At 73.0% G+C, this 113,139-nt stretch carries 100 protein-coding genes, 1 tRNA gene, 1 pseudogene and 2 riboswitches (2 of these 104 running past the window's edge); of the genes and pseudogenes, 62 read left to right on the top strand and 40 right to left on the bottom strand.

Going from position 1 to position 113,139, the window contains the following annotated elements:
- Positions 1-398 carry the 3' portion of a hypothetical protein gene (locus ACIPLC_RS11830; RefSeq protein ID WP_400472808.1) on the top strand. The gene continues 454 nt to the left of window position 1, outside the view, so only the last 398 of its 852 coding nucleotides appear in the window; the start codon falls outside the window, past its left edge; it ends in the stop codon at positions 396-398.
- A 385-nt stretch (positions 399-783) separates the two neighbouring features.
- The gene (locus ACIPLC_RS11825) at positions 784-2,448 is read left to right on the top strand and encodes a multicopper oxidase family protein (RefSeq protein WP_400472807.1); all 1,665 of its coding nucleotides are present in this window, start codon (positions 784-786) and stop codon (positions 2,446-2,448) included.
- Positions 2,449-2,612: 164 nt separating this feature from the next.
- Here the strand turns inward: ACIPLC_RS11825 and ACIPLC_RS11820 are convergent, their stop codons facing one another.
- Complete coding sequence (locus tag ACIPLC_RS11820) at positions 2,613-3,638, bottom strand: helix-turn-helix transcriptional regulator (RefSeq protein ID WP_400472806.1); 1,026 nt, start codon at positions 3,636-3,638, stop codon at positions 2,613-2,615.
- 56 nt (positions 3,639-3,694) lie between these two features.
- Between ACIPLC_RS11820 and ACIPLC_RS11815 the strand changes: the two genes are divergently transcribed.
- The 3 genes from ACIPLC_RS11815 to ACIPLC_RS11805 all read left to right on the top strand — a co-directional run bounded on the left by ACIPLC_RS11815 (position 3,695) and on the right by ACIPLC_RS11805 (position 4,664).
- Entirely contained in the window at positions 3,695-3,868 is a 174-nt protein-coding gene (locus ACIPLC_RS11815; protein ID WP_400472805.1) for a hypothetical protein, read from the top strand.
- Positions 3,865-4,413 (top strand): NIPSNAP family protein, encoded by a 549-nt coding sequence (locus tag ACIPLC_RS11810; protein ID WP_400472804.1) that lies wholly within the window; start codon positions 3,865-3,867, stop codon positions 4,411-4,413. The genes ACIPLC_RS11815 and ACIPLC_RS11810 overlap by 4 nt, the downstream gene beginning before the upstream one ends.
- 174 nt (positions 4,414-4,587) lie before the next feature.
- Positions 4,588-4,664, top strand: a tRNA-Met gene (locus ACIPLC_RS11805).
- Positions 4,665-4,905: 241 nt separating this feature from the next.
- On the opposite strand, the gene ACIPLC_RS11800 is transcribed toward ACIPLC_RS11805, so the two are convergent.
- Together ACIPLC_RS11800 and ACIPLC_RS11795 are read right to left on the bottom strand one after the other, a co-directional pair.
- Positions 4,906-5,742 (bottom strand): PIG-L family deacetylase, encoded by an 837-nt coding sequence (locus ACIPLC_RS11800; RefSeq protein ID WP_400472803.1) that lies wholly within the window; start codon positions 5,740-5,742, stop codon positions 4,906-4,908.
- Between the two features lie 244 nt (positions 5,743-5,986).
- Positions 5,987-7,096 (bottom strand): Lrp/AsnC family transcriptional regulator, encoded by a 1,110-nt coding sequence (locus ACIPLC_RS11795; protein WP_400472802.1) that lies wholly within the window; start codon positions 7,094-7,096, stop codon positions 5,987-5,989.
- A 149-nt stretch (positions 7,097-7,245) separates the two neighbouring features.
- On the opposite strand from ACIPLC_RS11795, the gene ACIPLC_RS11790 reads away from it, so the two are divergent.
- Both ACIPLC_RS11790 and ACIPLC_RS11785 read left to right on the top strand, forming a co-directional pair.
- Positions 7,246-8,430: a M20 family metallopeptidase gene (locus tag ACIPLC_RS11790; RefSeq protein WP_400472801.1), complete on the top strand. Its 1,185-nt coding sequence runs from the start codon at positions 7,246-7,248 to the stop codon at positions 8,428-8,430.
- Between the two features lie 32 nt (positions 8,431-8,462).
- Positions 8,463-8,804 (top strand): nuclear transport factor 2 family protein, encoded by a 342-nt coding sequence (locus ACIPLC_RS11785; RefSeq protein WP_400472800.1) that lies wholly within the window; start codon positions 8,463-8,465, stop codon positions 8,802-8,804.
- 175 nt (positions 8,805-8,979) lie between these two features.
- Here ACIPLC_RS11785 and ACIPLC_RS11780 read toward each other — a convergent pair whose 3' ends face one another.
- From ACIPLC_RS11780 to ACIPLC_RS11760, 5 genes and pseudogenes are all read right to left on the bottom strand, one after another.
- Positions 8,980-9,633, bottom strand: a complete 654-nt coding sequence (locus ACIPLC_RS11780) for a hypothetical protein (protein ID WP_400472799.1) — start codon at positions 9,631-9,633, stop codon at positions 8,980-8,982.
- Positions 9,634-9,838: 205 nt separating this feature from the next.
- Positions 9,839-10,636 (bottom strand): hypothetical protein, encoded by a 798-nt coding sequence (locus tag ACIPLC_RS11775; protein WP_400472798.1) that lies wholly within the window; start codon positions 10,634-10,636, stop codon positions 9,839-9,841.
- Positions 10,637-10,796: 160 nt separating this feature from the next.
- Positions 10,797-11,057, bottom strand: a pseudogene (locus ACIPLC_RS11770) (hypothetical protein); the annotation flags it as partial.
- A gap of 100 nt (positions 11,058-11,157) precedes the next feature.
- Complete coding sequence (locus ACIPLC_RS11765) at positions 11,158-12,558, bottom strand: sensor histidine kinase (RefSeq protein WP_400472797.1); 1,401 nt, start codon at positions 12,556-12,558, stop codon at positions 11,158-11,160.
- Complete coding sequence (locus tag ACIPLC_RS11760) at positions 12,555-13,241, bottom strand: response regulator transcription factor (RefSeq protein WP_400472796.1); 687 nt, start codon at positions 13,239-13,241, stop codon at positions 12,555-12,557. The genes ACIPLC_RS11765 and ACIPLC_RS11760 overlap by 4 nt, the downstream gene beginning before the upstream one ends.
- A gap of 201 nt (positions 13,242-13,442) precedes the next feature.
- On the opposite strand from ACIPLC_RS11760, the gene ACIPLC_RS11755 reads away from it, so the two are divergent.
- The 3 genes from ACIPLC_RS11755 (at position 13,443) to ACIPLC_RS11745 (ending at position 17,038) form a co-directional block, all read left to right on the top strand.
- On the top strand, positions 13,443-14,594 hold the full coding sequence (locus ACIPLC_RS11755) for a UDP-N-acetylglucosamine--N-acetylmuramyl-(pentapeptide) pyrophosphoryl-undecaprenol N-acetylglucosamine transferase (RefSeq protein ID WP_400472867.1): 1,152 nt from the start codon (positions 13,443-13,445) through the stop codon (positions 14,592-14,594).
- 34 nt (positions 14,595-14,628) lie between these two features.
- Positions 14,629-15,660, top strand: coding sequence for an SDR family NAD(P)-dependent oxidoreductase (locus tag ACIPLC_RS11750; RefSeq protein ID WP_400472795.1), 1,032 nt, complete (start codon positions 14,629-14,631; stop codon positions 15,658-15,660).
- A 544-nt stretch (positions 15,661-16,204) separates the two neighbouring features.
- Positions 16,205-17,038 carry a nucleotidyltransferase domain-containing protein gene (locus ACIPLC_RS11745; RefSeq protein WP_400472866.1) on the top strand — a complete coding sequence of 278 codons (834 nt, stop codon included), beginning with the start codon at positions 16,205-16,207 and terminating at the stop codon, positions 17,036-17,038.
- Between the two features lie 14 nt (positions 17,039-17,052).
- On the opposite strand, the gene ACIPLC_RS11740 is transcribed toward ACIPLC_RS11745, so the two are convergent.
- Positions 17,053-17,997 (bottom strand): helix-turn-helix transcriptional regulator, encoded by a 945-nt coding sequence (locus ACIPLC_RS11740; protein WP_400472794.1) that lies wholly within the window; start codon positions 17,995-17,997, stop codon positions 17,053-17,055.
- Between the two features lie 178 nt (positions 17,998-18,175).
- On the opposite strand from ACIPLC_RS11740, the gene ACIPLC_RS11735 reads away from it, so the two are divergent.
- Entirely contained in the window at positions 18,176-19,156 is a 981-nt protein-coding gene (locus ACIPLC_RS11735) for an aldo/keto reductase (protein ID WP_400472793.1), read from the top strand.
- 125 nt (positions 19,157-19,281) lie between these two features.
- Complete coding sequence (locus tag ACIPLC_RS11730; RefSeq protein ID WP_400472792.1) at positions 19,282-19,986, top strand: TetR/AcrR family transcriptional regulator; 705 nt, start codon at positions 19,282-19,284, stop codon at positions 19,984-19,986.
- 197 nt (positions 19,987-20,183) lie between these two features.
- Here the strand turns inward: ACIPLC_RS11730 and ACIPLC_RS11725 are convergent, their stop codons facing one another.
- Positions 20,184-21,821 carry an amidohydrolase gene (locus ACIPLC_RS11725; RefSeq protein ID WP_400472791.1) on the bottom strand — a complete coding sequence of 546 codons (1,638 nt, stop codon included), beginning with the start codon at positions 21,819-21,821 and terminating at the stop codon, positions 20,184-20,186.
- An 84-nt stretch (positions 21,822-21,905) separates the two neighbouring features.
- Positions 21,906-23,324, bottom strand: a complete 1,419-nt coding sequence (locus tag ACIPLC_RS11720; RefSeq protein WP_400472865.1) for an APC family permease — start codon at positions 23,322-23,324, stop codon at positions 21,906-21,908.
- 612 nt (positions 23,325-23,936) lie between these two features.
- Here ACIPLC_RS11720 and ACIPLC_RS11715 point away from each other — a divergent pair.
- Positions 23,937-24,659 carry a hypothetical protein gene (locus ACIPLC_RS11715; protein ID WP_400472790.1) on the top strand — a complete coding sequence of 241 codons (723 nt, stop codon included), beginning with the start codon at positions 23,937-23,939 and terminating at the stop codon, positions 24,657-24,659.
- 86 nt (positions 24,660-24,745) lie between these two features.
- Here ACIPLC_RS11715 and ACIPLC_RS11710 read toward each other — a convergent pair whose 3' ends face one another.
- Positions 24,746-24,922, bottom strand: a complete 177-nt coding sequence (locus ACIPLC_RS11710; RefSeq protein ID WP_400472789.1) for a hypothetical protein — start codon at positions 24,920-24,922, stop codon at positions 24,746-24,748.
- 69 nt (positions 24,923-24,991) lie between these two features.
- On the opposite strand from ACIPLC_RS11710, the gene ACIPLC_RS11705 reads away from it, so the two are divergent.
- Positions 24,992-25,591 carry a GNAT family N-acetyltransferase gene (locus ACIPLC_RS11705; protein ID WP_400472788.1) on the top strand — a complete coding sequence of 200 codons (600 nt, stop codon included), beginning with the start codon at positions 24,992-24,994 and terminating at the stop codon, positions 25,589-25,591.
- Between the two features lie 194 nt (positions 25,592-25,785).
- Here the strand turns inward: ACIPLC_RS11705 and cobF are convergent, their stop codons facing one another.
- A complete protein-coding gene (gene cobF / locus ACIPLC_RS11700; RefSeq protein ID WP_400472787.1) occupies positions 25,786-26,544 on the bottom strand; it encodes a precorrin-6A synthase (deacetylating) in 759 nt (252 codons plus the stop codon).
- Between the two features lie 117 nt (positions 26,545-26,661).
- Positions 26,662-26,800, top strand: a riboswitch (cobalamin riboswitch).
- Positions 26,801-26,899: 99 nt separating this feature from the next.
- Here cobF and ACIPLC_RS11695 point away from each other — a divergent pair.
- The 17 genes from ACIPLC_RS11695 to ACIPLC_RS11615 all read left to right on the top strand — a co-directional run bounded on the left by ACIPLC_RS11695 (position 26,900) and on the right by ACIPLC_RS11615 (position 47,669).
- The gene (locus ACIPLC_RS11695; protein WP_400472786.1) at positions 26,900-27,955 is read left to right on the top strand and encodes a prenyltransferase/squalene oxidase repeat-containing protein; all 1,056 of its coding nucleotides are present in this window, start codon (positions 26,900-26,902) and stop codon (positions 27,953-27,955) included.
- A gap of 34 nt (positions 27,956-27,989) precedes the next feature.
- Entirely contained in the window at positions 27,990-28,487 is a 498-nt protein-coding gene (locus tag ACIPLC_RS11690) for a flagellar hook-length control protein FliK (RefSeq protein WP_400472785.1), read from the top strand.
- Between the two features lie 620 nt (positions 28,488-29,107).
- Positions 29,108-29,252: riboswitch (cobalamin riboswitch) on the top strand.
- Positions 29,253-29,355: 103 nt separating this feature from the next.
- Positions 29,356-31,269: a prenyltransferase/squalene oxidase repeat-containing protein gene (locus tag ACIPLC_RS11685; RefSeq protein ID WP_400472784.1), complete on the top strand. Its 1,914-nt coding sequence runs from the start codon at positions 29,356-29,358 to the stop codon at positions 31,267-31,269.
- Positions 31,270-31,397: 128 nt separating this feature from the next.
- On the top strand, positions 31,398-32,435 hold the full coding sequence (locus tag ACIPLC_RS11680) for a hypothetical protein (protein ID WP_400472783.1): 1,038 nt from the start codon (positions 31,398-31,400) through the stop codon (positions 32,433-32,435).
- Between the two features lie 10 nt (positions 32,436-32,445).
- Entirely contained in the window at positions 32,446-33,699 is a 1,254-nt protein-coding gene (locus ACIPLC_RS11675) for a CbiQ family ECF transporter T component (RefSeq protein WP_400472782.1), read from the top strand.
- Entirely contained in the window at positions 33,696-35,339 is a 1,644-nt protein-coding gene (locus ACIPLC_RS11670) for an ABC transporter ATP-binding protein (protein WP_400472781.1), read from the top strand. Before ACIPLC_RS11675 ends, ACIPLC_RS11670 begins: the two co-directional genes overlap by 4 nt.
- On the top strand, positions 35,336-36,250 hold the full coding sequence (locus tag ACIPLC_RS11665) for an ECF transporter S component (RefSeq protein WP_400472780.1): 915 nt from the start codon (positions 35,336-35,338) through the stop codon (positions 36,248-36,250). Before ACIPLC_RS11670 ends, ACIPLC_RS11665 begins: the two co-directional genes overlap by 4 nt.
- A gap of 139 nt (positions 36,251-36,389) precedes the next feature.
- Complete coding sequence (locus ACIPLC_RS11660; RefSeq protein ID WP_400472779.1) at positions 36,390-38,069, top strand: FAD-binding oxidoreductase; 1,680 nt, start codon at positions 36,390-36,392, stop codon at positions 38,067-38,069.
- 132 nt (positions 38,070-38,201) lie between these two features.
- The gene (locus tag ACIPLC_RS11655) at positions 38,202-39,029 is read left to right on the top strand and encodes a lipase family protein (protein WP_400472778.1); all 828 of its coding nucleotides are present in this window, start codon (positions 38,202-38,204) and stop codon (positions 39,027-39,029) included.
- A gap of 138 nt (positions 39,030-39,167) precedes the next feature.
- Positions 39,168-40,991, top strand: a complete 1,824-nt coding sequence (locus ACIPLC_RS11650; protein WP_400472777.1) for an ABC transporter ATP-binding protein — start codon at positions 39,168-39,170, stop codon at positions 40,989-40,991.
- Between the two features lie 135 nt (positions 40,992-41,126).
- The gene (locus ACIPLC_RS11645) at positions 41,127-41,330 is read left to right on the top strand and encodes a hypothetical protein (RefSeq protein WP_400472776.1); all 204 of its coding nucleotides are present in this window, start codon (positions 41,127-41,129) and stop codon (positions 41,328-41,330) included.
- A complete protein-coding gene (locus ACIPLC_RS11640) occupies positions 41,331-42,866 on the top strand; it encodes a hypothetical protein (RefSeq protein WP_400472775.1) in 1,536 nt (511 codons plus the stop codon). It abuts the gene before it with no gap.
- A gap of 247 nt (positions 42,867-43,113) precedes the next feature.
- Entirely contained in the window at positions 43,114-44,205 is a 1,092-nt protein-coding gene (locus ACIPLC_RS11635; RefSeq protein ID WP_400472774.1) for a polyprenyl synthetase family protein, read from the top strand.
- 164 nt (positions 44,206-44,369) lie between these two features.
- Positions 44,370-44,624, top strand: coding sequence for a hypothetical protein (locus ACIPLC_RS11630; RefSeq protein ID WP_400472773.1), 255 nt, complete (start codon positions 44,370-44,372; stop codon positions 44,622-44,624).
- 364 nt (positions 44,625-44,988) lie between these two features.
- Complete coding sequence (locus ACIPLC_RS11625) at positions 44,989-45,192, top strand: cold-shock protein (protein WP_030918248.1); 204 nt, start codon at positions 44,989-44,991, stop codon at positions 45,190-45,192.
- A gap of 372 nt (positions 45,193-45,564) precedes the next feature.
- Positions 45,565-47,082, top strand: a complete 1,518-nt coding sequence (locus ACIPLC_RS11620) for a DEAD/DEAH box helicase (protein WP_400472772.1) — start codon at positions 45,565-45,567, stop codon at positions 47,080-47,082.
- Positions 47,083-47,288: 206 nt separating this feature from the next.
- Positions 47,289-47,669 (top strand): CBS domain-containing protein, encoded by a 381-nt coding sequence (locus ACIPLC_RS11615; protein ID WP_400472771.1) that lies wholly within the window; start codon positions 47,289-47,291, stop codon positions 47,667-47,669.
- Positions 47,670-48,336: 667 nt separating this feature from the next.
- Here the strand turns inward: ACIPLC_RS11615 and ACIPLC_RS11610 are convergent.
- Positions 48,337-48,813 (bottom strand): MarR family winged helix-turn-helix transcriptional regulator, encoded by a 477-nt coding sequence (locus ACIPLC_RS11610; RefSeq protein WP_400472770.1) that lies wholly within the window; start codon positions 48,811-48,813, stop codon positions 48,337-48,339.
- Between the two features lie 70 nt (positions 48,814-48,883).
- On the opposite strand from ACIPLC_RS11610, the gene ACIPLC_RS11605 reads away from it, so the two are divergent.
- The 3 genes from ACIPLC_RS11605 to ACIPLC_RS11595 all read left to right on the top strand — a co-directional run bounded on the left by ACIPLC_RS11605 (position 48,884) and on the right by ACIPLC_RS11595 (position 52,580).
- A complete protein-coding gene (locus ACIPLC_RS11605; protein ID WP_400472769.1) occupies positions 48,884-49,819 on the top strand; it encodes an alpha/beta hydrolase in 936 nt (311 codons plus the stop codon).
- Between the two features lie 435 nt (positions 49,820-50,254).
- Positions 50,255-50,653 carry a nuclear transport factor 2 family protein gene (locus ACIPLC_RS11600; RefSeq protein ID WP_400472864.1) on the top strand — a complete coding sequence of 133 codons (399 nt, stop codon included), beginning with the start codon at positions 50,255-50,257 and terminating at the stop codon, positions 50,651-50,653.
- A gap of 406 nt (positions 50,654-51,059) precedes the next feature.
- Positions 51,060-52,580 (top strand): hypothetical protein, encoded by a 1,521-nt coding sequence (locus tag ACIPLC_RS11595; RefSeq protein ID WP_400472768.1) that lies wholly within the window; start codon positions 51,060-51,062, stop codon positions 52,578-52,580.
- Between the two features lie 316 nt (positions 52,581-52,896).
- Here ACIPLC_RS11595 and ACIPLC_RS11590 read toward each other — a convergent pair whose 3' ends face one another.
- Positions 52,897-53,874, bottom strand: coding sequence for an alpha/beta hydrolase (locus ACIPLC_RS11590; protein ID WP_400472767.1), 978 nt, complete (start codon positions 53,872-53,874; stop codon positions 52,897-52,899).
- Between the two features lie 110 nt (positions 53,875-53,984).
- On the opposite strand from ACIPLC_RS11590, the gene ACIPLC_RS11585 reads away from it, so the two are divergent.
- A complete protein-coding gene (locus ACIPLC_RS11585; protein ID WP_400472766.1) occupies positions 53,985-55,043 on the top strand; it encodes a helix-turn-helix domain-containing protein in 1,059 nt (352 codons plus the stop codon).
- A 77-nt stretch (positions 55,044-55,120) separates the two neighbouring features.
- Here ACIPLC_RS11585 and ACIPLC_RS11580 read toward each other — a convergent pair whose 3' ends face one another.
- Positions 55,121-57,118 (bottom strand): WD40 repeat domain-containing protein, encoded by a 1,998-nt coding sequence (locus ACIPLC_RS11580; protein WP_400472765.1) that lies wholly within the window; start codon positions 57,116-57,118, stop codon positions 55,121-55,123.
- Between the two features lie 844 nt (positions 57,119-57,962).
- Here ACIPLC_RS11580 and ACIPLC_RS11575 point away from each other — a divergent pair.
- Positions 57,963-58,799: a hypothetical protein gene (locus ACIPLC_RS11575; RefSeq protein WP_400472764.1), complete on the top strand. Its 837-nt coding sequence runs from the start codon at positions 57,963-57,965 to the stop codon at positions 58,797-58,799.
- A 200-nt stretch (positions 58,800-58,999) separates the two neighbouring features.
- Here the strand turns inward: ACIPLC_RS11575 and ACIPLC_RS11570 are convergent, their stop codons facing one another.
- Complete coding sequence (locus ACIPLC_RS11570) at positions 59,000-59,611, bottom strand: hypothetical protein (protein WP_400472763.1); 612 nt, start codon at positions 59,609-59,611, stop codon at positions 59,000-59,002.
- Between the two features lie 389 nt (positions 59,612-60,000).
- On the opposite strand from ACIPLC_RS11570, the gene ACIPLC_RS11565 reads away from it, so the two are divergent.
- Positions 60,001-60,921, top strand: a complete 921-nt coding sequence (locus ACIPLC_RS11565) for a hypothetical protein (protein WP_400472762.1) — start codon at positions 60,001-60,003, stop codon at positions 60,919-60,921.
- 137 nt (positions 60,922-61,058) lie between these two features.
- Here the strand turns inward: ACIPLC_RS11565 and ACIPLC_RS11560 are convergent, their stop codons facing one another.
- Positions 61,059-61,805, bottom strand: a complete 747-nt coding sequence (locus ACIPLC_RS11560; RefSeq protein WP_400472761.1) for a hypothetical protein — start codon at positions 61,803-61,805, stop codon at positions 61,059-61,061.
- 46 nt (positions 61,806-61,851) lie between these two features.
- On the bottom strand, positions 61,852-63,168 hold the full coding sequence (locus ACIPLC_RS11555) for an MFS transporter (protein WP_400472760.1): 1,317 nt from the start codon (positions 63,166-63,168) through the stop codon (positions 61,852-61,854).
- Between the two features lie 878 nt (positions 63,169-64,046).
- On the opposite strand from ACIPLC_RS11555, the gene ACIPLC_RS11550 reads away from it, so the two are divergent.
- The 4 genes from ACIPLC_RS11550 (at position 64,047) to ACIPLC_RS11535 (ending at position 67,454) form a co-directional block, all read left to right on the top strand.
- Positions 64,047-64,865, top strand: coding sequence for a maleylpyruvate isomerase family mycothiol-dependent enzyme (locus ACIPLC_RS11550; RefSeq protein ID WP_400472759.1), 819 nt, complete (start codon positions 64,047-64,049; stop codon positions 64,863-64,865).
- Between the two features lie 182 nt (positions 64,866-65,047).
- Positions 65,048-66,253, top strand: a complete 1,206-nt coding sequence (locus ACIPLC_RS11545; RefSeq protein WP_400472758.1) for a serine hydrolase domain-containing protein — start codon at positions 65,048-65,050, stop codon at positions 66,251-66,253.
- 359 nt (positions 66,254-66,612) lie between these two features.
- Positions 66,613-67,002: a hypothetical protein gene (locus ACIPLC_RS11540; protein WP_400472757.1), complete on the top strand. Its 390-nt coding sequence runs from the start codon at positions 66,613-66,615 to the stop codon at positions 67,000-67,002.
- Positions 66,948-67,454, top strand: a complete 507-nt coding sequence (locus ACIPLC_RS11535) for a hypothetical protein (RefSeq protein WP_400472756.1) — start codon at positions 66,948-66,950, stop codon at positions 67,452-67,454. The genes ACIPLC_RS11540 and ACIPLC_RS11535 overlap by 55 nt, the downstream gene beginning before the upstream one ends.
- Before the next feature lie 180 nt (positions 67,455-67,634).
- Here the strand turns inward: ACIPLC_RS11535 and ACIPLC_RS11530 are convergent, their stop codons facing one another.
- From ACIPLC_RS11530 to ACIPLC_RS11515, 4 genes are all read right to left on the bottom strand, one after another.
- Positions 67,635-68,948: a sensor histidine kinase gene (locus ACIPLC_RS11530; RefSeq protein ID WP_400472755.1), complete on the bottom strand. Its 1,314-nt coding sequence runs from the start codon at positions 68,946-68,948 to the stop codon at positions 67,635-67,637.
- Positions 68,948-69,649, bottom strand: a complete 702-nt coding sequence (locus ACIPLC_RS11525; protein WP_400472754.1) for a response regulator transcription factor — start codon at positions 69,647-69,649, stop codon at positions 68,948-68,950. The genes ACIPLC_RS11530 and ACIPLC_RS11525 overlap by 1 nt, the downstream gene beginning before the upstream one ends.
- A gap of 82 nt (positions 69,650-69,731) precedes the next feature.
- Positions 69,732-71,363 carry an alpha/beta fold hydrolase gene (locus tag ACIPLC_RS11520; protein ID WP_400472753.1) on the bottom strand — a complete coding sequence of 544 codons (1,632 nt, stop codon included), beginning with the start codon at positions 71,361-71,363 and terminating at the stop codon, positions 69,732-69,734.
- A gap of 128 nt (positions 71,364-71,491) precedes the next feature.
- A complete protein-coding gene (locus ACIPLC_RS11515; RefSeq protein ID WP_400472752.1) occupies positions 71,492-72,727 on the bottom strand; it encodes a hypothetical protein in 1,236 nt (411 codons plus the stop codon).
- Positions 72,728-73,226: 499 nt separating this feature from the next.
- Between ACIPLC_RS11515 and ACIPLC_RS11510 the strand changes: the two genes are divergently transcribed.
- A complete protein-coding gene (locus ACIPLC_RS11510; protein WP_400472751.1) occupies positions 73,227-73,826 on the top strand; it encodes a hypothetical protein in 600 nt (199 codons plus the stop codon).
- A 947-nt stretch (positions 73,827-74,773) separates the two neighbouring features.
- Here the strand turns inward: ACIPLC_RS11510 and ACIPLC_RS11505 are convergent.
- The 3 genes from ACIPLC_RS11505 to ACIPLC_RS11495 all read right to left on the bottom strand — a co-directional run bounded on the left by ACIPLC_RS11505 (position 74,774) and on the right by ACIPLC_RS11495 (position 76,659).
- Positions 74,774-75,274 carry a nucleoside deaminase gene (locus ACIPLC_RS11505; protein ID WP_400472750.1) on the bottom strand — a complete coding sequence of 167 codons (501 nt, stop codon included), beginning with the start codon at positions 75,272-75,274 and terminating at the stop codon, positions 74,774-74,776.
- 212 nt (positions 75,275-75,486) lie between these two features.
- The gene (gene cynS / locus ACIPLC_RS11500; RefSeq protein ID WP_400472749.1) at positions 75,487-75,957 is read right to left on the bottom strand and encodes a cyanase; all 471 of its coding nucleotides are present in this window, start codon (positions 75,955-75,957) and stop codon (positions 75,487-75,489) included.
- An 87-nt stretch (positions 75,958-76,044) separates the two neighbouring features.
- Positions 76,045-76,659, bottom strand: a complete 615-nt coding sequence (locus ACIPLC_RS11495) for a carbonic anhydrase (protein ID WP_400472748.1) — start codon at positions 76,657-76,659, stop codon at positions 76,045-76,047.
- A 124-nt stretch (positions 76,660-76,783) separates the two neighbouring features.
- Between ACIPLC_RS11495 and cynR the strand changes: the two genes are divergently transcribed.
- From cynR to ACIPLC_RS11480, 3 genes are all read left to right on the top strand, one after another.
- Positions 76,784-77,695 (top strand): transcriptional regulator CynR, encoded by a 912-nt coding sequence (gene cynR / locus ACIPLC_RS11490; RefSeq protein ID WP_400472747.1) that lies wholly within the window; start codon positions 76,784-76,786, stop codon positions 77,693-77,695.
- 166 nt (positions 77,696-77,861) lie between these two features.
- Complete coding sequence (locus ACIPLC_RS11485) at positions 77,862-78,563, top strand: hypothetical protein (RefSeq protein WP_400472746.1); 702 nt, start codon at positions 77,862-77,864, stop codon at positions 78,561-78,563.
- Between the two features lie 285 nt (positions 78,564-78,848).
- On the top strand, positions 78,849-79,217 hold the full coding sequence (locus ACIPLC_RS11480; protein ID WP_400472745.1) for a hypothetical protein: 369 nt from the start codon (positions 78,849-78,851) through the stop codon (positions 79,215-79,217).
- 214 nt (positions 79,218-79,431) lie between these two features.
- Here ACIPLC_RS11480 and ACIPLC_RS11475 read toward each other — a convergent pair whose 3' ends face one another.
- The 4 genes from ACIPLC_RS11475 to ACIPLC_RS11460 form a co-directional block, all read right to left on the bottom strand.
- Complete coding sequence (locus ACIPLC_RS11475; RefSeq protein ID WP_400472744.1) at positions 79,432-80,211, bottom strand: SDR family NAD(P)-dependent oxidoreductase; 780 nt, start codon at positions 80,209-80,211, stop codon at positions 79,432-79,434.
- Between the two features lie 60 nt (positions 80,212-80,271).
- Positions 80,272-80,496 (bottom strand): hypothetical protein, encoded by a 225-nt coding sequence (locus ACIPLC_RS11470; RefSeq protein ID WP_400472743.1) that lies wholly within the window; start codon positions 80,494-80,496, stop codon positions 80,272-80,274.
- A 129-nt stretch (positions 80,497-80,625) separates the two neighbouring features.
- Positions 80,626-80,901, bottom strand: a complete 276-nt coding sequence (locus ACIPLC_RS11465) for a hypothetical protein (protein WP_400472742.1) — start codon at positions 80,899-80,901, stop codon at positions 80,626-80,628.
- 175 nt (positions 80,902-81,076) lie between these two features.
- A complete protein-coding gene (locus tag ACIPLC_RS11460) occupies positions 81,077-81,898 on the bottom strand; it encodes a lipase family protein (protein ID WP_400472741.1) in 822 nt (273 codons plus the stop codon).
- Between the two features lie 850 nt (positions 81,899-82,748).
- On the opposite strand from ACIPLC_RS11460, the gene ACIPLC_RS11455 reads away from it, so the two are divergent.
- The 3 genes from ACIPLC_RS11455 to ACIPLC_RS11445 all read left to right on the top strand — a co-directional run bounded on the left by ACIPLC_RS11455 (position 82,749) and on the right by ACIPLC_RS11445 (position 86,727).
- Positions 82,749-83,498 carry an ABC transporter ATP-binding protein gene (locus ACIPLC_RS11455; RefSeq protein WP_400472740.1) on the top strand — a complete coding sequence of 250 codons (750 nt, stop codon included), beginning with the start codon at positions 82,749-82,751 and terminating at the stop codon, positions 83,496-83,498.
- On the top strand, positions 83,492-85,948 hold the full coding sequence (locus ACIPLC_RS11450; protein WP_400472739.1) for an FtsX-like permease family protein: 2,457 nt from the start codon (positions 83,492-83,494) through the stop codon (positions 85,946-85,948). The genes ACIPLC_RS11455 and ACIPLC_RS11450 overlap by 7 nt, the downstream gene beginning before the upstream one ends.
- A gap of 278 nt (positions 85,949-86,226) precedes the next feature.
- Positions 86,227-86,727 carry a CAP domain-containing protein gene (locus tag ACIPLC_RS11445; RefSeq protein ID WP_400472738.1) on the top strand — a complete coding sequence of 167 codons (501 nt, stop codon included), beginning with the start codon at positions 86,227-86,229 and terminating at the stop codon, positions 86,725-86,727.
- Positions 86,728-86,932: 205 nt separating this feature from the next.
- Here ACIPLC_RS11445 and ACIPLC_RS11440 read toward each other — a convergent pair whose 3' ends face one another.
- Together ACIPLC_RS11440 and ACIPLC_RS11435 are read right to left on the bottom strand one after the other, a co-directional pair.
- The gene (locus tag ACIPLC_RS11440) at positions 86,933-87,685 is read right to left on the bottom strand and encodes an SDR family NAD(P)-dependent oxidoreductase (RefSeq protein WP_400472737.1); all 753 of its coding nucleotides are present in this window, start codon (positions 87,683-87,685) and stop codon (positions 86,933-86,935) included.
- A gap of 680 nt (positions 87,686-88,365) precedes the next feature.
- Complete coding sequence (locus tag ACIPLC_RS11435) at positions 88,366-89,205, bottom strand: SAM-dependent methyltransferase (protein ID WP_400472736.1); 840 nt, start codon at positions 89,203-89,205, stop codon at positions 88,366-88,368.
- Between the two features lie 187 nt (positions 89,206-89,392).
- On the opposite strand from ACIPLC_RS11435, the gene ACIPLC_RS11430 reads away from it, so the two are divergent.
- The 3 genes from ACIPLC_RS11430 to ACIPLC_RS11420 are packed head-to-tail and all read left to right on the top strand — an operon-like array spanning position 89,393 to position 90,207.
- On the top strand, positions 89,393-89,677 hold the full coding sequence (locus tag ACIPLC_RS11430; protein ID WP_400472735.1) for a hypothetical protein: 285 nt from the start codon (positions 89,393-89,395) through the stop codon (positions 89,675-89,677).
- The gene (locus ACIPLC_RS11425) at positions 89,678-89,935 is read left to right on the top strand and encodes a lasso peptide biosynthesis PqqD family chaperone (RefSeq protein ID WP_400472734.1); all 258 of its coding nucleotides are present in this window, start codon (positions 89,678-89,680) and stop codon (positions 89,933-89,935) included.
- On the top strand, positions 89,932-90,207 hold the full coding sequence (locus ACIPLC_RS11420; RefSeq protein ID WP_400472733.1) for a hypothetical protein: 276 nt from the start codon (positions 89,932-89,934) through the stop codon (positions 90,205-90,207). The genes ACIPLC_RS11425 and ACIPLC_RS11420 overlap by 4 nt, the downstream gene beginning before the upstream one ends.
- A 4-nt stretch (positions 90,208-90,211) precedes the next feature.
- Here ACIPLC_RS11420 and ACIPLC_RS11415 read toward each other — a convergent pair whose 3' ends face one another.
- A complete protein-coding gene (locus ACIPLC_RS11415) occupies positions 90,212-91,450 on the bottom strand; it encodes a WD40 repeat domain-containing protein (protein ID WP_400472732.1) in 1,239 nt (412 codons plus the stop codon).
- Between the two features lie 567 nt (positions 91,451-92,017).
- On the opposite strand from ACIPLC_RS11415, the gene ACIPLC_RS11410 reads away from it, so the two are divergent.
- The 6 genes from ACIPLC_RS11410 (at position 92,018) to ACIPLC_RS11385 (ending at position 96,170) form a co-directional block, all read left to right on the top strand.
- On the top strand, positions 92,018-92,320 hold the full coding sequence (locus ACIPLC_RS11410; protein WP_400472731.1) for a hypothetical protein: 303 nt from the start codon (positions 92,018-92,020) through the stop codon (positions 92,318-92,320).
- A gap of 860 nt (positions 92,321-93,180) precedes the next feature.
- Positions 93,181-93,927, top strand: a complete 747-nt coding sequence (locus ACIPLC_RS11405) for a tRNA-dependent cyclodipeptide synthase (RefSeq protein ID WP_400472730.1) — start codon at positions 93,181-93,183, stop codon at positions 93,925-93,927.
- Positions 93,928-93,964: 37 nt separating this feature from the next.
- Entirely contained in the window at positions 93,965-94,093 is a 129-nt protein-coding gene (locus ACIPLC_RS11400; protein WP_400472729.1) for a hypothetical protein, read from the top strand.
- On the top strand, positions 94,074-94,499 hold the full coding sequence (locus tag ACIPLC_RS11395; protein WP_400472728.1) for a phosphotransferase: 426 nt from the start codon (positions 94,074-94,076) through the stop codon (positions 94,497-94,499). Before ACIPLC_RS11400 ends, ACIPLC_RS11395 begins: the two co-directional genes overlap by 20 nt.
- A 268-nt stretch (positions 94,500-94,767) precedes the next feature.
- On the top strand, positions 94,768-95,130 hold the full coding sequence (locus tag ACIPLC_RS11390; RefSeq protein ID WP_400472727.1) for a hypothetical protein: 363 nt from the start codon (positions 94,768-94,770) through the stop codon (positions 95,128-95,130).
- 386 nt (positions 95,131-95,516) lie between these two features.
- On the top strand, positions 95,517-96,170 hold the full coding sequence (locus ACIPLC_RS11385; protein ID WP_400472726.1) for a GAP family protein: 654 nt from the start codon (positions 95,517-95,519) through the stop codon (positions 96,168-96,170).
- An 85-nt stretch (positions 96,171-96,255) separates the two neighbouring features.
- Here ACIPLC_RS11385 and ACIPLC_RS11380 read toward each other — a convergent pair whose 3' ends face one another.
- Positions 96,256-96,399, bottom strand: a complete 144-nt coding sequence (locus ACIPLC_RS11380) for a hypothetical protein (protein ID WP_400472725.1) — start codon at positions 96,397-96,399, stop codon at positions 96,256-96,258.
- A 376-nt stretch (positions 96,400-96,775) separates the two neighbouring features.
- Between ACIPLC_RS11380 and ACIPLC_RS11375 the strand changes: the two genes are divergently transcribed.
- Positions 96,776-97,858, top strand: coding sequence for an alpha/beta fold hydrolase (locus ACIPLC_RS11375; protein ID WP_400472724.1), 1,083 nt, complete (start codon positions 96,776-96,778; stop codon positions 97,856-97,858).
- Here ACIPLC_RS11375 and ACIPLC_RS11370 read toward each other — a convergent pair.
- The 6 genes from ACIPLC_RS11370 to ACIPLC_RS11345 all read right to left on the bottom strand — a co-directional run bounded on the left by ACIPLC_RS11370 (position 97,848) and on the right by ACIPLC_RS11345 (position 105,481).
- The gene (locus ACIPLC_RS11370) at positions 97,848-99,152 is read right to left on the bottom strand and encodes an NAD(P)/FAD-dependent oxidoreductase (RefSeq protein ID WP_400472723.1); all 1,305 of its coding nucleotides are present in this window, start codon (positions 99,150-99,152) and stop codon (positions 97,848-97,850) included. The two genes, ACIPLC_RS11375 and ACIPLC_RS11370, sit on opposite strands and share 11 nt — an antisense overlap.
- Positions 99,152-99,928 (bottom strand): ABC transporter ATP-binding protein, encoded by a 777-nt coding sequence (locus tag ACIPLC_RS11365; protein ID WP_400472722.1) that lies wholly within the window; start codon positions 99,926-99,928, stop codon positions 99,152-99,154. The genes ACIPLC_RS11370 and ACIPLC_RS11365 overlap by 1 nt, the downstream gene beginning before the upstream one ends.
- Positions 99,925-101,781, bottom strand: a complete 1,857-nt coding sequence (locus ACIPLC_RS11360; protein ID WP_400472721.1) for a dipeptide/oligopeptide/nickel ABC transporter permease/ATP-binding protein — start codon at positions 101,779-101,781, stop codon at positions 99,925-99,927. Before ACIPLC_RS11360 ends, ACIPLC_RS11365 begins: the two co-directional genes overlap by 4 nt.
- Before the next feature lies 1 nt (position 101,782).
- Positions 101,783-102,751 carry an ABC transporter permease gene (locus ACIPLC_RS11355; protein ID WP_400472720.1) on the bottom strand — a complete coding sequence of 323 codons (969 nt, stop codon included), beginning with the start codon at positions 102,749-102,751 and terminating at the stop codon, positions 101,783-101,785.
- A 12-nt stretch (positions 102,752-102,763) separates the two neighbouring features.
- Complete coding sequence (locus ACIPLC_RS11350; RefSeq protein ID WP_400472719.1) at positions 102,764-104,359, bottom strand: ABC transporter substrate-binding protein; 1,596 nt, start codon at positions 104,357-104,359, stop codon at positions 102,764-102,766.
- 87 nt (positions 104,360-104,446) lie between these two features.
- Positions 104,447-105,481, bottom strand: coding sequence for a 3-oxoacyl-ACP synthase III family protein (locus tag ACIPLC_RS11345; RefSeq protein ID WP_400472718.1), 1,035 nt, complete (start codon positions 105,479-105,481; stop codon positions 104,447-104,449).
- A gap of 352 nt (positions 105,482-105,833) precedes the next feature.
- Between ACIPLC_RS11345 and ACIPLC_RS11340 the strand changes: the two genes are divergently transcribed.
- The 4 genes from ACIPLC_RS11340 to ACIPLC_RS11325 form a co-directional block, all read left to right on the top strand.
- Positions 105,834-107,534 (top strand): DUF885 domain-containing protein, encoded by a 1,701-nt coding sequence (locus tag ACIPLC_RS11340; protein WP_400472717.1) that lies wholly within the window; start codon positions 105,834-105,836, stop codon positions 107,532-107,534.
- A 309-nt stretch (positions 107,535-107,843) separates the two neighbouring features.
- Positions 107,844-108,185, top strand: a complete 342-nt coding sequence (locus tag ACIPLC_RS11335; RefSeq protein ID WP_363625554.1) for a DUF5132 domain-containing protein — start codon at positions 107,844-107,846, stop codon at positions 108,183-108,185.
- A gap of 188 nt (positions 108,186-108,373) precedes the next feature.
- Entirely contained in the window at positions 108,374-110,671 is a 2,298-nt protein-coding gene (locus ACIPLC_RS11330; RefSeq protein WP_400472716.1) for an ATP-binding cassette domain-containing protein, read from the top strand.
- A gap of 106 nt (positions 110,672-110,777) precedes the next feature.
- Positions 110,778-113,139 carry the 5' portion of a non-ribosomal peptide synthase/polyketide synthase gene (locus tag ACIPLC_RS11325; protein ID WP_400472715.1) on the top strand. Its footprint extends 21,611 nt past the window's final position, so 2,362 of the gene's 23,973 nt are visible here — the first part of the coding sequence; it begins with the start codon at positions 110,778-110,780; its stop codon lies off the right edge, out of view.

Genomic DNA, 113,139 nt, shown 5'->3' with positions numbered 1-113,139 from the left:
ACACCGCCCAGGGCAGGGGCGGCGGCCTGGCCAACGAGGACGTCAACGCCCCCCAGAAGGGGGCCGTGGCGACCCTCACGAACAGCACCGTGGCCGGGAACAGCGCCACCTTCGAGGGCGGCGGAATCTACAACGGCCTGCGCGGCTCGCTCACCACCACCAGCAGCTTCGTCAACGCCGGCAACAGCTCCCAGACCCAGGGCGGTGGCATCGCGGCCATCGACTCCACCGCAACCACCCTGACCAGCACTGCGATCAGTGCCAACAGGGCCGGTACGACCGCCGGCGGAATCTACCGCCAGAACGGCACCATGACACTCACCACGACACCGGTCAGTGGGAACACCCCCGACAACTGCGTCGGCAGCTCCCCCGCGGTGCCCGGCTGCGTCGGCTGATCCGCCGACTGCTCCGAACCCGTCGTTCATCCGGTCACCGGGGTGCGGCGCCCTGCCCCTGGTGGGCGGGCTTGGTGTGGGCCTCGCCGGCGATGAGGAGCAGGCGGCGGGGCCGGTGCCGATGCCCGCCCCCCCGCCGAGTGGCTGTCGGCCGTCCCGGGGCGAGCCCCGGGCGGGTGCGGTCGCGATGCAGAGCGCACGAAGCTCGCTGATACTGAGCCAACGGGCAGTGACGGAACGTGGCGCTGTCGCTACGTTCCGACACGCCCGGCCCGCGCGCCGTCGTAGGCGCGGCGACCGCTGAGCAGGGCCGCCGGAAGCCACGACCAGCGACCACTGGCCCGGCGGCGTACCGACCGCCGGGTCCTGGACGGAGAGATCGGGAATGCTGAACCGACGAGACCTTCTGAAAGCCGCCGCCATAGGTGGCCCGGCGGTCCTCTTCCCATGGGACCGCGCACCGGGCGGAGTCCGGGCCTCGTCCCTCGCGCTACCGGCCGCGCCGGCCGCGCTGGCCGCGCCGGCCCGGTCGGAGGCCAAACGGTCGGCCGCCCGGATCGTCCCCTTCGAGCACGCCATGCCGCTGCCCCCGGTGCTGAGCCCGGTGTCGCGGACGGACTCCTCGGACCTGTACCAGCTGCGGATGGCCGAGACCCGGGCCGAGATCGTCAAGGGGCTGCTGACCACCGTCCGGACCTACGGCGGCTGCTTCCCCGGTCCGACCATCCGGGCGGTCAGGGGACGGGAGGTGGTGGTCCAGCAGACCAACGACCTGAGCGTGCACACCTCCGTCCACCTGCACGGCGGCTATGTGCCGTCGCGGTACGACGGCCTGCCGATGGACCTCGTCAAGCCCGGTGAGACCCGCGAGTACCGCTACCCCAACGACCAGGTGGCCGCCTCGCTCTGGTACCACGACCACGCGCACGAGCTGGAGGCCGAGAACGTCTACCGCGGCCTGGCCGGCGCCTACCTGCTCAGCGACCCGCACGAGAGCGGCCTGCCGCTGCCGAACGGCGAGTTCGACATCCCGCTGTTGATCCGGGACGCCCGGATCGAGAGCGACGGCAGGCTGATCTACACCGACCCGTACCAGTGCCCGCACATGCTGGTCAACGGCAAGGAGCGGCCCTACTTCCAGGTGGCGGCGCGCAAGTACCGTCTACGGGTCTTCAACGTCTCGCCCAACCGCCACATATCGCTACGCCTCGCCGGCGGCGAGCCGTTCACCCAGATCGCCTCCGACGGCGGACTGCTCGCCGAGCCGGTGGAGGTGCACGAGCTGACCCTGACCGGCGCGGAACGCGCCGAGATCGTGGTCGACTTCGCCCGCTACCCGGTCGGCGGATCGGTGGTGCTGGAGAACACGGCCGCGCTGGAGACCGAGCGGGCCGAGGTGCTGCGCTTCGACATCACCCGGACCGCCGAGGACCGAAGCCAGATCCCGGCCGTCCTGGCCACGCTGCCGCCGATCCCGAAGGCGACGGTGCACCGGGAGTTCGAGCTGACGACCTTCCCGGACGCCAGGATCAACGGGCGCAAGTACGACCCGAACCGGACCGACGTGCGGACCACCGCCGGCACCAGCGAGATCTGGACGATCCACAACTACCTCACCCGCCGGCCGGCCGGGGTCTTCCACGCCCCCCACTCCTTCCACACCCACCTGGTGCGGTTCCGCGTGCTGGACCGTGACGGGAAGCCGGTCGGCCCGGCCGAGGCCGGGCTGAAGGACACCGTCACGGTCAACCCGGGCGAGACCGTCCGGATCGCCATGACCTGGGGCGACTATCCGGGCGAGTACGTCTACCACTGCCACCACATGGTGCACTCCTCGCACGGCCAGATGGGCCGGATCGACGTGCTGCCCGCGGCATCGGAAGACCGCGGCAAGGAGTCGGACGATGCCTTCGCCGACTCGCACCCGGCCTCCGGCGCGTCGGCGGCCGGAACCGGTCGACGGCGATGGCGAGGGCGGCGGCGCCACCGGCTCCACCACCACGCGGGCCGCCGCCGGAACCGGGGGCGGCGGAACTGGTGGCGTGGCTGAACGACGGTGAGGTGGCCGAACGACGGTGAGGTGGCCGAACGACGGTGACGTGGAGGCGCCGGGGCTGGTGCGCGCGTCGATGGCGCGCCAGAACCCGGTCGCGATCAGGCGTCGGGGTTCCGGGCAGGGGAGGGGAAGCAGTGCCGTCGGCCTGACGAACACGGCTACCCGTCCTGCCCGGTCACGCGTGTGCGGCTGTCGGGTGGGTCGCGAGGGTGTGGGTGGCCGGTGCCCCGGTCGGGAGGGCCCTCAGCCAGGGGTCCTCCCTCGTAGCGGGTGGCGAGGGTCCGTACCGTCTCGGCGATGCGGTCGCGGAGTTCGACCGGGGCCATGACCTCGACGTCGATGCCGAGCCGCAGGAACTCCTGATGGGCGTGGTCGATCGATTCGATGGGCACCCGGGTCTGGGTCCATCCGTCACCCACAGGTGTCACACCGAGGCGGCGGGCGCCCTCCGGGGTGAGCCGTACCAGGGCCTGCCCGGTGTGCAGCCGGGCCTGGAAGTCGGCCAGATAGCCGTTCCAGTGCGCGGCCAGGTCGAACCCGTCCGGGGTGGCGAACTCCTCTTCCAGCGTGTGGACTTCGAGGATCTGGTCGACCCGGTAGGTGCGGGTCCCGGACGGCCCGCCGGCGACCAGGTACCAGCGGCCGGCCTTGAGTACGAGCCCGTACGGCTCCACCCGCCGCTCGATCTCCTCCGGCGCCCGCCAACGCAGGTACCGCAGAACCACCGCCCGCCGCGCCCACATCGCGGCGGCGACCGCGGGCAGGTGAGGCGCACGGTCGGCCTCGCCGTACCAGCCGGGGGCGTCGAGCAGGAAGCCCGTCCGGATCCGCTCGGCGTGCTCGCGCAGCTCCGCCGGAAGGGCGGCCCGCAGCTTGAGCCGGGCGGTGGCGAGCGCCTCGCCGAAGCCGAGCTGGGCGGCGGCGTCCGGGAGCGCGGTCAGGAACGCGGCCTGGGCCTCGTCCGCGGTCAGCCCGGTGAGCCGGGTCCGGTAGCCGTCGACCAGCTGGTAGCCGCCCGCGTGCCCGGCCTCACCGTACAGCGGGATGCCGGCGGCGCCGAGCGCCTCGACGTCCCGGTAGACGGTACGGACGGAGACCTCCAGTTCCTCGGCCAGCTGGCGGGCCGTCATCCGGCCCCGGTTCTGGAGCAGTAGGAGCAGGGTCACCAGTCGGCTCGCGCGCATGCCGCCCAGTATCCACTGACAGGAGATGTCAGTGGAGCGCCCCTAACCTGCGGCACATGAACGACTTCGACTTCCCGCACGGCTCCTGGGACGTGGCCGATCGCCGTCTCACCACACCACTCGGTCCGGACACCGCCCGCTGGGAGCAGGGATTCTCCGCCGACGAGGGCCGCACCTGGGAGCTCAACTGGACCATGGACCTCACCCGCGCCGGGCGGGCCGGCGCATGAGCATCGTCGAACTCCGGCAGTACACCCTGCACCCCGACACCCGGGAGACGCTGATCGAGCTCTTCGAGCGCGAGTTCGTGACCGGCCAGCAGGCGGTCGGCATCACCGTCGGCGGCCGCTTCCGCGACCTGGACGACCCGGACCGCTTCGTCTGGCTGCGCGCGTTCCCCGACATGGCGCACCGTCGGCGCGCGCTGGAGGCGTTCTACACCGGCCCGGTCTGGCGGAAGCACCGCGACGCGGCCAACGCCACCATGGTCGACAGCGACGACGTCCTGCTGCTGTGCGGCCCGGGCTTCACGCCTCCGCCCGGCGCACGTGAAGTGCTCGCAACCGTCTGCCACCCCACCGACACGGCCGCCTTCGGTGCGTACGCCGCCCGGCACCTGGGCCCGGGCCACGCGGTGCACTGCACCGAGCACGCCGAGAACGACTATCCCCTCTTGCCCGTCCGTGCCGGAGAGGACGTCCGCGTCTGGTTCGGCCCGGCCGAGCCACCGCCCTGGCCGACCCGGCGGCTGCGGCTGGAACCCGTGACACCCTAACCCTCGCGCTTCGCCAGCAGAGTTGCTCAAGGCGTGATCAGAAGGACGAGGAGTGCGGCCCGTCCCACGGCCGGAAGGGGACTTCCCCACCGCCGCCGACCGGGCCCGCGCCCTCCTTCGCCGAGGAGCCGAGTTTGCGACCACCCGTCGGTGCCGTACAGTCGACCTCACCGACGCGGGGTGGAGCAGCTCGGTAGCTCGCTGGGCTCATAACCCAGAGGTCGCAGGTTCAAATCCTGTCCCCGCTACCACGGATCGAGGGGCGGAAACACGATCGTGTTTCCGCCCCTCGGCGCATCACTGTGACGTCCTTCCACGAGCGCCGTACGCGCTGGTTCACCGGCACGCCGAGCACCTTGTCAGAGCCCGGGTCGGCGGACGCCCGCGTCGATACGGCTCGATGGCCCTCCCGCACTCAGCGAACGTGGAGCACTCGGCACAGTCGATCCGCTGCTCCCCGGCCTCGGTGATGGCACCGGCCTGCCCGGTGCCTCAGCGCAGTCCGGTGAACAGGTCCTGCTCGGGCAGCGCCGCGCCGGTGGTGTCGCGGACCCGGACGAACGTCTCCACGCCCATCAGTTCGGTGAACCGCTCCCGGCCCATCCGCAGGAAGAAGATGTTCTCGCTCTGGCTGGCGTGCGCGAGCAGCGCGTCGAACTTCTGCCCGCCGAAGGCGGTGGTGTCCACCCAGGTGGTGATCTCCTCGTCGGGCAGCCCGATCGGGGGCAGCTCCGGGGCCTCCCCGGTGGGCTCCGGGTCGTCCCGGTCGGCGCCGAACTCGCGCATGAGCTCGCCGAAGCGCTGCATCGCCGAGTGCGGTGCGGTGGTCCAGTACACCTTGGGCGTCAGGGCGGCCTGGGTGAGGGCGGCCATGGTGATGCGATTGGCCTGGATGTGGTCGGGGTGGCCGTAGAAGCCGTTCTCGTCGTAGGTCACGACGACGTCGGGCTGGTAGCGGAGCATCAGGTCGGCGAGCCGGGCGGCGCCGTCGGCGACGGGGGTGCTCCAGAACGATCCCGGGGCGTCGTTGGCGGGCCAGCCCATCATCCCGGAGTCGCCGTAGCCGAGCAGTTCGAGGTGGTCGACCCCGAGGACCCGGCAGCTGGCTTCGAGCTCCTGGCGGCGCAGTTCGGCGACGAGGGCGGGATCGTGGCCCGCCTCGCCCGGCTTGGCGCCGCCGGGGCCGTCGCCGCAGGCGCCGTCGGTGCAGGTGACGAGGACGGTGCGGATGCCCTCGGCGGCGTAGCGGGCGAGGACGCCGCCGGTCGAGGTGGCTTCGTCGTCGGGGTGGGCGTGCACTGCCATCAGCGTCAGGGGCCGGTCGGCCATGGGTGTCGTCCTCCGGTCGGTCGGGTGTGGTCCGCCCTCCAGTCTGCGCCAGCGCCTCGGGCGGCTCGGGCCCGGGGGTGTCCGGCCCGTCCTCCGCCCGGCCTTCGACGTCGGCGCTGACCGTGCCCAGGGTGGTCCGGTAGTCCGGTAGTCCGGTAGTCCGGTAGCCCGGTAGCCCGGTAGCCCGGTAGCGGCTGACCGGTGCCGGACCGTCACTCGCTCCACCGACTCCGCCCTGAAAGCCTCAGGAGGAGACCGGTGCGGGGTCTCGCCAGATGTCCATCGGAACGGCGCGGACCGCGCGTCCGTCCGCGTCGAGGATCCGGCCCATCCGTTTCACGGTGCGCAGCGACACGCGGCGCTCGGCCACCCGCAGGTCGGGGAACCTGCGGGCGAGAGCGGCTTCCAACCGCTGGACGTCGGCGAGGGAGCGCTGCCAGACGGAGAGGATGAGGTTGTGCGGGCCGGTGACGGACACGCACAGCCGGACCTCGGGGAGTCTGGCGAGCTGGGGGCCGACCTCGTCGAGCCGGTCCGGGGGAAGGTCGGCCCGGAAGGTCGCCAGGACCGGCCGGCCGGCGTCGCGGGCGGCGATCTCGCAGCGGAAGCGGATCGCGTCGGAGGCGGCCAGCCGGTTGAGGCGGCGGCGCAGCGTGGACGGGCTGAGCCCGGTGGCGGCGGCCAGCTCGGCTTGGTCGAGGCGGCCGTCGACGCCCAGTCTGATGAGCAACTCCCGCTCTTCCTCCCGGACTTCGGCTCGTAGGCCGGACGGCGGCCCGTTGCCCGCCGGGTGATCGTCGTGCAGCTCCACGCGCTGGGCGGGGTCCAGTGAGTCCAGTCGCCAGCGGATCCCCTCGGCGTAGAAGCCGGTCGCCAGGTGGACGCGGACGGCGTTGACCCCGGGGAGCCGGCCGAGCCGTTCGGCGGTGTACCGGGAGACCGCCGCCAGGTCGGTGAAGGCCGCGGTGACGACGAGGTCGCAGCCCTGGGAGAGGTGTTCGATGCTCATCACGTGCGGGTCCTCGGCCAGGTCGTCGGCGATCCGCCGGAGCCGGTCGGGAGCGCAGTCGAGGTCGAGGTAGGCGACGCACCCGGGGTCCTCGGGGTGCGGCAGACCGTAGGCGGTCACCCAGGCGATCCCGGCCTCCGAGAGTCGGCGCCAGCGGCGGGCGGCGGTGACCGGGCTGATCCCGAGGGCCTGGCCGAGCAGCGACCAGGGTGCCCGGGGCCGCAGCTGCATCGCGTTCACCAGGGCGAGGTCCAGCTCGTCCACCGTCACTTCGTCGACCGCCGCCTCGTCCACCGCCGCCTCGTCGACCGTCACTTCGTCGACCGCCGCCTCGGCGTCGGTCACCGTCGACCGCCGGTGGATTCGTTCATCAGGTGGCCTCCTCGTGGCGTGATCCTGCGAAATTGCGGGAACTCCCGTCGCGAGATCCAGAATCACGGAACAAGATCGCTCTGCACAAGTTCCCGCCGCACGCGGGTTCGACGGAGGTGCCTGTGTCCCTGCACGACGACGCTCTCGCTCTGGCCCCGGACCTGGTCCGGCTCCGCCACGACCTCCACCGCTTCCCCGAGTTGGGCCTCGCCCTCCCGCGCACCCAGGAGCGGGTGTTGCAGGCCCTCGACGGACTGCCGCTGGAGGTGAGCCTGGGCTCCGCGCTGAATTCGGTCACCGCGGTGCTGCGCGGCGGGCGACCGGGGCCGGCGGTGCTGCTGCGCGCCGACATGGACGGTCTGCCGGTCGTCGAGAAGGCTCCGCTGACGTTCGCCGCCGACAACGGTGCCATGCACGCCTGCGGGCACGATCTGCACACCACCATGCTCGCGGGTGCCGCACAGCTGCTGGCCGCACGGCGGGAGCAGCTCCACGGCGACGTGGTCTTCATGTTCCAGCCCGGCGAGGAGGGCTCGGACGGAGCCGGCGCGATGCTGGCCGAGGGCGTGCTGGACGCGGCAGGCAGGCGCCCGGTCGCCGCGTACGCCTTGCACGTGGCGTCGAGCATGCCGCACGGGGAGTTCAGCTCCCGGCGCGGGCCGATCCTCGCCGCCTCCGATGCGCTGAACGTCACCGTCCACGGTGCGGGCGGCCACGGCTCGGTACCGCACCGGGCCAAGGACCCCATCCCGGCGGCCTGCGAGATGGTCACCGCCCTGCAGACCATGGTGACCCGCCGCTTCGACGTGTTCGATCCGGTGGTGATCACCGTCGGGCTCCTCCAGGCCGGCACCCAGCGCAACGTCATCCCCGAGACCGCCCGCTTCGAGGCGACCGTGCGCACCTTCTCCGCCGAGGCGCGGTCCAGGGTCGCCGACATCGTGGTGGAGCTGGTCAGGTCCGTCGCGGCCGCCCACGGCCTGCGGGCGGAGGCCGAGTACCTTCCCGGGTACCCGGTGACCGTGACCGACGGGGCCGAGACCGACTTCCTGGCGGACACCGTCCGGGAGGTCTTCGGCGAGGAGCGCTTCCGGACGATGGCGAACCCGATGACCGGGGCGGAGGACTTCTCCCGGGTACTCGCCGCCGTTCCGGGATCGTTCGTGTGGCTCGGCGCCGCTCCGAAGGGGACCGACCCCGAGAGCCTGCCGGTCAACCACTCGCCCTACGCGGAGTTCGACGACGCGGTGCTCCCCGACGGGGCCGCGCTCTACGCCGAACTCGCCACCCGCCGTCTCGCAGCCTGAACCCGTACACCGAGGAAGGAACGATCAAGCACATGACCGAAAAGCACATGCCCGAGCCGCGCGAGGTGGTCGAGCAGCAGCTCGTCGCCTACAACAGCCACGACATCGACGCCTTCGTCGCCACCTATGCCGAGGACGTCGTGGTCAACCGGCGCAACGGCGACCCGCTGCAGGGCCGTCAGGCCCTGCGTGACACCTACACCGGCCAATTCGCCAAGGGCCGTTGCCGGGCGGAGATCGTGGGGCGGCTGAGCGAAGGTGACTGGGTGGTCGACCACGAAGTCGCCCACGGCCTGGCAGACGAGCCGGTCCGCGTCCTGGTGGCCTACCGAGTGCGCGAAGGGCTCATCGACCGCGTCGACTTCCTCGGCTGAACAACTGGACAGCTGAACAACTGGACAGCTGAACAGCACTGGCCCGCTCGCGGAAGGTCATGGGCGGTGGGGTCCGGAGTCGCGGGGTCCGGCCTCGCGCCTCACTGTCCGCGCCGGACGCCGCAGTTCGACCGTGCGCCGTCCCGCCGTCCCGTGCGTCATCGGTGAAGGTCCGTCAGAGGCCCGGGACGGCATCCTTCGCAACGGTGTGCCAGTTGGTGACGATCGGCTTGTCGACCGGCGTGGTGCCGACGGGGATGCTGACCGGGTTGGGGTCGGCGTTGCCGATGCCCACGATGACGTCGGTGAACTCGATCGCCTGGTTGTCCTTGGTGGTCTTCGTCATGACGCCCGCGTACGCGGCCTTGGCGCCGCTCAGGGTGATCGGATCGCCGGTGGCGTGCTCGGCGTTGGCGGCCTCGATGCCGCCCGAGCCGAACGCGATAGTGGGGTGGGCCCCGGGGAGCGTGCAGGTGATGCCCGCCTTGGCCTTGGCCGTGATCAGGAGGTATCCGCCGGCCTGGGATTCGGTCTTCGCGCTGAGGACCAGGTCGTTGGCGCCGCAGGCCTGGCCGTAGCCGCTCTTGTCGGCAGCGGGGGAGGAGGGCGCGGCGGGGGACTTGGGGGTGGAAGGGGACTTGGGCGTGGTGGCGGCCTTCGTCGGCGAGGCCCCGGTGGATGCGGTTGCGGCCCCGGTGGGTGCGGCGGCGGTGGCCGCAGGGCTGGCGGCGGTGGAGCCCGTGTCGCTGTTGTCCGGCCCGCAGGCCGTCGCGGTGGCGGCGAGCGCCGCGACGGCGGCGGCGGTGAGGGCGAGGCGACGCGTGCGCATGAGGTCTCCCGATGTCATTCGGCCGGTGCGGTTCACCGGTGTGATCACCGTAGGCGGGGTTCGTTCACGGGCCGGTGCGGGAAATATCCTGATCTTGTCTCAGAACCGACGGGCCGTGTCCGCGGGAAGCGGTCGGCCTCGGCCCGAGGCGGGTGACGAGGTTCGCCCGGTCGACTCCGGAGGGCGCTGCGCGCGGGCTGCCGCTTCAGACGCCGTCCTTGTGGCCGTTCGCGACGATCAGCTTCTCCATGCTCTCGTGGGCGGGGGCGGCCTCGGTGTTGCTCTCGTCGTGGAACATCCTGAGGTACTGGATGAGGACGCTCACGCACTTGTCCCGCCCGTCGTACTCCGCGTTGTCGACGAGTCGGCAGTCCTTGGAGATCTCCCTCATCTGCCCGTCGGGAGCGGTGTACACGGGATGCCAGATCAGCTTCACGTCCGGGTTCAGCCGCTGGACCAGCCGTAGTTCCGGGACTTCCAACCTGATGAGGATGCTCTCCGGCGCGTAGGCCCGCACGAAGATGTGCACGGGGCCGGTCGCGCGGGACACGAAGGCCTTGGACAGGACGCTCCACATCGGCCCCGTCAGCTTCCAGTCCGGGTGCAGCTCCAGGACGTTGAGCACGCTGCCGATCCGGGTCCGCCCCAGTGGCGTGTGGCCCTTCTCGTACGCGTAGTCGCTGGTCTCGATGCCGCCCGCCCACAGGGCCATGGTGGGCGTCTCGATCTCCAGGTGTTCGGCCATGAGCTTGACGAAATCCTGGTACCACGTGTTCGACGCACGGAGTTCGCGCTGCTCCTGGCGGTCGCTCGTCTTCGCCACGGCCTCGTCGTTCAGTGCGCCCTGCGAGTCGACCCCGCCGAGCAGGAGTTGCCAGGCGGCGTCGGCCTGGGGCTGGGGGATGCCCGCGGCCTTCGTCAGGTCCTGGTACGGCCCCCACTCGGGGTGCTCGGTGGGCCTGGTGGCGTAGTGCTCGCCCAGTCCGCCCCTCTGGCGTTGCACCCAGTGCGTCACCGCCGCGTTCCCCACACGCCGCTGAAGCGCGGCCAGGCCCGTGAGGCGTGGCCCGCGCCCGGCGGCGGCCGCCGGCGCCGTCTGCCGCTCCGTGGCTTTCCGTGTCTCGCGCACGCCCTGCCCGTCCTTCCGGTCGCCCCCGCCGAGCCTAGCGGCGGCGGGAGCGACCGGACGAGGGACGAAAGGGCACACCCGGGGCCACGCGCGACTCCTCCGCGGTGCCGGTGGACGCCAGTGCCTCGCGTCCCGACGACGCCGGGCCACCCGCTTCTGCGCCACCGCTCGGCGACGCACTCCGAAGGCACCTGTGGGGGCCCGGCCCCGGGACGGCAGCCAGGGGCCGGGCCACTGGTGCCCGGATCTCCACCCGGCACGTGCCCGCCTCGCCGGTGCGGACGGGCGCGCCGTCGACGGTCGTCCTGCCGGTGGCGCGGACGACAGCCCGGTGCGCTGGCGTACGGGCGCCGGAGCCCGTGCGTCGGCGGTCGGGCGGCCGGACCGCGGGCCGGTCAGCCCGGCAGTCGCAGGCGGAACAGGGCCCCGCCGCCGGGGGCGGCCTCGGCGGTGAGGGTGGCGCCGTGCGCGTGGGCGATCTGGCGGGCCATGGCGAGCCCGAGGCCGGAGCCGGGCAGGGCGCGGGCGGTGGAGGCCCGGTAGAAGCGGTCGAAGACGTACGGCAGGTCCTCGGGCGCGATGCCGGGGCCGTGGTCGCGGACGGTCAGTTCCAGGCCGGCGGTGAGCCGGACCTCGACGGTGGCGCCCGGCGGGCTGAACTTGGCCGCGTTGTCGAGGAGGTTGGAGACCAGCCGGGCCAGCCGGGCGGGCACACCAGGGACGGTGCGCTCGGCGGCGGCGTTCTCCGCGGCGTCGTCCGCGGCGTTGTCCAGGGCGAAGGCGATCGCCGGCCAGTGGCCGCGCGCGGTGTCGACGCAGTGCTCGACGAGCCGGCCGACCGCGACCTGTTCGAGCAGCGGCTGCGGCTCCTCGTCGCGGGCCAGTTCGATGAGGTCGTTCACCAGCCCGGTCACCTCGCGCAGCTGGCGGTGCAGCGCGGCCGCCGCCCGCTGCCGCTGGCCCTCGGTCAACCGGTCGGCGCGGGCCAGCAGTTCGGCGTTGGTGCGCAGCGCGGTCAGCGGGGTGCGCAGTTCGTGCGAGGCGTCGGCGACGAGCCGGCGCTGGGCGGCCACGGACTGTTCCAGTTCGCCCAGCATGGTGTTGAAGCTGCCGGCCAGCCTGGTCAGTTCGTCCTCCCGGCGCCCGGGCGGCAGTTCGATCCGCAGCCCCGCGTCCCGGGTGTCGGCGATCCGCTCGGCGGTGCGGGTCAGCCGGGCGACCGGGGCGAGGCCGGTGCGGGCCACCGTGCGCCCGAGCACGGCGGCCAGCAGCATGCCCGCCGCCGCGACGGCCGCCATCAGCGCGCCGGCCTGCCGCACCCCCTCCTGGACGCTGTCGGCGCGCAGCGCGACCTGGACGGCCTGCCGGGCGCCGGGCGGCGCCGCGATCATCGGGGTGGTGAGCATCCGGGCCGGGTGGCCGCCGATGGTGAGGTCGGTGAAGTAGCCGGCCCGCTGCCGGTTCGCGACCTGGCGGGTGGCCGGTGTGACGGGCAGCAGGTACGGCTCGTCCGGGGCCTTGCCGGGGTCGGCGGAGACGATCTGCGCGCAGGCCGGGGCGGCCAGGTAGTTGCACTCGCCGTAGACGACCTGGGGCCCCTGGTCACGGTGCTGCTGCTGCACCAGGGTGGCCTGCTGGGTGAGGTGCTGGTCGAGCTGGTGGTTGAGCTCGTAGCGGACGATGCTGAACGCGGCCGCGCTGATCCCGAGCGCCACCACGGCGACCGCGGCCGTGCAGGCGAGGGCCAACCGGGTGCGCAGCGGGCGCCGGCGCCGCCAGCGTGCGTGCGCCCTCAAGCCCGGTCCAGCCGGTAGCCGACCCCGTGCACCGTGTGTACGAGCCGGGGCTCGCCGCCGGCCTCCAGCTTGCGGCGCAGGTAACCGACGTAGACGGCCAGGGAGTTGGAGTCGGGGCCGAAGTCGGCACCCCACACCCGCTCCATGATCACCTCGCGCGGGAGCACCTGGCCGGGGTGGCGCAGCAGCACCTCCAGCAGCGTGAATTCGGTGCGCGAGAACTCCACCGGCCGCCCGGCCCTGCTCCCGGTCCGGGTGGCCGGGTCGACCTCCAGGTCGGCGAAGCGGTAGCCGGGCTCCTCGGCGGCCGGGGCGCTGCGCCGCAGCAGGGCGCGCAGCCGGGCGGTCAGCTCGTCCAGGGCGAACGGCTTGACCAGGTAGTCGTCGGCGCCCGCGTCGAGGCCGTCGACGCGGTCGCTCACCGAGTCGCGCGCGGTCAGCACCAGGATCGGGATCCGGTCGCCCAGGGCCCGCAGCCGGCGGCAGACCGCCAGGCCGTCGAGGACGGGCATCAGCAGGTCGAGGACCATCGCGTCGGGCTGCCAGCCGGCCACCTCGCTCAGCGCCGCCAGGCCGTCGGCGGTGCCGCGCACCTGGTAGCCCTCGACGGCCAGCCCGTCCTCGACGGCGGCGCGTACCTCCGGATCGTCGTCGACGACCAGCACTCTCTGCCCGTTGTTCATGCGGACAACCCTCTCAAAACGACTCTGAGAAGTCTCTTAGACGGCCTCAGCAGGCTCGACGGCATGCGGACAGAACACGGCACTCACGGCAACGACGGCAGCCACGGCAGCCACGGCAGCCACGGTATTCGCGGCAACGATGGCCACCGCGGCAACCACGGCACTCACGGCAACCACGATCCGGCCCGCCCCCTGTCGGTGGTGATCGGCGCCGGCGGCACCGGCGGACACATCTACCCGGGCCTCGCCCTGGCCGAGGCGCTGCGCCGGGCCGACCCGCGGGCCGTGATCTCCTTCGTGGGCACCGAACGCGGACTGGAGACCACCCTAATCCCGCAGGCCGGCTACCGGCTGCACACCGTCGACATGATCCCCTTCGACGCCTCCCTCGGCCCGCGCCGCTACCTGCTCCCCGCGGCGCTGCTGCGCTCCGGCCGGGACTGCCGGGAGATCCTGCGGGCCCAGGGCGCACAGGTCGCGGTCGGCATGGGCGGCTACCCGAGCGCGCCGGTGATCGTCGGCGCCAAGATGGCCGGGCTGCCGAGCGTGGTGCACGAGTCGAACGCGGTGCCCGGGCGGGCCAACCGCTTCGCCGCCCGGCTCACCCCGCACATCGCGCTCGCCTTCGACCGCACCCGCGAGCACCTGCCCGCCGGCCGGTCGGCGCAGACCGTCGGGATGCCGCTGGTCGGCGCCGTCGCCCAGCTCGACCGCGCGGCGCTGCGCGCCGAGGCCCGTCGGCACTTCGGCGTCCCGGACGGCGTCCGGCTGCTGGTCTTCAACGGCGGCAGCCTCGGCGCCGCCCGGCTCACCGCGGCCGCCGTCGAACTGGCCGGCCGCTGGCGGCACCGCACCGACCGGCGGTTGCTGATCAAGACCGGTCCGGCCGCGCTGGCACAGGTCAGGGCCGCGCTGGACGGCAACCCGACGGCGCACGCGGTCGCCTACCTGGACCGGATGGACCTCGCCTACGCGGCCGCCGACCTCATGGTGTGCCGCGCCGGCGCGGCCACCGTCGCCGAACTCTCCACGCTCCGGATGCCCGCCGTGCTGGTGCCCTACCCGCACGCGCCGCACGACCACCAGACCCACAACGCACGCGTCCTCTCCGACGCCGGAGCCGGCCTGCTGCTGCCGGACGGCGAGTGCACCGGCGAACGGCTGGCCGCGCTGGTGGAACCCCTGCTCGCCGACCCGGCCCGACTCGCCGCGATGGCGCAGGCCGCCGACCCGGGCGACCACGCGCGCGCCGCCGACCTGCTGGCCGCCAAGGTGCTCCGCGTCATCGGCCGGACCCCGGCGCCCGCGCCGCCCGCCGTCACCGCGCACACCCCTGGCCCGTACGACCGCTGACCGCCCGACCTACGACCACCCCCTGGAGGACACCATGACCCAGCGCCCCACCAACCCGAACACCCCCGCCGCGCACCAGGACTGGACCGGCCGGACCGTCCTGGTCACCGGCGCCGAGGGCTTCATCGGCAGCACCCTGGTCGACCTGCTGGTCGCCCGCGGCGCCCGCGTCCGGGCCCTGGTGCACTACAAGCCGTACGCCGAGCGCGGATACCTGGCCCGCTACCTGGCCGACCCCGACAGCCCCGTCGAGATGCTCGCCGGCGACGTCCGCGACGCCGGACGGGTCCTGGACGCCGTCGCCGGCTGCGACACCGTCTTCCACCTCGCCGCGCTGATCGGCATCCCCTACAGCTACCAGGCCCCCGAGGCCTACGTGCAGACCAACGTCGTGGGCACCCAGAACGTCGCCGCCGCCTGCCTGCGGCACGGCGCCCGCCTGGTGCACACCTCCACCAGCGAGGTGTACGGGACGGCCATCACCGCACCCATCGACGAGCACCACCCGCTCCAGCCGCAGTCCCCGTACTCCGCCTCGAAGATCGGCGCGGACATGATGGCGCTCTCCTACTGGCACGCCTTCGAACTGCCGGTCTCGGTCGTCCGCCCGTTCAACACCTACGGCCCGCGCCAGTCCGCCCGCGCCGTCATCCCCACCATCCTGGCCCAACTCCACTCCGGCGCACGGGAGATCAGGCTCGGCTCGACCACCCCCACCCGGGACTTCACCTACGCCAGCGACACCGCGGAGGGCTTCCTGGCCATCGCCCGGGCCGACCGCACGCTCGGCGAGACCGTCAACCTCGGCACCGGCAGCGAGGTGTCCATCGGCGACCTGGCCAAGGCCCTGATCGTCGCCTCCGGCCGGGACGCCGAGATCGTCGTCGACCCGACCCGGCTGCGCCCCGGCGGCAGCGAGGTCGAGCGGCTGCTCTCCGACAACCGCAAGGCGCGCGACCTGGCCGGCTGGCAGCCCCAGGTCGGCCTGGACGAGGGGCTGCGCCACACCTCCGACTGGGTCGCCGAGCACCTGCACCTGCTCGCCCCGGACCGCTACCAGGTCTGACGCCGCCCCCTGCGGCCAACGGCCCCCTCGGGCAGGGGCCTTGGCGCCGGAGCCGGCCACCGGCTCCGGCGCCGAGGCCCACCACCGGCACTGGTGCAACGACCCCGGAGACCGGCACCTCGAGAACCGCCGCGTGTTCGATGAACATGCCGCCCTGCGCGACGACTCCGGGCGCAAGATCAGCAAGCGGTACTCCGCCGCGGACCTGCAAGCCCGCTGCTTCTGACAGCGGGCCCACGGCACAGGCGGTTTGGCCACGCTCACCGTGTCCGCTCGGGGCGGTGAGCGGTGAGCGGTGAGCGGTGAGCAGTGAGCAGTGAGCGGGGCGTTGGAGCGCTGTCGCGGGATACGGGGGCGGGTGTCGGCTCCGTCGCCCGACGGCTGGAGAGGACCGGCCGTTCCATTCCGTGCTCGTCACCCCCGCCGCGCATGTCGTCGGGGCACTCGCCCTCGAAGCCCCGCATCCGACGACCACCGGCGGAAACGGCTGGCCCGACGCGTCGGCGGCTGCCAGACTCGCTCCGTGCGAGCGATCATCGAGGAGATGGCCAGCCGCCTGGCCGAGGTGCCGGGCGTCGTCGGAGTCATGCTCGGTGGCAGCCGGGCACGCGGAGAGCACCGGCCGGATTCGGACTGGGATCTCGGCGTCTACTACCGCGGGGGGCTCGATCTCGCCGCGTTGCGCGCGCTGGCCGGCCCCGAGGTGGAGGTGGCCGGCCCCGGCGGCTGGGGGCCTTGGGTCAACGGTGGCGCGTGGCTGCAGGTCGACGGCGTGGCGGTGGACTGGATCCTGCGGGATCTGGACCGGGTCGAGCAGGTGTGGGCGGACTGCCGCGAGGGCCGGTATGAGGTGGGCGTGCAGGCGGGGCACCCCCTAGGGTTCTGGTCGCCCTGCTATGCGGGCGAGGTGGCGCTCGGCCGGGTACTGGCCGACCCGACCTGCGAGCTGACGGGCCTTCGGCGCCGGACAGCGACCTATCCCGAGCCGTTGCGGGAGGCCTTGATGGGGGGAGCCTGGGAGGCGGAGTTCCTGGTCGGCACCGCAGCGAAGGGCGCGGCACGGGCGGACCCGCTGTACGTCTCGCTCTGCCTGTCCCGGGCCGTCGGCGTGCTGGTGCAAGCGATGTTCGCCGAGGACCGGCGTTGGTGCCTCAACGAGAAGGGCGCGCTGGCCGTCGCCGAGACACTGCCGGGCGCGCCGACCGGCTTCGGCCCGCGGGTCCGCGGCTTGTTGGGGGCGCCGGGCGAGAGCGCCGAACTGCTGTCGGCAACGGTGGCCGAGGCGCGGGTGCTGGTCGAGGAGACCCTCGCGGCGCTCAGGAGCCGCGCCGAGCAGCGGCACGGGCCTTGCCCCCGAAAGCGCCGGACGGTCACGTGATCCGCCGGACAGGCCTAGGCGGAGGCGCCGGGCGGCGGAGTGGAAGCGGGGTGGGGCGGCGAATCGGGGGTGTCGTCCTGGTCCATGGTCGCGGCCCAGCCGGCTAGCAGGTTCAGGGTGTCGAGTGCGGGCGTGGCGGGTTCGGCGGTGTAGGCCATGAGGGTCAGTTCGGTGTCGGCGGGGAGTTCCAGGGCTTCGTAGCCGAGGGTGAGTTCGCCGACGACGGGGTGGCGGAGGCGTTTGACGCCGTTGCGGTGCCGGAGGACGTTGTGGGTGGCCCAGCGGGTGCGGAACAGGTCGCTCCGGGTGGAGAGTTCTCTGACCAGGTCGATCAGGGCCTTGTCGTGGGGGTCGCTTCCGGCTTCGGCGCGCAGGATCGCGACGGTGCCGGCGGCCATGCGTTCCCAGTCGAGGTAGTAGTCGGTGGCCGCGGGGTCCAGGAACATGAAGCGGGCCACGTTGGGCGGTCGGCGCGGGGCCGCGGGGGTGGGGGTGAGGATCGGGCTGAGGAGGGCTCTGCCGAGTTGGTTGGTGGCCAGGATGTCCAGACGGCGGTTGCGGACGTAGGCCGGGGTGGTGGACATGGAGTCCAGGATGCGCTGGATGCTGGGGCGCACGTGGGGCTTGGGGGCGCGCGTGGGCGTCCGGGCGCTGGCGCTGGCTCGGGTGCTGGTGCTGGTGCTGGCGGCGGCGGCCAGGGCGAACAGGTGGGCGCGTTCGGCCTCGTCGAGCTGAAGGGCGCGGGAGAGGGCTTCCAGGACGCCGTCGGAGACGCCGCGCGCGTTGCCGCGTTCGAGCTTGATGTAGTAGTCGGCGCTGACGCCGGCCAGGAGCGCGACCTCCTCGCGGCGTAGACCGGTCACCCGGCGGTTCCCGTTGGCAGGCAGGCCGGCTCGTTCGGGGGTGATTCCGGCGCGGCGGGAGGTGAGGAAGTCGCGGAACTCGGTGCGGGCGTCCATTCCCATCAAGATAGGCCGGTTTCCGCGTGCGTGAGGGGCCCTGACAGTACCTGTAACAGCAGGAACCCCCTGGTGGGAGGCGATGAGCGGCGGTTCGTGCCACGGTGGGGCGTGAAGCCGGCCGCCCTCCGGAGCACGTGCACAGGTCCAGATCACCGAAACTGAAGAGGAGCAAGCCATGGAGTACACGCGACTGGGAACGTCGGGGCTCAAGGTCAGCCGGATCGCCCTGGGCTGCATGAGCTTCGGCGACCCGGCCAAGAGGACGACCTGGGCGCTCGACGACGACGCGGCCGAGCCCGTCTTCCGTCAGGCCGTCGAGCTCGGCATCACGTTCTGGGACACCGCGAACATCTACGGCCTGGGCACCTCGGAGGAGGTCGTCGGGCGGGCGCTGCGCAAGTACACCCAGCGTGAGGACGTCGTTCTGGCCACCAAGTTGTGGGCGCCGATGCACGAGGGCCCGGGCGGGGCGGGTCTGTCCCGCAAGGCCGTCATGGAGCAGATCGACGCCTCGCTGCGGCGCCTGGACACCGACTTCGTCGACCTCTACCAGATCCACCGCTTCGACCCGCAGACGCCGGTCGAGGAGACGATGGAGGCGCTGCACGATGTGGTCAAGGCGGGCAAGGCCCGCTACATCGGTGCTTCGTCGATGTGGGCCTGGCAGTTCGCCACGATGCAGCATGCCGCGCAGGCCCACGGGTGGACCCGGTTCGTCTCCATGCAGGACCAGTACAGCCTGATCCACCGCGAGGAGGAACGCGAGATGTTCGGCCTGCTCGCCCACCAGGGCGTGGGAAGCATCCCGTGGAGCCCGCTGGGCGGGGGGATCGTCACCCGGCCCTGGGGCGAACGCTCCACGCGGCGCGCGGAGCTCAACCGGACGGTCGACCAGCAGGACCGGCCGATCTTCCTCGACAGCGACCGGGCCATCGTCGAGGCCGTCCAGCGCATCGCCCTGGCCCGCGGCGTGTCGATGGCGCAGGTTGCCATGGCCTGGGTGTTGAGGAACCCGGTGGTCTCCGCCCCGATCGTGGGCGCGACCAAGCCGCACCACCTCGCAGACGCCGTCGCCGCGCTCGACGTCGAGCTCACCACGGAGGAGATCGACTCCCTCGAAGAACCCTACGTCGTGCGCCGGCCCACGTTCTTCTGACCGTGTCCCCGCCATCGACCGCACGGCACGTGTGACAACGAGGACCGCCTCGCTTCGCGCCGAACCGGGTGGAATCGCGGGCCACCTCTGGCCTACGTCAACGATGTTGACCTACGCTGCCAGGCATGAGCGAACGGGTAGTCCCCGAGCCCCGACGGCAGCGTCGGCGGCCCACCAAGCAAGGCGTCATCCTGTCCAGGGAACTGATCGTCGACACCGCGCTCCGGCTCATCGAGCAGCACGGCGCCGACGCGCTCACCGTACGGCGGCTCGGTACCGCGCTCGGCGCCGACCCCAGCGCCGTCTACCGCTACTTCCGCAGCACCGACGACCTGCTGCTCGCCGTCGCCGACGAGCTCATCGGCCGCGCCCAGCACGGCTGGCAGGCCACCGGCGACTGGCGCGCGGACCTGCGCGCCATCGGCCTGCGCATCCACGCCGCCTACCAGGCCCACCCCCAGGCCGCGCTGCTCGCCGCCCACCGCACCACCGGCCGCAGCTACGAGATCGCCGCCGTCGAGGCCATCCTGGGCGTCCTGCGCAGGGCGGGCTTCCCCGACCGCGAGGCCGTCCGGATCTACCACGCCTTCGTCGACCAGAGCCTCGGCTTCGCCGCGCTCGACGCCGCCGCCCTCGCCCTGCCCGCCGCTGCCCAGGCCGCCGACCTGGAGGTCTGGCAGGCCTCCTACGCCCGGCTCGACGCCACCACGCACCCGCACATCGCCGCCACCGCCCGCCTCCTCACCAGCGACATGCGCCGCAGCGGCTATCCCTACGCCCTCGACCTCCTCCTCGACGCCGCCGAGGCCCGCCTCCCGGCCACGGGCTGAGCGCGGCCGGACGGACAGCGGCCTCCGGTGCCGGGCCGGTCGCCCCGGTGCCGGGTCGGCCGCCCCCGGCCGCGTCGGCGACCAGCACATCGCCGACGCTGCCGACGCTGCCGACGCAGCCGACGCCCCGACGCAGCCGACGCCCCGGGGCAGTTCCCCGAGGCGCCGGGGCGCCGGCCCACCCCCCCCGGGGTGGCTCAGTCCGCCGCGTGGACGAGCCGGCCGCCGACGTAGGTGCGCAGGACGCGGGCGTCGGCGATCTCCTCGGCGGGGGCGGTGAAGAGGTCGCGGTCCAGGACGACGAGGTCGGCGAGGTGGCCCGTCGTGAGGGTGCCGGCGTCGTCGTGGCCGTTGACGTGCGCGGTTCCGGCCGTGTACGCGGCGAGGGCGGAGGCCAGGTCGAGGCGCTGCTCGGGGAGGAAGACCCGGCCGTCGGTGGCCCCCGGCTCGCTCCGGTTGACGGCCACGTGGACGCCGGCGAGCGGGTCCGGGCTGCTCACCGGCCAGTCGCTGCCCGCCGCCAGGGTGGCGCCCGCGCGCTGGAGGGCGCCGAAGGGGTACTGCCAGGCGGCGCGTTCCGGGCCGAGGAACGGGATCGTCAGCTCGTCCATCTGGGGCTCGTGCGCGGCCCAGAGCGGCTGGATGTTGGCGATCGCGCCGAGCCGGGCGAAGCGGGCGAGGTCATCCGGGTGAACCACCTGGAGGTGGGCGAGGTGGTGGCGGGTGCCGCGTCGCCCGTTGGCGGCGCGGGCGGCCTCGACCGCGTCCAGCGCCTCGCGGACGGCCCGGTCGCCGAGGGCGTGGAAGTGCACCTGGAAGTCGAGCGCGTCCAGCTCGGTGACGTACCCGCGCAGGGCGGCCGGGTCGACGAAGCTGAGGCCGGAGTTGGCGGTGGCGCAGCCGCAGCCGTCCAGGTAGGGGCTGGTCATCGCGGCGGTGAAGTTCTCGGCGATGCCGTCCTGCATGATCTTCACCGAGCCGGCCCGGAACCGCCCGTGGCTCAACTCGGCGCGCCGCTGGACGAGTTCGGGGATCTGCTCGGCGCCTCGGTCGCGGTCCCACCAGAGCGCGCCGGTCACCCGGGCGGTCAGCGCGCCGGAGCGTGCGGCCGCCAGGTAGGCGTCGGACGGATCCGGCTGGCCGTTGAACACGCCGAGCAGCGCGTCCTGCCAGCCGGTGATGCCGAGTGAGTGCAGCAGCCGCTGGGCGCGCAGCAGCCCGTTCAGCCGGTCGGCGGCGGTGGAGGGCGGGATCAGCCGGGCGACCAGGCCGGTGGCGCCCTCCTGGAGCGTGCCGCCCGGGGTGCCGTCCGGCTCGCGCTCGATCCGGCCGTCGGCCGGATCGGGGGTGTCCCGGGTGAGGCCGGCGAGCTCCAGGGCCCGGGTGTTGGCCCAGGCGCCGTGGTGGTCGCGGTTGGTCAGGTACACCGGGCGGTCCGGGACGACGGAGTCCAGCAGTTGCCGGGTCGGCAGCCCGCCCTCGAAGCTCTCCATCGACCAGCCGCTGCCGGTGATCCACGCCTGGCCGGGGTTGGCCTCGGCGTACGCGCGGATCCGCTCCAGGTAGTCGGCGACGCCGACCGTGCCGGTGAGGTCGCAGACCGCCAACTCGGTGCCGCCGAAGACCGCGTGGACGTGCGCGTCCTGGAAGCCGGGCAGCAGCAGCTTGCCGGTGAGGTCCACGACCTCCGTCCCCGGCCCGATCAGCTCCCGGACCTCGTCGTGGCCGACGGCGGTGATCCGCTCGCCGGTCACGGCTAGGCCGGTCGCCCGGGTGCGGGCGGCGTCACCGGTGTGGACCGGGCCGTGGGTGAAGACCAGATCGGCCTTGGGCATGGGGGGTGCTCCGTTCTCTCGTGGCTTCCGTGGATTGTCGGGCGGTGTCGGGCGATGTCAGGCGGTGGGCGGTGTCGGGCGGTGTCAGTCGGTGGCGGGCAGGAAGTAGGGCGAGCGCCGCCGCCAGCGGGCCCAGGCGGCCGCCGGTAGCCCGGTGACGATCATCAGCACCGTCACGGTCAGCTCGAACCACCCGTTGTCGGCGGCCAGTTCGAAGTGGTCGGCGGAGTCGTAGAACGACCAGGCGAGATAGCCGCCGACGGCGAGCAGTGCCGCCGCGCCCAGCAGCGGGCCGACCACCGCGCGCAGCCCCTCCAGCGGGGCGCTGCGCAGCAGGTGCCGGAACCGGACGGCGGCCGCGACGGCCGTCAGCGCGTAGTACAGCGCGACGATGATGCCGATCGCGTTGACGGCGGCGGAGATCAGGTCGTTGACGGTGGGGATGGCGATCGAGGCGAGCGCGATGAGCACCGCGATGCCGGTGATCAGCAGCGTGCCGACGGCGGGCGTCGTGTGCTTGGGGTGCAGCCGGGTCCAGACCGGGCCGAGCACGCCGTCGCGCCCCATCGCGTACATCCCGCGCGCGGTCGGGATCACGGAGGACTGCAGGGAGGCCACCGCGGAGAACATGAGCGCGATCAACGGCAGGGCGGCCAGCGGCTGGTGGGCGAGCTTCGCGCCGAAGTAGGTGAGCCCGTGCGCGCCGTTGTCGGCCAACTCGTCGAGCGGCAGCACCCGTTGGAAGGCCGTGCTGGCGAGCAGGAAGAGCAGCAGCATCACCACCAGGGCGAGCATGCCGCCCCGCGAGGCGTCCCGGGGGCTGCGCACCTCCTCGCCGACGCTGAACACCGACTCGAAGCCCCAGTAGCAGAACACCGCGAGCACCATGCCCTGGGCGAGCGCGTCGAAGGACGGTATGTCGAACGGGTTGAACCACTGCAGCGAGAACGGCTGGTCGCCGGCGAACAGCCCGTACCCGCAGAAGCCGAGCAGCACCGCGTACTCGAACACCAGCAGCGCCTTCTGCAGCCGGGCGGCCAGGTCCAGGCCGCGCACCGCCACCAGTGCCGCGCCGACCAGGATCAGCAGGCCGAGCAGGGTGCACTGGACGGTGGAGTCGGCGTCGAGGCGCAGGCCCGCGACGCTGCGCAGGTGGGCCAGGTCGAGGAGCTGGATGATGGAGGAGCCGGTGACCGTGGTGGTGTAGGCCATGAAGACCACGGTGCCGACGGTGTTCACCCAGCCGGTGAGGAAGCCCAGCCAGGGGCTGAGGATGCGGCCCACCCAGCGGTAGCTGCTGCCGGCGTCCGGCTCCACGACGTTCAGCCGCCCGTAGCCGCCCGCGATGGCGAGCACGGGCAGGAAAGCCAGCAGCATGATCGCGGGCAGGTGCAGGCCGACGACTCCGGCCATCAGGCCCAGGCCGATGCCGATGCTGCTGGTGGCCGCCGTACTGGAGGCGGCGATCGTCGCCCCGTCCAGCAGGCCGATGGACTTGTGCATGGTGACGTGGGGGCTGGTCGCGTCCGGTTTCGGAGCGCTGCCCGTGGCCTTCACCGTCGGTCTCAACGGATCACCGCCTTGCTCGTGTGGGGGAGGGGTGCGAGACATGAAACCGGCGGCGTCCTTGCACGTCAATGCTGTTGTCATAAGGGCCGGGGTGCGGGCGTGGGGCGACGCGGTGTCCGGGGGGCGAGCGCGGCCGCACCAGCAAGACGGTCGGACGTGCGGTCGTTTGGGAACTGCCGGACGTCGCCGGTCATTCCGGCTTGAGTGGCACTTCGATCGCCCCGCCCGTCGCGAAGCCCGGGGCGAACCCGTCCAGCCTCCGGACCCGCCAGAGGCTGGCAGGCGCCCGCACCCTCAAGTGCTGCCTACCCCTTCCCCGGCACTGCCTACGGGCCGTCCCACACCACAGCGGAACAGGAAGCTCAGGTTTCCCTCAAGATTCCCCCGCATGCAACACTGCTCAACTAGCATTTTTCCCAAGCGAATTGATGACCTCTCAGCCGCTCCGGCATCGCGCCCGGACATCACCGCGGCACCCCGGCACCCCGGCACTGCACCACCCGGATGCAGCACGCCAGACCCCGAACGAGAAACAGGAGCACCACCATGCGTATCCGCCGTCTCCAAACGGCCGTCGTCGCCACCGCGGCAGGCGCACTGCTCGTCACCGTCGCCCCCGCCGCCCAGGCGGTCTCTCCCGTACGCGACTCCGCTCCCACCATCGCGGAACTGCTCAAGGACTGCGGCACCGCCACGGACTACTGCAAATTCACACCGACCGGCACCAGCACCTTCTTCACCGCCCCCCACCAGGTCGCGCTCGTCTACAACTGCTCCTCAGTGGCACAGAACAAGACGGTGTCCTGGAGCGACAGCACCGGCGGATCGAACACGGTCTCGACCGAGATCAGCGTCACCGCGGGCTTCGACTTCCTGTCGAAGTTCGAAATGGGCTTCAAGCAGACCTACGGCCAGACGTGGACCTGGACCGACACCTTCACCAACCAGGACACCCTCACAGTGCCGGCCGGCGAGGTCGGCTGGATCACCCGCGAGACCAAGATGCACAGCGCCAGCGGAACCTACGAGCTGCACTACGGCTCTCCGCACTGGGGCCACTACATCTGGTACGTCAACAACTTCGCGGGGACCGCACCCGTCCCGCAGGAAGCCGGCGTGCACATGTACGGCTCGCGGAAGATGACACCGGCCGAGAAGGGGATCTGCGGCAGCGGCTCGGGGACCTTCCCCGGGGTCCCCAAGGGCTCACCGTACATCCCCGGCATCCCCATCACCCACGGCGGTCCGATCGTCAAGCACGGCCGCTGACCCCTCATCTGCCAGCCGGTCTTCGGTGCGGCGATCACTCCCCACCCGCACCGAAGGCCGGCACCCGCAGCGGTCACAGCGGACCGCTATAGCTGCAGGAACTGCAGGCTGGCCAGTTCTTCCACCGATCGGGCCCGCACGTCCTGGTACCGCTCGGCCGGCTGCGCATAGGTGCCACGACCGGCACGGCACTCGTCGCCGAGGTAGCGCACCCGGACCTCGGCGATCGCCTTCGCGCCGCGCCCGAGGGCTCCCTCCACCATCGACGGACCGACGGCGGCGGGTCGCGAGAACTGGTTGTCGGCACCGCGCCGTAGCGCGATCCTCTTGCCGTGGATTCTCCGCCCGAGGTGATTTCGCTCGGCGACCTGACCCTGCGGGCCTTCGATCGCGGGGCGGACCTACCCGAGTTGTTCAAGGTCATCAGCGAGTCGCAGGATCACCTCCGGCCGTGGATGTCGTGGGCCGCAGATCACGGCATCGAGGCCGCACGAGACTTCCTGCGTCGCCGCGCCGAGCGGTGGACCAAGCGCGAAGCGTTCACCTACGCGATCGTGGTCGACGGGATGATCGTGGGAACGTGTCAGCTGTTCCGCCGCAGTCCGTCAGAGCGGACCTTAGAAATCGGGTACTGGCTCCACCCCGACGCCACCGGGCGCGGGCTGGCGACCCGGGCCGCCCAGGCCCTGGTCCGCGAGGCGTTCCTCCTCCCGGATGTCGACTGTGTCGAGATCGTCCACGACCCGGCCAACCGCGACTACGCGGCCGGGTTCGCCGCCGCCCTGATGGCCAAGGACCTCGGACTGGCCGCCGGAGCCGCCGAGGCCGCGGGCCTGCCCACGGAGCTCGGACGCAGGGCCGCGCAGCCGTACGCGGACTTCGCGGCGGGCGAGGCTCGGGCCTGGACTTCTCGGCGATCATCACCACCCTGAGGGAGGACGGCAAGTGACCGCTGACGAGACGATCCTGGTTTCGAGCGCCGGCTCTTCCACGCCACGTTCGCCACCACCGACCAGGAGGAGGGCACGGCCGTCGTCGCCGAGAAGCGCCCGTCGTCCTTCACCCACCGCTGACGGTCCGCCCGGTGCGGCCGCCCCCTCGCCCGGGGCGGCCGCACCGCGGCCCGTCAGCTCTCCGAGCGCCGGAGCAGGTAGGTGTCCATGATCCAGCCCTTGCGCTCGCGGGCTCGATCGCGCAGCTCACGGATCCGCGGGGCGGCCTCCGCGAGCGGACCGGAGACCAGGATCTCGTCGGGAGTGCCGAGGTAGGCGCCGTAGTGGATCTCCAGCCCCTCGGGGTCGATCCCGGTGAAGGCGGCCCGGCCGTCGAGCATCACCACCACGTCGTCCACGCCCTCGGGGAGGCCGTCGGCCAGGCGGCGGCCGGTGGTGATCTGCACCGGGCGGCCGACCCGGGTCAGCGTGGTGCGGTGCCGGGCGGCCAGCGCGGAGACGCTGCTGATGCCCGGGACCACCTCGTGGTCGAACGCGACGGCGCCGCGGGCGAGGACGTCGTCCACCACGGCGATGACGCTGTCGTAGAGGCTCGGGTCCCCCCAGACCAGGAACGCCCCCGTCTCGTCCTCGCCGAGGTGTTCGGCGACCAGCCGCTCGACCAGGTCGGCACGGCGGACGCGCCAGTCGTCCACGGCGGCCGCGTACGCGGGGGTGGTGCGGTCCCGCTCCGCGTCCGGCACCTCGACCACGCGGTGCCCCGTCCGCCCGTGCTCGGCCAGGATCCGGCGGCGCAGCCGGATCAGGTCCTGCCGTTCCTCGCTCTTGTCGAGGAGGAAGAAGACGTCCGTGCGGGCGAGCGCCTTGACCGCCTGCAGGGTGAGGTGGTCGGGGTCGCCCGCGCCGATGCCGATGACGAAGATGTGCCGCATGCCGAGCATTCTGCCGTCTGGTCCGCCCCGACCCCCGCGTCCGGGTGGCGCGTGGGCCGCCGGACCGGGCCCGCAATCTCGTGATCCGGCACACGACCCCTTGACCGGATCTTTTCCGTTTCGCCATGATGAGCCGTCATGTTCTGACTCCGCCGTTGGGGGAAGCCGGTCCGAATCCGGCGCTGACCCGCAACGGTAGGCCGCCGACGGCTGTCGGCGGCGAGCCCGAGTACCCGTCGGCGGAGGTGTGTCGCTCCCTCCTCCCGTCGTGGTCTGCGGGCCGGAGCTCCGAGGGCTGCCCGGCCAGGTGCCGACGCTCTCCGGGCCCCTGCGTCCAGGCCCGGAAAGGTCCACCGTGTCCCTGATCCGACGCCCCCTGCGCCTCTTCGCGATACCCGCCCTCGCCCTCGCCACCGTCCTCCCGGCGGCCGCCGCCGCCCACGCCGACCCCGCGCAGGAGCACTCCGCCACGGTCCGTCCGGACGCCGCGGCGGCCGGCTGGCTGGCCCGCCAGCTCGTCGACGGCGACCACTTCGAGTCCGTCTTCAACGGCACCGCCTACCCCGACCAGGGCCTGACCATCGACGCCGTGCTGGCCTTCGCGGCCTCGCGCAGCTCCGACCAGGCCGCCGCGAAGGCCACCGCCTGGCTGGCGAAGCCGGAGATCCTCGGCGGCTACCTCGGTGACGGCACCACCGAGGCGTACGCGGGCGCCACCGCCAAGCTGCTGCTCGCCGTCGAGGTGCGCGGCGGGGATCCGGTGAGCTTCGGCGGCGTCGACCTCCCGGCTCGGCTGCGTTCGCTCCAGACGGCGTCCGGCCGCTTCTCCGACCGTTCCCAGTGGGGCGACTACAGCAACGCCTTCGGCCAGTCCCTCGCCGTGATCGCCCTGCACCGCACCCCCGGCGGCGCCCCGGCCACGGCCGTCGACTTCCTGGCGAACAGCCAGTGCGCGGACGGCGGCTTCCCGCTCTCCTACGGTCAGGCCACCTGCACCGGCGACCCGGACGCCACCGCGCTCGCGGCCCAGGCCCTGGCCGCGACCGGCCGCACCGCCAAGGCCGACGCCGGGCTCGGCTGGCTGACCGCCCACCAGAACGCCGACGGCGGCTTCGCGGCCGCCGGGGCGGCCGCGTCCAACGCCAACACCACCGGCCTGGCCACGCAGGCGCTGCTCTCCGGCGGCCTCAAGGGCTGGAGCAGCCTGGTCAAGCTCCAGCAGGGCTGCGCCGCCGACCCGGCGGTCCGTGGCGCGGTCGCCTACGACGCGTCCGGTTTCAACCCGGCCAACGGCGCCCGGGCCACCGGGCAGGCCGTCCTCGGCCTGGCCGGCACTCCGCTGGCCACCCTGTCCGCCGCCGGGGCGCGTCCGGACGCGGCCGTGCCGGCCTGCCCGGCGACCACCCGCTGACCCCGGTCCCACTGATCCGGTGAGGAGTACTCCGATGACCGACACCATGGCGCCCGCCCGGCCCGCCCGGCTCGCCCGTCCGGCCCGCCGCACCCTCGGCTCGATCGCCGCCGCCGCGGCCCTGACCGCCGGCCTGCTCGGCGCCTCCGCCGTCCAGGCCCCACAGGCGCAGGCCGCTGCCTGCGACGGCACCACCGGCGTCACCGTCGTGGTCGACTTCACCGCCCTCGGCGGCGGCATCCAGACCGGCTGCGCGCCCGGCGACCCGGCCAGCGGCCTCGCCGCCCTGACCGGCGCCGGGTTCCCGTACACCTTCCACCCGCGCTACCCGGGCTTCGTCTGCGCCATCAGCGCCCTGCCGACGACCTGCACCAACCCGACCGGCAGCGCCTACTGGTCGTACTGGCACGCCCAGCACGGCGGTGCCTGGTCGTACAGCAACCTGGGCGCGGGCAGCTACGACCCGGCGCCGGGCGACGTCGAGGGCTGGTCCTTCGGCGCCGGCGCGCAGCCGGGCATCACCGCGCCCTGACGTCCGGAGGCACCCCGACTGCCAGTGGGACCGCATCCCGCACGACTCACGTGCGGCCCTCTGGTCGGAGGGCCGGTAGGCCGGCGGGATGAATCAGCGAAATCGTTGACCGGCACCTTCCCGTCGGCATGTTCGAGCTTTGTGGCATGCGATCACATGGCGGCGTGAAGCACTCGGCGGCAGTGTCGGGTCTGCTGGCTTTGACGGCTCTGGCCCTGACAGTCACGGCGGTGCCGTCAGTGGCGTCTGCGGGCACATCAGCCGGAGCGGCCTCGGCCGGCTCTGCGGTGCGCGGCCCCGCCGACGGGCAGCGCCCGGCCCTGCGATCGGCCGACATCCGCTGGGATCTCGCGGAGGCGCGGTCTCAGCACGCCGAATCGCTCACTGGCGGTGGTCGGCAGTTCGACCGTTCCGAGCGAGTCGAGGTCCGTGCCCTCCCGCAGCGTCCGTCCGGCGTCGGCCCAGGGCTGTTCTGATTCCTCCCTCGCCGACGGCCCGGCCGGTCGAGGGGGGAATCCGCCCGGAGGGGCCACGGCCGGGAGCCGATCCGTGACCGCACGGCGCACCGGTCGGCGAGGCGATGTGATCGGGATGATGATCGGGATGACGACCCGTTGACTCCCCATCGGCCGCCATGGTCTGATGAACCGATTTTTTGCCCTCGGCATTCAGGGGAAGCCGGTCCAACTCCGGCGCTGACCCGCAACCGTAGACCCACCTCGGGGTGGGTGAGCCGGAATGCCTGGACCGGGGGACTGTTCACACAGCACTTGCGTCGTCGCGGACTACGACGCGGTCACGGCGGCCCCTGTCCGAGGAGCCGTCGGCTGCGCCGTTGCCTCCCGCGTCGACCGACCAGGGAGTCGTCGTGAGGGTCAGCAGCAGTCGCGCACGTCACAGAAACCGGGACCTCGCGTCCCTGGTGGTCGCCGGCGCCGTCGCGGTCGCCGCCTGCGGCACCGTCCTGTTCGGGCACCCCGGTACCGCGGCCGCCGACCCGGGCACCACCGGCCTCGCCCTGCGCGCCGCCCCGGAGTACCAGGCGGCCGCGAAGAAGGCCGCGGACCAGCTCGCGGCGAGCCGGCAGGCCGACGGTTCCTTCGTGCCCTACGCCGGCGCCCCCGGTGACACCATCAGCACCGCGAGCGCGGCGCAGGCCTTCCGGGCCACCGACCAGGACACCCGCCTGGCCTCCGCCAAGGCCCGGCTCGCCGCCCGCCAGGGCACGGCCGGCGGCTTCGGCCCCGACACGTCGACCACCGACCCGGACCCGGCCGCCACCGAGCAGGCCGTCCTGACCCCGACCGGCACCGACCTCACCGGCGTCCGGCACGATCCGAATGGCGCCACCACCCCGCCGACCCCGCCCGCCGGAAGGGCCCCGGACGCCGCCAAGGGCAGCGCCTACCTCACCGACCCGTCCCGCCTGATCGACGGCCACTACTACGAGGGCTTCCCGGCCTTCGCCGACTTCGGCCTCACCATCGACGGCGCCTACGCCCTCGCCGCCACCGGTACCGATGACGCCGCGCTGCGCAGGATCGTCGACTTCCTGGACCAACAGGGCACGGACGCCAGCGCACGCACCGTCAACGACTGGACCGGCATCGGCACCGAGTTCGCCGGCGGCGGCTCGATCGGCAAGGAGGCGCTGCTCGCCGAAGCGGTCGGCCGCAACCCGCGCGCCTTCGGCGGCCACGACCTGATCGCGGCCCTGGCCGCCCTCGTGTGCGCCAAGGCCGACCAGAACACCGGCTGCGCGGCCCCCGGCAACTACACCTACGCGACCTCGGTCTTCTCCCAGGCGCTCGGCATCATGGCCCAGCTCCGGGGCGGGGACTCGACGGGCGCCGCTCCCGCGATCGCCTACCTGAAGAGCCTCCAGCACGCCGACGGCTCCTGGCCGAGCCTGATCCCCGCCACCGGCGACTCCGAGGTGGACAGCACCGCGATGGCCGTCATGGCCCTCTCCCTCGTCCCCGGGGACGAGGCCGCGCAGGCGGTCGACAAGGGGGCCGGCTGGCTGGCCGCGCGGCAGCTGCCCGACGGCGGGTTCCCGGGCGCGGCCGGCGACTCGACCAACTCGGCCGCCCTCGCCGTCCAGGGCCTGACGCTGCGCCAGTCCGCCTACAGCGCCCAGATCGCCAAGGCGCGCGACTTCCTCGCCGGCCAGCAGAACGGCGACGGAGGGTTCAACGTCGCCACGGGCGGTCAGCGGGGATCGGACGTCCGGGCGTCCACGCAGGGGCTCGGCGGTGCCACCGGCATCTCCTTCGGCACACTGTCCCGCAACGTCGGAGGCACCCCGACGCCGACTCCTACCGGGACGCCGACTCCGACGGGTACGCCGACGCCGACTCCCACCGGGACGCCGACGAACACGCCCACGGGTACGCCGACGCAGACCCCCACCGGGACGCCGACGAACACGCCCACGGGTACGCCGACGCAGACCCCCACCGGCACACCGACCAACACGCCCACAGGCACTCCGACCCCGACGGGCGCTCCCACGACGACCGGGCCCGCCCCGGTCACCGCCGCACCCTCGGCCACCGGCGGCCCGAGCACCTGGCCGGCCGGTGGCGTCGACGCCCCGGCCGAGGACGGTGGCGTCCCCGCAGCCGGGGTTCCGGCGGGCGCCGGGTCCGGCAACCTGGCCAGTACCGGAACGCAGGCCCTGGCGCTGACGGCGGGTGCCGCTCTGCTGACCGCGCTCGGAGCCGCGGCCGTCCTCGTCGCCCGTCGCCGCACCGCGTCCACCCCGGGGCGTCACCGGTGAGCCGGGGACTGGGCCGGGGACGGGGTCGGCGACTCGCCCGGCTGTCCGGGGCAGCGGCCCTGACCTCCGGCCTCGCGTTCGGTGGCGTTGCCGTCGGTACCGCCCCGGCGTCCGCGGCGCCCTTGCCGATGGACCAGTGCACCACCACGTCCGGCGTGGTGCTCGCCGTGGACTTCAGCAAGTGGGGCGGCCCGCTGCTGCGTTCCTGCGGGACCACCCCGACCACCGGGTACACGCTGCTCAACCAGGGCGGCTGGAAGACCACCGGGACCGGGCACGACGGTCCGGCGTTCGTCTGCCGCATCGGCTACAGCGGCTTCCAGGGCGGCAAGCAGTACCCGACCCCGGATCAGGAGAAGTGCGTCCTGACGCCCCCGGCCACGGCCTACTGGTCGTACTGGCACGCCGATCCGGGCGAGAACAGCTGGTCGTACAGCCAGCTGGGCGCGATGAGCTACCAGCCGAAGCCCGGCAGCGTCGACCTGTGGATCTTCGGCGGCACCAACGTCGAGGGCACCAAGGGGCGTCCGACCTTCTCGCCGGACAGCGTGCGCGCGCAGAACTCGGACCCCGGTGGGCAGCCGGCCGACCCCGGCCAGGGCACCACGGGCGGCTCCGGCAGTTCCGGTGGCCCCGATGGCTCCGGTGGCTCCGGTGGTGCCTCCGGCAGTTCCGGGGGCGGGTCGACGGGCGCCACCGGTACGACCGGCGGTTCCGGCAGTGGTTCGAGCGGCGGCACCGGCACGGTCGGTGGCGCCGGGACCGGCCGCTCCCCGGCCCCCGCCAAGCCCCCGGCGGGCGGAGCCCGGCCGCCCGCGCCCGCCAAGCCCACGGGGGCCGGTACCCCCGTGACCCCCGAGGACGGCATCACTCCGCCGGGCGCGCCCGACCCGACGCCCGTGCCCGCCGTGCCGGTGCCGGTCGAGCCGCCCACCGCGCCGCCGACGGACACCCCGGGCGACCAGCCGCCGCAGAGGGCTGCGGCAGCGGCCGCGCCGACGTCCACCCCCGCCGTGCCCGGCGGGGTGGTGAACGCCGACCCGGTGGCCGACGCCCCGCACGACTCCGGGTCGATGATCCCCGCCGTGATCGGGACCGTCCTCGTCGTGGTGCTCGGCGTGGCCACCGTGGTCGTCGCGCGACAGCGCCGCCGACGGGCCGAGTGATCCGGTGACCATGCCCGACAAGCGCGACGCCGGCTCCCCGAAGCCCGCCCCCGGGCAGGGCGCGGGAAGCCGGCGCAGCCCCCGGAACCTGCATCCACTGGCCTGGTGGACGTGGGCACTCGCCCTGGCGACGGCGGCCAGCCGCACCACCAACCCGCTGCTGCTCCTCCTCGTCCTCGCCGTGCTCGGCTACGTGGTCACCGCCCGCCGGAGCGAAGCCCCGTGGGCGCGCGGGTTCACCTACTACCTGTGGGTGGCCCTGACCGTGGTGGCGATCCGGGTGGTCTTCCGCTGCGTGTTCGCCACCGGCATCACCCCGCACGACCACCTGCTCTTCTCCCTCCCGCACCTCCCCACCCCCGCCTGGTACGCGGGCATCCAGATCGGCGGGCCGGTCTCCCTGGAGGCCACCCTCTCCGCCGCCTTCGACGGGCTGCGCCTGGCCTGCCTGATCTGCTGCATCGGCGCCGCCAACACCCTCGCCAACCCCAAGCGCGCCCTGCGCGTCCTGCCCGGTGCCCTGTACGAGCTGGGCGTCGCCGTGACGGTGTCGCTCAGCGTCGCGCCCCAGCTGGTGCAGAGCGTCCAACGCGTCGCCCGGGCACGGCGGTTGCGCGCCGGGCAGCGCAAGGGCGTGCGCGCGCTGCGCAGCATCGTGGTGCCGGTCCTGGAAGACGCGCTGGAGCGTTCGCTGCACCTGGCCGCCGCGATGGACTCGCGCGGCTACGGCCGCTCCGGCACCGCCTCCCGGCGCTCCCGCCGCATCACCGGCGCCCTGATGCTGCTCGGCATGTGCGGCCTGTGCGCCGGGGTGTACGGGCTGCTGGACGGAACGGCCCCCGCCGCGCTGGGACTTCCCGCCCTGGCCGCGGGCGTCCTGCTCTGCGCGGCGGGCCTCGTCCTCGGCGGGCGGCGGGTACGGCGCACCACCTACCGGCCGGACCGCTGGCGGGCCGCCGAGTGGGCAGTCGTCGGCTGCGGCGTGGCCGCCGCGGTCCTGCTGTTCGCCACGGTCGGCTACGACGCCACCGACCTCAACCCCTCCCTGTACCCGCTGACCTGGCCGACGCTGCCGCTCGTGCCGGTGCTCGCCCTGCTGCTGGCGGGCGCCGCCGGGATCGTCTCACCGCCGCCCGGCCGTACACCCGAACCCGCCGCCGTGCCCGGGCGGCGCCCGGCCGGGCGTACCGGTGGCGACACCCGCGACACCCGCGACACCCGCGGCACCAGCACCGACCGCACGACCTCCGAGGTGAGCACGTGATCCGATTCGACCAGGTCGGCGTGGTGTACGACGGCGAGACCAGGCCCGTCCTGCGCGAGGTCGACCTGCACATCCCGGAGGGCGAACTCTGTCTGGTGGTCGGCCGTACCGGCGCGGGCAAGTCGACCCTGCTCGGCGCGGTCAACGGCCTCGTGCCGCACTTCACCGGCGGCACCCTGCGCGGCCGGGTCACGGTGGACGGCCGCGACACCGCCCACCATCCGCCGCGTGAACTCGCCGACGTGGTCGGCGTGGTGGGGCAGGACCCGCTGGCCGGCTTCACCACCGACACGGTGGAGGAGGAACTTGCCTACGTCATGGAGCAGTTGGCGATCCCGCCGGAGGTCATGCGCAAGCGCGTCGAGGAGACCCTCGACCTGCTCGGCCTGGCCGACCTGCGCCACCGGGCCCTGTACGAGCTCTCCGGCGGGCAGCAACAGCGCGTCGCCATCGGCTCGGTGCTCACCGCGCACCCGCGCGTCCTGATCCTGGACGAACCGACCTCCGCGCTCGACCCGACCGCGGCCGAGGAGGTGCTGGCCGCGATCACCCGGCTCGTGCACGACCTCGGCGTCACCGTGCTGCTCGCCGAACACCGCCTGGAGCGCGTCGTCCAGTACGCCGACCGGGTCGCCTACCTGCCGGGCGACGGCACCGTCGTGCACGGGCCGCCCGCCGAGGTCTTCCGGCACACCACGATCGCGCCGCCCGTCGTCGACCTCGGCCGCCTGGCCGGCTGGGAACCCCTCCCGCTCTCCGTCCGCGACGCCCGCCGAGCCGCCGCACCGCTGCGGGAACGGCTGGCCGCACGCCCGGTACCGGCGCCGCGCCGTGCACCGGCGGCGGGGGAGACCGTGCTGTCCGCCGAGCGCATCGTGGTGCGCTACGGCCCGGTGGCCGCCGTCCGGGAGGTCGGGCTGGAACTGCGGGCCGGCGAGGTCACCGCGCTGATGGGGCGCAACGGCTCCGGCAAGTCCTCCCTGCTGTGGGCCCTCCAGGGCTCCGGCCCCCGCCAGGGCGGCAGCGTGAAGGTCGCCGGAGCCGACGGCGGGCCGGCCAAGGACCCCAAGCGCCTCTCCGCGGCTCAGGCCCGGCAACTGGTCGGACTCGTCCCGCAGACCCCCACGGACCTGCTGTACCTGGAGACGGTCGCGCAGGAACTCGCCCAGAGCGACCTTGAGGCCGACCGCGCCGCCGGGCCGACCGCGCGGCAGGTCCTCGACCGGCTCGCCCCCGGGATCCCCGACGACACCCACCCCCGGGACCTCTCGGAGGGGCAGAAGCTGGCACTCGTCCTGGCGATCCAGCTGGCCGCCGCGCCACGGGTGGTGCTGCTGGACGAACCCACCCGAGGGCTCGACTACCACGCGAAGGAAGCGCTCACCGGCATCGTGGACGCCCTCGCCGCCGAGGGCCGCACGGTGGTCGTCTCCACCCACGACGTCGAGTTCGTCGCCTCCGCGGCCGACCGCGTCGTCGTGATGGCCGAGGGCGAGATCGTCGCCGACGGCCCCACCGCCGAGGTCATCGTCGCCTCGCCCACCTTCGCCCCCCAGGCCGCCAAGATCCTCGCCCCGCTGCCCTACCTGACCACCCGGCAGGTCGCCGCCGCCCTGCAACCCGCGGAGGCCGCCCGGTGACCGCCGTCCGCATCCCCGGCCGGGCCCGCGTCGTCGCCGCCCTGGCCGCCTTCATCGGCCTGGTCGCCTTCACCTGGCCGTTCGTCGTCGCCCCCGGAAAGTTCGGCTCCTCCTACGCCCCGCCGCTGATCTTCGGCGCCCTGCTCGTCCTGGTGCTCGCCGTCGTCATCGCCGAGATCGCGGCCGGCGGCATCGACGCCAAGGCCCTCGCCATGCTCGGCGTCCTGTCCGCCGTCAACGCCGGGCTGCGCCCGCTCGGCGCCGGGACGGCCGGGGTCGAGACGGTCTTCTTCCTCCTGGTCCTGGCGGGCCGGGTCTTCGGCCCCGGCTTCGGGTTCACCCTGGGCTGCACCTCGCTGTTCGCCTCCGCGCTGCTCACCGGCGGGGTCGGCCCCTGGATGCCGTACCAGATGTTCGGCTGCGCCTTCGTCGGCATGCTCGCCGGGCTGCTGCCGAGGCTCCGGCGCCGCTGGGAGGTGCTGATGCTGGCCGGGTACGGGGCGTTCTCCGGGTACCTCTTCGGCTTCCTGCTGAACCTCTCCTTCTGGCCGTTCTCGACCGACCCGAACAGCTCGATCGCCTACCTGCCGGGCCTGCCCTTCACCGAGCAGTGGCACCGCTACCTGCTGTTCGACCTCGCCACCTCGCTCGGCTGGGACACCGGCCGGGCCGTCACCACCTTCACCGCCGTGCTCGTCGTCGGCCCGGCCGTCCTCACCGTCTTCCGCCGCGCGGCCCGCCGTGCCAACTTCGAGCCCACGGTGCGCTTCGAGACCCCGGACGGTTCCGACGCCCCGGCGGGACCGGGAACCGTCGCGCGGCCCGCGTTCGGCCGCTGTCAGCCACCGAACTGTCCGGGCGGGCGAGGGCGGTGGAACTTCCGACGCGGGGCCGACCTGACGCCGTCGTGAGCGCACGGGCGGGAGGAGCCGGGGCGGGTCACCGATCGGCGTTCCTGATTCTGTGTCAATTCATGCTGTGGCAAGCAGCTTTGGTCGGCCCGCGCCGGTAGCATGCGCTGACGGATGGTCGTGCTGGACGGAGGGCGAGATGGACTGGTCGGCGGACGAACGGCTGGGGCGTCGCCGCCTGCTCGCCCGGGCCGGTGCGGTGGCGGTCGGCGGTGCGGTCGCCGGCCTGGCCGACGGCTCCGCCGAGGCGGCGGGCCGCCGGTCCCCGGATCCGGCAGGAGGTGCTGACGGGCCGGAGGACCGGGCGTTCGGGCCGGTCACGGTCCGCCCCGATGACTCCCGCTACGACAGCCTGCTGCGGGGCGACAACTACCGTTTCGTCGGCCGCCCGGAGGAGATCCGGCTGGTCGGCTCCACCGAGCAGGTGGTGCGGGCCGTCGCCGACGCCGTCCGCTCCGGGCGCCGGATCGCGGTGCGCAGCGGCGGCCACTGCTTCGAGAACTTCACCGGCGACCCGGCGGTGCGGCTCCTGCTGGACCTCTCTCCCCTGGACGCCGTCGGCTTCGACCCCGCGATGGGCGCCTTCGCCGTGCAGCCGGGAGCGACCCTCGGGCAGGTGTACCGGACCCTGTTCAAGGGCTGGGGCGTGACGATCCCGGCCGGCGGCTGCCCCGAGGTGGGCGTGGGCGGGCACCTGGTCGGCGGCGGGTACGGCCCGCTGTCCCGCCCCTACGGTTCGGTCGTGGACTACCTGCACGCCGTCGAGGTGGTGGTGGCCGACCAGGACGGGGCCGTCCGCGCGGTGGTCGCCACCCGGGACCCGGACGATCCGAACCACGACCTGTGGTGGGCCCACACCGGCGGCGGTGGCGGCAACTTCGGCGTCGTCACCCGCTACTGGCTCCGCACCCCCGGCACCCGCCCCCACGGCGACCCCGCGACACTCCTGCCGCCCGCCCCGGGCGAGCTGCGCAGATGCCTGGTCAGCTGGGCCTGGGACGAGAAGATGACGGAACAGGCGTTCACCGCCCTGCTGCGCAACTTCGGAACCTGGCACGAGCGCAACAGCGAACCCGACACCCCCGCGGCGAACCTGTACGCAGTTCTCATCGCCGGACACCGCAACACCCGCACCCTTGAGATGGTCGTGCAGATCGACGCCGGTCTCCCCGACTCCGACGCGGTGCTCAGCGACTTCGTGCACGCGGTGACCACGGGCGTGGGCGCCACCGATCCCGCCGTCCTCCGGGGTGTCATGCCCTGGCTGCCGTCCAGCACCTGGCCGGGCACCGGCGAGGCCGGCAACGCGATCACCCGACGCTACAAGGACAAGGCCGGCTACCTGCGCCGCTCCTTCACCGACTCCCAACTCGCCACCGCCTACCGGCATTTGACGAACGGGACGGGCGGTGCGGAGTGCGGCCTGCTCCTCGTCGGCTACGGCGGCCAGGTCAACGCGGTGCCCCCGCGCGCCACCGCCGTCGCCCAGCGCGACTCGGTCATGAAGGCCGTCTACTACACCGTCTGGGCCGACGAGTCGGAGGACGCGGCCCACCTGGCCTGGATCCGCGACTTCTACCGCGAGGTGTACCGCGACACCGGAGGCGTCCCCGTCCCCGGCGAGGTCAGCGACGGCTCCTACATCAACTACGCCGACGCCGATCTCGCCGACCCGGCGTGGAACACCTCCGGCACCCCGTGGCACGCCCTGTACTACAAGGACAACTACCCCCGCCTGCAACAGATCAAGGCCCGCTGGGACCCGTGCAACGTCTTCCGGCACGCCCTCGCCATCGAACCGCCCCAGCCGAGGTCGTAACCCCCGGCAGCGTCAACCACGCTTCCCGCCGCTGCGTCCGTACGGGTGGCGGCGGGCGCCGCCGCTTCCTCCTCGTTCGTGCACGGGGCTAGGTTGCTGGGCGACCGCTGGCCCGCTTCCCGGAGGACACCGATGGCCATCCCCGCCCTGGACCACTCGACGACCGACTACTCCCTGGCACACGCCTACTGGATGGCACGCGCCGCCGGGCTGGCCACCCTGGACCGGGACGGTATCGAGGCCCAGGCCCGCGCCTGGGGCTTCGACGAGGTCCGGCACTACGAGTCGACGCACCGGATGCCGTTCCCGATCGAGGACACCCAGGCCTACACCATGGCCAGCGACCGCATGATCGTCACCGGGTTCCGGGGCACCGAGGTCCTGAAGATCTACGACTGGCTGACCGACGTCGACACCCCGCCCGTCCCCGGGCCGGACGACAGGGGCTTCGTCCACTACGGCTTCAACCAGGCCCTGCGCTCCGTCTACCCACAGATCCGCGACACCATCCAGGAGCTGCGCACGAACGGGCAGAGCGTCTGGTTCACCGGCCACAGCCTCGGCGGTGCCCTCGCGATGCTGGCCGGCGCCCACCTCTACTTCGAGGACCCGCGCCAACTCCCGGACGGTGTCTACACGTTCGGCCAGCCGCGCACGTGCGAGCGTCTGCTCGCCCGCTTGCACAACACCGCGTTCAGGAACCGCTACTACCGCTTCGTCAACAACAACGACATCGTCCCCCAGCTCCCGCCCGAGCCGGTCTTCACCCACGTCGACGCCCTGCGCTACTTCGACGCCGACGGAAAGCTCCACGGCACCATGCCGCTCGTCGCGGGGCTGAAGGACCGGGTCAAGGGCTTCCGCCAGGACATGTTCGCCCCCGAGACCGACGGCATCAGGGACCACCACCTGCCGAACTACCTGGCCGCGTTCGAGAAGAACCTCGCCACCTCCGGCTGACAGCGGTACGAAGGGCCGGGGACTTCATCGACATCGGGAGCTGCTCATCCGATCGAGTGAGCGGAGGCCGAGAAGGGCGAGCGTTCGTCAAGAATGGCGCTCTGGGCATTGACGGCGGTGCTCGGGAAGGGGCCGGCGGTGGCTGAACGGCGTGGGAATGTCATGGTGTCCTCGGCGGCCTTCGCCGTCCGTCTCGCCTGGCTCGCCGACCGGCGGGCGCTGGTCCAGGTGGTCCTGGTGCAGGTGCTCCTGGCCGGCGCGGTGGCCGGGGGACTGGTGGTGGTGCAGACGGTGTTCGGGACGGTGCTCGCGAACGGTCCTGCGGCTGCCGGGCGGTCGCCCGCCGTGGTGCCGGCTGTCATCGTGCTGCTGGTGGCGGGCGCCGCGGCCGGTGCCCTGCGGCTGTCCGGGGCGGCGCGGATGGCGGTGCTGACGGTGAAGGTGGACCGCCTGGTGGCGGGGATGGTGCTGGAGGCGGCGGTCGCGGCCGAGTTGCCGCGGTTCGAGGAGCCGGACTTCCACGACCGGTTGCAGCGGGCGGTCTTCGCCTCGCGCCGCCAGCCCGCGATGGCCGTCGTCCTCCTCGTCACCGCCTTCCAGGCGGCCCTGACCGTGCTGGCGGTGGGAGGGGCGTTCGTGGTCATGGCCTGGTGGCTGCTCCCGCTCGTGCTGCTCAGTGCGCTGCCCGCGATCAGGGCGGCGGGCAAGGAGCGCAACGCCCACCACGAGCTGCACCACGGGCTGTCGGAGAACCGGCGGCTGCGGGAGTACCTCGAACAGCTGCTCACCGGCCGGACCGAGGCCCGGGAGATCCGGGCCCTGGACCTCGGGGGAGTGCTGACCGGGCGCTGGCAGGACCAGTACGCGCGCGAGATCCAGGACACCGAGTCCCTGCTGAAGGCCCACGCCCGGCGTCGGATGGGCGCCCAGGCCGCCGGAGGGGTGCTGACCTGCCTGGCGGTCGGCGGCCTGTGGTGGATGACCGTCAGGCACCTGCTGCCGCTGTCCGTGGCCGGCTCGGCCGTGGCGGGAGTGTGGCTGCTCTCGGTACGGCTCAACGCGTTCGCGGGCATGCTCACCGGCATCGGCGAGAACCTGCTCCGCCTCTCCGACCTGAAGGGCTTCACCGCCCAGACCCCCGGCGCACCGGCGGCGGCCATCCTGACGGCGGCCCAGCAGAAGTCTTCAGGCAGGCGGGAGTTGGGGCAGCTGCGGGCCGAGAGCCTGAGCTACACCTATCCCGGCGCGGACACTCCGGCCGTGCGGGAGGTGAGTCTGGAACTGCGGCCGGGGCAGGTCGTGGCGCTGGTGGGGGTGAACGGCTCCGGCAAGACGACGCTCGCCAATCTCCTGGCCGGGCTCTACCCGCCGGACAGCGGCCGCCTGCTGCACGACGGCACCCCGGTCACGGACCTCACGGCCCATCGGGCGCGGACCGCGGTGGTCTTCCAGGACTTCACCCGCTACCGGCTCCCGGCCATGGACAACATCGCCTTCGGCCGCCCCCACGCCACCGCCGACCTCCACCGCGTGCGGGAGGCGGCCCGGCAGGCAGGGGCGCTCGACTTCCTCGACGGGCTCCCGGACAGCCTGCACACCATGCTGGGCAAGGAGTTCACGGGGGGCGCGGACCTGTCCGGCGGGCAGTGGCAACGCCTGGCCCTGGCGCGCGCCTTCTACCGCGACGCTCCCCTCGTCATCCTCGACGAGCCCACGGCGGCCCTCGACGCCCACGCGGAGGACCAGCTCTCCACCCGCCTGCGCCAGCTCTTCGCCGGGCGCACGGTGGTGCTGATCTCCCACCGCCTGCGCAGCGTCCGCCATGCCGACCGGATCTACGTCCTGCAGGGCGGCCGGGTCGTCGAGGAAGGCAGCCACGAGGCCCTGCTGCGAGCGGGCGACCACTACGCGGCCCTCTTCCGCACCCAGGCCAGCGCCTACCAGGAGGCCGACACTCCGTGACCCCCGGACACCGGCGCCCCGTGACCCACGGAGATCGACACGAGCCCGCCGTGGAACGGTAGTTGACCTCCTGTGCACGAGCATCATTCGTGTGGGTGATAGACGCCGTGGCGGCCGGTCTCGCATCCTGTTCGCATGCTCACCTACCTGCAAGAGACGCGCCCCCTCACCCCCGACATGGAGACGGTCGCGGAGATCGAGGAGATCTTCACCGACGGCTTCATCGCCCCCACCGCCTGCCGGATCCAGGGCGAAGGCTGCACCGGATCCGTGGGCTGCTGCCCCGGACTCGTGTGCGTGTCCACCAACGGCTTCAGCGGCTTCTGTCAGCAGCCGTAAATGATGCTGCAACCGGGAGTGGTCGTCGCTGAGCTGGGCAGTGGCGGCGTCCTGCTGAACACCGGCAGGCCCGCCGCCGCCTACCTCAGCCCGACCGCTCTCGGTTGGCTTCGCGGCCGTCCGCCCGCCGCCGAACACCGCGTCCAGCACGCACACTGCTTCACCCAGTGGCGGGCCGCCGGCCTCGTCGCACCGGACGACGAGCCCGTCGAACCCGTGGTGTCGGGCGACTTGGAGGCGGAGGCCGCCGACTGCGCCGTGTCGGTGCCGCATCCGGTGCTCGTGGTGGCCATGGCCGCCGACTGCAGCTTCTGCACCCAGCTGACCGCCGACCTCGCGGCCAACACCCACAGTCTGCGGCGCCTGGACGCCTCCGTGCTCCTGGTCGATGCCGACAGCACCCGTCGGCTCGGCCGGCCTCTGACCGGACCGGTGCACGGGCCCCTGGCCCGCCTCGGCCGGCGCGCGGCGCACCGGGGCACTCCCACCGCGGTGCTCCTGGCCCCCGGCCGACCGGCCCGGGTACTCACCGGCTTCGACGAGGTGAGCCATGCCCTGGTCGCGCTCAGCGGCGCGGACCCGCAGGCCACGATCACCGAGGCGCCCACCAGTTGTTCGGTGAAGCTTGCCGCCCAGCCCGTCGACGCGGTCCTCACCGCCCGGGTCAACGGCACCCGCCTGGGCATCGCGGTCCGCGGCCGCGAAGCCCGCAGGATCGCCGAGACCGCCACCGGTGGGCTTCCCGATGACGGCTACACGCCGGTCACCCTCACCGTCGAGCGCCCCGGCACCTTCTACCTCCTCTTCCGGGGTGGCGAACTCCTCACCCGGGCCCGCACCCCCGTCGCCCTCCAGCAGACCCTCGACGCCGTCCTGGCGGGCTACGCGGGCCGTACGGGCCGTACGGGCCGTACGGGTCGTACGGGCTACGCGTCCGCGGAGCGCGGCACGATCCCGCTGCTGTGCGGGGCCGCCGTGCACGGCGGCGGGCAGGCGGTTCTCTTCCCCCGGACCTGGATGTCCGACCTCGTCAAACGCGCCCGGCAACTGGAACAGGCCGGCTGGCGGTTGCGGCCCGAGCCGTACACCACGCTGTGGACCGCCCCCGGCACCGCTGTCCTCCGGCTGCCCGTCGCCGCCGGCCCCGGACGCGGCGATCCCGGACGCGGCGATCCCGGACACGGTGGCCCGGCCGTCACCGCGGTCCTGACCGAGCCGCCCCGGACCGGCACCCCACCGACCCGGGCCTGGCTGCTGGCATCCATCGTCAACTGGATCGCCCGCCCCGCCACCGAGGGCGCCGTCCGCACACTGGCGGCATCCCTGGAGCCCCTGCCCGTACACACGGGCACCTGGCAGGAAGCCCTCACCCACCTGACGCGCCCCCACACCTCCGGGGAGGACCCCTGCGGCGGGCCCGTCCCCGCGGACGGCCGGAAGGAACAGCCGGCGCCTCGCCGGTCGGAGCGGTGCGCACGGCCATCCGGCACCGGTGGAACCGTCCACCCCGTCCACCCCGTCCACCCGCACGCCTGACCCGCTTCCGGGCGGGGCAGCGGCCCTCTCTCCCCCCGCCGCGCCCCATGGCGGGGACCGGGGGCGCAGTCATGCGAACGGGCCGTCGGACGCCGGCCTCCGTGCTCGTGGACGGATCGGGAGGGGTGCTACCGGGTGCTCGGACCGGGATGCCGATGGGGCAGCATGGTGCCCGACCACCGCCGGGATCCGTGGCGCCTCCGCGCCTGCGCGGGCACGCATCCCCGCCTGAACGGAAGACATCTTCGTGACCGACACCGCCGCCGTCCTCACCGAGCAGATCCGGGCCCGTCTCGCCGGGTACGAGCGCCGGTTCAACACGCTGTCCGAGCAGTACTTCCAGGGCCTGGCCGCGGCCTTCGACGCCCCGTCGTTCAGTCGGTTCACCCCGGACTGCCTCGCTCTGCTGCGAGACCTGTCGCTGCGCGGTGGCAAGCGGATGCGGGTGGCCCTCCTCTTCGAAGCCGCCCGCCTGGTGACCGCCGAGCCCGTGGCGGGGCTGGACGACGCCGCGCTGAGCATCGAACTGCTCCAGACCCACGGGCTGGTCCACGACGACATCATCGACGACAGCCCCACCCGCCGAGGCGGGCCCTCCACCTACTACGCCTACCGGGAGCGGTTCCCCGACCGGCCGCAGGCCGCGCTCGGGCTCGCCCTCCTCGCCGGCGACCTCGCGCTCGCCCTGTCCCTCCAGGTCCTCCTTGATTCCCGGGCCCCGCTCCCGGTCCGACAGGCCATGGTCGAGGTGCAGACGCGAGCGGCATCGGCCACGTTCGTCGGCCAGATCATCGACCTGGAGCGGGACTTCACCGCGGACCCGGACGAGGACGTGCTGCACGACGTGGCCGACTACAAGACCGCCCGCTACTCGGTCCTCGCCCCGCTCCAGTTGGGACTGCTCGCCGCAGGCGTCCAGCCCGCCCTCCATGACGAGGAACTGCGGCGCTACGCCCGGCTGGTGGGGATCTGCGGGCAGATGCGCGACGACTACCTGGACCTCTTCGGCGACGCGGCCGCCATGGGCAAGCCCACCGGAACGGACATCCGGGAGGGGCGGCGCAACTACACCGTCCGTGCCGTCCTGGTGGCGGCCACTGACTCCGAGCGGGCCCTGGTGGAGTCCGCACTCGGCGACGGAGCCTGCACCGAGGAGACCATCGCCGCCATCCGCGCCATCGCCCACCGCCGCGGCGTCCCGGAGAGGATGCGGGCGGACATGCGGCGCTGCGCGCACGCGGCGGCCACGGAAGCCGCAGGATGGCGTCCCGGGTGGCGGGAGGAGGCCGTCGCGTTCTTCGAATACCTGCCGAGGTGGAGCGTCGAGCGAGTCCGATGAGGTGACGTGGGCCCGGGCGGCCTCGGGGCCCGCGGGGCGGGGGCGTTCATCGCGAAGCCCCAGCCGGCTTCCGCCAGCCGTCCGGCTTCGAGCTGCCATTCGGCGAGCATCGCGCGGTGGCGTACGCGGGCCCGCCGGTACACCGTGGGACGAACCTTCTCGGAGTGCTGGAGCGCGCGGATCGCTCCTTCGCGGTCGCCGAGTTCGTAGGTGACCTGGGCGACGTGGTACGAGAGCGAGGAGGGGTCGTAGGAGCCGTGGGCCTTGGCCTTGGACTCGGCCTGTTCCATGGCGACTTCGGCTGCGCGGAGCATGGCGAGCGCTCCTGCGCGGTCGCCGGTCTGGGCGAGGGCGTGGGCCTGGAACGGGGCGATGTTGTTGACCATGAATGCGGCGGCCATCGGGCGGGCCGGGTGTGACCGGCGGCCAGGGGGTCGTCGGCCTGGGTGGTGCGGGCGAGCCGTAGGTGTTGCAGGGTGCGGGGCCGGGTTGCCCGGCGGTGTCGATGATGGAGATCATGCCGATTCAAGAGCCTTCCCAGCGCGACACCGTCCCCGGGGGAGGCTGCTGCGGAACCGGGGGTGAAATATTCGCCCGTGGCGGGCCGGGGCCTGCTAGACTCCTTTCAGTTGCAGTAGTGGTTCCCATGAACTTTGTGTGCGCCTGCTGATGTTTCGCAGGCGCGTTTTTGTTTCCCGGTTCTTCCCCGGGTGGGTGCTCATCGCGGTGACTCGAAGCCTGCATGGTGCGGGCTTCGGACAGTCCCTTGAAGGAGATTTTTTTATGGCTAATGGCACTGTGAAGTGGTTCAACGCGGAAAAGGGCTTCGGCTTCATCGAGCAGGAGGGTGGCGGCCCGGACGTCTTCGCCCACTACTCGAACATCAACGCCAACGGCTTCCGTGAGCTGCTCGAGGGCCAGAAGGTCGAGTTCGACGTCACGCAGGGCCAGAAGGGCCCGCAGGCCGAGAACATTCGTCCGCTGTAGTTTTTCTGCCACGGCACCCGCCTAGCAGCGATGGGGCCCGCACCGCGTACATGATGCCCGGTGCGGGCCCCCTCGGCATTGCGTCACGACGCATCCCCGGCCGTTCAGGCCCCCTGGCTCCGCCACCGGCGGCCATCCCCACGCGAGACGCACAGCGTCGCGTCCGGATCGGTGCCCTGCCGTGACAGCTCACGGTTCGAGGTCGTTCGCTCCCGCCCCTTTCGGTGAGCGCCGACCGTAGGTGACGTGCCGCACGGTTCTACCGTCCACGCTCCGCCCGTCACACTTCCGGCCCGTTCCCTTGCGGTCTCCGTCGGCGCCCCGCGCCACGGGGCCTTCCTCGTGACGTGCCGCACTGAGGAAGGTTTTCGCATGAACCGCTCCAGTCGCTCCTCGTACCAGAACGCCAACTCCCGCTCCGGCGGCGGCTCCTTCTACGGCTCCCGTCCGGCCGGCGGCCGGCGCTCCTCCGATCGGGGCCACCGTCAAGGGTCCTCCCCGCAGGGCGAGTTCGCGATGCCGGTGAGCACCACCCCGGCGCTGCCGGCCGTCGAGTCGTTCGACGAACTGGACATGCCCGCGGCCCTGTTGAAGATGCTGACCCGGCAGGGCGTCACCTCGCCGTTCCCCATCCAGGCCGCGACGCTGCCCAACTCGCTGGCCGGCCGCGACGTCCTCGGGCGAGGCCGCACCGGCTCCGGCAAGACCATCGCGTTCGGCCTCGCCGTACTGGCCCGCACCGCCGGGCAGCGGGCCGAACCCCGCCGCCCGCTGGCCCTGGTGCTGGTTCCCACCCGCGAGCTCGCGCAGCAGGTCACCGAGGCGCTCACCCCCTACGCCCACGCCGTGCGCCTGCGGATGGCGACCGTGGTGGGCGGGATGTCGATCGGCCGCCAGGCGCAGACGCTGAACCGCGGGGCGGAGGTCGTGGTGGCCACCCCCGGCCGGCTCAAGGACCTGATCCAGCGCGGCGACTGCCAACTGGACGGGGTCGGCGTCACCGTCCTGGACGAGGCCGACCAGATGGCCGACATGGGCTTCCTGCCCCAGGTCACCGAGCTCCTCGAACAGGTCGCCGAAGGCGGCCAGACCATGCTGTTCTCCGCCACCCTGGACCGCAACGTCGACCGCCTCGTGCGGCACTTCCTGAACGACCCGGTCACCCACTCGGTGGACCCGTCCGCGGCGGCGGTCAGCACCATGGAGCACCACGTGCTGCACGTGCAGAACCACGACAAGAACGCCACGATCGCCCACATCGCCTCCCGCGACGGCGGGGTGATCATGTTCACCGACACCCGCGACCGTGCCGACGCGCTGGTCGAGGACCTGCTCGCCAACGGGGTGAAGGCCGCGGCCCTGCACGGCGGCAAGTCCCAGCCCCAGCGCAACCGTACCCTGGAGCAGTTCCGCACCGGGCAGGTCACCGCGCTGATCGCCACCAACGTCGCCGCCCGGGGCATCCACGTCGACGGTCTCGACCTGGTCGTCAACCTGGACCCGCCGAGCGACCACAAGGACTACCTCCACCGGGGCGGGCGCACCGCCCGGGCCGGCGAGTCCGGCACCGTCGTCACTCTCGTCCTGCCCAGCCAGCGCCGCGCGATGGCCCGCCTGATGACCACCGCCGGCATCACGCCCGTCACCACCAGGGTCCTCGCCGGCGACGAGGACCTGACCCGCATCACCGGCGCCCGCGTCCCCACCGGCGTGCCCGTCGTCATCGCCGACCCCGTCGTCGAGCGTCCGCGCCGCAGCGCGTCCACGAGCCGCGGACGCCGCGGACGCCCCGCCTACACCGGCAGCGACACCCGGACGGCCTCCGGCCGCGACAACCAGGCCTCCTCCGGCCGCCGCCGGGCACCCCGGCGGGTCGCCCTCGCCGCGTAGCACCCCAGCGGGCCCGGCTCACGATGCGGACCGGGCCCGCGCAACCCGCCGAGGTACGCCACCCGGTTCTCACGACCGCCGCACACGGGAACCGGAACCGGCCCCTCGGCCCGCGCCCCCGCTCCGACGCACGCCGCCCAGCCGCCCCACCGCCAGTGCCCCGATCATCCCCGGCCCCGGCGGAAGCGACACGAAGGAGTCCGCCCATGACCATCACCCTCGAACACCACGCGACCACCGCCACGGTCGGCGACCTCATGAAACATCCGGAGCTGCAGATCAGCGACGACATCATGGTCGACACCGCGATGGACATCCTGCAGAGCTCCGGCACCGACCACCTGCTCGTCCGCGACGACGACGGCCGCTGCGCCGGGCTGCTGACCCGCCTGCACCTCGCGCCGTTCCAGGCCCGGTCCTGGTACACCGAGCGCACCCCGGTCCGCGATGTCGTCCTCGACCGCGCGCCCTTCGCCACCGCCGACATGCCCGCCACCACGGCCGCCGCCGCCATGCGCTCCCGCGGCCTGGACGCGTGGCCGGTGGTGGACCACGACGGCCACGTCATCGGCCTGCTCAGCTTCTAGGACAGACCCGCACACGCCACCGCGCCGGCACGATCTCCAGCGCCGCAGCCTGAATGACCCGAGCAACGAGCCTGGTGGTGAGCCGTCAGCCGGTGGCGAGGCAGTCGTGGACGACCTCGGGCCGGCCGAGGGGTGAGGTCGGTGAGCAGGTGGCTGGCCGACACGATTTCCAGGACCGGCAACGGCAGCTGATCAACGGCATACGGTTCCGGACCCGTACGGGCATACCGTGGCGGGATCCAACCCGAGCGGGACGGGCCGTGGGAGACGGTGTACGGGCTGGCCCGCCGTTGGCAGTGCGACGGCATGCGGCACCGGATCGTCGAGCAGCTCGGGGCGGAGGTGAGCTGTGTGGTGAGGGGGGTTGCGGTGGTGGCTGCCTCCCGGATCCGAGGGACCGGCACATCCATGCGAGGACGCCGTCGCTCAGTGGCGATGGGCGGGGTCGAAACGATCGTTCGGATGACGCCCCGATGCTCGCTGGCTGGAGCCGGAGAACTCGCTCCCGTGGGCCCGTAGGCCCGTAGGCCCGTAGGCCCACGAAGCCAGGGAACAGTGCGCGTCGGAACAGCCCCCGCCAGTACTCCAGGAGATCCGCCGCGGCTGCCTGACCACCCACTACGGCATGCCGAACACGGCCTTCTGCCGCGTCAGTTGCGAGAACGCGTCAGCCCGTGGGCGTGCCGATCTGGCCGCGTTCCAGGGCGGAACGCAGCTCCGAGAGGGCTTGCGCGGCGGCCGTTATGGGGGATGCCTTGAGTGTGTCTGCGATCAGCTCGGCCAGCCGCTCGGCAAAGGTCTCTTCTGCCACGTCGACCAACTGCCGGCCGTCGTCGGTCAGTTCCAGCAGTGACGACCGGCGGTCCGACGGGTTCGGCCTGCGGGCGACCCATCCCTGCCGCTCCAGGCGGTCGACTCCCTTGCTGGTGGCCCCGATGCCGACGGCGAACTCGGCGGCCAGGTCCGCCACCCGGGCCCCGGGGTGGTCGCGGAGGTGGCGCAGGAACTCGAACTGCGACGTGACGATCCCGTGCCGCTCGCGGAGGCGGTCGTTGAGGGCGTTGTACAGCCGCGTCTCGCATCGGACGAGGTCGGCGAAGAAGCCCGGGAGGTCGACCGTCTCGCCGCTCACTTTGGATGCCATGGCATATAGTCTACGTTATATGCCATGGCATCTAGTGCCGAAGAAGCTACTTGCGACAGGAGCAGCCACCATGAGCAAGGAACAGCGCGCGCAGGTCAACGCGATGCTGCGGCAGCCCCGGCCCGACGGCCCCCAGTCGGTCGAGGCGATCCGAGCCGGATTCAAGGCGATGATGGCCCAGATGGCCGTCCCGGACGGCCTCCGCACCACGGAGACGACACTCGGCGGCCGACCCGTGCTGTACGTCGAGCCGGGAGACGGGACGCGCACCGGAACGCGCCCCGGGACGATCCTGTACTTCCACGGCGGCGGCTGGGTGTTCGGCTCGCCCGAGACCGCGCTGTCGCTGACGGGGAACCTCGTGGCCAGGACCGGGTTCAGGGCGTACTCGGTGGACTACCGGCTCGCCCCCGAACACCCGTTCCCGGCCGCGATCGAGGACGCGCTTCGCGCCTACCGCGCCCTCCTCGACAGCGGCGAGGACCCGTCGGCCATCGCGTTCGCCGGGGACTCCGCCGGCGGCGGCCTCGGCGTCACCACCTGCCTCGCCGCCCGCGACGCCGGCCTCCCGATGCCCGCCGCGATCGTGGCCTTCTCGCCCGGCCTCGACGCCACCCGGACGGGCGAGAGCATGGACACCAAGGCGGGCGTCGACCCGTTCTTCACCCGCGAGAGTCTGGAACCCACCGGGGCCATGTACCTGGCGGGAGCCGACCCGCACCAGCCCATGCTCAGCCCCGCCGTCCTCGCCGACCTGACGGGCTTCCCGCCGATGCTCCTCCAGGCGGGTACCAACGAGGTGCTCCTGGACGACTCCACCCGCATGGCCGCCCGCGCCCGCGCGGCCGGAGTGGACGTGATCCTCGACATCACCGCCGACGTACCCCACGTGTTCCAGTCCTTCGCCGGCGTTCTCGACGAGGCCGACCGGGCACTGGACCGCGCGGCCCTCTTCCTCACGCAGCACGTCCGCACTCCCGACACGTCGGCCACGTCGGCCCAGTAGAGCCCAGTGGAGCCGGGTGGAGCCGGGTGGAGCCGGGTGGAGCGCGGAGCCGTCCGGCCGCACAGCAGGCCGGGTGGCGCCCCTCGCGCCTGCGGGGCCTCACCTGAGCGTCGCGGGCGGGGGCGCATTCGCGGGAGCGGTGTTGGCCGTGGTCGGCGCGGCCGCGCTGGCGGGCGAAGCTGCGCCGGCAGGACTCGTTTCGTCGACGGGTCGAGCGGGTGCTGGCTTCCGCAGACTGTCCGGACCCTTTGGTCGCTGTGTATTTACGCAGGTCAGGGCGATGGCAGGGACTGAAGCGACTGAGGTTGGGGATTGGGTGCACGCTGTCGCTTGGCCTGCTCTCCACCACTCTCACCCCCTCGCTGGGAGCTGGTCCGGCGCAGTGCCAGACCCTCGGATTACGGTGGACGGCAGCTCAATCGAGAGGCGATGGCGATGACGAACGCAGCACGGGCAACGACTGTGCCCGCATGGGTCCTGAAGTTCATGGACGCCATCGACACACTGGAGTTCGGGGAGGGCTTCGCGCCGTTGACCGAGGACACCGACATGTTCTTCGGCACCGCACACATCCACGGCGCCGAGGCCATCAAGGCGTTCTTCGTCAAGATCGACGAGCCGCTGATCACCGCGCACGAGGTCCTGGAGTTCTGGACCGCGGATGACGGGGTCCGCCTCCTGCGCGGAGAGGCCACCTTGGCCAAGAAGAGCGAACCGGACCGCGTGGTGCGCGCTCCGTTTGTGCACATCTTCTACCTCGCCGACGAGGCGCCGGTCCGCGTCCGTGAACTGCGCATCACCGCGGGTCCCCTGCAGACCGACGCAGTGATGTAGCTCCACGCGGTGCCCGGACGTGTCCAGTGTGCAGGGATGCGCTGACACGTCCCCATCGTCGCCCCTGAACACCAGCCCCCGAACACCAGCCCCTGAAGACCTGTAGGCCCGCTCCGGTCGCCGAGGCACCGACGGGCCGAACAGGCTCGGGCCGACAGCCTGATGCCCGCGGTCACGTCTTCCTCTCCGGCCCCCCGTCAAGGCGGTCCTGTCGCGGGCGCCTGACGCATCCGCCCCTCGCACATCCGCGCGACACCCCTAGGTGACATTTCGTCACTTTGTGGAGGTTTCTGGGCGTGCGACGTCGGGGGTCTGGGCATGATCAGCGCCGGGGCCGTCGCGGTCCCCGCGGTTCGCGTCCACCGCGGGCCGCGAGAAGGTGCCGGTCCAGCGAAGAGGAGCTTCCATGACGGGTCAGACGCCCGACGCCGCGCAGCAGCAGGTGCAGTTCCCCATCACCGAGTCGTTCACCGGCACAGCCCCGGCGAACGAGCACTGGCAGTTGCTGGGCAGTGCGCGGCTGAACGAGGGCGCCCTGGAGCTGACGCCGAACACCTCGTCGAAGGCGGGTACGGCGTTCCTGGACCAGCCGTTCTCCTCCTCGCTCGGGGTGAGCATCGACTTCGACTACTCCTGTGAGGGCGGCGGGACCCAGGGGCTCGGGGACGGGTTCAGCCTCTACCTGATCGACGGGAGCCGCACCACGCAGCCCGGGGCCCGTGGCGGGGCGCTGGGCTACTCCTACATCAAGGACGGCTCGGTCAACCTTGCCGGCGTCACTGCGGGCTACGTGGGCGTCGGCTTCGACAACTTCGGGAACTTCGCCGCCCTCTCCACCGGCCCCGGCGCTCCCGGCCGCAGCCCTGACACCCTGGGGGTGCGCGGCTCCGGGGACCTGCTCACGGGCTTCGCCTGGCTGGCCGGCGCCGCGGTGCCGGGCGGGTTCCGGGGCGGCTGGGAGGCGGGGGCGCACCTACAGGTGACCGTCATCGGCGGTCGCCTGACGGTGCGGCGCTCCAGCACTTCGGACCCCAACGGCGCGGTGCTGATCGACGATCTCGACCTGGCCGCCGGCCCGGGCCAGGTGCAGATGCCCGCGACGTTCAAGCTCGGGTTCGGCGCCGGTACCGGCGGGGCCACCGCCGCCCACCGCATCCGCAACCTCACCGTCGCCCTGCCCGTCGCCATGCCGCTGGAGATGAGCGGCCCGCTGACCGCCAAGGCCGGCCACCGGATCTCCTACACCATCGGCGTCCAGAACCACGGGCCCAACGACGCCCCCGACGCCGTCGTGCGCGGCGCCGTCCCCGTCCAGTTGCTCGACGTGGAGGTGACATGCCGCGGGGAGAACGGCGCGGCGTGCGGCCCGGGAACCGCTACCGACGGCGAACTCCACCAGCCGCTCAGCCTGCCCAAGGGCAGCAAGGCGGTGATCACCCTGAGGGGCACCGTCGACCCTCACTACGAAGGCGACTTCACCACCACGAGCCGGATCACCTCCGCCACCCGCGCCAATACCGCGGCCCAGCAGTCCGGCCAGGTCACCACCACCGCCGAACTGCCGCTGATCACCGTCGGCCAGAAGATCGCCGGACAGTGGGACCAGACCTGGCCCGAGGACGCCAAGGGTTGGCTCGTCAGCTACAACCTCACCCTGGCCGCCAACGAACACCGCGTGACAGCCTGGGAGATCGCCTTCGACGTCCCCGCGCGCACCCGCGTCAACCCCCAGCAGACCCAGTGGTACCGGGTCATCAAGGACGGCCTGGAGGGAACGGTCGTCCTTGGCTCCCCCAACGACGGCTCCCACACCATCGACCCCGGCACCCCGCTGCCCGTCGACGTCCAGATCCTCTACCCCTCCCAGTCCGACGCCGGCGACGGCCGCCTCCGCGGCCTCTACGCCGTCGAGGTCGAAAAGCCCTGACCCCGCAGAAGCCGCACCCGGACCGGATCCGCCTCGCGGCAGTGCATCCGCCCGTGAGGCGGATCCGGTACGGCTACCCGGAGCCCGACCTGCCGGTCACGCCCGTGCGGGCCGCCTTGCGCACCCGGCGCTCTGCGCCGACGCGGGGTGGATTCACCACCCAGTCCTGTCGGTCCTCTGACGAGATCCCGGTATGACTGACATGCCACCAGTCAACACCGGGCCCGGGCGCAAGACGCTGCCGCGGTGGGGACGTTGGTGGAGGTCTTGATGCCCGCCACGTCTGTTGACGAGTCAGCCCGCCGTCATTTTCGGATCAGTGGTCCAGGACGCGCTGGAGATAGGCGGTCCTGGCCGCGATGGCGAGTTGCGAGATGGCCGCCTGCGGCGCAGCGGTGGCGAAGGCATGCCAGGCTCCCGGCCACACGTGCAATTCGACCGGGACTCCGGACCGGGACAGCCGCGCGGCGTAGTCGATGGTCTCGTCCCGGAAGGTGTCGACCTGGCCGGTGTCGATGTAGGTGGCGGGCAGCCCGCTCAGGTCTGCCGCGCGGGCCGGAGCCGCGTAGGGCGAGACCTCGGGCCCGCCCCTGGCCTGCCCGAGCAGGCAGGTCCACGCCGTCAGGTTGGCCTGGCTGTCCCAGAATCCCTCGCGGTCGAGTTCCTGGCTGGACGCTGTCTGGCAGCGGTCGTCGAGCATCGGCGCCTGCAGCATCTGGTGGGCCAGGGCTGGGCCGCCGCGGTCCCGAGCCAGCAGCGCCGTCGCCGCTGCGAGCCCACCGCCCGCACTCGTGCCCCAGATGATCAGCTGTTCGGGGTCGACGGACAACTCGCCGGCGTTCGCCGCGACCCACGCCAGCCCGGCATAGCAGTCCTCGACGGGTGCGGGATGGGGATGCTCGGGAGCCAGCCGGTACTCCACCGAGATCCCGACGATGCCGAGAACATCCACCCACTCGGCGAGCACGTGGGAGAGCTCCCACTTGTTGCCGGAGATCATGCCGCCGCCGTGGGTGTGGTAGACGCACGGGCGTGAGCCCGCACCGCGGGTAGGACGCATGATGAGCAGCGAGATCTCTGGCGCCCCCGCGGGACCGGGCACCGTGCGTTCCTCGATCTCGACAGCCCCGTCCCGGCGCAGTGCGGCCGCATCGGCCCCGCTGGGCACCGTCGCGTTCATTTCCCGGTAAGCGGGGATATCGGCCGGCCCGAGCCAGCCGAGTTCTCGCACCTCTTGCGGATAGGTAGCCAGGATTGCGGCCAACTCGGGGTCGAACGGTGGTCGGGAGTACATACTCGGGTCCTTCCTGCAGCGGTTCGCCGCCCCAGTTTCCTGGCCGGTCGCCGCCCGATCCACCGCCATATGGCTCATGGTATCCGCCATATGGCGGATATGATCCGGTGGTGGAAGAACTGCTCCAACGGCTCTCGGCACTGGATCCCGCCGCCGGGGACGCGGTGCGCGCCATCGCCTACTTCGACACCCTCGTCGAGCAGCGGGCCGGCCTCGATGCCTTCGTCAGGGCCGGGGCCATCCTCGCGGGCTGCACGGCAGGGCTGGCCGATCCCGACCGACACGTCCTGGTGCGCATCCATCCCGACGGCCACCGGCTGGAACCGGCGGCACACGTTCCCTCCTGGCCCGGCACCGCACTACGCGGTACGACCGCAGGCCGGGTCTGGCTCGAACGCACCGGCGTGTCGCTGCCCACCGACGCCATCGTCCTCGAACGCCTCGCGGCCGGGGCGGGCATCGCCCTGGACCGAACCCGCGGCCGGGCCGCCACACACGACCCGGCCAGCGTGGAAATGCTGCTCTCACCCGAGGCCACACCCGCAGCCCGCGCGCAGGCCGTGCGCAGACTCGCCCTTCCTGCGGCGAGATTCAGGGTCGCGGCCCTGCTGGGAAACCCGGATGATCCAACGATCAACCGGTGGAGCACTCGCCTCGGACGCGTGACCGCCGCCATCGTCGTCGACACCACGGCCGAGCCCACCGCGAGCCTTGGACCCGGCATCGGGACTGAGCACGGGCCGAGAGCCGGGCTGGGCCCCGCCGTGGAAATCAGTGGACTGCCGCGCTCATGGCACGGAGCACTGATGGCGCTGCGGCTGACAGCTGAGGCTCACGGTTCGCGCCACCTCAACTACGACGCCCTGGGCGGCCTAGCCCTCGTGGCCGAGCACGTCTCCCCGCACAACGCGTTGATCGAGGATGTGCGCGCGCTACGCGCGGCAGAAAGCGCCGGCACCGGCGTACTGGAAACCCTGGCCGCCCTCGAAGCCCACGACAGCCTGCGCCAGGCAGCCGCCGCGTTGCATCTGCATCACTCCACACTCCAGGCGCGCCTACCCAAACTGACCACTGCTCTCGGCTTTGCCCCCGACACCCCGCAAGGACGCACACGCCTCCACCTCGCCCTGGCCCTCCACCGACTCAACCTCAACGGTCCCCTTCCCTAGCCACCGAGCAGCAGTGGTAGTCCTCGGGGGCCGCCTCTCAAGTGGCTCGTACCGCGAGGCGTTTGTGCGGGGCCCGGTCAACGGCGGGCCAACACCGCGACCTCCCAGCCGAAGCCCACCACCAACCGACCGTCCGGCACCACGGCCACCGCGCAGACCGGCAGCGGGAACACCGACTCCGGCCCGACCTGGTCGCCGGTGGTCAGGTCCCAGACCCGCACCGTGCCGTCGTCGCCGCCGGTGACCGCGACGGGGCGGCCGTCGACCACTGCCGTCGCCACCGTGTTCACATCGCCGGTGTGGCCGGTGAGGGGTTGGCCGATCTGCTGGACGGTGGTCAGGTCCCACACCCGCACCGTGCTGTCGCTGCCGCCGGTGACCGCGACGGGGTGGCCCTCGACCACCGCCGTCGCGACCGCCAGCACGCAGTCGGTGTGGCCGGTGAGGGGTTGGCCGATCTGCCGACCTGCGGTCAGGTCCCAGATCCGCACCGTGCCGTCGTCGCCGCCGGTCACCGCCAGGGGGCGGCCGCCGACCACTGCCGTCGCCACCGCGTTCACATCGCCGGTGTGGCCCGTCAGGGGCTCGCCGACCTGCTGACCCGCAGGCAGGTCCCAGACCCGTACGTCATCCCAGCTGCCGGCGATCGCTACAGGGCGGCCGTCGACCACTGCCGTCGCCACCGCGTTCACCCCCTCCTCGTGGCCGGTGAGCGGCTCGCTGATCTGCTGACACGTGGTCAGGTCCCATACCTGCACGTGGCTGCCGGCGACCGCGACGGGACGGCCGTCGACCACCGCCGTCGCCACCGCCCCCACCCAGTCGTCCTGGCCGGTGAGGTGCAGGCCGATCTGCCGACCGGTGGTCAGGTCCCAGACCCGCACCGTGCCGTCGTCGCCGCCGGTGACCGCGACGGGGCGGCCGTCGACCACTGCCGTCGCCACCGCGTTCACATCGCCGGTGTGGCCGGTGGGCGGCTCGCCAACCTGGCCGCCTGAGGTCAGGTCCCACACCCGCACCATCCCGTCCTGACTGCCGGCGATCACGTGGGGACGGCCGTCCAGCACCGCCGTCGCCACCGCCCGGACCTTGTCGGTATGGCCGATCACCGGCTCGCCGACCTGCTCGCCCGTGGCCAGATCCCACACCTGGAGCGTCCAGTCCTCGCCTCCGCTGACGATGCAGGGGCGGCCGTCGATCGTTGTCGTGACCACCGACAACACCCAGCCGTCGTGACCGGTGAGAGGTCGGCCGAGCTGTCGGCCGGTGGTCAGGTCCCATACCCGCACGGTCTCGTCGTGGCTGCCGGTGACCGCGACGGGACGGCCGTCGACCACCCCCGTCGCCACCGCTCGCACCGCCTCCTCGTGGCCGGTGAGCGGTTCGCCGATCTGCTCGCGCGTGGTCAGGTCCCACACCCGCGCGGTCTCGTCGTGGCTGCCGGTGACCGCGATGGGGCGGCCGTCGAGCACCGTCGTCGCCACCGCGCACACAGCATGGGTATGGCCGGTGAGGGGTTGGCCGATCTGCTCGCGCGTGGTCAGGTCCCACACCCGCACCGTATCGTCGCCGCCGCTGGTGACCGCGACGGGACGGCCGTCGAGCACCGCCGTCGCCACCGCCGACACCGCGGCCGCGTGGCCGGTGAGGGGTTGGCCGATCTGTTCGCGCGTGGTCAGGTCCCATACCCGTACGGTCCGGTCACCACTGCCGATGAGCGCCACGGGGCGGCCGTCGACCACTGCCGTCGCCACCGAGCACACCTGGCCGGTGTGGGCGGTGAGGGGTTGGCCGATTTGTTCGCGCGTGGTCAGGTCCCATACCCGCACGCTCCGGTCAGTGCCGCCGGTGACCGCGACGGGGCGGCCGTCGACCACCGCCGTCGCCACCGCCAGCAACGCGTCGGTGTGGGCGGTCGGAATACGACGCAGGGACCGGTCGAGCTGGGAGCCGGTGGCCCATTCGACGCCCCACGGTGCGGCGGGTTCGTCCTCCACCGGTACTGCGGTGAGCCGTGCCGACAGCTCGCGGTCCCCGTAACGGGCGGCGTCCAGCGCCAGCAGCTGTCGGCGCACCCCGGCAGTGACGTCACGATGCAGGTGTGTCGAGGCCCGGTACACCGACGCGGCCAATCGCGCCGCCGGACCCGACGCCGCATCCAGCGACGCCGTCACCGATCCCGGGTCCGCGTTCACCAGGAACCCCGGATCGGCCAACCGCCCAACGGCCACGGCAGATTCAGCGCGCGGGCGGATGTCCCGCAGATCATCAGACATGCCCGGCACAGTAGCCGTACCCGGCAACGCGGCACCGCAGAAAGCCCCCTGCCGCCTATCCGTGCGAGTTCTTGAGTGATCGGTGTGCGGGGGGTCGGGGGTCCGGGGGTTCGGGCTCGGCTTCGTCCTCGCATGGGGACGGCACGGGGCACGCGGCGCTGATCGCGGTCAGTCGCCGACGAACGACAGGTGCAGGTCCCGGATTGAGCTTGGACTGCGATGTCGGGGCTGTCGCCGGGCACCTGTATGTTGATCACCCGCCGACCCTGTCGGTGTTCCGTCCCAGGGTGTCGGCGTGCGGGTCCGGTCTGGGCTGGTGACCGCTTCGCGGAAATCGGGTCGCTGTCGCCGGGGGATCAGGAGATCCTTTGGCGTCGAGGCTGAAAGCCGCTCATCATCTCAAGTGTTTGAAGGATTTCGTATGACCGTTCCTGCCCCGCCCGACAGCCCGCAGTCCGCCGAGGGGCCGGCCGATGCCAACGCGTGGGCAGCACCGAGCCCGAGCCCGGGTCAGGGTGAGGGCGCGGCTCCGGGTCAGGGTGAGGCCGCTGTTCCTGCCGCGGTCCCTGCCCCTACCGCTATGCCGGTCGCGCCCCCTGTCGCGGCCCCGGGTGTGCCGTACTGGCCGCCGTATGCGTATCCGATGCCGGCGCCGCAGCCTCGCAACGGCCTGGGCATCGCGGCCATGGTGCTCGGGATCGTGGGTACCGTCCTCAGCCTGGCCGTCTTCTTCTTCTGGCTGTCCTGGCTGCCGGCCCTGCTCGCCGTGGTCTTCGGTGCCATCGGGCTGGGTTACGTGCGCAAGGGCCTGGCGACCAACCGGGCGATGGCGCTCGCGGGCGTGATCCTGGGCATCTCCGGCCTGCTGGTGTCGGTCGGCGCCGGGGTGATCGTCGTGACACGGGTGCAGGCGGCCAACGAGGAGCGGCGGGCGGAGGAGAACGCCGCGCGCGCTCGCGCCGATGCCGCGACCCAGGCCGCCAACGAGCGGGCGGCCAAGGAGAGGCAGCGGATCGAGGCCGAGCGGAAGAGGATCGAGGCCGAGCGGGAGAAGGCGGCTGCGGACGAGAGGGCCCGGCGCCTGTCGTTCGGCCAGTCCTACACGTACGGGGACGGGCTGAAGGTCACGATGGCCGCGCCGGAGCCGTACGTCCCGCGCGACACCGTGTCCGGGACCCCCAAGAACGCCACGATCATCCAGGTGAGGATCACCGTCGTCAACACCGGGTCCGAGGACGTCTCGCTCTACGGGTCGGGGATGCCCATCGTCAAGGACGCCAAGGGCAACCTCGTCTTCTCGCTGATCGACGGAAGCGGACGGATGAAGATCCTCAACGGCTCGCTGGCTCCGGGGGAGGAGGCCACCGGCCTGTCGGCGTACGCCCTGCCGAACAGCGCGGCCGACCGCTTCTCCGTCGAGTTCGACTACGGCTCCGGGTGGCAGCGCAAGGACGTCCTCTGGTCCGGTTCTCCGAGCTGACCCGGGGCCACTCCCGCCGCTGTCCGCATGGTCCCGACCGGGACGGCATCGCTGAGGACATGCGGCAGCGGGGTGACGCCCTGGAGGGGCGGGTGCGGCTTCGGACGCACCCGCCCCGCGCTCGGGAGACCCACCTCGCTCGTGAGCGAACCAGGTCGGCCCGGCGAATCGTCAGGAACCCGGCGACAGGGCGCGCGCTGTCAGAGATCGGGGAGCGGGCAGCCCCGGCCGCTGCCGATCAGCTTGTTGACGACGTTCAGCCCGTCCTCGTGGCGGAACAGCACGGCGTACGGCAGCGCCGCCGCCGAGTGCCGTCGCACCAGCGCGCTCTGGTCCTCGGGAAGTTCCGGGTCCGCGACCAGCTCGGCCTGCGGGAGCAGTTCGGGCTGGTCGGTGCGGACCAGCTCCGCCGCGCAGAACCGTTCGAGCTGGTCCGGCCAGGCCGCGACGACGGTCGGGCGCGGCCCGGAGACAGTCGCCGGGGTCGCGAGCCAGGCCCGCACCGGGTCGTCGGCGGGGGCGCGGCCGGGCTCGAAGAACGACCAGAACGTCCCCGGCCAGACGGCGGAGGCCCGGTGGGCGGTGATCGACACCCGGCTGCCGGTCGTCAGGTCGACCGCCAGGTGCACCGGCACGCCTTCCTCGTACCAGTGCGCCCCGTACTCGCAGACGGCGAAGCGGCGTCCGTCGTGGTCGAGGAGCACGAATGAGGTGTTGCGGCGGCGGTTGGTGGCCAGGTCGTGCCGTGTCACCAGGACGTCCAGCAACTCCTGGTGTCGCTCCGGTAGTTCCTTGCGGGAAAGGTCGAGCACGGGAGCCTCCGATCGACTGCTCGGTTGATCGCGGTCCCACTCTGCCCGTCCGAGGGCGATGACGTGTGCGCATTGACGTTTCCGGAGGTCCGAACACCCGGCGGCGACCGAACGGCGAACCGGCCGGCGGGCGTTGCGTGCACGGCGTGCTCGAAGGAGTAGTCGCCTTGGGTGTCGCCGCCGGTGGGGTGATCATGGCGGAGGAGGCGGTGTACTCCCGGGGGCGGCCGCTCTGCATCAGGTAGGGAACGGTGATGGTGGCGGGGGCCTGCGGCCCGAGGGCGCCTCCGCCGTCCGCCCCGGTCCGGCCGGGTTCACCCGATCCTCTCTCCGGCGTCGCGGGGGAAGCGCGATCACAGCACTGTTTGAGCATGAGGTACGACCAGTGCGTGACAGGTGAAGCATCCGCCCGCCCCCGGAGGGTGCGTGCCGCCCTCGGCGCCGCGAGCCTCGCGGGGGCGTTGGCCCTGCCCGTCGGCGTGGCCGCCCCCGCCCGCGCCGCGACCACCCGGACTTTCAGCACCGACGCCGCGCTCACCGTCCCGGACGGCGTCACCGGCATCACCGTCACCCTCGTGGCGGCAGGCTCCGGGGGAGGCGGCGGGGGTGGTGGAGGTGGTACCGGCCTCTTCAAGAGCGGCGGCGGGGGCGGCGCGGGAGGAGGTGGCGGTGGCGGCGCCCGGGTCACCTGCACCCTGACCGTCACCCCCGGTGACGTCCTGACCCTTACCGTCGGCACCGGCGGAGCCGGTGGGGCGGGGGGCGCCAGCGGTGAGGAGGCGGACCCGGGCGGCGATGGCGGCGATGGGGGCGCCGGCGGCCCGTCCGCCCTCACCAGCGGCGGAGCCGTGGTGGCGCGCGTGGACGGCGGGTCGCGCTCCGGTGGCGGGGGCACGGGCAGCGTTCTCGGCGGGGCCCGGGGCGGCAGCGGCCACGGCGGGGGGAGCCTCGCCGTCTCCACCTGCAAGGGCAGCCGGCCCGGTGGCGCCAACGGATCCGACGGTGATGCCGGTGACGTCGGCACCGAAGGCGCCGACGTCACACCGGCCACCGTCGGTGACACGGTCCCCGGCGAAGCGGGCGGCGAAGGCGGCGACGGAGGCGCAGCGGGGGCCCCTGTGCCGGCCAGCTGCCCCGCGGGCACCGGCGACGGCGGGGACGGGGGCGACGGCGGGGACGGCCAGGACTACGTCGGCAACTTCGACGACAACCAGACCCCCGGCGACGACGGCACCGCGGGCACCGCGGGCGGCAACGGCTGCATCACCCTCACCTTTGAGAACAGCGGGCCGGGCCCCGACGCCGGCTAGCTCGGCGTCGGGGCCCGCACCCCGTCAGACCGTTGCCGGGAGGCTCGTTCCGCCCGGTGCGAGTCTGTCGAGCACCGCCCGCTCCGCAGCGAGGGGCGGGGCTTCCGCGAGCGCCGTGGTGGGGCGCCCGTCCGGGATCAGGCGTCCTGCGCGGGGACGAAGGGGACGACGGGCAGGGGCGTAGCCGTGAGGGTGGGCGTGGGAGTAGGAGTGGGGGTGGACGTCGGCGTGGCGGTGGCCGTGGGGGAGGCGGTGGATGTGGGGCTGGACGTCGAGCTCGGGGTCGGCGTGGGCGACTGCGTGCCGGTGGGCAGCGTGATGGTGACCGTTCCGTCGAGCGTCATCGACTTGAGGCCGGTCGTGGTGTTGCAGGCCGTGAGGTCGATGTCGGACTTGATCGGGTCGAGGACGACGGTCCAGGTGGCGCCCTCGTAGCGGCCCGCGGTGATGCCGCCGCTGAGCGGGTTGCTCGAGTTGAGCAGGTCCTGGATCGGCTGCATGCCCCAGGTGAAGTCGGTGGTGGCCGGGTCGTCCGTGGTGGGCTGGCCGTCCGGGGTCTCCCAGCTGACGCGCTGCAGGGTGCCGGGTGCGTTCTGGTAGCTGCCGGTCGCGCAGGTCACGCCGTTGCCGAGGCCGGTCCCCACGTAGTCGGCCTGGGTGATGGGGGCGTCGCCGGTGCAGTTGAGCAGTTTGGGGTTGCCGAGGGTGGCCGTGATGTTGTCCTGGGGTGTGAGTGTGAGGCCGGAGCTGAAGGTCATCGTGAAGCTGTCCTCACAGGTGATGACCTGGGGTACTCCGGCGGCGGAGGTGTCGTACACGAGCAGTCCGCCGATCAGGGTGCCGGCCGTGAGGGCGGCGGCCGCGATGCCGATGGGGCGTTTCATGGGGTCGTGCCTTTCTTGGGGGATCCCGGTGGTGCTGCGGGCCGGTTCACCCGGGGAGTCCGGGGACCGGTGCTGTGGGGCGGCTCGACGGAGTGGGGAGTCCGGAGCCTGACGGTGACGGTTCGACCGCGGTGGGGAAGCCGTCGTCCTCGCCGTGGCGCGCGAGGGTGACGAGCGCCGTACCGCTGACCAGCAGGACGGCGAGGACGTAGAGCGGGGTCACGGCCGGGGACTTGAACCAGTCGGCGGCCCGGTCGGTCAGGTAGGTGGCGAGGGTGCCACCGAGGAGTCCGCCCAGTTGGTAGCCGATGGCGCTCCCGCTGAGCCGCACGCGGCTGGGGAAGAGCTCGGAGACCAGGGCTGCCTGGGGGGCGTACATCGCGGCGAAGCCCACCAGCGACAGCAGGTAGGCGAGCACCAGGACCGGGGGAGGGCCGAAGTGGAACAGGGGCTGGAACGCGGCGGCCCAGAGCGCCGTGGTGATGGTCCCGGCCAGGCAGACCCGTCGTCTCCCGTAGCGGTCGGACAGCGCGCCGAAGAACGGGATCAGGCCGATCAGCGCGAGCGGGGCGAGCAGCGAGAGCGCGATCAGGGCGTTGAGCGACAGGCCGGCGACGCGCAGCAGGGTGAGGACGTAGCCGAAGGAGAAGCCGAAGAGCACGACGTCGGCTCCGGCGGTGATCGCCGTGGTGGTCAGCAGCTGCCTGCGGTGCCGGGTGACCAGTTCGACGACCGGCCGGCTGCTGCGGGCCCCGGTGAGGGCGAGCGACCGGAAGACGGGGGTCTCCTCGATCCGCGCCCGGGCCCACAGCCCCACCACCACCAGCACGGCGGACAGCAGGAAGGGCAGTCGCCAGCCCCAGGCCATGAACTGCGCGGGTGTCATCGCATCGGACACCGCCGTCATGGCCCCGAACGCCAGCAGATTGCCCGCCGGCGCGCCGATCTGCGCCCAGCTCGACACCAGCCCCCGGCGCCCCGGTTCGGCGCACTCGTGCGCGACGACGGTGGCGGCCCCCCAGGCACCGCCCAGCCCGAGGCCCTGGAGCAGGCGCAGCGTCACCAGGAGGAGCGGGGAGGCGAAGCCGATCTGTCCGTAGCCGGGCAGCAGCCCGACCAGGCCGGTGGAGGCCCCGGTCAGCAGCAGCGCGCCCACCAGGGCGGGGCGCCTGCCGCGACGGTCGCCGAGATGCCCGAAGAGCGCCCCGCCGACCGGCCGTGCGACCAGGGCGGCCCCGTAGAGGCCGATGCCGGTGAGGGTCGCCGCGAAGGGCGAGAGGTAGGGGAAGAACTGGTGCTTGAAGACCAGGACGGAAGCGTTGACGTAGAGGAAGAAGTCGTACCAGACCAGCGTGGTACCCATGAGGCTGACGATGACCGAGCGGCGGACATCGCGGGTCGCGAATCGCACATCGAACTCCATTGCGTGTGACTGCCGCCACTTCTAGCAACATTCTGGCGCCGCTGGCATCTCGCCACGCAGGCCGCCTGGTGCTGAACTGTCTCCGTGTGCGTCGAACCTCCGCATCGAACTCCGGGGAATCGCCGAGGAGTCCGGTGCGGTCGGTCGGTCGTGTGCCCAACTCCGGTTTGTGGACTGGGTGTTTGGATCACTGACGTCCGGTTCGGTCTCTTGTCCGAAGGTCGTCTGTCGGGTTGACCATGTCGTTGACGAACCATGGTGAAGAGGAGTGAATTCCGGCCTCTCACATGCCAGGACAATGCGACTTCCATTCGTGTACAGCGCATGAATGAGGAGGATTCGTGGCGAATCCGACGTTCACATCCGGCCCGCCACCCGCCCCCGCCACGCGCCTCCGTCACCCGCCTCCGCCACGCGCTGACGACACCACTGCGCACTGCCCACGGACGTGGCTCCACCGGGCACACTCGGAAGATCACCAACGGCATCCGCGGGCGTCGCCGGAGCCGAATGACGTGACCATCCACCCTTGGGAGGAGTCGGCATGAACCGGTCCCGGTTGACGGAGCAGTCCGACGTGGCAGCGGGCCCGGACGGTCCGATCACCGTCCTGTCCGATGATGTCCGTCCGACGCGCGGACCGGTGACCTGCCCGGCGGCTCCGCTCGTGGCCGGGTGGCTCGACGAGCGCGGTTTCGCCTCCCGGGCCGGTGCCGGCGGGATCGTGCCGACGGGCCGAGGTGGGCGGTGGTTCGCCACGACCTGCATCGTGCCGCGGGTCTGGACAGCGGTGCGAGGGTCGGTCAGTCTTCACCGGCATGACCCTCCCGCTTCCCGAGCCCGTCCCCGGCGCCGCGCGCGCCGCGCTTTTCGAGACGATCACCGCCGTCGGCGACGAGGCCGTCCCCCTGCTCGCCGACTCCCGCGCCGACACCCCGATACCCGGCGCCGAGTGGACGGTCGGCGAGGCCGCCGCCCACCTGGCGATGGCCAATGAACTGATGGCCGCACTGGCCGCCGGCGAGGAACGGCCGTACGGCGACGGCACCCCGGGTTCGCTGGCCGCGGCGAACGCGGCCTCGCTGGCCAGGCGGCCGGAGCGGGATCCGGCCGTGCTCGCCGAGGGGATCGCCCGACAGGCGCGGGAGTTCACGACGGCAGCCGGCGCGCGTGCCGGCACCGAGCCGGTGCTGACTCCGCTCGGTCCGATGGACTTGGACACCCTCGGCGCCTACCTGCTGACCCACATGCTGGGCCACCTCTACGACATCGCCGTCGCCCTCGGGCGGCCGCACCCGATCGACCGGCACCGCGTCGAGCTGGCGATGCCCTTCCTGCGGACGGCGATGCCGCGGGTGCTGGACGCGCGCGTCGCGGCCGGCCACAACGCCTGCTACCGGCTGCGAATCCGCGGCCTGGACGGGTTCGCGGTGACCTTCGCGGACGGTGTCGCCGTGGTCAGTCAGGAGCCGCCGCGCCGACCGGACTGCACGATCCTCACCGGGCCGGTGGCGTTCTTCCTCATCGCGCTGGGCCGCTACACCGCCACCGGCGCCCTCGCCCGGGGCAAGGTGCTCGCCTGGGGCCGCAGGCCGTGGCTGGCCCCGGGCTTCCCCAGGCTGTTCGCGGCCCCCTGAGCACCGCCGGCGTACGACCGCTGAGCCGGTCTCTCGCGTACCTCTCAGGTGCCCTAAGGTGGCGATTTCGTAAGCCTGTTGACGGATCAACGGCTCCTCATCCGGAGTGACGCTCCCCCGGTGGAGGCGCTGACAGGCTGACTCGTGGCGAACTCCTGTTCGTCCGAGTGAAGGGAAGATCCATGTCTCGTCGTCTGACCTGTGCCCTGATCGCAGCCTTCTGCCTGGCGGTCTCCGCGTCACCGGCCTCCGCCGCTGTGGCCGGAGCCGAGGACCCCGCAGCCTCGTCGGCCCGCCCGCGTGGCGGTCCGCTGCAACTCGCCCTCAACGGGCTGACCGACGCCAAGGCGGTGTCCGCGATCGCCGAGGTGCGGGACGGTGATCAGCGGTGGCGCGGCACCACGGGGGTGACCGACCTGGTCGGCCAGGCGCCCGTCCGCGGTGACGGCCGGTTCCGGATCGGCAGCGTCACCAAGACGTTCGTCGCCACCACGGTGCTGCAACTGGTCGGCGAGCACCGACTCGGCCTGGACGACGCGGTGTCGAGCCACCTGCCGGGGCTGGTGCCCAACGGGCAGAACATCACCGTCCGCCAACTGCTCAACCAGCGCACGGGCCTGTTCGACGCCACCAACGACGGCACCGACGTCTTTCCGAACCTCAACGACCCGGCCGTCTTCCGCACGTGGCTGGCCCAGGGCGGGTTGAACCGTACGTTCACCGCGCGCCAGTTGGTGACGGCGTCCGTCTCCCACGCCCCGTACTTCGAGCCCGGCACCCAATGGGGTTACTCCAACACCAACTTCGACATCCTCGGCCTGATCATCGAGCAGGTCACCGGGCATCCCTACGGACAGGAGGTCGGACAGCGCATCCTGCGCCCGCTCGGGATGACGAAGACCACGGTACCCGGCCTCTCCACCACCATCCCCGGCCCGCACGCCCACAGTTACTGGACCACCGTGGACGGCGCCGGCACCGGGAACGCCAAGAAGACCGATCACGACGTCACCGACCAGAACCCCACCTGGGCGGGCGCCGCCGGCGAGATGATCTCCACCACCGATGACCTGCTCCGGTTCGAACAGGCGCTGCTGAACGGGAAGTTGCTGCGCCCGGCGGAGCAGCGCGAGATGACCACGATGCTCGAGACCGTGCCGGGCTCGCACGATCTCGACTACGGGATGGGGCTGGCGCGGGCCCAGCTCTCCTGCACCACCGTGCTGGGCCACAACGGCGGCACCTTCGGCTTCACCACCCAGCTGTGGGGCACCGCCGACCGCCAGGTCGCACTCTCCTACACCTCGCGGGGCGACGACGCCGAGCAGACGGCGCAGAACACGGCGGGCCTCACGTTCCTCGACGCCGTCTTCTGCGGCGCCCGCTGAACGCCCGCCGCGCGGCTCGCGCGCCCGTGCGGCGCTTCACCTGAACGGGGTTCACCTGCGTACCCGGCGGCCCGGTGCCGGGGAGTGGGAAGTCGGCCCGTCCGACTTCCCGCTCCCCGGCTGCGCCCGCCACTTCTGCGGGCGCAGCCGGCGGTCCGGGGACCGGCCCGAGACGGGTGGGCTCGTCGGGGGTTTCACGCGCTGCGCACCTCGCCGCCCCGGCACGGTGTGCTGGGGGAAGCCGGCGGGCGCCCCTCAGGGGCGCGGGGGGCTGCCCGTGGCGGCAGGTGACACCGTGACGGTCGATGTGCGACGCTGCACCTCGCGCGCCGTCGCGCATGGGGAATTGGGGGGTTCGCATGAGCGGATCGCCATCGCGCGCGGGCGGTGCGGTCGACCGGCGGGGGTACTGCTGGTCGTCGTCGGGCCGGTGTCGGCTGCTGCGGCGCGCGCTGTCCGACGAGCGGATCGACGCCGTCGGGGCGAGGGAGCTCACCGCGCTGTTCCGCGAGGCCCGGTACTCGACCCACCGGATGGACGACAGCCAGGTGTGCCGGGCCCGTACGGCCCTGGATGCCATCGCCACCCGGCTCGCGGGCGCCGCGCCGTGGGCGACCACGGCGGCGCACGCCGGGGGAGGGCAGGCCGGGGGAGGGCACCGACGAGCGCCCCGGCGCCCCGGCGTGACGGGCCCGTGGACGAGGCGGACCGCGAAATCGCCCGGCCGGGCTCGGTGCGCCACCGCCTGATCGAGCTGGCGGTGCCCGCCGTCCTCGCCGAGGTCCTGTTCGCCCTGGTCGGAGGTTGGCCCGGGGCGGGGGCCGGCGCGGTCCTGCTGACCGTCACCGCGCTGGTGGTCGCCCGCCGGGTGGCGGGAGCGGGTGCCGAGGTTCTCGCCCTGCGTCGCCGGTCACGGCAGATGGAGGCGTACGAGCCAGGCCTCGGGGACTGGCGCTGGACGGTCCGCCAGGGTCTCGACCCCCAGGGCGACGCCGTACCGCTGCGTGCCCGGCTCCAACGGCTGTACGCGGTGCGGCTAGGGGAGGTCCACGGCCTGAGCCTGTCGGCCGACCGCGACCGGGCCGCCGAACTCCTCGGGCCCCGGCTGTGGCCGTGGATCGACCCCTCGGCGCCCGCCCCGGCCGGGGCCTTCCCGGCGGCGGTCCTGCGCGAGCTCGTCGACCGGCTCGACTCCCTGTGACCCACCGCCCTCCACGGCGGATGCCCGCGGACGGGGCGGCCACGCCCACCATCACCGACCGAATCGTTTCCGCAGGAGAGTCATGCCCGACCTTTCCACCAGTCCCCACGGCCCCGCCCACTCCGCCGGCCGGGCCCCGTTCCCGGGCGCCGAGTGGACCTTCCGGACCCGCGCGGACCGTCAGTCCTCCGGGGCGGGCGGCAGGCGGAAGCCGACCTCGGCGCCGCCGGAGGGGGCGGCGGTGGCGAAGACGGTGCCGTGGTCGGCGGCGACGAGGTCGTGCACGATGGCCAGGCCGAGCCCCGAGCCCGGGGTGGACTGGGTGCCGGCGGCGCGGAAGAAGCGCTCGAAGACGGCCTGCCGGTCGCCGGGGGCGATGCCGGGCCCGTGGTCGCGCACGGCCAGCCGGGTGCCGCTGACGTGGATCTCCACCGGGGCGCCGTCCGGGCTGAACTTGACGGCGTTGCCGACCAGGTTGTCCACGCAGCGCTGCAGCGCGCGCGGGCGGGCCAGCACCGGCACGGGCCGTTCGGCGGTGACGGTGATCTCGCGGCCGGTGCGGCGGCGGAAGCGCCGGGCGCTGTCCTCGGCGGCGGCCGGCAGGTCGACCGGTTCCGGGTCCTCCGCGGTCTGCTGGTCGGTGGCCAACTCGACCAGCTCGCGCACGAGTTCGTCGAGCGCGACGGTCTCGGTGACCAGGGTGGCGAGGATCTGCTCCTCGTCCGCGGGGGCGAGCCGGCCGCGGGCGCGCTGGAGGAGTTCGGCGCAGCCGCGTACCGAGGTCAGCGGGGTGCGCAGCTCGTGGCTGGCGTCCTGGACCAGGCGCTGCTGCTGGTCGCGGGAGCGGCGCAGGGCGCCGACCATTGCCTCGAAGGCGCGGGTGAGGCGGCCGACTTCGTCGCGTCCGGCGGCGGGCAGCGGGGTGGCCAGGTCGCGGGTGGTGGTGATGTGTTCGGCGGCGCGGGCCAGGCGTCGCACCGGGCGCAGGATCCGGCCGAGGACGAGCCAGCTGAGCAGCGCGGAGCCGGCCGCGGCCGCGGCGCTGGTCCAGGCGATGCGGTGCAGGAACGCGTCGTCGACGGTCTGCGCCCCGGCGTAGGTCTGGCCGACCATCACCGCGCCCTGCCCGTCGGGGCGGGCCTTGGTGAGGACGCCGTAGGGGGTGCCGTCGACGGTGGCGTCCTCCTGGTGGGCGCCCTGTCCGGTACGGGCCACCTCGCGGGCCCGGGCCGAGACCGGCAGCGCCGGGCCGCCCGGGGCCAGCGGCCGGGTGGTGCCGTCGGGCAGCAGCAGCTGTTCGACGGTGTCCGGCCGTGCGGGCGGGAGGCGGTCGAGGTCCAGGCCGGCGAGCACGGTGTGGGCCCGGTCGTCCAGGCTCCGGTCGAGCTGGTCGGCGACCAGGGTGCTGACGCCGCGGTAGGCGGCGGTGACGGGCACGGCGATGGCCAGCAGGACGGAGGCGAGGACCACGAGGCCGATCCTGGTGCGCAGCATCAGGCGGTCCTGGCGGTGTAGCCGACGTTGCGCACGGTGTGGATCAGCCGGGGCGCGCCGTCCTCTTCGGTCTTGCGGCGCAGGTAGCCGATGTAGACGTCGAGCGAGCGCGAGTCGGTGTCGAAGTCGTAGCCCCAGATGCGCTCGTAGATCTGGTGGCGGGTCAGGACGGTGCCCTGGTTGCGCAGGAGCAGTTCCAGCAGGTCGAACTCGGTCTTGGTCAGGTCGAGCCGGCGTCCGCTGCGGTGGGCCTGGCGGGCGCCGGGGTCCAGGGCGAGGTCGTCGAGGGCGAGGTCGGCGCTCTCGCCGCCGAGCGGCTCGGTGCGGCGCAGCAGGGCGCGTATGCGGGCCAGGAGTTCCTCGGTGGCGAAGGGCTTGGCCAGGTAGTCGTCGGCGCCGGCGTCGAGCCCGGCGACCCGGTCGCCGAGCTGGTGGCGGGCGGTGAGGACCAGGACGGGCAGGCGGTCGCCGCGCCGACGCAGCATCCGGCACAGCGCGAGGCCGTCGAGTCGGGGCATGACCACGTCCACCACCGCGAGGTCGGGGCGCCGGTGCTCCAGGAGCTCCAGGGCCTCCTGGCCGTCGGCGGTGGTGAGCACCCGGTAGCCCTCGAAGCGCAGCAGGTGGTCGAGGGTGTTGCGGACGCCGGGGTCGTCCTCGACGACCAGGACGGTGCGCCGGGCGGCGGTGTGATCTGTCATGGTGTCATTTTCGCTGGTGGCGGGCGTGGTCATGCCGGTCGGGGGTGGCTCGTCAGCAGGTCGTCAGCGGGTCATCAGCTGGTCAGCGGGGGACCGGGACGACGGGGACCGGGGGGATGTGCGCGAGGCAGGAGGTGTCGCCGACCTCGCCGGTGCGGATGAAGTGGCCGGAGATGTCCACCGCGCAGCCGGTGGACTCCATCTCCGGGATGTGCCCGCTGTTGGGCACGGAGACGAAGGCGCTGCGGCGGAACTGGGCGGCGGACAGGCGGGAGTTGGCCTCGGGAGTGTTGGTGTCGAGGTCCCCGGAGAGCACCAGGACGGGTACGTCGGGCAGGTTCTTCAGCTCGGTCGGCTGGGGGCGGGCGGTGCCGCGGCGCGGCCAGGACAGGCAGTTGTCGCCGCCGTCGGTCTGGCCCTCGGTCCAGCCCTTGACACTGAAGGCCCCGAAGTCGGCCGGGTCGGCGGCGGCCAGGGCGGCGCGGTACTGGCGGCGGCGCTCGGACAGCGGGGCGTCCGGGCTCCAGGCGCGGGCGTAGTCGTTGCAGGTGACGGCCAGGAACGAGGCCTGGTCCTCGGTGCCGGTGTGCTCGACCTGGGCGCGTACCAGGGCGGTCAGCGGTGCGTCGTCGCCCGCGGCGAGGGCGTGCAGGGCGGCGGGCAGCGCGCCGAGCAGCCCGGGCTCCCCGGGGTGCAGGCCGATGCCTCGGGTGGCGGGCTCGTACATCAGGTTGGCGAGCTTGTCCTCGGTGAAGACCACGGTGCGCGGCCCGCCGTCGGTGCTGGCGGTCACCACCAGCGGGCGGGTGCGCAGCCGCTCGGTGACGGCGGCGAGGTCGTGCACGACGGTGTCCGGGTCGCAGGCCCCGCTGCGCTCGCAGATCCGGCGCAGCGTCAGGGAGACCTGCTGGGCGCCGGGCCGGGCCAGGCTGTCGAAGGCGACGGGGTAGGCGCCGGACAGCACCATCGACTCGACCCGCTCGGGGTGGCGGTCGGCGAACACCGGCATCAGGTAGGTGCCGTACGACAGGCCGTACAGGACCAGCTTCGGGGCGCCCAGCCGGGCGCGGGCGGCGTCGAGGTCGTCGGCGGTGGCGGCGCTGGTGTAGCCGCGGGCGCGCGGGCCGAGCTCCTCGGCGCAGTCGGCGGCCAGCTCGCGCTGGTCGGCGCGCGGGGCGAAGCGGTACTCGACCTCGGTGACGTCGCAGGGCAGCCGGCCGGAGCGGCCGGTGCCGCGCGGGTCCAGCAGGAGCAGGTCGTAGTCGTCCAGCACGCCCTGCAGCGCGCCGGTCACCTGGTCGGCGCGGTCGATGAGGGTCTCGCCGGGGCCGCCGGGATTGAGCGCGATGGTGCCCAGGGCCGGGCCGGGGCGGCTGTGGCGCACCACCGCGTAGCTCACGCCGATCGTGCCCAGGGCCGGCTCGTCCGCCACCAGCGGGCGGCGCATGGTCGTGCAGTCGACCTGGTGCCCGGGGAGGGTCGGGCACCACGCGGGCCGGCCCGCCGCCCCGGCGGGGGCGGCCTGCGCGGGTGAGGCGGCGGTGACCGGCAGCACCGCCGCCAGCACCGCCAGCGCCGCGGCGGCCAGCCCGCCCCGGCGGGCCGGCTCCTTCGCCCGGTTCGCGGCCGGGTCGGCCGGGCCGGTCGTGTCCGTCGTGCCCGCCGTGTTCGTCGTCGTGTCCATCGCGGTGCTCGTCGCCGTGCTCGTCGTCATCGTTGTGCCCTCCGTACGCCTTGCGGTCGGTGTGGGCACGACCCTGCCGGGCGCCGGTCAGCGGTTCGGCAGAGCGATGACAAAGGTGTGTAAGAACTCCGGTGGGGCGTCCTCCGGGAGCAGGGGGGTTACTCGGTGACGCCGTAGTAGTCGGTGAGGAACCGGCGGATGGCCTCCTCGTGGGCGAGGAGTTGCGGCAGGTGGGTGGTGAGGGCCGCACGGGTGGCCGCGGCGAGGGCGGTCCTGGTCCCGGTGGCCTGGCGCACGTACGGGTCCAGGCGGCGGACGAGTTCGTAGTTGGACACGATGTCGGCGCGGATCAGGTCCTGTTCCAGTGGCGGTGCGTCGGCGGCGGGCACCGGCGGCAGGATGCGGGAGACGAAGGTGACCAGGTGCAGGACGCGCCAGCAGGGCGGCTTGCGGTCGGACTGCTGGGTCTGGCGCAGTGCCGCGGCGTTGGGAGCGGAGGAGTCGGCGAGCCAGAGCGGGTCGACGACCTTGTGGAAGAAGTCGTCGAAGTTGTCCCCGGACTCGTGGAGGTAGAAGCTCATGAACCGGTAGGCGTCGACCTTCCCGGGCACCCGGCGGGGGCTGCCGTCGGGGCCGAAACGGGCCTGCCCGTCGGCGCTGTAGGCCTGGAGGTCGCCGGAGGGGCGGCAGTTCACGTCGAGGGCGTAGGAGCGGGAGGCGTCGCGGGAGCGGGTGCGGGTGACGCTGTGGCTGCCGCCGAGGCTCGCGTCGAGCTGGGCGCCGATGCCGACGCCGAACACGGTGAAGCCGAACTCGGCGCCGACGGTGGCCATGTCCTTGACGGTGTAGGAACCCGCGGTGGTCTCGGTGACGGAGTCCGTGGTGGTGGTCGTCTCGGCGAAGAACCCTCCGTCGGCGGTCCACACGTAGGTGTTGGCCAGGTCGCGCACGATGGCCCCGTCGGCAGCGGTCTGTCCGGTGCTCTCGCCCCGGTTGTCGCCGATCGGCCCGACGAAGGTCTCGGCGATCCTGGCGGCCCGCTGCTGCGTGGGATCGGGCGTGCCGGTGGCGGTGGAGACGCTCTCGTAGTAGCTGCGCAGCTGTTGCTGGCGGCGCTGGATGGCGCGTTTGAGGGCGTAGGCCTCGCGGGGCTTGTAGTAGCTGTACTCGCCGTACTGACGGGCGTCGGGGTAGGCGGGGTCGAGGACCTTGCCGTGTTCGTCGAAGCCGACACCGCCGTCGAGGGTGCCCTGCTTGGTGTACTGGGGGTTGATGGGGAAGGCGAGGATGTTCCAGTCCCTGGGGATGTCGGGGTTGGGCAGCATGCGGTAGGCGACGAGCGTGCCCGTGTGGGCCAGCCGCAGCGCGAACACGTCGGCGGTCTGGGACTGCACCAGGGCGAAGCCGGTGTTGGCGGGCTGGTAGCGGCGGCCGAGCGCGGGGTTGAGGAGGTGGGCGGGGTCCTCCCAGTGGCCGGTGAGGGCGACGGTGGTGGCCCGCGCGGTGTCGGCAGCCTGGGTGAGGGTGGTCGCGTCGGTCCAGGTGTTGGTGAATTCGAGGGTGTTGTCCAGGCTGAAGACGGCACCGCCCTCGACCGCCGGCTTGGCGGTGCCGATGCCCAGCGGGGCGAGGATGAGCAGGGTGTCCGCTTCGTAGCTGGACGTAGCTGCCCTCGGCGCTGGTGCCGCCGTAGACGTTCATCTGGTAGCCGCCGTTGACGAGGCGGATGAAGTAGAGCTTCCGGCCGGCGCCGTCCCGCCAGCCGGAGTAGACGAACCGCCAGCTGCTGATGCCGGGCACGGTGTCCCAGCCGTTCAGGGGGTTCTTGTGGTAGAGGGTGTTGCCCTGCGGGCCGACCCAGTAGCTGCGGCCGTCGGTCCTGGTGAAGCGCAGTTGGGCGTTGTCCCAGTCCGAGGGGTTGTCGCGCTGGATGTTCCACTGCGCCTCGGCCGCGGTCAGTACCTGCCGAGCGGCGTCTGCCGCGGCCTGGCGGGCCGGGATGTCCGCGCAGGTGGCGGTGAGGGTGACCGACTGGGCCCGCAGATCCGCGACCTCGGCCTGGAGGCCCGTGATCCGCTGTTCCAGCGCGCTCTGGCGGTCCAGGTCCTCGTGCTCCCGGGTGGCGAGGTCCGGCAGGGTCAGGACGTCGGCGACCTGCGCGAGCCGGCCGTCGGCGCCGACGGCGAGGTCGAGCACGGCGAGGCGGGGTTCGGCGTCCGGCGCGGCCGCGTCGCCCGTGGCGCACGACAGCAGCACCCGGGCCTGGTGCTTGGCGGGCTTGGGCACGTCCTGGTACCCGGTGGCCTGTGCCTCCTGCTGGTGGTAGAGGATCGCCGACGGGGCGGAAAGGACCGTGCGGGCGGCGAAGGAGAAGCTGTCCCGGCGGATGCCCGCGTGGTCGCCCACCGGCGCCGTCGAGGTCACCCAGGACACGGCCCCGGACAGGGCGGCGTGCCGCGCACGGTTCGTCTGGTCGTGTGCCACGGCACCTGACGCCTCGTCGAAGCGGTAGTACGCGACCAGCCCGGGCTCGTCCCCGACCAGCCGGTGGCTGCGGTCCTGCCGCAGCTCGTCCTGCGCCCGGGCCCGGTCCCAGATCCGCAGCTCGTCGGCGTCGAACGCCACGCTCCGACCGGCGCCGCCGAGCACCGCGGTGCCGGTGCCGGGCGGCGGGGCTCCCGCCGGGCCTTCCGACGCCCGGCCGGGGCCAGCCTCGCGGACGGCGTCCGGGTGTCCGGCGGGCACCGACTGGCGCAGCACCACCACGTAGGTGCCGTCCGACAGCACCTGGAACGGGACGGCGGCGGTGAGCCGGGCCGTGCTGGACAGGAACGGGCCGCTCTCCTGTGGGGCGAGCACCTGCCCGGGCTCCGCCTCGACCCGCCCGCCCTTCTTGACCTGAGGCATCGTCACGGCGCCGAGCGCGGCGTACTCGACGCGGACGAGCTCCTCGGGGAAGGACAGTTCCCACGGATCCTCGGTCCAGTAGACGGCGTCCGCCTCCCCCCGGGCGGGGTCGTAGGAGCCGAGCGCCAGGACCGAATACACGATGCGACGCTGGTCGTCCATCGCGAACGCCACGGTGGTTCCCTGGTGGCGGATCACCGTGGTGGAGGTGTAGGTGCGGTCGCCGTAGACCTTCACCACGCCGTCACTGACACTCATGCAACCCGCTCCCCTCGGCCGTGCACCTGGACGTGACGCACGGTCAGGGCCTTACGGAAAGTGCACCTCCGCAACCAGACGGTGATTTCTGCCAGCGCCTCCTGGCTGATTCGCGGCCTGTGCCGATCTCGCCGTCCGCCAGTGGGGCCGCGGGCGGCCCGCTCACGGCCGGGACCAGACCGTAGAGCAGTGGCCGCGATCGCGGCAGGCCGATCTCCGCTCGTCGCACGGGTCCTCGCTCTCCACACCGAGCTCCGGTAGCGCGCGCAGTAGCGTCAGGCCGCGACGGGCGCGCCGGCGACGCGGCGTTCGCCGCCGTTGCGCTCGCGCCACGCCCGGTAAACGTCGATGGCCGCGTCGCTGGGCCGGTAGCGCATCGGCAGGCGGCGCTCGTCCCAGTTCTTGGCGAACTCGGTGTAGAAGGTGGCGAGTTCGAAGTACTTTCGGTCGTCGACGTAGTGCGGTTCGTAGTCGTCGCGGGTGGTGAGGAAGACGACCTCGTCGGGGCTGCAGTAGTAGAGCGAGCCCAGGCACATCGGGCAGGGGTGGGCGAGGACGTAGATGGTGGTGCCGGTCAGGTGCTCGGTGCCGAGCCTCGTGCAGGCGTCGCGGATGGCGAGGATCTCGGCGTGCGCGGTGGGGTCGCCGGTCTGGGCGACCTTGTTCGCGCTCTCGGCGAGGATCTGGCCGTCCTTGACGATGACGGTGGCGAACGGGCGCCCGCCTTCGGCGACGTTGCGGCGGGCGAGGTCGATGGTGTGCTGGGCGAAGTCCACGGTGGCGGTTCCTTGCTGCTCGGGGGTGGGGCGGCGGGGGGGGGGGGCCGCGGGGGGGGGGCGCCCCCCCGGGGCGGCGGGGCGGCGGGGGGGGGGGGGGGGGGGGGGTGGTGTTTGGGGGGGGGGGGGATGCCCAGGGTGGGGGTGCGTGGGGGGGGGGGGGGGGGGGGGGGGGCCGGGGAACCTGTGGGGTTCCCCGGCCCGTCCGGGGATCAGAACGGCTTGGTGGGAAGGTACTTGCCGTCCAGGGTGATGACGGCGCGGTGGCCGCCGTCGGGGTCCTCGACGGTCTTGACGTCGAGCTTGAAGTTGATGGCGCTGATGATGCCGTCGCCGAGCTGCTCGTGGACCAGGGCCTTGAGGGTGGTGCCGTAGACCTGGAGCATCTCGTAGAAGCGGTAGATGGTCGGGTCGGTGGGGATGCCGCCGGGGATGCTGCCGCGCAGCGGGATGGTCTGGAGCAGCAGGGCGGCGTCCTCGTCCAGGCCCAGGAGCTCGGTCACGGCCTTGGCGGCGTCGGCGGGCAGCGGGTGCTGGCCGAGCAGGGCGGCGGTGACGAAGGCGACGGACAGGCCGGTCGCGTCGGCGAGCTCCTGCCAGGTGAGGTCCTTGCGGGTCTTGGCGTCGACGACCTGCAGGGCGAGCTGCTGACGGGCGGTCGGGTCGAACTGCGCGTGCACCATGGGGTGAGCCTTTCGGGGATGGGTCCGAGGCGGGTGCCCGGACCTGGTCTGGGGATGGGGGAGGGGAGGTAGGAGGGGGCGCGGAGGTCAGCCTGCCAGGGCGACGAACCGTCCGCTGTTGGTATCGAGCAGCTCGGCGGAGCCGGATCCGATGTCGTAGACCCAGCCGTGCAGGGTCACCTTGCGCTGCACCAGGGCCTTGGCCACCGACGGGTGGGTCTTCAGGTTGGTCAGCTGGGCGAGGACGTTGTCCTTCACCAGGGCGGCGACCCGCTCCGCGCCGGCCGGGTGCTCGGCCGCGTCGGTGCGGGCCTTGGAGGCGTCCGCGTGGTGCAGCCAGGTGGCGACGGCGGGCAGCGCGGTGAGGTCGCTGCCGGAGGCGAGGGCGGTCATCGCGCCGCACGCGGAGTGCCCGCAGACGATCACGTCCGTGACCCCGAGCACGCCGATCGCGTACTCGATGCTCGCCGCGACCCCGTCCGCACCCTGCGTGTACGGGGGCACCAGGTTGCCGGCGGTGCGGATGACGAACAGCTCGCCCGGGTCGGTCTGGGTGATCAGCTCCGGCACGACCCGGGCGTCCGAGCAGCCGATGAACAGCGCCGTCGGCTGATGGGTGGTGGCGAGCTTCTTGAACAGTGCCGCCTGGGTCGGGAACACCTCCCGGCTGAACCGTTGGAAGCCCTGCGCCATCTCGTTCATGAGGTCACTCCTTCTTCGACGGCCGTTGGTTCCTGCCGATGACCTCAACGATGCCTGACCTGGTCCTATAGTGTCCAAGACGTGGTAGCCATCATTGCCATCGGCCATGCCTATAGTTGGTTCCATGGAACTGCGCCACCTCCGGTACCTGCTCGCCGTGGCCGAGCACGCCAACTTCACCCGCGCCGCCGAGGCCCTGCACGTCTCGCAGCCGACCCTCTCGCAGCAGATCAAGCAGCTGGAGGGCTCGCTGCAGGTGCAGCTCCTCGACCGCTCCGGGCGCACCGTGCGCCTCACCGACGCCGGCCGGGCCTACGTCCACTACGCGCGCCAGGCCCTGCGCGACCTCGCGGCGGCCGAGCGCGCGGTGCGGGACGTCAAGGACCTCTCACGCGGCACCCTGCGCCTGGCCGTGACCCCGACCTTCACCGCCTACCTGACCGGGCCGCTGATCGGGGACTTCCACACGCGCCACCCCGGGATCAGCCTGGACGTCCGCGAGCTGGCACAGGAACGCATCGAGTCCGAGCTGGCCGCCGACCAGCTCGACCTCGGCATCGCCTTCGGCGGAGCGCACCTGCCGGCCATCACCGCCAGCACCCTGTTCACCGAGCACCTCGGCCTCGTCGTCGCCTCCGGCCACCCGTACGCGGCCAACTCGGAGCCGCTCCCCGTCCACGCGCTGCGCGACCAGCAACTCGCCCTGCTCGGCGGCGACTTCGCGACCCGGCAGCACATCGACCGGTTCCTCGCCGACCACCGGGTCCGACCGCGGATCGCCGTCGAGGCCAACTCCGTCAGCGCGCTCGTCGCGATCGTCCAACGCACCGGCCTCGCCACCGTGCTGCCCGACGCCACCACCCGCGAACACCCCCACCTCCGCTCCGTCCCGGTCGACCCCCCGCTCCCCTCGCGCACCGTCACACTGCTCCGCCGGGACACCGCCTACCAGAGCGCCGCCGCCCGCGCCTTCGGCGACCTCGTCCGACAGGAGGCCCACACCTTCGACCACACCCCCGACGACCTGGTCCGGTGAGCCTCAGGACGGAACGCCCGCTTCTCCCCGACAGGTCTCGTCGTCGGCACCCTGGCGGTGTCCGTGGCCTTCGACCGATACGGCCAACGGCCGGACACCCGCGGGGCACCCCTGCGATCCTGCGGATCACCGGGCCCCTCCGTACGGGTCTGCAGAAAGGCGCACCGTGACCGACACCCCGACAGAGCCGACCACCGCCGAGCTTCCCGGCGACCCCGGACGACTGCACCTCACCGTGACCAGCGAGATCGGCCCGCTCCTGGCCGGCGGCGAACGGATGCAGACCCACCGACTGCTCGTCCGCCACCCGCAGGAGCCGGCCGCCGCCGGCATCGGGCGATCCCCGGACGACGCTCTCGGCCAGGTCGCCCGACTGGGCATCTGCCGGATCCCGATGACCCGGGGGTCGGTGAGCACGGCGCTCCTGGCCGGCCCGGAGGGGGAGATCCCGCAGTGGTCGGAGGCGATCGGCGCGGTCTGCCGGGACGCGCTCACGACCCAGGGCGAACGGACCCACTTCACCACGGTCCTTCGCAAGGTGCTCGGAAGCGGGCCGTACGGCGACCTCGGGGACCTGCTGATCGTGGACGAGTTCACGTTCCACGGCGGCTGGGAGGACCCCGGTCTCGGCGTGCTGCTGCTGGGCGAGCTCGTGGCGCGCACCGGCGCCGGGCCCTGCGTGGTGGCCATCGCGCCGGAACTCCTCGACGGCGCCCAGGGCTACCAGCGGACCCTGGCCGTGCTGCGTGCCGGTCGCTTCCGCCATCTGTCCGGGCACACGATGGTCGCCGAGCAGCCCGGCTTTCCGGCGTTCTCCGGTCCGGCCGGGCTGGAGCTGATCCGTCGGCACCGCTCCTCCAGCGGCTGATGTCCGGCAGCACCCGGTCATCGGCATCGCACCCGATGTGTCCACCGAACTGCGGACCGGCTTCCTGAGTGCCGGAAGGTGCGCGGGATCGCCGGCCCGAGCGGCTGGTGATTCGCGGCGGCCCCGGGCACGCACGCTGACACCCGGTTCGTCGTCGCCGTTGATCCGGGGCTCCGGCGCGGTGGATCTTTAGGCCTGAAAGTCGCTATCCGAAACCGGTGATCGAACCGTAGGAATGGCTTCACGGCCTGACCGGCCGCCCGCGATCAGAAGGAGCCTTCGCCCATGATTCGCCTTCGTACCACCTGTATGGCCGTCGCCGGTGCCGCAGCGGTGTTCGCCCTGACCGCGGCCCCCGCCCAGGCCGCCCCCGGTGACGTCACGACCTCGTGCGGAAGCGTTCTCACCCCGACCGGCTACGTCGACGTGAGTTGGGGTTACAGCAGCAGTTGTGGCACGCAGAGCTTCAGCCCGAACATCAAGCAGATGAAGCAGCTCACCGGGCTGCCCGTCGGGACGGTGGTCCAGGCCTGCTCCTCCACCTATCCGCCTGCGGGCTGGGTCCAGACCGGCTCGTACTACAGCAGCAGCTGTGTCGCCTGGTCGAACCCGAGCCTCAACAACAACGCCTGGCAGCTGAAGCGCGTCTCCTGATCCGGCGACTCCGCTCGGATCGTCGGTCGGGTATCCGACTTCGGGCCTTCAGGTGACGGATCCTGATGGTCCCGCTGCCGGATGCTCAGCGGCGGTGGTACCCGTGCCGAGGAGCTCGACCGGCCGGTGGACCTGATGCGGTCCGAGGGCGCCCGGCCCGTCGGCCACGAGTTCCCCGCCCGTGGGCCGGGGGAGGAGCGCTGCGGCGGCGGGGTCAGCCGGTGCGGTAGCGGGTGGCGAGTTCGGGGCTCTGGGCCGCGAAGGCGGCCAGGTCGGCCCGGAAGACGGCGTCGAGGAGACCGGCGTCCTCGACGCCGGGGGCGCAGACCACTTCGCCGAGTTCCAGGCCGCGCAGGGCTGCGGTGACGACGTCGTCGGCGGACATGCGGGGGACGGCGCTCAGGTCGAGGCCTTGGCGCTGGTGGAACTCGGTGGCGACCACGCCGGGGCACACGACCTCGACCCGGACACCGGTGCCTTCGAGTTCGGCGGACAGGGTCTGGGACATGGCGACCAGGTGGGCCAGGGTGCCGGCGTAGAGGGCCCGGCGGGGCATCTGGGAGTGGGGGGCGGGGCCGCTGAAGGCGATCATGCCGGCCACGTTGATGACCGCGCCCCGGCCGCGCCGCTGCATGCCTGCGACGGCGGCGCGGGTGATCAGGGTGGGTGCCAGGACCTTGACGGCGACCAGTTCGCGGGCCTTGTCGGCGGGCAGGTCCGCCAGGGGCATGTAGTGGGCGACGCCCGCGTTGTTGACCAGCAGGGGCAGGGGCTCGGTGGCGCAGATCCGGGCGACGGTGTCGATGCCTTCGTCGGTGGACAGGTCGGCCACGACGGGGCGGACGTCGACCGCGGGACGGGCGGCGGCGAACTCCGCCAGCCGCTCCCGTCGCCGGCCGACGACCACCAGGCCGTAGCCGTCGGCGGCGAGACGCTCGGCGAAGGCCTTGCCGATTCCGGAGGTGGCGCCGGTGACCAGTGCGAGGTCGCTCATCGGGTCGTCCTTCTCGACTGCCGGCCGTGGTGGCCGGGCTGCGGCTTCGGTGGCGAGCGGTCAGCGGGGTGCGGCTGGGGTGGCCGGGGTGCGGGTGGTGAGGAGGAGGTCCTCGTAGGTGCGGTGGTGGCGGGTGGTGGTGCGGTGGTGGAGCAGGTCGGCGGCGCGGGCGGGCTCGTCGGCGTCGACGAGGGCGCGGGCGAGGGTGTCCTGGATGATCTCCCGTTCCACGCGTACTCCGCCGATCCGCTCCGCCCGGTCGCCCAGGGCGCTCAGCAGGTCCACCGCCGCGCGGGGGCGGCCCGATCCCCGGGCCGGGTGGTTCGTCCTGGCCCTGTCCGGTTTCGGACGGGCGGCCGCCCCGGGGCTGGGTGGTCCCGGGGCGGCCGTGGTGCGGGAGCGGGCGGGTCGGCCCTACTCGCCGGTGCTGATGCCGGTCTCGGTGGCGCTGCCCGCGACGCCGTCCGGGCCGACGACGACGGCGGCGGTGAGGAAGTCGCTGCCGCAGGGGCCGAACTGCGCGTCGGTGACCTGGAGGGCACTGCCGTTGGGGCCGACGGCGAACGCTCCGCTGTCGAAGTTGACGGTGGGGATGTTGTCGGGCGTGGCGGCGGAGGCGGCGGTCGCCGCGCCGATGACGAGCGGGAGGCTGAGGACGGAGACGGCCAGGACGCGGTGCGCGGTACGCATGGGAGGTGCCCTTTCAGGTACGGGTGGTGATGGCGGGTCGGGCGGCCGTGGTGTGGCAGCCCGTCACCATCCACACACGTTCGTGTGCGCATCGCTACCGGGGGAGGCTGTTCGTACCACCGGCCCGGCGTGCCGTGCGTCCGTGGGCGTACGGACGCCGCCCCCAGGCCGGGGTTCAGGCGAGGTTCTGTTCCAGGGCCGCGAGGTAGCGCTTCATCGCGTGGTCGCGCACGCCGGCGGTGGCCGGAGCGAACGCGTCGGCGGTCAGGCCCTTGGCACGGTCGGCGAGCCCGGCGACCAGGCCCATGGAGTTGTGGAGCCGGCCCGAGGAGTCGATGTACTTCAGCGCCTCGACGTGGGTGTAGGCCGGCTCCGGCGGCAGCTGCGGCACGATGTCGTTGTTGTTGACGAACCGGTACAGGCGCCCCTTGAAGCCCTCGTTGCAGGCGGCGGCGAGCAGCCGGTCGCAGGTGCGGGGCTGGCCGAACGTGACGATGCCGTCGACCTGCAGGTGCGGGTCCTCCAGGTACATCCGGGCGCCGGCCAGCATCGCCAGGGCCCCGCCGAGGCTGTGGCCGGTGAACCACACGGTCTGGCCGCTGGTGCGCAGCTGCGCGTAGGCGTCCTGGACGTCCGGGAAGACCGATCGCAGGGCCTCGGCGAAGCCGTAGTGGACGTAGCCGGTGCGGGCGGGGCCGGGCCAGGGCGGCGTGGAGGAGTCGGAGAGCCAGTCGCGGATCTCGGCCGGTTGGGTGCCGCGGAACGCCGTGACGATCATGTGGTCGCTGGCCATGGTGTAGGCCTGGGTGTCCTCCAGCGGGAACGGCGGAGTGAACCGGGTCTGGTGATGACGCACCCGGTCGAAGCCCCAGGCGCGGGCCTGCTGCTCGATGGCGGCCTCGTCCTGGTAGGCGAGTTCGGACGCCTTCGCCAGCCAGTAGGCCTGCGGGACGCTGTAGCTCTTCGCCTGGTGGTCGAAGGTGGTGGGCACGGGCACGGCGATCTCTCCTCCGGGACGGCCGGCGGACGGGGACGCACTGCCGGCGCGGACCATCAGACCCGGCGTACCGGGGCGCTGACCGCCGCTCCGGGCGGGCCGCGCCCGGATGTCACCCCGACGGACGAGCAGGCGCACGGGGGCGTGCCGGAGGCCTCGGCCACCGACTCGGTGAGCCGCCTTCCGCCGCAGCAGCAGCCTGCCGTCCGGCCGTCAGCCGACGATCTCGGCCTCCCCGGTCGCCGACGCCGTCGAGGCCTTCGCCTCCGCTCTAAACCAGCTCCCGCAGGCGGAAGGCGGGCCCGGCACCCGTGGATTGCCATCCTTGACGGAGCGCGGCGCGAACTCCCGCCTCGACGATGGACGGCACGACGGGGAACGCCGACGTGGCTGCCAGGAGCACCGGGCCCGTCCGGCCGACCCGTTGGACCGCGAAACCGGACCGGCCCCATGCGCACGCGACGCAGCAGCGGACACCACCGTGGACCCGCCACCGGTACACCACATCGTCGACGGTGATCAGCCGCGACCCCTTCTTCCCCAGCGTCAACTATCCCTCCTCGTCCAGAACACCAGTATTGACCAGGTCCACCGTCGGCCCGGAGGCGTCCGCCCCGCACGGGTGCCGACTTCTCCAGTCAGGGGTTCCTCAGGGGCGATATCAGGGGCAGCCCGGAGGTGCCGATGCCGCACGGGGTCGTAGCGTCGGCGCGGCACGGGCGACCGATGCCCCCGACCGATCCCCCACGGAGAAGGCGACAGAGTGTTCCGGAACAAGGCTCCAGCAGTGTCCCCGTGTGCTCCCGGCGAGGGGCGGGCTCCGGGCCCGTCACACGTCGGTGCGGCGGGCGTGGGCGACATCGTCAGCCTCACCGGTGTGCACAAGGCGTACGGCCGTCACGGCAATCGGGTCACCGCGCTGGACGGGCTCAGTCTGTCCTTCCTCGCCGGCACCTTCACCGCCGTCATGGGCCCCTCGGGCTCGGGCAAGTCGACGCTGTTGCAGTGCGCGGCGGGCCTCGACCGGGTCGACGCGGGCCAGGTCCTGCTCGACGGCGCGCCGCTGCACGAGTGCTCCGAGCGCGCCCTGACCGTGCTGCGCCGCGAGCAACTGGGTTTCATCTTCCAGTCCTTCAACCTGATCCCCGCACTGACCGCCCGGCGGAACATCGAGCTGCCGCTGCGGCTGGCGGGGCGTGGGATCGACGCGGCGGCGATCGACCGGGGGCTGGCCGACGTCGGCCTCGCCGAGCGCGGGGGCCACCGGCCCGCCGAGCTCTCCGGCGGTCAGCAGCAGCGGGTCGCCATCGCCCGTGCGCTGGTGACCAGGCCCAAGGTGATCTTCGCGGACGAGCCGACCGGCGCGCTGGACTCGCACACCGCGCGAGGGGTCCTGGCGTTGCTGCGCGGTGTCGTCGAGCAGCACGGGCAGACGGTGATCATGGTGACGCACGACCCGGTGGCCGCCTCGTACTCGCAGCGGGTGGTGTTCCTCGCCGACGGCAAGGTGATCGGTGAGCTGGCCGAGCCGACGGCCGAGGCCGTGGCCCTGCGGATGGCCGCGCTGGAGCCCGCCGGGAGCGGGGCGAAGCCGTGCTGAAGATCGCCGCCGCCACCCTGCGCCACCGCCTGATGGGCTTCGCGGGCGCCTTCCTCGCCCTCACGCTCGGCACCACGATGATCGGCATGATGACGCTGACCCTCGCCGCCACGTTCGGCACGCCGTACCCGGGTCCGCAGCGGTTCAAGGAGGCCTCGACCGTCCTGGCACCGCAGGGCTTCGACGGGCACCCGATGAAGGCCCCGGCCGTCCTGCCGCCCGATGTCGTCGCGAAGGCGACCGCGACCGGGCACGCCACGCCCGACCGCAGCTTCCCCGTGCAACTCGCCGCCGGCTCCGGGGAGATGACAGGCCACCCCTGGTCCTCGGCCCGCTACGCGGGTTACCGCCTGACGGCCGGGCGTGCGCCGCAGGCCGCGGACGAGATCGCCGTCGGCGGCGGCTCCCAGGAGCTGATCGGACGCCAGACCGATGTCGTGACCAGCGGCGGCGCCGGTCACTACCGGGTGGTCGGCGTCACCGACGCGCTCTGGTTCGAGAACGCGGTCTTCTTCAGCGCCGCCGAGGCGCAGCGCCTGTCACCCGGCGTGAACGCGCTCGTCACCGACCAGGACGCGACGCAGCTGTCCTCGCTCGCGGGCGGCCGGGCCGTGGTCCTCACCGGCGACGGCCTGACCCGGTTGGACCCGGACTCCACCGGTGGCGCCCAGGCGCTGGCCAACGCCCAGGCCATGGCGGGCAGTACGACCGGACTCGCGGTGTGCGTCGCGGTGTTCGTCGTCATCGCGACCTTCGCCTTCGCCGCCGAGCAGCGCCGCCGCGAACTGGCGCTGCTGCGCCTGGTGGGCGCAGCCCCCGGGCAGGTGCGGCGCATGGTGCTCTGGGAGGCGCTGCTGATCGGCCTGGCCGCCGCAGCCGTCGGCTGCGCGCTCGCACCGCTGTGCACCGTGCCGCTGCGTTCCTGGATGCTCGACCACAACGTGGCCCCGTCGTGGTTCACCGTCCCGTTCGCCGTCCTGCCGCTGCTGATCTCCGCCGTCATCGGCGTGGCCGCCGCGCTGGCCGGCTCGGCCGCGACCCTGGTGCGCGTCTCGCTGATCCGCCCGATCGAGGTGCTGCGCGAGAGCGTGGTGGAGCGCCGCGCGATGACGCCGGTCCGCTGGCTGCTGGGGGTCGGGATGCTGGTCGCCGCAGTCGTCGCGGGGATCGTCATCTCCCGGACCGAGCCGTACGTCGCGGCCAGCGCCCGCAAGTACGAGGTGGTCCCGGTTCTCTACGTCGGCGCGGTGAGCCTACTGGCCCCGGTCCTGCTGCGCCCGGTCACCCGGCTGCTGATCGGCCCGCTGCGCGCCAGCGCCAAGGCCGGCCCGCTGCTGGTGCGGGAGAACATCCTCACCTCCCGGCGCCGCACGGCCGCCACCGTGGCGCCGATCGTGGTGGCCGTCGGGCTGGTCGGCACCATGCTGACGATGCAGAAGTCCGGTGACGCCGCGCTGCTCGCCCGGCAGCAGCAGGAGATCCACGCGGCGGACGTGATCGTGTCCGGCGGCTCGGGGATCGACGGTCCGACGCTCGCCCGCCTGGCGGCCGTGCCGGGGATCCGGGTCACCCCGGTCACCTCGATGAACGTCCGGATCGGTACCGCCGCCGGTGAGCAGGTCGACTCGCTGAGCACGAAGGCGGTGCCGGCGGCGGCGCTGGGCGCCACCATCACGCCGCCGGTGCTCTCCGGTTCCCTTGCCGCGCTGCCCGAGAACTTCCTGGTCATCGACGAGCACGCGGCCGAGTCCGACGGTCTGGCGGCCGGGGACCAGGTGGTCACGCTGCTGCCGACCGGCGCGAGGGTTTCGACCGTCATCGCGGCGGTCGTCGCGCGCGGCCTGAGCGGGGACGACACGTACCTGTCCTCGGCGCTGACCGGCGCGCTGGCGCCGAACCGGGTCTACCTCGACTCCTCGGCGGGCGCCGGCGGGCCGCTCGACGCGCAGCAGTCGGCCGCGGTGAACCAGGCACTGGCAGGCTCCGGCGCGCACGTGGTGACCTACGACGCCTACCTCGACGCCGAGCGCGCGCATGCCGCGCAGCAGACGGACAACGCCGCGGCGGTCATCCTGGGGATCGCGCTGGCCTACGCGCTGATCGCGGTCGCCAACACCCTGATCATGGCGACGGCCGGGAGGCGGCGGGAGTTCGCCCTGCTCGCTCTCGCCGGCGCGGTGCGCAGCCAGATCGTGAAGGTGGCCGCGGCCGAGTCGGCCGTGGCGGTGGTCGTCGGCACCGTGCTCGCCGTCGTGGCGACCGCGCTCGCCGCAGTGACCCAGCACGTCTCGCTGGGCAAGCTCGTGGCCGACGCGCCGATGGCGCTCCCGTGGACGCAGGTCTGGGAGACCGTCGCGCTGTGCGGCCTCGTCACCCTGGTCACCGCGTCGGGCGCGGCCGCGCGTGCGACCCGTCGGCGGGCGGTCGAGGGCGCAGGCCTCCGCGAATGAGGAGCCGCCTGGCAGATGGCCCGGGACTTCGAGTCTGGAACGAGATGTCCGAGTAACCCGCACGCCCGCACCCCCGCACCGTCCGACGGCCCGGCACCTGTGAGGTGCCGGGCCGCGTGGCGTTGACCGACCGTCAATTTTTCGTTCACGGGCCCGCTCGACGCTTCGCGCACCCTCTTCCGTCCGATCCGGCGATGGGAGGCGAGCCCGCGTGTACCCCTGCCGGCCAGAACCGCCCGCCATGCCCGGCCGGAGGCCAAGTCCTCTTCGTCAACGCTTTGCTGATTGAACGTCAATCAAGTCCTGATGCCCTGGCCGCGTCCGCAGTCGCAGTAGCACGGGAGATCACCGTCGAGAACTGCGACGGCAGCATGGTCCAGCGGTTCGACCTGGTCGGGTCGGGCACCGGCACGGGCCCGGTCACCTCCGTCGAGCAGCGCTTCCTCGACCGGCTCAACACCGTGCGCGCCCAGAACGGCAAGTCGGCGGTGCGGCTCAACCAGACGCTCGCCCAGGCCGCCAAGTGCAACGCCGACCAGATGGACCAGCGCCGCGTCTCCGGCCACTTCTGCGACTCGGGCAGCATCGCGCGCAGCCTCGGCTACGTCGGGCGGGGATTCGGCGAGATCGCCTTCTACGGCCCCACCGACATCGACGCCGCCGTCGACGGCTGGATCAAGTCGCCCCTCCACCTGGGGATCATGCTCGGCGACTACAACGAGGTCGGCCTGGCCCGCACGGGCGCGGCCTCCTGGAACGCCGACTTCAGCACCCGCTGACAGCGCCGGGACCGCTCCACCGGGACCGTTCCACCGGGACTCCCACCGCGACTCCCACCGCGGCGGAGCGGCCCCCGGGAGCGGTCCCGCCGGGGGGGGGCTCGCACTTCACCCGACACCCGACACGGAGCGCTGGGCCTTGCGAAGCCGCGGCGCGAAGCGGGTGGGGGGCGCCCGGATCTGCCGGGCGGCGCGAATCCCGGGGTCATACCGCCGTGCGGCCGCCGTCCACGGCCAGGTGGGCGCCGTGGACGAAGCCGGCGGCGTCGCTGGCCAGGTAGGCGATGGCCTCGGCGATCTCCTCCGGTCCGGCCGCGCGACCCGCAGGGGCCTGTGCGGCCAAGGCGTCCAGCGCCTCGCTCATGCCCTCGGTCCCCTCGGTGCGGGTCGGGCCCGGCGCGACGGTGTTGACGCGGACCCCGCGCGGGCCGTACTCCGCAGCCCACGCTCGGGTGAGCTGGTTGAGCGCCGCCTTGCTCGATCCGTACAGGGCCAGCCCCGAGATGCCGTAGTCGGCCGCGATGGTGCTGACGTTGACGATCGCGCCGCCGCCGCGCTCGGCCATGGCCGGCGCCAGCGCCCCGACCAGGTAGAAGGGGGCCTTCACGTTCAGGTCGTAGACGGCGTCCACCTCGGACGGTGTCGCCTCCTCGGTCGGACCGGCGGGGTAGACGCCCGCGTTGTTGACGAGGATGTCCACCCGGCCGCCGCCCAACTCGGACGCCTCCCGGGCCAGCCGCCGCACCGCGTCCGCGGCGCGCAGGTCGGCGGCGACGAAGTCCGCCTTGCCGCCGCGCTCCCGGATGGTGGTGACCACCGCCCCGCCTCGGGCCGCGTCACGCCCGGCGACCAGGACATGAGCGCCCCGGTCGGCGAGCAGCACGGCGGTGGCGGCGCCGATACCGCTGGTCGCACCGGTCACCAGGGCCACACGGCCGGTCAGATCAACAGAAGCCATGAGGTTTTCCTCTCCATCGAATCCATCGAATCCATCGAATGAACCAGGGGGTGCGGCGGGCCGCTGCGCCGCGTTCACCGCCTCGTCACTCCGCGCGTGGGATGACGTGCGGGCCCGACGCCAGCTCCTTTGCGGAGCATCGGATCTGCGGAGCCTCGGAAGCTCGCGAAGACGCCGACTGATCGGCTTGCAGCCGCTGCCATCACCTACACGGGGCGGGGATGGACGCCGATGCCGCCGGAGACGGTCGGATTGCCGCCCGTTCGGCGGCCGACGCCGTCGGATGCGAGGAAGGCGACGGCTTCGGCAATGTCGCCAGGGGCTCCGACGCGGCCGAGGGGGTGACCACGACGCGATAGCCGCGCGGGTGGAGCAGTTCTGCGGCGGCCTCGCCGATCCCGCTGGTTCCGCCAGTGATCAGTGTTGTCCTTGCCGCCACGGTCGTTCTCCCTGCTGATTCTACGAGGGCGTCTCCAGCCCTGTCGCCACAGGCAGAGAGGAGCTGAGAGGCGAACGCCGTGCAGGCACCCGGTCCCGCTCGCACGGCAGCGTATGCCTAGCTGGCAGCGAATGCCAGGCGTCCTGTGGATGCCACGTTGGCAGACCTGGCCAGACTGATGGTGTGAGGGGCGACCACGCCCAGCGTCACCGCGTGCGCAGGCACCAGGGTCCGCCCCTCGTCAGGCGCGGCAGTGGAAGATGCCCCAGCGCAGTTCCTCGCGGCGGGCGGCAGCCACCCACAGGGGCAGGTTGGCCAGCAGGCCGTCGACGTAGGCGGGGCTGATGACGCGGCGCAGTTCCTGTTCGCGCCGGCGCGTCTCCTCGGTGATGCGCTCGTAGTGGTGGAGCAGTTGGTCGCTGCGGTCGTCGAAATCGACGGGGGACAGTCCCAGGCCGGCGAGTGTGCGGCGGTAGAAGTGCGGTGTGGCCAGGGCGTCCACGCCCAGTCGGGAGACGGCGGCGTGCAGGGCTGCGGCGGGGGTGTCCTCGGCCGCCATCACGTCGGTGAAGACCAGGGCCCCTTCGGGCTTGAGGACGCGGACGGCTTCGCTGAGCAGGCGGGGGCGGTCGCCGCTGTGGCAGAAGGCTTCCTGGGACCAGACCACGTCGAACCGGTGGTCGGGGTAGGGAATGTCGTGGAAGGAGCCGGTGACGACCTCGATGAGGTGGTCGAGGCCGCGCTCGGCGTTCGTGGCGCGGTGGCGCTGGTTCTGGGTGTCGCTGAGGTTGAGGGCGGTGACCCGGCATCCGAAGCGTTCGGCCAGGTAGCGGGTCGGGCCGCCGTAGCCGGAACCGAGGTCCAGCACCGAACTGCCCGGACGGACAAGGTCGCTCACGTTGTCCGCGGCCCGCTCGATGGTGCGACGGGAGGCATCCGCGACGGATTCGTCCGCCCGGGCGTAGATCCCGGTGTGGATGCTCTCACCGCCCCACACCGCGTCGTAGAACGCGTCGACGTCCGCGGTGCCGTAGTAGCTGCGAGTCGCTTCCTCGGAGCTCGATGCACTGCCGTAAGGCATGGGTTTCTCCTCGCCCTGTCGTCCCGGTCATGGTTCACGTACCAGGACACCCGACCCCTCGCCACCCTGCCAGACGGGAAACCGGCCAACCGGGGCGTTCCTGGACGCCCGTCTGGCCGCCGACCCCGCCACCCGCGGGACACCCTTCGCGTACAAGCCGCTGCTCACCGCGGCCGTCGAACTGGACGTGCCGGCCGACCTCCTCCGGCGCACCGGCAAGGGCGACTTCACCCCGGACGCGTACCAGGGGCTCGCCCGCCACCGCGCCGAACCCGCCGCGCTCATCGAGGACAGCGCCCTGGCCCGCGCCGGGCTGGTCGATCCCGACACCCTCCGGCAGGCCTGCCTCGGGCTGTATCCGACCGGCACCTCCTACGCGGCCCTGGACGCGACGCTCGCCTGCGAGCACTGGCTGCGCGCCCACGGGACGAGCCCACACCCCACCTCCCCGACCACCACCCAAGGAGCTTGAATGGCGGCCCGGTTGCGCCCCGATGTGACGCTCACCCCGACCGACGACGGCGCCGTTGTGCTGGACGAGCGCTCCGGCCGCTACTTCCAGCTGAACCGTACCGGGCTGCTCATCCTGCAGTCCCTGCTGGCCGGCCGGACCGCCGACGAGATCGCCGCCGACCTCAGCGGCCGGTTCCCCGTCACGGCGGCCCGGGCACGGTCCGACGTCGACCGGCTGCACGAGAGCCTCCGCACCGCCGGGCTGGTCACCGGATGAGCCTGCATGCCCACGCCCACCACGTGGGCCGGCCGCCCTGGCACCTGCGGCCGGCCGCGCTCGCGGCGATCGGCGCGGCACGGCTGGTCGAAAGGCTCCCCCCGGCCCGGATCCGCCGGGTGATGCTCGGGCTGCGGCGCGGCGCTCGGCCCGCGGACCGGGCCGAGGCAACGGTCGACGACGTGATCGCTGCCCTGCTCGATCGGCCATGTAGGGTCGGCGAGTCGGTGAGCACGTCCTCCTGTGGAGACGGCGGAATCCGGCGCGGGTGAACGGTCAGCGGCCGGACAGCACCGTGACCTCCGCGCCGAAGCCCACCACCAGCCGGCCCCCTGGTGCGACCCCGACCCCGACCCCGACCCCGGCCCCGACCCCGACCCCGACCGCGTTCACCGGCAACGGGAACACCAGGGGCGGCCCGACCTGCTGCCTGGTGGCCAGGTCCCACACCCGCACCGTCTGGTCCTCGCTGCCACTGACGGCGAGCGTGCGCCCGTCCACCACCGTCGTCGCCACCGCACAGACCCGGCCGGTGTGGCCGATCAGGGCCCGGCCGGCCTCCCCACCGGCAGCCAGGTCCCAGACCCGCACCATCTCATCGTCGCCGCCGGTGACCGCGATGGCCCGCCCGTCCGCCACCGTCGTCGCCACCGCCCACACCGCGTCGGCGTGCCCGGTGAGAGGCTTGCCGACCTGCTGCCCGCTCGCCAGGTCCCACAGTCGCACTGTGGTGTCCCGGCTACCGGTGACGGCGACGGCACACCCCTCCAACACAGTCGTCGCCACCGCGCGGACCGCACCCCCGTGGCCGACGAGAGGCCCGCCGACCTGCTGTCCGGTCGCCAGATCCCAGAGCCGCACCGTCCCGTCGCAGCCGCCGGTGACCGCGTGGGGGCGGCCGTTCAGCACCGTCGCCGCCACCGCGCCCACCCAGCCGGTGTGGCCGGTGAGGGGAGCGCCGACCTGCTGTCCGGTCGCCAGGTCCCATACCCGCAGTACCTCGTCCTCGGTGCCTGCGGTGACCGCGTGGGTGCGGCCGTCCACCGTCGCCGTCGCCAGGGCGCCCACCCCGCTGTGGTGCCCGGTGAGTATCCGGCCGATCTGCTCACCGGTGGCCAGGTCCCGCACCCGCACCATCGCGTCGTCGCCGCCGGTGACCGCGATGGCCCGCCCGTCCACCACCGCCGTCGCCACCGAGCAGCACCCGTCGTCACGGCTGGCGAACGGTTCGCCGACCTGCTGCCCGGTCACCGGATCCCACAGCGGCAAGGTTCCGTCGGTACCGCAGCCGGCCGCGCCGGTCCGCCCGTTTACCACCCCTGTGCCCTCCGCCAGCACCCGACCGTCATGGCTGGTCACGGCGTGCCGGAACCGCTGGTCCACCCCGGATCCGGTGGCCCAGTCCACGCTCCAGCGCGCGGCGGGCTCACCGGCCACCGGCAGCGCCGTGATCCGCGCGGACAGCTCGCGTTCCCCGAAGCGCGCGGCGTCCAGGGCCAGCAGCTGTCTGCGCACACCCGGACCGGCATCGCGGTGAAGATGCGCCGACGCCCGGTACACCGCCGCGGCCAACCGCGCGGACGGGCTCGACGCATGATCGAGCGACCTCGTGACCTGTTCCGGAGGCGTGGTCACCAGGAACGCGGCATCAGTCAACCGGTCGTCCACTGTGGACGGTTCGGCGTGCGGGGCATCGCATGGCACATCGGACATGACCGGCACTCTATGCGCCTGCCGGTGCGGCTGATCGGGCCGTGCCAGCGGGAACCCGCTCAACCCCGGGCAGATCGGCGAAGGAGCCCGACTGCCCGGTGGTGTCCCGGGCTTCGCCCACCCAACCCGGACCCGGCTCGTCGAATGCTCACGGCCACCCGGATCTGCTCGGACAGTGCCCATGATCTGCCGGCAGTGCTCACGGAATCGCGGATCCTGCGCCGTAACGGGGGCGGAACGATCGTGGCGGGCTGGATACAGTACTTCGGCCGGTGCTGGCCGATCGCGTCGGGTTGCCGGAGGCTTGTACGGTCTTCGGGTGTCACACCGGCGAGGTCATCGCTGCTGCACACTTCCTGGGGGGAATGCATGAAGCTTCGACGGCCCGAGCGGTCGGATCGTTCGAGCACGCCGACCGTGGTGACATGTCTGCTGGTGCTGGATGTCATCCTGTTCGCCGCTACCCTCCAGGCCACGCTTGGGCATGGACTCTGCGCGGCCCTCGGCGGGAGTCCGTGCGACAACCGTATTGCTGTCCATCGGTTGGTCATCGCCTTCGCGGCGACACTGGTCACCGGCGGCCTGTGCCTTTGGCGGCGGCGCCCGGCATCCGCGACCCTCCAACTCGTCCTGGCGCTCCTGTTCGGCCTGTCGGCCGTCAGCACCCGTTAGCGACCCGGGCAGACGGTCAGGAGTCGTCGCGGCTTGAGGTGACCGGCGGTGGGGGCCTACGGCCGACATCCCAGGCCCGCGGGCCCTGTGAGAGTTCCGGTGGATGGGTTGCGTCCTGGCTGTCGCCCCCCAGCACTCGCGTGCGGATCAACAGGGATGAACGGCTGCCCGACGCAGGCGTCGGCCCCCTCTACCAGGAGGGGGCCTCTCCTGCGACTTACACTCTCGTCCTTGACGCCTGCAATGCTGCGATGGTGCCGTCCGTGCTCACTGGGCCGGACGGAGCGCCGCGTACGACGCGGCGAGATTCTGTTCTGAGAGCGACCCGCTGGGGGTCGCCGTCCGTGCGCAGTCGGACCGGACGGTTCGCTTCACCCGGGTGCGTTCGGGACGAAGCCGCTCTTCCGGACGGGCGGTGATGTTCCCGAGCTCCCTGGTCTCCGAGGGGCTCTCGCCCTACGCGGTTCCAGGGGACACCTCCAGCCTGCGCCTTGCTGGCCGTGGGGGCAACCCCAGCAGGGCCGTCACCGGCGGCAATGAACCGGCGGCAATGAACAGGCGGCAATGAACAGGGGCGCGCTGTCGCCAGGGTGGGCCTGGGCGGATCTTCGGCTCTCCAGCGCGGTGCGGCGTGATCGCGGCCGGCTCGGAGCAGCGCCTCCGCACCCGCGGGGCCGACGACATGGCCGGACAGAGCCGCGCCAGGTGGTCCGCCGTGGCCAGGAACTCTGCCGCGCGGACACCCCAACACCCCCGTGCCGTGGGCGAGTTGAAAGTCCTTGACGGTTGATCACACAAAACCTAGCTTCGATTCACGTTGAGCATCACTCATTCGCTCCATAGCCCAGACAGGTCTCAGCATGCCTCCTGACGAACAGGCTTCCGTCGCCGTATCGGGAATTTCCGAGAATCGGCCGAAAACGTCCTACAAGGCGAGTATTGACTTCGTCTCCCCTCCGGCCCGGCGGGCCGGGCTGGCGGACCGGGGGCAGTGCTTCCTCGGCGTCAGCCTGGAGAACGGCAACTTCGCCCCGGGTAAACTCGCCGCCATGCTCCGCTGGATAGCCCGGCGGTTCCCGCGGTGCACGGTGCTGGTCGGGGACAGCATCCACCGGATCACCCTCGCGTCCACCCGGGGCCTGCCCGAGGACGAGGCGCTCTCCCAGGCGCTGGCCCTGGGCGACCGCTTCATCGCGGACACCCGGGCCCTGTTCGCGGCCGAACGCGAGCAGACCGAATTCACGTTCCTGCGCTGCTCCGAAGTGCAGCAGTGGGATTCCTACGCACAGCACCATCGAAGTCTCACCGACTACCACCGGGCCGACCGGAGCTTCCGGGAATCCGTCGATGCGTTCGGCCGGAGCTATCACGGGAGGTATTCCGGCCAGATTGCCGAGGCCGACCTGGAGAGGCGGGTCGAAATGTCCGCACAGTACTTTCTGGAAGAGTCCGCGATATTCGCCTGCCTTGCGCAGGAAGGCCTGTCTGTCATGGTCTACCCCGGTTCGTTCAGCACCCTTTCCGAGATCGCCGACGGAAGGCACCCGGGCGTTCCGGAGGAACTGCGTCGGCTGACCGCCGTCTCGCTCGACCTGAGGAGGCGCTGACGGTATCCCCCATGGGTGGCAGGACTAGGCTGACCCGGTGATCGAGGACGGCGCCACGGACAAGGGCAGCGTGACCACGGTGCGGCGGATCGGCGAGACGATCCGCCGCGCGATGGCAGGGCCAGCAGGACGAGTGGAGGCCCGGCTTGGTCATTCGGCATGGTGATCTCGGCCCGTGGAACTCCGTCTGGAACGGCGACCGGCTGGCCGGCTTCATCGACTGGGACTTCGCGGCGCCCGGCCATGCCCTCGACGACCTCGCGCAACTCGCCTGGTACGCCGTTCCGTTGCGTCCTGTCGAGCAGCAGCAGAGGGCGTCGATCGCCGGTGAGCACACGCTGCGGAGCCGCCTCGACGCCCTTTGCGCCGCCTACGGGGCGCGGTCGGCGGCGGTTCTCGATGCGCTGGATGCCGTCCAGTCCCGCGAGGCCGAGCGGATCGAACGACTCGGTCGGCGCGGCCGCGAGCCGTGGGCGATGTTCCTCGCCCGCGGCGATGCGGCGGAGATGATGGCCGAGCGGTCCTGGCTCCGGTCGGAACGCACCGTTCTCCTCGGCGGTTCGGGCGACTGAGCCCCCCGTCCCGGCTGACCCCGGCGGGGACGAGCTCGCACTGGCCGCGGCTCGGGTGCGTCTCGGCCGTAGTCGGCGCCCAGGGTGCCGTCGTGGGCGGTGCCCTTGTGGGCGGTGCCCGGGCCGCCGGGGACGAGTGCGCGCCGCTGGAGGCACGGCGGCGCGCCGGAGTTCACTCGGACGAGTGATTGTTACGCTGTGTGCATTAGCGGATACTCGACGTATTCGGGGAGTCCGTGGGGGCTCTCCCGGCGCGAGGGGAGCCGTCATGGGCGCAACCGAATCTTCCGCCACCGAGGTGCCGCGGATCGCGAGCAGTTCGCAGGCCGCCGAGCGGGACCACAGCCTCGCGGCGATCGGCGGCAACGTCGGCGCCGTGTGGCGGGGGTGGTGGACGTGGACCCCGGGGAACGGGACGTTCAACCTCCAGATCGACTGGAACGTCATCGGGATCGACTCGACGGTCGTCATCACGGCCTCCGAGATCGACGGCAACGGGCACCGGTTCGTCGGCGCGGCGCCCTTCCAGGTGTCGAGCATCGCCCCCGGCAACGGGGTGGTGACGTTCAAGATCAACATCGGTTGGAGCAGCCCGCTGCCGATGCGCACCGACGTCGTGGTCCTCAACTGAGCACCACTCTCCGGCCGCCCCGGTCACGCAGGCCGGGGACCGCACCGATCCGGTGACCACCGGCACGACCCGCCCCGTGGCGGCTCAGGGTTCGCCCGAGCCACCACGGGGCTCCCGTTTTCCCTCGGGAGCTCGTCCCGCCGACAGGGCCCGGCCGAGCGCAACCGTCCACCCGGCCCCGCAGGCCGCCCGGGCCCGAGGCCGGCACCTGTTCCCGAATCCTGGCCTGTCGCGGCGGGCATCGAGCTGCCGCGCGGTAGACATGGAGCGCGAGCGGGACGACATCGGGGACCTGGACGGGGTCGTGCCGAAGCTCGTTCGCCCCGGGGCCGCCTGAGTCGGACCGTGATTCCCGGGCCTGTGAAGCGCCGGGAGGACGGTGGTCCGTGAACGTCGTGATGGGCGAGGTGACGCCGCTCGCCCTGGGCATCGCCCTGTCGCCGTTGCCGATCGTCCCGGCGCTCTTCCTGCTCTTCACTCCCCGGCCCAGGGCGACGGCCGGAGCCCTCCTGACCGGGTGGGTGGCCGGAATCCTCGTGGTGACGTCCGTGTCCACGGCACTCGCGGCCGTCATCGAGACCCACGAGGAAACGCCCACCTGGGCGTCCTGGACCAAAGCCGTCCTCGGTGTGGTCCTCCTCCTGCTCGCCGCGCGGCAGTGGCGCTCCGGCGCCGAGAAGGGGACCCCGGCCTGGATGCGGAGCCTCACGGATGCCACGCCGGCCAAGGCCCTGCGGCTGGGACTCCTGCTGTCGGCGGCCAACCCGAAGAACATCCTGCTGTCCGCGGCGGCAGGGCTGACCATCGGCTCCGCCGAACTGGGTCCGCCTCGTACCGCCACCGCCGTGGCGGTGTTCACCGCGATCGCCGTTTCCACCGTCGCGCTTCCCCTGCTGCTCCACCTCGCGGGGGGAGAGCGCGTCCTCACTCCGCTGGGCAGGGCCAGGACCTGGTTGGAGACCCACAACAGCACCGTCACCGCTCTGGTCCTGGCCGTGATCGGCGTGCTCCTCGTCATCGAGGGCGCCGCCGGACCGTGACCGGCGTGAGGGCGGCCGCCACGGCGGCCCCTCACGCCCAGGGCGGTCCGGGCCCGCCCCCGTGCCGGGCCCGGACCGCCTGCGGTCACTGCTGGGGCGAGACCCCGCCGGGCCAGCAGTACGGCAGCCCGGGCGCGGGCTGGTAGTTCCCGCCGCCGGAGACGTAGACGACGCCGGCACGCGGCCGGCCCGTCCGGGCCCCGGCCGGCGAGCCGCACGAACAGGCCATCGAACGCTCCCGCGGCGGACTGACCACGAAGGCCCACCTGGCGGTCGGCGCCCCTACCCCCCACGTGACGGAGCCCGTGTCCGGGTGGGCCGGTCAGTCGAGCTGGTTCTGGTGGACGACGCCGCCACCGCCTCCGCGCCGATTCCGTCGAAGACACGGACGTTGGTCACCAGCAATCCGGCACCGGAGTTGTCGACATCCATGCCGTCATCCTCGACCGGTCGAGGGGCCACTACCAGACGGCACCCCGAATGGAGCAGTGCCGGTGACCTTCCGAAGCGGGGTGCGCTCGGGCGGTCGCCGGGTGAGGCTACGGGCAGAGGGGGAAGAAGACGGACAGGGGTCGGTTGTCGGATGCTGCTGTCACGGAGGGCCGATGCACCGGGACGGACGGGTGGCGAACTTCCTGCTCGCGCTGCTGAGCCGGGACTGGACGGGAGTGCCGGCCGCGCTGGTGGTGGCAGTGGCGGGTGGTGTCCTCCTCCGGCTCGGCGCGGACTGGGCGGTGGCGCTCGGCGCTGTGGCCCTGGCTTTCGGTGTCGTGCTGGCGGCCGGGGCCGTTCGGCACCTGGTGCTGGTGGCCCGCGAGGCGGGGGCGCATCCGCCGCCCGGGCGGCTGGTCGACGTGCGCGGCCACCGGATGCACGTCCTCGCCGAGGGGGAGGCCGGTGACGGGCCGACGGTGGTCTGGATGCCGGGTGGACACACGCCGGGAGCGGAGTTCGGGCAGCTGCACGCCATGCTGGCGGCCTCGACCCGCTCGGTGCTGGTCGACCGGTTCGGCACGGGCTGGAGCGAGGTCGGACCGTTCCCCCGGACGACGGCCGCCGAGGCGGAGGAACTGCTGGCAGCACTGGAGCGGGCGGGGGAGCGGGGTCCGTACGTGTTCGTCGGCCACTCCTTCGGCGGGCTGCTGGTCGCGAACGCGGCCAGACGGCGGCCGGACCTGGTGGCCGGGCTCGTGCTGCTGGACCCGACACCCCTGGAGGTCATCGCCTTCGCGCCGCCCAACCGGCAGCTCGCGCGCATGCGTCGCGAGGCCGTCTCGGCCGCGGTGCGGCAGCTGTTCGGCGCCCATCGCGGCCCCGGTGGCCGCACCGGCCAAGGCTGCGCCGCCGCGTCGGTCTTCGCGGAGCTCTCACCGGCCGGCCTGGCCCGGGTGGGCTGGCAGACCGTGGTGTACGACGGGGACCTCGGCGACCTGCTGGTGGTCCTGGTGATACCCCGGGACCTCACGGGCGGTGAGGCGGTGCTGGCCGGGGCCCGGGACGCGGCCGAGGCCGAGCGGATGAGCCGCTTCTACCTCCGGAGCAGGGTCCGGTACCTGGCGGCGTCGACGGCCTCCCGGCTGGTGCACACACCGGACGGCACCGGCCACGACTTCCCGCGCGAGGCGCCCGGGTTCGTGGCGGGGGTGGTCGCGGACCTGGTGCGGGAGCTGCGGGCGCTCAACCCATGACCGTCCGCGCGGAGTCCGCCCGGGTGGGGCGCCGGCGGGAGAAGGCGCCCAGGTCCACGACGTTGCCGGTGTGCTCGCAGCGGTGACGGAGGGGTGAGCGGTCGTGGTCGTGGCCGGCCTCGATCCGGTCGATCAGGGTGGCGAGGAAGCGGCCCACCAGCGGGGCGTTCTTGAACTGGTTGCCGCTCGTCCCCATGGCGACGTAGTAGCCGTCCAGCGCGGAGCGGTCGTAGATCGGGGTCCAGTCGTCGGCGACGTCGTACACGCCCGCGATCCCGACGGGCCGGTTGGGGACGCCGAGGTCCGGGAAACGGCGGGCCGCCCTGGTCACCTGGGCCCGGAAGCGGCGGGCGGTCGGGCGGGAGTCGGCTTCGTCCGGGTCGTCGATCCACTCGTGCGGGTCGCAGTCCGGCTCGGTGCCGCCGACCAGGAGGTGGCCGCCGGGAGCCGCCCGCAGGTAGGTGCCGAGGTCGAGGTCGGCGACGAGGGGGAAGGGGCCGGTGGGGCGGCTGCTCGGCGCGGGGACCTGGTGGACCTCCTCGCGCAGCGGGCGGACGCCGATCGTGAAGTCGTCGCCGACGCCGGCCAGCCGGTTGAGGCCTCCGGACCACGGGCCGGCGGCGTTGACCACGACCGGCGCGGCGATCCGCGTTCCGTCGGCCAGCCGGATGCCCGCCACCCGGTCCGCGTGCCGGTCGACGGCCACGACGGTGTGGTGGAACAGGAAGCGCGCGCCCAGTTCGGCCGCCGCGTCGGCGAGGTTCTGGGCGGCGAGCTGCGGGTCGTCGACGTACCCGGCGTCCGGGGTGTACAGGGCTCCGAGCTCGCCGGACGGGTCGTCGAAGAAGGCGTCGGCGTCCACCGGCTTCGGCGGCCAGTACCGCCCTGGGTCGATCCCGGGAAGGCGCGCGCGCAGCGTCGGGGCGTCCCACCGCTCGTACGGGACGCCGGCACGGTCGAACAGGGCGGCTGCCTCGGACGGTGCGACGGCGGGGGAGTCGAGCAGTACGGCGCCGGTGCGGTGGAAGGCCGCGAGCGGGCGGTGGCCGGTGAGCCGCAGGTGGTCGGGCCAGGACGTCCAGAGGTGCCGGGCCTCCCAGGCCGTGGCCACGCCGGCGAAGGTGGAGTAGTTGAACCGGATGATCGCGCTGGAGGCGCTGGTGGAGCCGTGGCCGGCAGCGCCCGCCTTGTCCACGACGGCCACCTGCCGCCCGGTGCGGGCGAGTTCGAGCGCGACGGCGGCACCGATCACTCCGGCTCCGACCACCACGACGTCCGGTTGGCGACTGGTCATCAGGACCTTCGAGAGGGTAGGCGGGGGACGGAGTCGAGCAGCGTCCGAGTGTACGGGTGCTGCGGGGCCCGCAACAGGACCCCGGTGGGGGCGGTCTCGACGATCCGGCCGTGCCGCATGACCGCCACCGTGTCGGAGACGTGGCAGACCGCGGGCAGGTTGTGGCCGATGAACAGCATCGACAGGCCGAGCCGCCGCTGGAGGTCGCGGATCGTGTTGAGGACGGAGGCCTGCACCGAGACGTCGAGTGCCGAGGTGATCTCGTCGGCGATCAGCAGGTCGGGCTCGACCGCCAGGGCACGTGCGATGGCGGTTCGCTGGCGTTGGCCGCCGGACAGCTGCCGGGGCAGACGGTCCGCGAACCGGGGATCCAGGCCGACGAGTTCGAGCAGGGCGGGGACGCGCTCGGCCCGGGCCCGTCGGTCGAGCCGGTGGAACGCGGTGGCCGCTTCGAGGAGTGTCCCGCGGACGGTCATCCGGGGATCCAGCGCGGTGTCCGGGTCCTGGAGCACGATCTGGACCAGGCGGCCGAGCCGACGCCGGTCGCCGATCGTACGGACCCGGACCTCCCGGCCGTCGAGCAGCACCCGGCCCCCGTGCACGGGCGTGAGGCCGACGATCGCGCGGGCCAGGCTCGACTTCCCGGAGCCGGACTCGCCCACGAGCCCGAGTGTCGTACCGGCCGGGATCTCCAGCGAGACCCCGTCGACGGCGGCGACCGGGCCGCGCGGGCCGTGGTGGCGGACGGTGAGGTCGGAGAGCTGAAGGACGGTCATGACGTGACCACCTCCGCCGTCACCGGCACCGGGTACCAGCAGGCCACCTGGTGGACCGCGTCGAGGTCCTCCAGCGGTGGGGCCTGCTCGGCGCAGTTGCCCCGGCGACGCGGGCAGCGGGGCTCGAACGGGCAGCCCGGGGCGGGCGCCAGCGGGTCGGGCGGTGTGCCCTCCACCGTGGGCAGCGGCCGGTCGCGGTCCGCCGCGAGGTCCGGCACCGACGCGACCAGGGCCCGGGTGTAGGGGTGCCGGGCGCCGCACGCGAGCCGGTCGGCGGGCAGGGACTCGACGATGGTCCCCGCGTACATCACCAGGACGCGGTCGCAGAACTCGCCCACCAGCGCGACGTCGTGGCTGATGAACAGGACGGCGGCGGAGGTGTCCCGTCGGATGTCGGAGAGCAGCCGGGTGATCTGCCGCTGCACCGTGACGTCCAGCGCGGTGGTCGGCTCGTCGGCGATGATCAGCCCCGGCCGCACCATCAGCCCGGCGGCGATCAGCACCCGCTGGCGCTGGCCGCCGGAGAGCTGGTGGGGGCGTGCCCGCAGCACGGCCCGGGGCAGGGCCACCCGTTCCAGGGCGGCGGAGGCCTCCGCCGACGCCTGGGCACGGCTGGCGCCGCGGTGCGCCCGCAGGGTCTCGGTGAGCTGGGTGGCGATGCGCAGCGAGGGGTTGAGCGCCGAGGCCGGGTTCTGGAAGATCACCGCCAGGCCGGTCGCGAGGTGGTGCTCGCGCTCCTTCGGCGTCAGGGCGGCGAGGTCGGTGCCGAGCAGGCGCAGGGTCCGCCGGGAGACCCGGGCCCGGTCCGGGAGCAGGTCGGCGACGGCGAGTGCGGTGAGCGACTTGCCGGAGCCGGACTCGCCGACGAGCCCGACGATCTCGCCGGCGCGCAGGGACAGGCTCACGCCGCGCACCGGCCGGATCACCCCCTCCGGGGTGGGGAGTTCGACGGTGAGGTCCTCGACCTGGAGCACCAGACCGTCCTCGGCGGGCCCGCTCGGGGCGGGCGGTGGCGCGGGCGTCGGGGGTGCGGGGCTGCGCCGGGCGACGCCTCCGGCCAGGGCCTCGCCGAGTAGTTGGAAGGCCACCGCCGCGTAGAGGACGGCCAGGCCGGGGGCGAGTGCGGGCAGGGGGTCGGCGTAGATGCGGTCGAGTCCCTGGTTGAGCAGCTGACCCCAGTCGTAGCCGGGCGGTTGGACGCCCAGGCCGAGGAAGCTCAGCCCGGCGAGCGCGACGAGGCCGGTGCCCGCGGCCGTGGTGGTGCTCAGCAGCAGCGGCTCGGCGATGTTGGGCAGGATGTGGCGCCACAGCAGCCGGTGCCGGCGCAGGCCGAGGACCCGGGCCGCGGCCAGGTGGTCGGTGCCCGCGACGGCGGCGGCGAGGGTCTGGGCGAGTCGGGCGAAGCCGGGCACCGCCGCGACGGCGAGGGCGAGCGTCGCCCCGCCGGCGCCCGCGCCGAACACGACCGCGAGGAACATCGCGACCAGCAGCGCGGGGAAGGCGAGCAGCAGATTGATCAGCGCGGCGAGCAGTCGGCGGGCACGGCGGCCGACCACGGCGGTGGCCGCTCCGAGGAGGACGCCCGTGGTCGCGCCGAGCAGGACCGCTGCCAGCGCGAGCAGCAGGGAGGGCCGGGTGGCCGTCAGGACGCGGGCGAGCACGTCCCGTCCGAGGTTGTCGGTGCCGAAGGGGTGTGCCGCGGACGGGCTTTGCAGCACCGCGGACGGATCGGGGAGCTCGGCCGCCGCTCCCCAGAGGAGCGGGCCGACCAGTGCGAGCACGACCAGCGAGGTCAGCATGATCGCCGGGATCCAGGCCATCGGTGAGCGGAGGTACCGGGTGGGAAGGGGCATCTCAGCTCTCCCGGATCGTCGAACGAGGGTCCAGCACCGCCAGCAGCACATCGACCAGGAGGCCGGAGAGCAGCACGGCGGAGCCCAGGATCAGTACCATCGCCTGGACCACCGGGTAGTCCTGGGAGACCACGGACTGGGCCATCGCCGAGCCGATGCCGGGCCAGGCGAACACCTTCTCGACCAGCACCGTGCCGGCGATCATGGCGGGCAGCAGGCTCCCGGCGACGGTGAGCGCGGCGGTCGCCATGTTCGGCGCCGCGTGCCGCAGGTAGCGGCGGGCGGGGGACAGCCGTTTGCTCCGGGCCGTGCGCAGGTAGTCCTCGTCCAGCACCTTCAGCGCCTCCACCCGGACGATGCGCGCCAGGACGGCCGTGGGTGCGAGGGAGAGCGCGAGGACCGGCAGCACGAAGGACTCGGCGCCCGCCGTGCCGGCCACCGGGAGCAGTTGGAGGCCGACGCCCAGGAGCGCGGTGAGTCCGGCGGCCAGGACGAAGTCCGGCACTCCGGCTAGCCCGGCGGTCACCGCCGTGAACGCCAGTTCGCTGCGGGGGTGGCGGCCGTCGCGGGTGCGGACGGCGGCGAGCAGTCCGCCGGGCAGGGCGACAGCGAGGGTGACGAGGAAGGCCAGACCGGCGATCTCCAGGGTGGCCGGCAGCCGGGTGCGGACCAGCTCCGCGACCGGTGTCCCGGTGACCAGCGAGGTGCCGAGATCGCCGTGCACGAGGCTGCCCAGGTAGTGCCGGAACTGGGCCGGGAACGGCGCGTCGAGCCCGAGTCGGTGTCGGCGTGCGGCGACCAGGGCGGGGGCGGCGTCGACTCCGAGGGCGGCGCGGACCGGGTCGCCGGGGACGAGGCGGATCATCGCGAACGACGCGGTGAGCACGACCCCGAGGGAGAGGAGCAGCCGGGCGGTGCGGCGGCCGAGGAAGGCCGCCCAGGGGTGCCGCAGCAGGTGGGGCAAGGACACGGAGGCCACCGATCACTGGTGGAGGCGGATGCTGGTGGGGACGAGTTGGCCGCCGAAGGTGGTGGCGAAGGTGGTGCTCCGGCCGTACACGGTGCTCCGGCCGTCCGCGATCGGCAGGGCGTCCGCCGCGCGGAACAGCGCGGCGGCGGCCCGGTTCCAGGCGCCGCAGCCTTCGGTGTCCTGCTCACGGAGGGCCTGGGCGACCAGGGTGTCGTACTCGGGGTTGGTGACGCCCGCGAAGTTGAGGCCCTGGGCAGGGGTGGGGCCGGAGAAGAACGGGATGAAGCCGACCGGCAGGGCGAAGCCCGGTGAGGTGCCGACCACGATGTCGAAGTCGCCGGTCTGGTACATGGCGTTGACGAGCGCGGGCAGGCTCTCGGTGACCAGCTTGACGTCGGCGCCGAGTGCCGTCCAGGTCCGGGCCATCAGCTCGGCGGCGGGCGGCAGGGTCGGTCCGAGGTCCGGGCTGGTGATCAGGCGCAGCCGCAGCGGTCGGCCGTCCTTGGCCAACCGGCCGTCCGGGCCGCGGGTCCAGCCGGCGGCCCGGAGCGCTTCGACGGCCTCCTGGGTGGGCAGGTTGGCGGCGGCGAGGTCGGCGTGGCAGACGGCGCCCTCGGCGCCGAAGTCGGTGGCGGGCCGGCCGGTGCCGCCGACGGCGACGTTGGCGAGGCCCTGGCGGTCGAGCGCGGACACCAGGGCCCGGCGCAGCGCGGGGTCGGCCAGCGGGCGGCCGGGGCGCTGGTTGAAGAAGGTCATCCCGACGACGGTCGGCACGTCGGTGGCGGACAGGCCGTGGCCGGTGAGCCGGGCGCGGTCCGGCCCGTCCACGCCCGCGATGTCGACGCCCCCGGTGAGCAGCAGGTTGGCGGTGGTGGAGGCCTGGGGCACCACCGAGATGACGATGCGGGCCGGGAGGCCGGGCGCCGCGGTGGTCGCGCCGGCCGGGCCCCAGGTGTAGCCCTCGCGGACGGTGAACTCGTACGGCCCGCCGGGGGAGTAGCGGCTCAGGACGTACGGGCCGGTGCCCTGGGTGGCGCGGTCGAGCGACCGGGGGTGGTCGAGCCCGGCGGGGCAGACGATCGGCAGCAGGCCGACGGTGCGGGTGAGGAACGGGAAGGGGGTGGCGGTGCCGACCGACACCGTGCCGGCCGGGTCGTCGGCGGTCGCGGTGAAGGGGACGTCGGGCAGGACGGTCTGGGCGCCGGCGAGCTGGTTGGCCGGGTCCCCCGCGTACGTCAGTGCCCGGGCCACCGCGGAGGCGGTGAGGGGAGTGCCGTCGGAGCAGGTGATCCCCGGGCGGAGGGTGAAGGTGGCCGTGGTGGTGGAGGCCCGCCAGGACGTGGCCAGGCCGGGGACCACGGCGCCGTCGGGGGCGAGGGAGACCAGCGAGTCGTAGGCGTAGCGGGCCTGGGCGGCGCCGAAGGTCGAGTACGGGTCGAAGCTCGGCGTCTCGCTGGACGCGGCGATCCGGACGGTCCCGTGTTCGACGAGCGGGGTGCTCGTCGAGGGACGGGCCGCGCCCCCGCAGCCGGTCATCGCGAGGGTCACCGCGGCGGCCAGGACGGTGGCGGCGGCCGTCCGGACGGGCGGCGGAGTACGACGGGGCATGGGCGTCATGGTGCCACCGAGTTCTGCCACTGGCGAGTCAACTCGCTTGCGCAGTAAGAGTGTTCGAATGTGACGCGGTGGTCGGGGTCAGGCGTGCCGGAGGCAGAGGGTGCCCCACTGGAAGCCCGCGCCGATCCCGGACAGGACGTAGGTGTCGCCCGGTCGCAGGCCGCCCGCGGTGACGGTGGAGTGGAGCGCGGTGAACAGGCCGGCCGATCCGGTGTTGCCGAGCCGGTCGACGGTGACGGGGACGCGCTCCCGAGGGACGCCCATGGCCTTCACGGTTTCGGCGAGGAGGTTCAGGTTGGCCTGGTGCAGGAAGAAGTGCCGGATCTCGTCGAGCGGCACGCCGGCCTGCCGGGCGGCGCTGGTGATGCTCTCGGGCAGGCGGGTGGTGGCGGTGTTCCAGACGGAGCGGCCGTCCATGCGCAGGTAGTGGGCGCCGGCGGCCAGGGTGGCCGCGCTGGTGGGCAGCCGGGAGCCGCCGGCCGGGACCTGGACGTCGTAGGAGAGCTGGGAGCCCAGGTCGTAGGAGAGCAGGCCCGCGCCGGCGGTCTCGGAGCGGGTGAGCACGACGGCGGCCGCGGCGTCGCCGAAGAAGACGCCGGTGGTGCGGTCCGTGGGGTCGGTGATCCTGGAGGCGCAGTCGGCGGCGAGGACCAGGATGGTGGTGATGGAAGGGTTCTGGAGGAGGTGGGCGGCGATCAGCACGGCCTGGACGCCGGAGGCGCAGGCCGCCTGGGTGACGTCCAGGGACAGGGCTCGGTGGGCGCCCAGGGCGTCCTTGACGATCAGCGCGGTGGAGGGCAGGGGCTGGTCCCAGGTGTAGGTGGCGACGATCACCGCGTCCAGCTGGGCGGGGGCGGTGCCCGCCGCGTCCAGGGCCTGGTGCGCGGCGTCGACGCACATGTCGGAGGTGGCCAGGTCCGGGGCCAGGCGGCGGCGTTCACGGATGCCGGTGCGGCTGGTGATCCATGCGTCGCTGGTGTCGAGGGAGCAGGTCAGCTGCTCGTTGGTGACGACGGTCGGGGGCAGGTGCACCCCGGTCCCCGCGACGGCGAACGGGGCGGGTAGCCCCGCGCCGGTGTGGTGGTGCAGGGGCTTGTCCTGGGTGACGGTCATGCGACGGTGCTCCGCTCGGGCGCGATCAGGGCCTCCGGGGCGGTGTGGCGGCGGCCGGAGGTGCAGGGGTCGCCGAGCACGCTACGTCGGGCGGTCCGGGGGGTGGGGGCGCCGCGATCCCGGGAACCGGCTGCGGCGCACGCACACCCGACCCTCCCGGTGCGCCGGCTGGGGATAAGTGGGCTCATCAGAACGTCTGTGCGCACGGTGACATCCCGGCGCTCCGGTTGATGCGGTCGCCTTCTGCACGGGTCGGGGGCGAGACCCGCCGCCTCATCCGTTCGGGGGATATCGCGGCCGCTGTTTCGCCGACCGGGTGGGGCGGCCGGCCCGGCACCGCCACACTGGCCGCATGAGCGCGAGGACGAACGAGCCGGGCCGGGCGACGAGCCATCTGGCGGACCGCTACTGGGAGTTCCTGCTGGAGCGCGATCCACTGCTGAGAGTCCGCCAGGGGCTCCCGGTCGAGACGCTCCCCGGAGCGTCGCCCGCCGAGGCCGAGGAGCGGGCGCGGTTCGCCGAGGAGGTGCTGGCCCGGGTGCGGGCGCTCGACGGCGCGGAGCTGTCCGGCACCGATGCCGACACCGTCGGATTCCTCGCGGGGTTGGCCGAGCAGGAGGTGCGCGCCCACCGCTGCTACTGGCTGACGCCCGCGGCCACGCCGTACCGGCTGTTCCCGCTGTCGCAGTACGTCGACGCGGTCCTGCGCCCCTTCCGGTTCGTCGAACCGTCCGACGCCGAGGGGTACTTGTCGCTGCTGCACCAGCTCGCCCGGGCGGTCGGCTCGATCGCCGACAAGACGGCGGAACAGGCCGCCCGCGGTTTCCGGGTGCCGGCCCCGGCCCTGGCCGGGGCACGCACCACCGTCGTCGGCCTGCGGAGCTCCGTGACGCGTCGGGTGGAGCCGGACGACGGCCGGCTCGGCGGACTCGGCCCGGCCGTCCGGGGGCGGCTCCGGGACGGGGTGCGGCGGCTGGTGGAGGTGGAGTTGGCCCCGGTCTTCGACGGCCTGCTCGCCGTCCTCGACGGCCCGGACTACCTGCGGGAGGCGCCGCAGGCCGTCGGCTGGGCGCGGTACGAGGGCGGGGAGGAGGCGTACCGGGAGTTCGTCCGGATCCACAGCGGCGGCGACACGCCGCCCGAGCGGCTCCACGAGCTCGGCCGGGAGCAGTGCCGGGAGCTCGCCGAGCGGATGCGGGAGGCCCGAGCCGCCCTCGGATTCCACGGCCCGGAGGGGGAGTTCCACGAGCGGCTGCGCACCGAGCCCCGGCTCTACGCGCGGACTCCCGAGGAGGTCGAGGCCCGCTATCGCGGCTACCTCGACCGGCTCGCCCCGCTGCTGCCGCGCTGGTTCGCGGTGCTGCCGGCCGCGCCGTACGGGCTGGCGCGGCTGGATCCGGCGCTGGAGGCGGGGATGACCTTCGGGTACTACGAGCAGCCGACTCCGGCCGCCCCGATCGGGCGCTACCGCTACAACGGTTCCGGTCTGGAAGGGCGCTCGCTGATCGGCGCGGCCTCCCTGATCCACCACGAGCTGGCCCCCGGGCACCACTTCCACCTCGCCCGGCAGGCCGAGAACCGCGTGCTGCCGCAACTGCGCCGTGAGGTGGCCGAGTTCGGCGCCTTCAACGAGGGCTGGGCCGAGTACGCGGCGGGCCTCGGCTGGGAGATGGGCCTCTACGACGACCCCTGGGACGCCTACGGGCGCCTCGCGCAGGAGCGGTTCACCGCGCAGCGCCTCGTCGTGGACACCGGGCTCAACCTCGGGACGATGAGCCTGGAGCAGGCCCGGGACTTCATGCGCGCCAACTCCACCGAGGCGGACGGCCAGATCGCCTCGGACCTGCTGCGGTACTCGACGGACCTGCCCGGGCAGGCGCTGTCCTACCGTGCGGGCTACCTGGAGTTCGTTCGGTTGCGGGCCCGGGCGGAGGCCGAGAAGGGGGCCGGTTTCGAGGTGCGGACCTTCCACGAGGCCGTGCTGGGTGGTGGCGGGCTGCCGTTCCCCGCGCTGCGCCGACGGGTGGAACGCGAGGTCAAGGACGGGACTTGATATTTAAATAGGATAATTAGTTTATTTGGTGAGTGTGCATACTTCAACCCGTGGAAGCGGATTGGATGTAAAGCACTCGCACGGGTGAATTACGCCAAGGACGTTTGCTCTCGGTGGACCTGGCTCGACTACGGTGGCCAGGGAGCGGGCGGTGGACCCCAGAGGAATTTTCGGCCCAGCAGGGAATCCGGCACGGGAACGAAGAATTTCGGACATGGGTGCTTCCGTCCGCCCTGTTGTGTGTGCTCCGGAGTTCGCAGTGCCCCCGGGGTCCCCTGTCATCCGTCTGCGTGGAGAGGTTGGAGCATCATGCCGCCCGTAGTACCGCCCTTCCTGATCGGCCTCATCGTCGCGCCGCTGGCCAAGCGGCTCCTCAAGCCGCTGGTCCGTGGCGTCGTCAAGACGTCCGTCGGCATCGCCATGGAGGTGAAGAAGGCGGCCCATGAGGCCGGAGAGGGAATCCACGACCTCGCGGCCGAGGTGGCCGCCGACATGGTGGCCGCGCAGATCACCTCCGACGAGCACCACCGGGCCGCCGAGGGCCCCGTCCCGCACAAGGAGAAGACCGAGCCCGTCCACCGGGTCGAGCACGAGTCGAGGGCCCCGAAGATCCGCGCGACCGCGACCGTCGGCGCCGGCAAGACTCCCTGACGCTCCGCCCCGCGGACCGATCAGTCGCTCGGGCGCATGTTTCGACCGGTCTCGGAAGATGTGCCCGAGCAGCTACCGCCGCCCCGTCGGCCGTATCGCTTTCCCCTTCAGACTTTCCATTTGCCGCGGTGCTCCGTCATGCCCAATGACGGTCCATCCGTGACCTCCGCAAACAGGTGATCGTACACATGCCATCTCTGCTGGCCGCAGCAGCCGGGAACCTTCCCGTGGATTCGGACGTGCGCCCGCGCTCGGTCATCCCGGGGCGCCAGCGCTGGGACGTCAAGCCGGTCCTCGGACGGCCCCGGACGGCCGAGATCCTCGCCGCCGCCCTGCGGCGCGTCCCCGGGATCACCGAGGCGCAGGCGAGTCCGGTCACCGGTGGGGTGCTCGTCCGGCACGACGCGCGGGTGCGCGCCGCGGACGTCGGCCGGATCGTCCGCAGGGCCGTCGCCCTGGTCGTGCAGGGGCCGACCGGGACGGTGAGTCCGGCGTCGGACGCGCGGCCCGTCGCACCGGCCCCGCGCCCGGGCCGCGGCCTCGTCGTGCGACCGGTCCTCGCCGTCGGCGGCGGGGTGGCGGCTGGCGTCGCCCTGATCCGGGGGTCGGCGCTGAGCAGGCAACTGGTGGCACTCGGCGGGGTCGCGACCGCGACCGTGGCCGTCCTTCGGAAGGCCTGGCGCGGAACGGCCGACACGGCCGGCGAGCCGGCCGGGACCGGAACCGAACGCCACCCCCTGCTGGAGGTCGTCGGACCGCACCGGCGCCGGCTCTTCCGCGCCTCCGCGCTCTCGGTCGCCTGCCAGGTCGCGGAGATGGCGCTCGCCACCTTCCTCGGCTGGACCGCGCTGGTCCTCATCAAGGGCGAGGCCGCGCCGTTGGTCCGCATCGGTCTGACCACCGCGTCCGCCCAACTCTGGGGCCTGGCAGGGCTGGTGGCCGTCGCTTGTGCCGCCGTCGCGGGCCTTTCCTACTCCTCGAACCTCCAGTGGCGCCGACTCGGCCAGGACATCGAGCACGACTGGCGGAGCCGCACGTACGACCACGTCCAGCACCTCGAACTGCGGCACCTGGAAGGCGAACGGACCACCCGGATCGCCGGCGTGCTCACCGACGACGTCCGCCAGCTGGGCGCCTTCTTCACCACCTCGGCCAACGACGTGCTCCAGCTGGGCACCAGCCTGGCCATCCTGGTGCCGGTGTTCCTGCTGCTGGCACCGCAGATCGCCTGGATCGCGTTCCTGCCCATCCCGGTCATCGCCTGGCTGTCGCTCCGTTACCAGGAGAAGGTCACGGCCGACTACGCCGTCTCCGGTGAGGACCGGGCCAGGCTGCACAGCCAGCTGGTCAACAGCCTGGAGGCCGGCGCCACCGTCAAGAGCTTCTGCACCGAGGACTACGAGGCCGAGCGCATCGACCGGCTGAGCACGGCGGCCCAGGAGAGCAACGAGCGGACCGACCGGAGCACGATCCGCCACGCCGAGACCGTCCGGGTCTGCACGACCAGCTCGATGGCCGGCACCCTGCTGATCGGCGGCCGGTCGGTGCTCAACGGCAGCCTGCCGTTCGAGGTGTTCAGCCCGCTGATCGGGCTGCCCCAGATGGTGCTGCTGCGGATGAACCGACTCGGCGGCATCGTCGACCAGTACCAGCGCACGCTCGCCGCCTACGACCGGGTCCACCACCTGCGGGCCCTGCCCGTCGAGGCCGAGGGCACCGGCGGACCGCTCGACACCGGGAAGGTGCGGGGCGAGATCGTCCTCGACGACGTGACCTTCGCCTACCCCGGCCGCCCGCCGGTGCTGGAGGACCTCTCGCTGACCATTCCCGCAGGCCAGGTCACCGCCCTCGTCGGCGCCACCGGCTCCGGCAAGACGACCGTCGCCAAGCTGCTGATGCGCTTCCAGGACGCGGAGTCCGGCGCCGTGCTGCTCGACGGGCGCGACGTGCGCGACCTGCCGCGCCGGGACCTGCGGGACGCGGTCGGGTTCGTCGCCCAGGACCCGTTCCTCTTCGACGGCAGCATCGCCGACAACATCCGCTACGGCAGCTTCGGCGCCTCGGACGAGGCCGTGGTCGAGGCGGCCATGATGGCCGAGGCGCACGCCTTCGTCGCGACGCTGCCGGACGGCTACGACACCCTGATCGGCGAACGCGGCGCCGCGCTCTCGGGCGGCCAGCGGCAGCGGATCGCCCTGGCGCGGGCGATCCTCAAGGACGCGCCGGTCGTGATCCTCGACGAGGCCACCTCCGCCGTGGACAACGAGACCGAGGCCGCCATCCAGCGCACGCTCCGGAGGTTCGCCGCCGAGCGGACCATGGTCGTGATCGCCCACCGGCTCTCCACCGTCCGCCACGCCGACCGGATCTACGTCATGGACAAGGGCGGCGTCGTGGCCGAACAGGGCACCCACGACGAACTCCTCGCCCAGCACGGACTCTACGCATCCCTCTGGCAGCTCCAGGCCGGCGAACTCGCCGCCTGACCGCAGCAGCCGCGCCACCCGAGCACCCACCGCGTGACGTCACCGCGATCGGTGTGCTCCGGCGCGTCCTGCGACCACGCCTGCCCACACTTTCGGAGGTACCCCCATGTCCCGTCGCGATGGCGACACCCTTCCCCTGACAACGGCCCAGCGCGAGATCTGGCTCGCCGAACAGCGGTCCCGGAACCCGATCCCGGGCTACCGCGTCGGTGAGTGCCTGGAGATCCACGGGCCGGTGGACCGGGAGCTGTTCGAGACCGCGGTGCGCCGGGTGGTCGACGAGGTCGACGCCCTGCACGTGAGCTTCCTCGACGACGGAGAGGGCCCGCGCCAGGTCCTCCGGGAGAGTTGGGACTGGGCGCCGGCGCACCTCGACCTCAGCGGGGAGCCCGACCCCCGTGCGGCGGCCCGGGAGTGGATGGAACGTGACCTGCTGCGCCCGCTGGACCTCTCCCACGACCCGCTGTTCGGGCACGCGCTGATCCGGCTGTCACCGACCGAGTACCTCTGGTACCTGAACTACCACCACGTGGTGCTGGACGCACTGAGCAGCTCGCTGGTCCGGCAGCGGGTCGGCGAGGTGTACTCGGCGCTGGCCGGGGGCGGCGCCGTGCCGCCGTGCCCGTTCGGTTCCCTGCGGGACCTGGTCGACAGCGACGCCGCCTACCGCGCGTCCACCGACTTCGCCGCCGACCGCGCCTACTGGACGGAGCGCTTCGCGGACCGGCCCGCACCCACCCGGCTCACCGGCGCCTCCCCGACCGACCCCAACCTCGCCCTCCGGCTGGCCGAGGAACGGGAACTGCGGCGCCCGGACGCCCTGCGGGCGGCAGCCGGCCGGGTCGGCGTCCGGTGGTCCCGGCTGCTGATCGCGGCGACGGCGCTCTACGCTCACCGGCTGACCGGCGCCCAGGACGTGGTGCTCGCCCTGCCCGTCACCGCCCGCCGGGGCGCCGACCGCGACCTGATGGCCGTGCCCGGCACGATGTCCAACGTGGTGCCGCTGCGGATGACGGTGCGGCCGGACATGTCGTGGCGCGAGCTCGTCGCCCAGACGGCACGGGAGGTCGAGGCGGCCGTCGCGCACGAGCGCTACCGCAGTGAGGACCTGCTGCGCGACCTCGGCGCGCCCGGCGGCATCGGGACGGCGTTCCCGCTGATCGTCAACATCATGGCCTTCAACGCCAGGCCGAGCTTCGCCGGGCACCCCGCCTCCGTGCACCACTTCGTGTCGGGCTCGACCACCGACCTCGCCGTCTGGGTGTTCGACTACCGGGACGGCAACCCGCCGCTGCTCAGGCTCCACGGCGCACCGGAGGCGTACGGCGACGACGACCTCGCCGCGCACCAGCAGCGGCTGCTCCTGCTGCTCGACACCCTCGCGGACTGCGACCCGGACGACCTGGTGGGCCGGATCGAGCTGCTCACGGCCGAGGAACACGGCGAGCTGGCGGCCGTCGGCAGCGGGCTGGCGGCGGCGGCCCCGGCCGCGAGCCTGCCGGAGCTGTTCCGGGAGCACGTCCGGGCGACCCCGGACCTCGTCGCGCTGGTGTGCGGCGACGTCTCGCTGACGTACGCGGAGCTGGACGCGCGCGCGAACAGGCTGGCGCACGCCCTGATCGCCCGGGGCGCCGGACCGGAGCGGCTGGTGGCGGTGGCCCTGCCGCGCTCGGCCGAGCTGGTGGTGGCGATCCTCGCGGTGCTGAAGACCGGTGCGGCGTACGTCCCGGTCGACCCGGAGTACCCGGCCGCCCGGATCGGGTACCTGCTCGACGACGCGCGGCCGACGCTGCTGGTGACCGACGCCCGCAGCGGCGAGCGGCTGCCCGAGGCGGGCTCCGTCGACCGGCTGGTGCTGGACACCGCCGACCTGGACGCGCTGCCGGACACGGACCCGGGGGTGGCCGTCGATCCGGCACACCCGGCCTACGTCATCTACACCTCCGGCTCCACCGGGCGGCCCAAGGGCGTGCTGCCCACGTACGGCGGCCTGCTGAACCTGCTCACCGACCACCGGCAGGCCATGTTCCGGCCGGTGCTCGACGGATGGCAGCGGCTGCGGGTCGCGCTGACCACGTCGGTGTCCTTCGACGCCTCCCTGAACCAGCTGCTCGCCCTGTTCGGGGGCCACGAGCTGCACGTCCTGGACCACGCGACCTGGACCGACCCAGACGCCTTCGTCGGCTACGCCGCGCGCTGCGGGCTCGACTACATCGAGGCCACCCCGTCCTACCTCCGGGTCCTGGTCGCGCACGGGCTGGTGAGCGATCCGCAGTGGCGGCCGGCGCTGGTCGCGGCGGGCGGCGAGGCCGTCCCCGAGCAGCTCTGGGCGGACCTGCGGGAGGCCGCCGGGGTGCGCGGACTCAACCTCTACGGGCCGTCCGAGTGCACGGTCAACTCGGTGGTAGCGCCGGTGGGTTCGAGCCCGCGCCCGGTCATCGGCCGACCCGTCACCAACGCCCGGCTGT

It is taken from the genome of Kitasatospora sp. NPDC086801 (assembly GCF_044745805.1).
GTDB lineage: Bacteria > Actinomycetota > Actinomycetes > Streptomycetales > Streptomycetaceae > Kitasatospora.
Note: the sequence above shows the minus strand (reverse complement) of the source record. Positions and strands in the feature narration are given on the sequence as shown.

Excerpts from the sequence above, each read along its gene's own strand:
- ACIPLC_RS11675 (WP_400472782.1), top strand. The coding sequence starts at position 32,446 with ATGCCCGACAAGCGCGACGCCGGCTCCCCGAAGCCCGCCCCCGGGCAG.
- ACIPLC_RS11440 (WP_400472737.1), bottom strand. The coding sequence starts at position 87,685 with ATGGCTTCTGTTGATCTGACCGGCCGTGTGGCCCTGGTGACCGGTGCG.
- ACIPLC_RS11345 (WP_400472718.1), bottom strand. The coding sequence starts at position 105,481 with ATGACCGTCACCCAGGACAAGCCCCTGCACCACCACACCGGCGCGGGG.
- ACIPLC_RS11615 (WP_400472771.1), top strand. The coding sequence starts at position 47,289 with ATGACCATCACCCTCGAACACCACGCGACCACCGCCACGGTCGGCGAC.
- ACIPLC_RS11560 (WP_400472761.1), bottom strand. The coding sequence starts at position 61,805 with ATGAAACGCCCCATCGGCATCGCGGCCGCCGCCCTCACGGCCGGCACC.
- ACIPLC_RS11820 (WP_400472806.1), bottom strand. The coding sequence starts at position 3,638 with ATGCGCGCGAGCCGACTGGTGACCCTGCTCCTACTGCTCCAGAACCGG.
- ACIPLC_RS11525 (WP_400472754.1), bottom strand. The coding sequence starts at position 69,649 with ATGACAGATCACACCGCCGCCCGGCGCACCGTCCTGGTCGTCGAGGAC.
- ACIPLC_RS11810 (WP_400472804.1), top strand. The coding sequence starts at position 3,865 with ATGAGCATCGTCGAACTCCGGCAGTACACCCTGCACCCCGACACCCGG.
- ACIPLC_RS11365 (WP_400472722.1), bottom strand. The coding sequence starts at position 99,928 with ATGACCGTCCTTCAGCTCTCCGACCTCACCGTCCGCCACCACGGCCCG.
- ACIPLC_RS11720 (WP_400472865.1), bottom strand. The coding sequence starts at position 23,324 with ATGCACAAGTCCATCGGCCTGCTGGACGGGGCGACGATCGCCGCCTCC.
- ACIPLC_RS11825 (WP_400472807.1), top strand. The coding sequence starts at position 784 with ATGCTGAACCGACGAGACCTTCTGAAAGCCGCCGCCATAGGTGGCCCG.
- ACIPLC_RS11735 (WP_400472793.1), top strand. The coding sequence starts at position 18,176 with ATGGAGTACACGCGACTGGGAACGTCGGGGCTCAAGGTCAGCCGGATC.
- ACIPLC_RS11375 (WP_400472724.1), top strand. The coding sequence starts at position 96,776 with ATGCACCGGGACGGACGGGTGGCGAACTTCCTGCTCGCGCTGCTGAGC.
- ACIPLC_RS11785 (WP_400472800.1), top strand. The coding sequence starts at position 8,463 with ATGACCGAAAAGCACATGCCCGAGCCGCGCGAGGTGGTCGAGCAGCAG.
- ACIPLC_RS11760 (WP_400472796.1), bottom strand. The coding sequence starts at position 13,241 with ATGAACAACGGGCAGAGAGTGCTGGTCGTCGACGACGATCCGGAGGTA.
- ACIPLC_RS11595 (WP_400472768.1), top strand. The coding sequence starts at position 51,060 with ATGACGGGTCAGACGCCCGACGCCGCGCAGCAGCAGGTGCAGTTCCCC.
- ACIPLC_RS11380 (WP_400472725.1), bottom strand. The coding sequence starts at position 96,399 with ATGGCCTGTTCGTGCGGCTCGCCGGCCGGGGCCCGGACGGGCCGGCCG.
- ACIPLC_RS11655 (WP_400472778.1), top strand. The coding sequence starts at position 38,202 with ATGGCCATCCCCGCCCTGGACCACTCGACGACCGACTACTCCCTGGCA.
- ACIPLC_RS11800 (WP_400472803.1), bottom strand. The coding sequence starts at position 5,742 with ATGGCCGACCGGCCCCTGACGCTGATGGCAGTGCACGCCCACCCCGAC.
- ACIPLC_RS11780 (WP_400472799.1), bottom strand. The coding sequence starts at position 9,633 with ATGCGCACGCGTCGCCTCGCCCTCACCGCCGCCGCCGTCGCGGCGCTC.
- ACIPLC_RS11330 (WP_400472716.1), top strand. The coding sequence starts at position 108,374 with ATGCCATCTCTGCTGGCCGCAGCAGCCGGGAACCTTCCCGTGGATTCG.
- ACIPLC_RS11410 (WP_400472731.1), top strand. The coding sequence starts at position 92,018 with ATGAAGCTTCGACGGCCCGAGCGGTCGGATCGTTCGAGCACGCCGACC.
- ACIPLC_RS11690 (WP_400472785.1), top strand. The coding sequence starts at position 27,990 with ATGACCGACACCATGGCGCCCGCCCGGCCCGCCCGGCTCGCCCGTCCG.
- ACIPLC_RS11660 (WP_400472779.1), top strand. The coding sequence starts at position 36,390 with ATGGACTGGTCGGCGGACGAACGGCTGGGGCGTCGCCGCCTGCTCGCC.
- ACIPLC_RS11680 (WP_400472783.1), top strand. The coding sequence starts at position 31,398 with ATGGACCAGTGCACCACCACGTCCGGCGTGGTGCTCGCCGTGGACTTC.
- ACIPLC_RS11350 (WP_400472719.1), bottom strand. The coding sequence starts at position 104,359 with ATGCCCCGTCGTACTCCGCCGCCCGTCCGGACGGCCGCCGCCACCGTC.
- ACIPLC_RS11715 (WP_400472790.1), top strand. The coding sequence starts at position 23,937 with ATGCGTATCCGCCGTCTCCAAACGGCCGTCGTCGCCACCGCGGCAGGC.
- ACIPLC_RS11610 (WP_400472770.1), bottom strand. The coding sequence starts at position 48,813 with ATGGCATCCAAAGTGAGCGGCGAGACGGTCGACCTCCCGGGCTTCTTC.
- ACIPLC_RS11495 (WP_400472748.1), bottom strand. The coding sequence starts at position 76,659 with ATGAACGAGATGGCGCAGGGCTTCCAACGGTTCAGCCGGGAGGTGTTC.
- ACIPLC_RS11425 (WP_400472734.1), top strand. The coding sequence starts at position 89,678 with ATGGCGGCCCGGTTGCGCCCCGATGTGACGCTCACCCCGACCGACGAC.
- ACIPLC_RS11335 (WP_363625554.1), top strand. The coding sequence starts at position 107,844 with ATGCCGCCCGTAGTACCGCCCTTCCTGATCGGCCTCATCGTCGCGCCG.
- ACIPLC_RS11520 (WP_400472753.1), bottom strand. The coding sequence starts at position 71,363 with ATGACGACGAGCACGGCGACGAGCACCGCGATGGACACGACGACGAAC.
- ACIPLC_RS11420 (WP_400472733.1), top strand. The coding sequence starts at position 89,932 with ATGAGCCTGCATGCCCACGCCCACCACGTGGGCCGGCCGCCCTGGCAC.
- ACIPLC_RS11475 (WP_400472744.1), bottom strand. The coding sequence starts at position 80,211 with ATGAGCGACCTCGCACTGGTCACCGGCGCCACCTCCGGAATCGGCAAG.
- ACIPLC_RS11575 (WP_400472764.1), top strand. The coding sequence starts at position 57,963 with ATGCCGGCGCCGCAGCCTCGCAACGGCCTGGGCATCGCGGCCATGGTG.
- ACIPLC_RS11750 (WP_400472795.1), top strand. The coding sequence starts at position 14,629 with ATGACCCAGCGCCCCACCAACCCGAACACCCCCGCCGCGCACCAGGAC.
- ACIPLC_RS11550 (WP_400472759.1), top strand. The coding sequence starts at position 64,047 with ATGACCCTCCCGCTTCCCGAGCCCGTCCCCGGCGCCGCGCGCGCCGCG.
- ACIPLC_RS11730 (WP_400472792.1), top strand. The coding sequence starts at position 19,282 with ATGAGCGAACGGGTAGTCCCCGAGCCCCGACGGCAGCGTCGGCGGCCC.
- ACIPLC_RS11480 (WP_400472745.1), top strand. The coding sequence starts at position 78,849 with ATGATTCGCCTTCGTACCACCTGTATGGCCGTCGCCGGTGCCGCAGCG.
- ACIPLC_RS11645 (WP_400472776.1), top strand. The coding sequence starts at position 41,127 with ATGCTCACCTACCTGCAAGAGACGCGCCCCCTCACCCCCGACATGGAG.
- ACIPLC_RS11545 (WP_400472758.1), top strand. The coding sequence starts at position 65,048 with ATGTCTCGTCGTCTGACCTGTGCCCTGATCGCAGCCTTCTGCCTGGCG.
- ACIPLC_RS11590 (WP_400472767.1), bottom strand. The coding sequence starts at position 53,874 with ATGTACTCCCGACCACCGTTCGACCCCGAGTTGGCCGCAATCCTGGCT.
- ACIPLC_RS11390 (WP_400472727.1), top strand. The coding sequence starts at position 94,768 with ATGGGCGCAACCGAATCTTCCGCCACCGAGGTGCCGCGGATCGCGAGC.
- ACIPLC_RS11625 (WP_030918248.1), top strand. The coding sequence starts at position 44,989 with ATGGCTAATGGCACTGTGAAGTGGTTCAACGCGGAAAAGGGCTTCGGC.
- ACIPLC_RS11640 (WP_400472775.1), top strand. The coding sequence starts at position 41,331 with ATGATGCTGCAACCGGGAGTGGTCGTCGCTGAGCTGGGCAGTGGCGGC.
- ACIPLC_RS11600 (WP_400472864.1), top strand. The coding sequence starts at position 50,255 with ATGACGAACGCAGCACGGGCAACGACTGTGCCCGCATGGGTCCTGAAG.
- ACIPLC_RS11740 (WP_400472794.1), bottom strand. The coding sequence starts at position 17,997 with ATGGACGCCCGCACCGAGTTCCGCGACTTCCTCACCTCCCGCCGCGCC.
- ACIPLC_RS11340 (WP_400472717.1), top strand. The coding sequence starts at position 105,834 with ATGAGCGCGAGGACGAACGAGCCGGGCCGGGCGACGAGCCATCTGGCG.
- cynR (WP_400472747.1), top strand. The coding sequence starts at position 76,784 with ATGGAACTGCGCCACCTCCGGTACCTGCTCGCCGTGGCCGAGCACGCC.
- ACIPLC_RS11745 (WP_400472866.1), top strand. The coding sequence starts at position 16,205 with ATGGCCAGCCGCCTGGCCGAGGTGCCGGGCGTCGTCGGAGTCATGCTC.
- ACIPLC_RS11710 (WP_400472789.1), bottom strand. The coding sequence starts at position 24,922 with ATGGTGGAGGGAGCCCTCGGGCGCGGCGCGAAGGCGATCGCCGAGGTC.
- ACIPLC_RS11530 (WP_400472755.1), bottom strand. The coding sequence starts at position 68,948 with ATGCTGCGCACCAGGATCGGCCTCGTGGTCCTCGCCTCCGTCCTGCTG.
- ACIPLC_RS11605 (WP_400472769.1), top strand. The coding sequence starts at position 48,884 with ATGAGCAAGGAACAGCGCGCGCAGGTCAACGCGATGCTGCGGCAGCCC.
- ACIPLC_RS11555 (WP_400472760.1), bottom strand. The coding sequence starts at position 63,168 with ATGGGTACCACGCTGGTCTGGTACGACTTCTTCCTCTACGTCAACGCT.
- ACIPLC_RS11405 (WP_400472730.1), top strand. The coding sequence starts at position 93,181 with ATGCCTCCTGACGAACAGGCTTCCGTCGCCGTATCGGGAATTTCCGAG.
- cobF (WP_400472787.1), bottom strand. The coding sequence starts at position 26,544 with ATGCGGCACATCTTCGTCATCGGCATCGGCGCGGGCGACCCCGACCAC.
- ACIPLC_RS11620 (WP_400472772.1), top strand. The coding sequence starts at position 45,565 with ATGAACCGCTCCAGTCGCTCCTCGTACCAGAACGCCAACTCCCGCTCC.
- ACIPLC_RS11360 (WP_400472721.1), bottom strand. The coding sequence starts at position 101,781 with ATGCCCCTTCCCACCCGGTACCTCCGCTCACCGATGGCCTGGATCCCG.
- ACIPLC_RS11815 (WP_400472805.1), top strand. The coding sequence starts at position 3,695 with ATGAACGACTTCGACTTCCCGCACGGCTCCTGGGACGTGGCCGATCGC.
- ACIPLC_RS11725 (WP_400472791.1), bottom strand. The coding sequence starts at position 21,821 with ATGCCCAAGGCCGATCTGGTCTTCACCCACGGCCCGGTCCACACCGGT.
- ACIPLC_RS11370 (WP_400472723.1), bottom strand. The coding sequence starts at position 99,152 with ATGACCAGTCGCCAACCGGACGTCGTGGTGGTCGGAGCCGGAGTGATC.
- ACIPLC_RS11435 (WP_400472736.1), bottom strand. The coding sequence starts at position 89,205 with ATGCCTTACGGCAGTGCATCGAGCTCCGAGGAAGCGACTCGCAGCTAC.
- ACIPLC_RS11540 (WP_400472757.1), top strand. The coding sequence starts at position 66,613 with ATGAGCGGATCGCCATCGCGCGCGGGCGGTGCGGTCGACCGGCGGGGG.
- ACIPLC_RS11465 (WP_400472742.1), bottom strand. The coding sequence starts at position 80,901 with ATGCGTACCGCGCACCGCGTCCTGGCCGTCTCCGTCCTCAGCCTCCCG.
- cynS (WP_400472749.1), bottom strand. The coding sequence starts at position 75,957 with ATGGTGCACGCGCAGTTCGACCCGACCGCCCGTCAGCAGCTCGCCCTG.